Origin of the sequence: Parabacteroides merdae ATCC 43184, assembly GCF_025151215.1 — a bacterium.
GTDB classification, from domain to species: Bacteria; Bacteroidota; Bacteroidia; order Bacteroidales; family Tannerellaceae; genus Parabacteroides; species Parabacteroides merdae.
In genome coordinates, this window is sequence record NZ_CP102286.1 from 1,787,815 (window position 1) to 1,903,157 (window position 115,343).

Sequence of the window (115,343 nt, forward strand, 5' to 3'; positions counted from 1 at the left end):
TTTCGCTCCGGCTTTCTTAAACTTCTCGATACTAGTTTCCGTACCCAATGCCGTCATGGCCATCGTCAACATAAATGTATCTATATTATTGATCCCGTCCACAACTGCATGAGGCAACAGATCAAAAGAATTAAAACCAATCACAGCCAGGAAACCGAAAGCAAACCACGGGATTGTGATCTTACCCCGTTTTGCTGTAACGGCTGCTGTTTCCTTTACGCTATCAGATACGGCTTTCACGGCGGTACGCGCCAAAGCAAAACTCATCATCACCAAGACGGGAGCCAGCATCATAACGCGAATCATTTTCACGATAATAGCCGTATCCGAAATTTCCTTTCCCATAACATTACCTGCACCTACGACATGCGCCACCTCGTGCAAGGTCGATCCGGTATAAAGCCCCATTTGTTCAGATGTCAGGTCCAATATGCCTGCACGGTACATGGCCGGATAGATAAACATCGACAAAGTGCCGAAAATAACGACTGTCGAAACGGCCACCGCTGTTTTATGCGGCTCGCTTTTCACGACCGGCTCGGCTCCCAATACGGCAGCAGCCCCACAGATCGCGCTACCGGTGGATGTCAGCAAAGCGAGATCTTTATCCATTTTCAGCAAACGCCCGACCAATAAACCTATGAATATGGTAACCGCCACTATAATCGCATCGATCAGGATGGCCGGAAGCCCGATCTCGACCACGCTCTGAAATGTCAGCCTGAAACCATACAACACAATACCGGCACGCAGTACCTGCTTCGTACAAAACAAAATACCGGGCACCCATGTCTCAGGCAGATGATTGCGCAAACTGTTCGCATATACCATTCCCAACAGAATACCGACGATCAGAGGACTAAAGGATAGATTTTTGACAAAGGGAAACTCTGCTATGTAAAAAGCAGAACAAGAGAAAAGGGCGATCAACAGAATGCCATGAAGTACGTTACTCCTTTTTTCGCTAAACATATTCAATCAAGTTTAAAATCCATTATTTTTTAAAACCGTGGCAAAAGTAAGGCTTTTTTCCTCTATCCTTTCCTAATATATTTTTATAGAGTATAACATCAGGTTATCGCCAGTTTTGGCAGGCATATCGGATGAAGCTCTCTTCCACTCCCCCGTTCTGTCCCTGCGGCTCGGCAAAGGCAAACATCCGTTCGGCGCGGAACCCCTCCACTTCGATCACCTTCAGCCTGCCGGACATCAATTCGCGGGTCACGGCACGGATAGAAACAATTCCCAACGCCTCGGAGTTCTCCAAAAACAACTTAATACTTTCCGTACTCCCCATCTGCAACACCACATTCAGTTGCGAAAGTTTCACCTGATGTTCCGCCAAGGCAGCTTCCACCACATCCAGCGTTCCCGAACCGTTTTCGCGCAGGACAAGAGGCAGCGTACGAAGCTGTTCGAGCGAAATCTCGTCATAGGCCGCCAATGAACTGCCCGTATGCGCCACGACGACCAGTTCGTCTCTCATAAAAGGGGTATAGTGAAGTGTGCTCTGGTGCGCCGTTCCTTCGATCAGGCCGAGGGTGATCTTTCCCTCCCGCAAGGCCTGTTCGATATCGCGGCTGTTCCCGTTCAGCAAAGAGACTTTTATCTCCGGGAACTTCTTGATAAAAGAGGCGAGGACAGGCGGCAGCACATATTGGGAAATCGTCGTACTTGCCCCCAACCGCAGTTCCCCGGCAAAATTATCCGTCAACAGGTTCATCTCGAAATCCATCTGCCGGTATGCAGCCAACAGCTGTTTCGTATGCGACAATAACAATTCACCCGCATGGGTCAGTCCGATATGGCTTCCCACCCGATCGAACAACGGTGTTTTATATTGCACCTCCAATTCATGAATATGCTTGCTGATGGCTGGCTGACTGATAAACAACTCTTTTGAAGCCTTCGTAAAGCTCAAATTCGTGGCTACGCTGTGAAATACTTTCAGACGAAAATCCATAAATATATTACTTTTTACTTTACCAAACTCATTAACGTGTCATAACTGTCAATCTTGCCATACTTAACTTCGGAGAAACTCTGATTTAGAAGACAATCTGCTATTAAGGTCATCTACGACATGTTCATTTATATTTTTTATTAGTTTAGGGCTCCATACTACTCAATCAGGCAAATGTTTCATGACAATTGCAAAGATAATCAAAATATCACTACTACCCCATCAAAATCGGATTTCTATCCCATGTTTTTAGAATAGTATTGCGGGTAATATTTTTTAACACAACAAATATACAGCTTTACTGTAATACATATAGCAAAACGATATTTGTCCAAAATGCACATCTGCATTGTTTAGGCACGAACTCAAATAAAGTCAATTATTATTTCACAAGGATAAATTTTACAATATCCCCTGTTTTTTCTATTTCAATCGAAAAGCTGAACGCTTTCAGATTGACCTTTACACACCAAAACGGCACTTTTCGTGGCATATATGAAAACCGTCCACTTGGAAAATAAAAAAAGCCGGCTGTTTGTCAATCTTTTTACCGGAATTCCCGACATTCCGACAAAGCTAAACTCCCGGAGAATCGGATATCCGGGGAAACAAAAGGGAGAGTCAAGGAATATGGAAAGAAATCCGAGGGTATTTTCAAGGATTCCGGCACCCCGTTTCCGTGACGACCGTCTTCATCGCCGTAAAAACAGACTTCATCGCCCCAGGATGCCGACTTCCCCTTATACAAAGACGGTCGTCATGGCAACGAAGACCGTCTTCGCGGGAAAAAACTGCGCACCTCACGGGAACAGTCTTTTCCTAACCACCTTTTAAACAGAAAACAGACCTCTGCAAACCGTTTATTTTAACTCAGATTTTGCAATTTCAGATCGTTTTTGACAATAAGGGGGCTCGCCATGCGATCCTAATCTTACTTTGTCTATCTTTTTTTAAACCACGACCCAATCTTCAAATGGCAAAACAGAATGAGCACTAAACGGATTATTCAAAAAAGGCAACAGATCACCTTCGTCATCTCCGGCTTTTTCATACTTTTGTATATTATAATTCTTGACAGAAGCATACATAAGATAAATATGAAAAGGAAAAAGAAAATACTGACGATCATCGTTCTGGCGACTATAACCCTGATATTCATACTCCCGGCTATCGGGTTCAGCATTCTGAACTGGGGAGTATTGCCGCCAGAGAAACTGACGCCACTGGTTATCGAGCAGGCAAATAAGTTCATCGATGCACATTTGGATTGCGAACGGGTGGAACTGACCTATTTCGAAACCTATCCTTATTTAGGCGTGAAGCTGACGAACGGCCACCTGATCTCGCACGCAGCCGAAGATTCGACCGCCCATGAAGAAGAACTGGCAATTCCTTCCGATTCGCTGCTTGCTTTCAACCGGGCAACCCTGTCTTTGCAACCACTCGATTACCTTTTTGGTAGTAAGATCACCATCAAAGACTTTTCCATCGAGAACCCGCGTTTCTATGGATTCGTCAATAAAAACGGACGTGCGAACTGGGATATTTACGAAAGTGAGACGGATTCGACAGAGACCGATGCAGGCAAAAAGCCCCTGCCGCCTATCGACCTGCAAAAGGTACGCATCTACGGAGGACATTTCACGTATGACGACCGCCAAGCTGACCTTTTTACCGAAATGCAGGGCTTCTTCGTACGCCTTGACGGTTCATTGGCTGGAGGAGCCAATACACTCGATTTGGAAATGGGCTGTTCATCCCTTTTATTCAGTAACCCAACTTATACATTGAAAAACGACTTGTCACTTCATCTCAAAAGCAGGTTAGTGCTCGCCGAACACTACAACTCGACTACCTTGAAAGATGCGGAATTGAAGGTGAACAATCTGCCTTTCACCGCCGATGGCACTATACGCCACTTTCCGGAAAACCGACACACCCGTATCGATATGGATATGGGATTGAAAATCTCGGATATGAACGATCTGCTGAAATTCATTCCCGATGCCTATTTCCAGAATCGCGATAAGATACAAGCGGAAGGCTCAATCCTTATGGAAGGAAGCATTCACGGTTTCTTAGGGGACAGTATCGTACCAAATGCGAACCTGTGTTGCAAAATAGAAAACGGCTCCTATCATATAAAGGACATCAAACAAGGTATCGACACACTGGAAATGGACCTAGATATCCATCTGAACGGACCTTTTCCGGATTCTTCTTTCGTCTCGCTCGAACAACTCACGATGAAAGGGCTCAACACTTCATTGGATATGCAGGCCAAAGTAACCAACCTGTTCAAAAATCCGGCCGTCCGGGCCGGAATGAAAGGTAAAGTGGACTTCACCCGGTTGGGACAGGAATTCCTTAATCCGGACACGCTGTTAGTGGAAGGTGTAATGGATGCAGACCTATCGACCACTTTTACCGTGAATGACCTTGTCGAAAGCCGGTTCGGGAAGATACACAGTTCAGGAAAACTCAATATTGACAAGCTAAAAGCGTTCAGCCAGTCACTCGGCATGGATATTTTCATTTCCGATGCCTATCTGACAATCGACACGACACACCAGAAAAGTCTTTACATCGAATCACAAAACCTGATGCGGATGACGATGGGAATAGATAGCCTGAATATCAAATATAAAGATGAAATCAGCACGAACATAAGTAAATTGGAAATGCTTGCTCAAACATCGCCTGTTATTGATACAACAGCCGTCATACCGATGACCGGGCAATTGGCCTTCAACCATCTGAGAACCCGAACGGCCGATTCCGTCTGGATCGTGGCCGGACGTTCCGAACTGAAAGGTGGTATCAAACCGTCCACTTCCGACAAACTAACCCCGACTGCAGCCGCTGTCATTTCGATCGACACACTGAAATACATCAGTATGCCTTTACGGACAGGCCTCTCCCTGACGGGAAGCTCGTTTACGATCGAGGCCCTTCCCTATCGTGATGCACGACGCCTACAGATGGCAAACCGGCAACGCCGCACACTGACCGACGAACAACGTGTACATCTAACAGAAAAGAGAAAGAAGATGGCCGGGAAAACTGCCGTCGGCGACAGTAGCAAAACAGAAGGTCAATTCCTGCGCAAATGGGAAGCACGGGGCAGCATCTCTTTCAAACAAATGCGCGGTTTCAGCCGCATGTTCCCACTCCCGATATGGATGGAGCCGACGACGATGAGGTTCAACACAAACGACATCACACTGACAGATGCCCGCCTGCATCTCGGCAAAAGTAATTTCACCCTTAACGGCGAGATCAGCCAGATCCGGAAAGCGATGCTCCGCGGAGGAAAGTTGAAAGGAAATTTCAATCTAAATTCGGATTATATCGATTGTAATCAGTTGATGCAGGCAGTCAACAACGGTATGCAATATGGGGAAAACACGGACCTACTAATGCTCAGTGATGAAAATATCGCACAACTCAATACCGAATCGCTGCAAGATAGTATCGCACAAACAGAAACCGACACGACCAGCCAATTATTTGTTCTTCCAGCCTTTCTCGACGTGGCTCTCCATACGAATGCAAAACGTATCGATTTCAAGGATCTGGAATTAAAGAACGTGGTCGGCGAGATTGTCCTGCGCGATCAGAGTATCAACTTGAGCAAGCTCAATATACAATCCAATATGGGGAATGGGAACCTGACAATGGTCTACCGGGCTAAGAACGGACAAGAGGCAACCGCCGGTTTAGACCTCGATATGGAAGATGTGAAGGTGGAGAAGTTGATCGCCCTCTTCCCTTCCATCGACACATTAGTCCCGATGCTCCGTTCGTTCGAAGGTGTTTTGGATTGTCAGGTCACGGCTACTTGCAAGATGGATTCGACCATGTCTCTCATTATGCCGTCCATTAACTCGTCTTGCTATCTACACGGGGACAATATGGTACTGCTCGATGGAGAAACATTTACCGAAATATCCAAGACACTGATGTTCAAAAACAAGAAACGGAATATGATAGACAGTATTTCAGTAGACCTTGCCATCAAAGACAATAAGATCGAAGTCTTCCCATTCTTGGTGGAAATGGACCGTTACAAAGTGGCTGTCGGCGGAACGCATAATTTGGACATGACATTCAATTACCATCTATCGGTACTCAAATCGCCCGTTCCTTTCAAATTAGGAATCGACATCACCGGCAACCTGGATGATTTCAAATATAAGATCACGAAATGTAAATACAAGGATATTTTCAAGCCGGCCAAGCAAGCGGAATTGGACAGCACACGCAAGAATATCCGGAAAGATATCCGCGACGCAGTACGCAAACAGATCGAGGAAGCTGCGCCGGAATTAGGAAAAGACTTAGCTTTGGTAAAGGCTGCGGATGTATGGGAACCTTAACGGTTCCCATACATCCGCTCGTAATATTTCATATAATCTCCTCCCGTGATGTCTTCCACCCACTTCTGGTTGTCCAGATACCAACGGATCGTCTTGACAATTCCGGTTTCGAAAGAAGTTTCAGGTGTCCAGCCCAATTCGTTTGTAATCTTTGTCGGATCAATGGCATAACGCTGGTCATGGCCCAAACGGTCTTTTACAAAAGTAATCAGGCTGTCGTTGATCCAGTCGATGGAAATCTGCCCGTCCGCACCGATCTCTTTTTTCTTCAGAATCCGGCGGTATTCGGGTTGTTCCGTCATCAATCGGCGAATGGTACTGATTGTCAACTTCACGATCTCGATATTCTGCTTCTCGTTATGGCCTCCTACGTTATAGACCTCCCCTGCCCGTCCCTTATGGATCACCAAGTCGATAGCCTTGCAGTGGTCTTCCACGTACAGCCAGTCGCGTACATTTGTCCCGTCACCATAAACAGGAAGCGATTTACCTTCGAGAATGTTTTTAATAATCAGAGGTATCAGCTTTTCCGGGAAATGGTACGGACCATAATTGTTGGAACAACGGGTGATGCTGACCGGCATCTTATAAGTTTCGGAGTAAGCTTGTACAAACAGATCGGCACTCGTCTTGGATGCACTGTACGGACTACGTGGGTCCAATGGAGTCGTTTCATGGAAATAGCCTTCGGCCCCCAGGCTACCATACACCTCATCGGTAGACACTTGGTGGAAACGGACACCCTCACGCCATTCAGGATAACCGGTAGCCGCTTTGCCCGTCACCCACGCTTTACGAGCAGAATCGAGCAGATTTTGAGTACCTAATATATTCGTGACCAGAAAAAGCTGCGGATTCTCGATACTGCGGTCCACATGGCTTTCCGCCGCAAAATTAACGACATAATCGAACTGGTATTTGGCAAAGAGCTCGTCCGTCAACGCACGATCGCAGATATTACCTTTCACAAACTCGCAACGCTCCCCGTCGATGTCTTCGGCAATCGTTCCGAGATTACCGGCGTAGGTCAGCAGATCCAAAACCACAATCTTTATTTCGGGATACTTCGCCAACATGTATTTAATGAAATTAGCGCCTATAAAACCAGCCGCTCCGGTAATCAAGTAAGTTTTCATATCTATATTTTTAATTCATAATTCAAAACTCAAAATTTATCTCAGCGTCTTGCAGTAAAGCAGCATTCCTATCTTTATCCGACAAATTGAGGATAGCCGGTTCCGTGATCTTCCAGTCCACCCCGACCGTCGGATCGTCAAAACGCAATCCGCGCTCATGTGTAGGTGCATAAGGGTTATCGACTTTATAAGTAAAAACCGCTTCCTCGCTCATGACATGAAAACCGTGGGCGAATCCCTGTGGGATAAAAAATTGACGTTTATTCTCATCGGACAACTCGACTGCTACATATTTCCCGAATGTCGGAGAACCTTTACGCAAATCGACGGCCACATCCAAAACACATCCTTTTATCACGCGTACCAACTTGGACTGCGAGTAAGGAGCCAACTGGTAATGCAATCCTCTCAACACGCCTTTTGATGAACAAGACTCGTTATCCTGCACAAATTCCACTTTGCCGATATGTTCTTCAAACTCCGCCTTCTTCCAAGCCTCCATAAAGTAACCGCGTGCATCTTTAAACACTTTCGGTTCAATGATCCACACACCGGGGATTTCAGTTTCAATATATGTCATTATCTTATTGTTTATGCTAATAGATGACAAAGTAACCTCTTTTTCCTTACTTCTCCAAACCTCCCCGAAAACAAAAAGAGAGAAAAAGATTTGCATATTCCAAATATATTATCTTTCTTTGCACTCGCAAAACCGGAATGTTTACAAAAACATATTGGTTCCTTGGATGAGTGGCTTAGTCAGCGGTCTGCAAAACCGTGTACGGCGGTTCGAATCCGCCAGGAACCTCTTATAATTGAAAATTATTTTTCACGACTTTATTTCGGTTCCTTGGATGAGTGGCTTAGTCAGTGGTCTGCAAAACCATGTACGGCGGTTCGAATCCGCCAGGAACCTCAAAAAAATCCTCTTAGCAAGTTTTTGTTAAGGGGATTTTTTATTTTTGTCCCGTAATCGGGTATTAAAAGAATAAGATTATGCATTACAAAATCACGACGCTCGTGGAGAATGCCGTCTACAGGCGGAACTTACAAGCGGAACACGGGCTTTCATTGCTTATTGAAAACAACGGGTATAAAATATTATTCGATACGGGACAATCGGATCTATTTATCCGCAATGCGACACTTTCGGATATCGAGATTGCGGAAGTGGATTTCCTTATCCTGTCACATGGACATAGCGATCATACAGGAGGATTGCGGCATTTCCTTTCCGTCAATAAAAAAGCTTCGGTTATCTGTAAACAGGAAGCCCTTTATCGAAAGTTTAAAGATAAACGGGAGAACGGAGTCATTGACTCCAACCTGTTGGATTTATCCCGATTCCGTTTTATCACCGGGCAGACGGAACTTATTCCCGGATTGTTCCTATTCCCGGACCTTCCGGTTATAAATCCTGAAGATACTCACTTCGAACGATTCTTCACCCAAACGCCCGAAGGAGTTGTTCCCGATATTTTCAATGACGAACTGGTGGTCGCATTGATAGCAGAAAACACATATTCCGTATTGAGTGCCTGTTCCCACCGGGGAATCACCAATATTCTCCGGACTATCGGCAACTGTTTTCCAGGATATACATTCAAACTCCTGGCCGGAGGTTTTCATATCCACAATGCCCAGGACGAGAAATTCAGTATCATAGCGGACTACCTGAAAAACAATCTGCCGGAACAGATCGGGATTTGTCATTGTACGGGTATAGACAAATACGCGTTATTCCGGCAGACATTCGGAAACCGTGTGTTTTACAACTACACGGGAAATACGTTTTATTTATAAATCTTGGCAGCCCAACCACCGCCAGGAGCCATCTTCACCTTTACCTTGCGATCGGCAGGAACTGGTATGACTTCCTTTTTATAATCACAGGCGGCACGATCGGCATTGATGCCATCTTTGAACAATTCCAGTTTATAATTGCCATCACCCAAGAAAGACAGGTCAAGTTCCACCTCACGGGCATCCCAATTCGTCAAAGCGCCCACATACCAATCATTACCGTGAAGGCGAGCAATAGCAACAAATTCACCCACTTTACCATCCAGAGCAACCGTCTTTTCCCATACGGTCGGGATATTGGCGATAAATTCCGTACATTCGGGTTCCCGGTTATAGTTGGAAGGATTATCACACAACATGTTCAGCGGAGATTCGAAGATCACATAAGTAGCCAACTGATGGCAACGCGTTCCCTGACTCATCGGTTCGGTATAGATCGGAGCATAATTTTTACGGATCGCATTGCGCATGGCGCCCTGTGTATAATCCATCGGACCGGCAACCATACGGACAAAAGGAATCGTCACGTCGTAAAGCGGCATATCGTAGGTACTGGCTACCCATTTCATATTTTCCAAACCATGAACGCCTTCATAGTTGATCACGTTCGGATAAGTACGTTGCAAACCTGTCGGTTTACAGATACCATGATAATCGACCATCATCTTATATTTCGCACAAGTTTCGGCTCCTCTGTAGAGGAAGTCGACGATCTCCTGGTCGTCGCGATCCATAAAGTCTACCTTGAATCCTTTCACACCCATATTGGAATAATGCTTCACCACCTTTTCCATATCCCGGTCGAATGCATGGTAGCCCGCCCAGAGGATGATTCCGACATTCTTGGATTTGCCATAATTCACCAGTTCCGGAATATCGATTTCTGGAATAACCTGCATCAGGTCCGCAGCCATATTGACAGACCAGCCTTCATCGAGAATCACATATTCGATGCCATGTTCGGCAGCGAAGTCGATATAATATTTATAGGTTTCAGTGTTGATACCGGCACGGAAATCCACATCGTAAATGTTCCAGTCATTCCACCAATCCCATGCCACCTTACCCGGTTTCACCCAGGAAACATCCTGCAAACGGCAGGGAGAAGCCAGACGATACACCATATCGCAATCGGCCAGCTGCTTGTCATTCTCAGAGACGATAAACACACGCCACGGGAAAGCACGCGTGCCGCTTGTCTTGGCTATGTAATCTTCGCGTTCTTCCACTAACATCTGCAAATTATTGTGACCGCCTTGCTTTTTCACTTTCGGATAAGAGGCGAATATCGGCTTCAACACCGGCTTGTCGGTCGAGTTATTCAGGAACATTCCGGGATAATCTTCCAGGTCAGCCTCGGTGATACAGAGTTTCTTGCCACCGTCCAGTTCCACCAGGAGCGGAAGGATCATCAGGCGCTTGCTGTTCAGCTTCGTGATCGGTTCATGTACATACGGCTGCTCGAAAGAATTCATGAACTGTTCCTCAAATGTAGCCTTTTTACTGTTCACGTAAGGCGCAAAAGCCATATGGTCGGAAGAGAAAGTATAATCGGCTTCTTCATCCACGACGACGATATCATTCTTCATCTTCGTCGTGAAACGATAGGCCAGACCGTCATTATACATACGGAAAACAAGGCCGTAGTTACCCCGGAACGAGAGTGTCATTTCATTATAGATATCCTGTACTTCCGTCTTTTTATAGAAAGGAGAAGGGATCACTTTATCAACTGCGGCTTTCAGCACTTTCGAGACTTTGGGGCTGGCCCCTAAGACAACTCCGTTTTGCAACGTCATGGAGATGGGAGATGCGGCAAGAACTTCAGTCCCGTCGTGTGTAAATGAGAAACGAATATCGTCACCAACCGTAACGACTGCTTGCAGTTTTTTGTCCGGCGATTGCAACTGATAGCTTTTCTGTGCCGTCAGTGACATGCTCCCCATCAAGAAGAACACAATAAGAGCTTTTAATTTCATGGTTTTCAAATTTAATTAACTGGCGACAAATATACAGGATTAATCAGGAAATGCTTTTGCAAAATTGTCTTATCTTTGTAGATATTGTATCATAATACGGTTATTAAGGAGATAATATCCATGAAAAAGCTTATTTGTTTATTGTTTTGTTGCCTGCTTTTCCTTCCGGCTGCCGCCCAATGGAAATGGCACAACCCGATGGAAGCCAGTTTTCCGGTTATCCAAAATCAAGGATTCACAAAAGAGATCGGAAATTCTTACACACGCCTGCCCGAACGTGCAAAAGGCGTGGTGAGCGAACCGGTATGGAACCTGTCGCAGCATTCGGCAGGACTCGCCATTCATTTCTACAGTAATGCCCCGCAGATCAAAGTGCGCTACACCGTTACCGGTAGCCTGAATATGCCTCATATGCCTTCGACCGGAGTGTCGGGAGTCGACCTTTACAGCATTAACAGCGACGGGGAATGGCATTTTTGTTTCGGCAACTATTCTTTCAAGGATACGATCACCTATACATATAATAATATAGGCAAAGACCGCTACCACAAACAAGGTTTCGAATACCGGCTTTATCTGCCTTTATACAACGGAGTGAAATGGCTGGAGATCGGTATACCCGAAGATGCGAAACTGGAATTCATCCCGGTTTCTCCCGAAAAGCCGATTGTCCTGTACGGAACTTCGATCGCACAAGGGGCCTGCGCCTCCCGCCCGGCAATGGCATGGGGAACGATCCTCCAACGTTCGCTGGATTACCCGCTCATAAACCTCGGCTTTTCCGGCAATGGCAAACTGGCGAAAGAAGTGCTGCAATTCATCGGCGAAATGGATGCCCGGCTGTACATACTGGATTGCATGCCGAACTTGCCCAATCAGAAGGAAGAAGATGTTACGGCTTTGGCCATCGCCGCCGTCAAGCAACTTCGGGAAAAACATTCGGCTCCCATCTTGCTGATCGAACACGGAGGCTATAGCAATATGTATATGGATTCAATAAAATACAACGAAGTCACCCAGGTTAACCGTGCTTCCCGTAAAGCATACGAGCAGATTCAGTCCGAAGGAATTAAAGATGTATATTATTTGTCCCGCGAAGACCTGAACATACCGTCCGATGGTTGGGTTGACTATGTGCACCCATCCGACTTCGGAATGAAGCAACAGGCGATTGTCGTAGAAAGAAAGGTACGGGAAATCCTGCATATTCCCCTTGGCTCCCTGACAACAACCATCCCCGTCACCCAACGCCGGGAACCGCATATGTACGAATGGCTCTCCCGTCACCGCGCTTTCCTGGAGCAGGTACGCAACCATCCGCCTAAAGCTGTAATCTTAGGCAATTCGATCACCCACTATTGGGGTGGCGAACCGGAACACCGCAACAAGAACGGACGGGAGACCTGGGAAAAAGTCATGCGTCCTGCCGGTTTCCAGAACTTGGGCTGCGGATGGGACCGTATCGAAAACGTGCTTTGGCGTATATACCATGGCGAACTGGATGGCTATAAGGCCGGAAAAGTCGTCTTGATGATCGGCACGAATAATTGTGGCCTGAACAACGACAAAGAGATCGTCGAAGGTCTCCGCTTCCTCCTTTCCGCCATCCGTCAACGGCAACCGGAAGCCTCCGTCAAAGTGATCGGCATCCTTCCCCGCCGCAATCAGGAACAATGGGTAAGGAACATCAACTTCGATATTAAAGAGATGGTGGAAACGGAAGGTTACGAATTTGCCAATCCGGGAACAGCCCTATTGCTGCAAGACGGCAAAATAAACGAAAGCCTGTTTATCGGTGACGGTCTCCATCCAAACGATAAAGGATATGAATTGATTGCCGGAGAGATCGCATCCTCCAACAAAAGTTATTGAAAAATAATCCTTCATTCCTTTATCTGTATACCGGAATATTTCGCATTCAGGGTATTACGGATGAAGGAAATGACATAATTCATTTTTCTGCCAGCAACTTTTAAGACCAAACAACCCAAGTCTTAACACAAAACAAACTGCTTCTTTTTCTTCCGCCAAATGTCGAACAAGTGTCTGACATTTGTAAAACGCTTGTTAGACTATTGAGAAACAAGCGTTTTACAACTGTGGGACAAGAACGATCATATTACTTACGAAATAAAAGACTATGAGACAAGGCGGTAGAAACGTGTAATCCGTCGTAGGCCAGATGGACATGAGGCGGCAACTCCTTCTCTACCTCCGCATGCAGACCAATGCGATGACTCATGTGGATCAGATAGGTTTCCTTCGGTTTTATCCTTTCGATATTAACAAGGGCTTCTTCCAGCGATTCATGCGTAGGGTGGGCTCCCCGGCGGAGAGCTGTCAGAATCAGCACATCCAGGCCTTCCAGTTTGGCATACTCTTCTTCCGGAAGATATTTTACATCTGTCAAGTAAGCCATATTACCGATACGATAGCCGAAAATCGGCAGTTTCCCATGCATCACCCGGATCGGCGTAACCGAGATTCCGGCAACCACAAAAGGCTCGTTTCCGATCCGGTGAAGTTCCAGGTTCGGAACTCCGGGATATTTATGGGCACGGAACACATAAGGGATACGTGTCTCGATAGCTTCCGCCACATTATCTTCCGCATATACATCCACTCCCTTTTCACGGCAAAAAGGGCGTAGGTCGTCCAATCCGCCGACATGATCGTAATGTTCATGCGAAATCAGGACCGCATCCAAACGATACGTCTTGTTGCGGATCACCTGCCAACGGAAATCCGGGCCACAATCCAACAAAATCCGTTTACCATCCGTCTCCACCAGTACGGACGTACGCAGACGCCAATCCCGTTTATCCGAACTGGTACACACCTCACACTGACAACCTATTTCGGGAACTCCGGTAGAAGTCCCCGTCCCTAAAAACGTTATTTCCATTTATCCTACATATTTTACCTCAGGCATAATCTCGATACCGAACCGGTCATGAACAGCCGTACGAATACTTTCGGCAACCAGTGCGATCTCGTGTCCTTTGGCTTCACCCAAATTGACCAATACCAATGCCTGCTTTTCATATACGCCGACCGCACCATGCGACTTGCCTTTAAAACCGCACTGCTCGATCAACCAGCCTGCAGGGACCTTCATCTTCCCCTCTCCTGCCGGATAGGACGGCATGTCCGGATATTGCCTCTTCAACTTTTCGTAATGGACAACCGGAATAACCGGGTTCATAAAGAAACTTCCGGCATTTCCCAACTCATCGGAATCAGGCAATTTTTGACGACGGATCGAGATCACAGCATCCCGCACAGCTTGCAACGTTATCTTTGGATATTTAGCCAGTTCCTCTTTCAAATTGCCGTAATTGACAGAAAACCGAGGCTTTTTGCTCAAACGTATATTTACATAAGTAACAATGTGCGGGTCGTTATGCTCATTCTTGAAGAAACTATCCCGATAACTATAAAGACATTCTTCATTTGTAAACATACGTTTCTCGAACGAAAGCTGGTTATATGTCTCCACCGTCTCGACCACATCCTTGATTTCCGTACCGTATGCCCCGATATTCTGGACAGCGGCTGCTCCGACTTCGCCCGGAATGCCGGACAGATTTTCTATCCCTCCCCAACCTTTGGAGACGGCATAAGCGACTACATCGTCCCACTTCTCGGCAGCTCCGATGCGAAGCAATACCGAATCGTCTGTCTCTTTCGCAACAGAGATACCTTTTATCTGCGAATGCAAGATAACCCCGTTAAAATCATTTATAAACAACAGATTACTGCCACTTCCGATATGCAACGACAAACATTCCTGAAAATATTCGTCCCGGAAGATCCGCCCCAGTTCTTCTTCATTCGTATATTCCATAAACCAACGGGCCTTCACCGGAAGGTGAAAAGTATTATGTTTCTCCAGCGAGTAATTCTCTTCTATTCTCATTTCGCGTATGTTTTATTTTGCAGGACAAAAGTAACGATAAATATCAAATCAATCAGCAGGTATATAAAAAAGCCTTTCAAATATAGCGACCAAAGGTTATTTAACATTTTTTGTTTCGCAAATCGTAACAAATGCATATACGTGTTGTTAAATAAGAAATGAACGCTGATTTCTTTATATGCAAAAGGAGATACAACATATCAATGAAAAGCGTACATTTGCCTTGAATATCATTAATTAAATAAAAACATTCATGAACAAAGCAGAATTGATTGAGGCCTTGGCCCAGAGATCGGGATTACAGAAACAAAAAGCGAAGAAACTATTGGAGGCTTATGTAGACATCGTAACAGAAGCTATGTCCCACAACGAGGAAATCGTATTGATCGGTTTCGGAACATTGATACCACGTCCTCAGACAGAGCGTTTAGCTCGTAACCCCAAGACAGGAACACCGGTTATGATTCCAGCCAGAACGACTGTAAAATTCAAACCGGGTAAATATTTGCTGGATGCAATTAACAAACCCGAAGAAAAGAAGTAAGACTTTTTACCTGACAAAGGGAGGCAATCTGAAAAAGGTTGCCTTCTTTTTTGCGACCTGTCCAAATTATGAGTAATTTCGGCGCCGGAAAAATGACAATTCAATCATGAAAATAGTTAATCTTGGAGAATCAAACTCGGTGTTAAACCGGTTTGTCGCAGAACTGCGCGACGTCAATATACAAAAAGACAGTATGCGCTTCCGTCGTAACATCGAGCGGATCGGTGAAATCATGGCTTACGAGATCAGTAAGGATTTCACCTACAGCAAAAAAGGTATTCAATCTCCTCTCGGGATAGCACCAATGAACACTCCCGACGATTCAGTCGTCATCAGTACGATCCTGCGTGCCGGCCTCCCCTACCATCAGGGTTTCCTCAGTTACCTGGACAATGCGGAAAATGCCTTTGTTTCCGCTTACAGGAAATACAAGGACCGTCTGAACTTCGATATTCATATCGAATACATCGCATCTCCCCGATTAACAGACAAGACATTGATTATAACGGATCCGATGCTGGCAACCGGCAGTTCTATGGAACTGGCCTACGAAGCATTGCGCACCAAAGGCCACCCGGCGCATATCCATGTCGCTTCCATCATTGCCAGCAAGCAGGCAATCGAATATCTCCAGCGTAAAATGCCGGACGACATCACGACTATATGGGTCGCGGCTGTCGATGACGAACTAGATGATCATTCTTACATCGTTCCGGGACTGGGAGACGCCGGCGATTTGTCCTATGGTGAAAAAGAATAAGATATGAATCTAACGGGGTAAAGTAAACCAGAAACGGGACCCCTTCCCTATCTCGGACTCTACCCCGATTTTACCGCCAACCTGTTCTATTATGCTCTTACAGATCGAGAGCCCCAAACCTGTCCCCTGCTTGAAACTGTTTCCTTTATAGAAACGGTCGAACACATGTCGCTGCACTTCCGGCGACATACCGTCACCGGTATCCGTCACAGAAAACTCAATCTCATCCCAGCGTATCTCGTAACCAAGCAGGATCGTTCCTTTGCTGGTGTGTTTGATGGCATTATTAATAAAGTTGGATATGATCTGTGTCAGCCTCACCTTATCACAACGCATGATATAGGAAGGCAAGTCCGGAACCACACAGAGCGCGACTTCAGCCGGTACTTTGATACGCATCGAAACGACCAGTTCTTTACATAGCTCCCGCAAGTCGACCTCGACAAGTTTCAATTCGATTATACCAGATTCTATCTTCGCCAGATCCAGCACATCGGAGATCAACTGTAACAACAGTTCATTGTTTTTTTGGATAATCTCGACAAACTGCTTCTTTTCCTCCGGATCGTCCGTATCGACCAACAACGTGGAAAAACCGACAATGGCATTCAGCGGAGTCCGGATCTCATGGCTCATATTGGCAAGGAATGCAGATTTCAAACGGTCGAGTTCTTCGGCTTTCTCACGCTGCTTCTGCGTTTCCTTCAGTTCGGTTATATCATAATTCACACAGATCATTTCAAGTCTGTCCGGATTAGTCGACTGGGTGTTCCGCATTACATTCACACGAGTCCAATGCCAACCTTCTCCATACTTCACCCTTAATTCCCGCCGAATACTATCACACTGTCCTTTCTTTACCTGTTCAAAGAAATTAAACATAACCTTCCGGTCTTCAGGATGGATCTGGCTATAAACACCTATGACTTCCGATAGCGGCACACCTTCTTTTTCTCCTAAATTCTGATACCATTGGTCGATAGCATACCCTTCACGAGTCAACAAATCAAATTTGGCATATCCAACTTTTGCAAAACGGCTGACCAGGCTGAAGAAATGTTCAAACTCCTCGATACGGTTATATGCGACCGCCTTATCTGTATTATCAAGATTAATAAACATATAATTAATCAGATCTCCATATATGTCATACAACATGCAGACTTTTGTGAAAATATCGATCGTACCATTCTTCATTGTCGGATAGAACCCTTTGTCCTCAATTGTGTTAAATGAATAATCCATGTGAAAAGAGACTGGCTCCCGACTAATCAGTTTTTCTCGTATTTCATCATTAATCATAGGATTTTCAAAGATATTAAGCCCCAAAACAGACTCTTTGGAAGGAAGGCCGAATATCTCGACATCCATATTATTCAAATCCACCAGATAGCCCTTCTTATCATACAACTCTATTCCGACCGGTATGTTGGTATAAATATTCCGAAGTAACTTTTCACTATGGTCCAAAGCTTCATTGGTACGGGCCATCTTCGTTATTATACTAATGATATTGGAAATAGACGACAACCATTGATAGTCCTCCAAGCTCCACATACGATACTTATCTACTATATCGATTCCCATATACCCCCAAGACTCACCTTTGATTATTAATGGAATTAAAATCAGAGAACAGGTTCGACGCGCTTTCAGGTAGCGCTTCTCCTCAACCGCTTCAGGAGGTAATTCATCCAGATTATTAATTAGGATAGGATATAAATTCCGTATTTTATGTGTAGACCAAGGTAACGTAGCAACCGGAATGTTTTGCAAAAACGGACGGACAGGCTCAACTCCCTCACTACACACCTCATATGTGCAGCCAATCTGCTTCTCATCCTCATATTCCATAATGTATACACGCCCCTTCGTATCGATCGAAAATAGAACCTCCGTAAGAGCCAAATGGATCGATTTATGCAAATCATTTGTCTGGATAAAAGAATGTAAGGCATGGGACAAACTCCCCAAATGCCTGAGAACACTATCAACCTGTCCATTCACGACAGGTCTATTCTCCTCCATTTCACTAAAAGGAATCAACTGTAAAATACCCAATACGGTCAACTTGCCATCGGAAGCCTTTTCACGTTTATAAATTTTTGTACGGACGAACCTATAACCATAGCAAGTCTTTATAGGGAAGATCTGTTCGTATATACCAATACCTTTAAAGAAAGCAAATTCGTTAGCGATACGATCCCGATAGTCTCCACGGATCAACAAAAAGAAATCTACTATGGATATTTTCGGACCATCCAACTCCAAGAGACTAATCAAATAGTCAGAACAGATATAACATCTTTCTTCAAAATCAGCTTTCCACCAGCCAACCTGAGCATTGTCTAATATTAATTGATACTGGTCTACATCCATGAATACGACTTCTTTATTATCCTTCATACAAAAGTCGTTATAATAAACCGAACTAACAAATTTTATTTTCCTTAATATTCAAGGATTTTCCACACACATTAATCATAAAAAAATAGCAACATAAGCTAATTTCTGCTTATGCTGCTATTTAACTATAGATAAAAAAACGTTATTTCAACTCTTTAATGCGAATATTACGGAACTTGACAGGAGAGCCATGACCTAAGAAACCGATATGTCCTTTCTTATTGAACAGGCCCGGATGTTCCTTATGATCGGCAGTACCGTTCTTTGTCGCTTCGCGGATATTGCCTTCCATGATTACCACCCCGTTGACCGTTACCTTGATGTTATCCCCATTAGCTACAATTTCTTCATAATTCCATTCACCCGCAGGTTTAAACGCACTATGATGTTCCGCCTTAGCCGGGATAATTCCATAAACGGAACCGTGATGCTGCAAAGGAGTAATATCCTTATAAATCGGATGTTCGCAATCCAGAATCTGGATTTCCATACCAACATAAGCGGCATCCCCTTCCATCGGGGTACGGATACCGACACCGTTATTAGCACCCGGCGTCAACTGGAATTCGAAACGGTACACGAAGTTGCCATACTCGTCTTTCGTATACAGGTTTCCACCATAGCTCTTGCTCGGTATCATGGAAATGCAACCGTCTTCCAGGGTATAATCAACCGTGTTACCTGTCCATTCATGCATATTCGTACCGTCAAACAGAACTTTAAAACCTTCCTTCTCTTCTTCGGCTGAAAGCTTGAACGGTTCCTTGCGTTCGAGTTCTTTTACATAAATATTCCGGTAATAAACCTTGCTGCCATGAGCCTGCAATTCAATCTGTTCGACCGGGAAGATCGGGAGCTTGCGATCCCAATAGTTTTCCAGAATCACATCATCCACCACTTTCTCTCCGTTCAGTACGACTGTCACACGGTCACCGACCATCTTGATGTAGAAACTGTTCCATTCACCCAACTTATTATCGGCCACTTTCGTCGGCTTGCTCTCGTTCATCTGGTTGTTGTATAATCCACCGGAACCGACTTGCGCTCCTACGTTTACACGCGAAGTATCCCATATCTGCACCTGAGGCGTACCACGCAAGTAAATACCGGCATCCGCTTCAGGACCGGCCGGATCAAGCATCCAGTCCACATACATTTCAAAATCACCGTATTGTTTTTCCGTGCACAGATTGTCACCCTTGCCATTGAATATCAGCATACCGTCTTCCACGCTCCAGCCTTTACGCATGACCTCATCGGCTTTCGCCTGCTCTTTGGCCAACTGTCCCGGTTTCATCTTCGCACGGGCAATCGGATTCTGTACCAGACCTTTCCAGCCGGTCAAATCCTTGCCATTGAACAAAGAAACGAATCCTTCACCTTGCGGCATCTCTGCCAGATGTTTCTTGATTGCTTCCCTTTGATAGCCGGCATCCGGATTGTCGAGCACCTCCATCACCTTATTCAACAGGGTACGGACATTCGCCCCCATATACTCCTTATTACCCAAAGCAATATTCATGACTGCATTGGCGGCCGCCTGTTGTACAGGTTTCTGATCCAGAAATTCGCCGGCATACAGCATACCCAAGAATGTTCCGGTTTTTTCAATCTGTTGTAAAATCGCGATCTTCTGTGCATCCGTTTTGGCAATTTCCATTGCCTTACGCAAGCTTAACAAACGGTTTTCACCTGTAAATGCCGGATTGGAAACCAGTTTCACATAAGTAGTGAGAGCCGGATCAAAATAGTTGGACGACGGGCTTTCCTTACAGATCGTATATAATTCGTCCGCCACTTCAATACCCTTCCAGTTCAACAGGGCTTCGAAGGCTGCATCCCTTTTGACACCCGTATTAGAACGGAAACCTTTCACGACTGTCGCCAGCGCATCCGGTTGTCCGGTAGAAGCCAACACCAGATAATACAAATAATCTTTATTGCCGGCCTGCAACATACGACGTGTCACCGTTTCGACCCGGTCGGCAACCGGAAGAGAGGACAATGCTGAAATAACAGCCCGCTGCATGGGAGGAACAGCCAATGCGTCAGCCGTTTCCAGCATACCGCACATATTGGTTATATCACGTTCTCCCACTACATCCTTCAAAGCCACATAAGCCGCGGCTTTCACTTCTGGAGAGCCTATCTGTATCTGATCAAGTACGGTATTGATATTGGCAGTAGCTTTGCGCATGGCCAACAACTCAAGTCCAGCTATTTTTCCCGCATTAGCAGCAGAAGAGACGGCCTTTGCCACTGCCCCGTCGATATCTCCAGGGAAGGCAGCCAAAGCATCCTGTCCCAACAGGACGACTTGCTTGTCATTGCTCTTCAGCAATTCGGCCAACGAAGGAATATAGGACTTATCGCCTATCTTCACCAATGTCCAGGTTGCAGCCTGCTTCACGTCAAAGTTAACATCACCGAGCTGCTCCAACAGGATCTGCTTGGCAGGAAGATCGAAACGAATTTCCAGATTCTGGATAATGTCATGTTTGACAGGTTTCTTGGCCTCGCGTCCGATCCAGTTCAAGATGTCTATTTTCAGTTCCGGTTTGGCTTTAGGAACCATTTTCATAAGTTCTATATACAACTCTTTATCTGCAAAACCGGAAGCATAGCTCAAAGCCGCATTCCGGTAGTTCTTGCTCGGATCTTTCATGGCAGCAATAACCATCTTAGATACTTTAGCCGGTTCCTCGGCTGCTAAAAGTATTTGCAAGGCAGCTTCCCGTGTCTGCTCCTGTCCGGCTTTAGCCGCTGCTTTCTGCAATTTCTTTGCAGCTTTCATCACCGCATCACGATCACTCTGGACCAATCGCTTCAACAAAGCGATATAAGCTTCGTTGGCACCAGTCACTTCCATCGTGTAACCGGCATTCTCGGCCGCTTTTGCTAACACTGGCAATGAATTAGAACTTCCGACACAACTCAAGGCATACAATACCTCTTTCTGCATATTCGGATCAGACGCTCCCTGCAATACCAACAAAACAGGTTCAGCCCCATCCACCCGGGCATCGGCAATCGCACGGATCACATCCTTTTGTGTTTTAGAAGAACCGGTACGACTCTTCAAAGCAGCAACCAATGCCTGACCTGCTTTTTGACTGCCATTAGAAGCCAGCGCACGAGCGGCGGGACCGCTCAACGACTCATCGTTCAGATAAGAAGCCAGTACATCTATACATTCGTCTTTCCCCAACATCTGAAGTTGGCGGATAATAAACGCTTTTGTTTCACGCTCGTTCACCATTTCCAAAGCCTTCAGATAAGCCTTTGCAGTCACTAACCGGGCATTCTCCTCCCCTTTCGCCATGACATAATGCGTAAGACCACTCAAAGCGTAGTCGACATTTGCGTTACTGCCTTTGCCCGGAGCATTTATCATGTTTACCAGCATCAGAACACCTTCTTCGCCAGTAGAACTCAAATCACCAATCAATTTATTGTACGCCGCTTGTTTCGCCGCAGGCATCTGAGCCAACACATCGGCAGCGGTCGTTTTGGCCGTACGGTTGGCCGGAGTCTGCGCCATCAGCATGCTTCCGCAAAGCAACAGGGCAGCTATTGAAATATATGCTTTTCTCATATTATTATCTATTTATGTAATTGTCAATTGTTAATTATCAATTGTCAATTCGTTATATATTCCAGGGTGCTCTCATCGGCTGGTCCAGCAAACGATTTGCAGCCTCGTCGTCAATAAATTCAAGTTTTACAGGATCGAAATTCAGCGTCCGGTTCAAACGCAGAGCCACTGCTCCCATATTGACAATAGTAGCCGAACGGAAACCATTCTTTTCGTTCAGGGCGAAAGGCTGGCGTGTCTTCACACATTCTATAAAGTCCGTAACCTGAGGTTCGGGTTCGGGGAAATCGGCAAGTTTCCTCTCCCAATCGGGAATATCGCATACAAAATTTTTATAAACATTACCCTTCGGTCCGGCAATATACGGCGTATTCGGATCACCGAAGTCCCCCCCCCAAAGGACAATCTGACAACCATCGTCATACGTGTAGGTAATGGAACGCCAAGTACCGACAGCATCCGGATGCTGTTGCGGGGCATCAACCTCCACTTTAATAGGACTGGTATCGTCTTTACCTAGTATATATTGTACGGGGTCGATGTAATGCTGCCCCATGTCTCCGAGCCCTCCACCGTCATAATCCCAGTATCCGCGGAAAGTCTGGTGTACGCGATGCGGGTTATAAGGCTTGTAAGGAGCCGGGCCGAGCCACATGTCGTAGTCCAACTCTGCCGGAACCGGTTGCGGTTCGAGATATTCTTTTCCTACCCAGAAAAACTTCCAGTTGAAACCGGTATGCGCACTGATCGTCACCTTCAACGGCCATCCCAACAATCCGCTTTGCACCAGTTTCTTCAACGGTTTGACAGGAGTGCCCAGTCCATAGAACTGGTCTGTAAAACGGAACCATGTATTCAGGCGGAACATACGTCCGTATTGCTGTACGGCCTCCATCACACGCTTTCCTTCACCGATCGTACGCGTCATCGGCTTTTCACACCAGATGTCTTTCCCGGCTTTAGCGGCCTCGACAGACATGATACCATGCCAATGAGGTGGAGTGGCGATGTGCACAATATCGACATTCGGGTCCAGAATCAAATCGCGGAAATCATGATAAGCGGCTATTTTTTCCTTCACCAGTTTCTTTCCCAATTCAAGGTGATTTTTATCAACGTCACAAACGGCAACCAAACGTGTACCGGCATAATTGACATGGCCTCTTCCCATCCCTCCGGTACCAATAATACCTTTAGTCAATTGATCACTCGGAGCGATATACCCATTTCCCAATACGTGACGCGGCACAATCGAAAAGAGCGCAACCCCTCCAAGAGTTTTCAGAAAACCTCTTCTGCTTGTTCTCATAGTAAATTATAATTTATATAGATTAGCAACCTATTATTTTAATAATATAAATAATATCTGACAAATATACTAATTATCTAATAATCCTTGCAGATATTCACGTGTTTTTATCACATAATCATGTCTTGCACCATTCAATTCGCATTCAATAGTCAATGCTCCTTGAAATCCTTGCTTCTTCAGTTCTGCAATGACAGCCGGGAAATTCACCTCTCCGGTAGGAATGGGTACTTCAGCTCCCAATTCATACGGATTGTTCGGGTCCGGATATCTACCGTCTTTAGCATGGAATTCCTTAATAAGGCTGCCGAACTGCTTCACGGCATCAAGAGAATTCGCTTTTCCGTACATCAATAAATTAGCCAGGTCGCAATTGATAAACACATTACCTGTAGCGATATCTTTAATGGCACGAATCAAAGTCGTCGGCGTTTCCTGTCCGGTCTCAAAATAGATCATCACACCGCGCTGCTTGGCATAATTCGCCAAATCCTGCATGACCTTGATAAAATCTTTATATTGTTCGGAAGAGGGATCTTCCGGTATAAAACCGAAATGAGAGTGCATAGCGGGAATTTCCGCCATTGCACAGAAATCAATCATTTCATGATATACTTTAATTTTTTCTGCCCGTTCTTCTTTTGGCACTAGACCAATCGTAGCCGGTCCCTGGCGAAAATTCCAAACACAATGGCTTCCGGGCACACCGACAACCGTTGTTACCTTTATATTATGTTTCTTGGAGGCCGCCTTTACTTTTTCAGCAAAATCTTTTGTAAACTTGTTTTTCTGATAATTAAGTTCACAAGAACCAAATCCCTGATCATGCAAATCCTTAAAGCTTTTATCTACATCGCCCAAGTCATATTGGATAACCCCAATCGTTATCTTATCCTGAGCCATCATTCCGGAACACACAAACAGCAATGCAAAAATCAATAAAGAGAATTTAGTTTTCATCATCTGATATAGATTAAGTTATAAATAAAGAAAATTAAAAAGAGGGACAACCAAAGGGTTGTAAGTCTTTTTGGCCTCCCTCTTCATTTATGAAAAAACAAAAGTAATAATTTATTCCATTGTCGGATTAAAAGTTCCGCCCCAATTATTGTTTTGTTCGAGATTCGGATTTTCCAATATTTTACTTTCTTGGATTGGAAAGAAATAATAGGATTCTTGAATTAAGAATTTATTTTCAGCAATAGCACTGATAGGAACCATTCTAAGAACATATTTGAAATTTTCAGGAGTCAACAAATAGGAATTCGCTTTTCTCTGAGCCTCTGTTATCGTCATTTCAGATCCATCTTCATTAATAGCAATCGCTTCAATTCCATATTTTTGTAATCCATTTAATTGCATCATATTACGAGTTCTTCTAAGATCCATAAAACGATGCCCTTCAAAACAAAGTTCCACATTACGTTCATCCAAAATTGCCTGTCGAATTTCTTCTCGACCACCAACTTTTAATCCATACAATCCATCCTCTCCGGCTTCGATCCCTGCACGCTTCCGGATTTGCTTCAACATATCAACTGCAACATCCCGGTGCCCCACTTCATTAGCCGCTTCTGCATAAATAAACATAACTTCTGCTAATCTCATAAATGGATAATCATGATCAAAAGTAGATACCAAATCTTGACTCAAAGAAACATCAGAACCTTTACGGACATACATCCCACTAATAACGTCATTTTGCGTAGCTGTACTTCCTACATTCGGATTAATTCCATATGAATCCTCCCGAACAGCAATCCCAACAGATGTATATTGACGGTATCCAGTCGATGTACCAGATACGGGATACAAAGCTGCGTTATATAAAATACAATCTTCAAACCGAGGATCTCTATTCATCCAATATCTCTGTAAAAAAACATCCTCATTTCCTACATAATACTTGCCAGTTGGATCATCAAAGCTTTTACCATCTAACATTGGAAAAGCTTTTACCATATCCCAAGTTGGCGTGTTATTAGCATTACTCCGACTCAATGAAGCCGGTCGAATCGTATTCTCCCAACCTGCAGTTTTATCAGGATTACTATATATAATAGGAAATACAACCTCCGAGTTCCCATCCACAAGCCAATTGTCACTATATTTATCGGTCAATTTAATTCCTTGAGAGATACAAAAATCATAAGCTTCTTTTGCTGCCTCATATGCTTCATTCCAATACTTATTATCATATCTATTTGAAGGATTAAATTGCGGAGAAGCTTTATAAAGTAACATTTTCGCCTTATAAGCCTTTGCAAAGCACTGATCTATACGTCCATAATCATTTCCTTTCGCTTTTGCAGGAAGCAAACTAATAGCATCATCCAGATCTTTTATAAGCAAATCAAAACACTCAGCTGTAGAATTTCGAGTCACAAATAAATCGTCCTTATCTTTATCCTGTACTTTTGTAATATAAGGCATTCCCCCATGATAAACAATCATTTCACCATATTGATAAGCTCTCATAAAAAGCATTTGTCCTGTCAAGCTATTTTTTACAGACTCAGAACAAGTCCCTTCAGCAAGATACTCTATTCCTAAATTTATATTACGTATATTCGTATAATTCCAACGTTTATAGCCACTACCAGAAGTCGTAATCGTGCTTAACATAAAAGGAATACCTGTCTGTTGTTCGGCCGTATTATCTGCACCAGTATCCCAACCTTTAAAAATATCTCCATAAAGATCTGTAACATATGCAGTTGCCAAATTATCATCATTCCAAACCAATTCAGCATCATAATTCCACAAATTCGATATATCTAAGCTATTGCATCCATTAAAAAATAGAACGATAGCCAAACCGACTAATGAATCTTTTAATTTATTCAGTTTCATAATTTCAACTTTTAGAATGAAAAATTAAGTCCAAATGTAAATGATCTCATCAAAGGAAATGAATCATAATATTTTTGCTCCGGATCCATGAATTCATTCATGGCCGATATAGAAAACAAATTTGTTGCATTCATAAACACCTGAGCATGAAGTAATCCCAGCGGACGTAAGATCGAAGCTGGCAAATTATACCCTATATTCAAATTTTTTAAGCGAACATAAGCTCCATTACGCATCCAAAAATCTGTATTTCCATAACCCGACTCATACTGATTTTTACCGATCACCCGAGGATAAACACCATTTGGATTTTCAGGACTCCAACATTTATCACTAGTCCAAATTGGATAATAAGGACGAGTGTTTCCGCCATATTGCGGAATACCTTTAGTTGCATCACAACCAACTAGACGATCATAGCTACCCACTCCTTGGAAATGCATGTCGATTGTTATTCCTTTCCAACTAAAACTTCCCCCAAAACCATAATTAATACGAGGAGTTCCATTTTCACTTAGTAAATTATAAGCGTCATTTCCATCAATCTTTCCATCCGGTCCTAAAGAATAACCATCACCACGAGTATCTTGGAACAAAAGTCCACCCAAATAAGGATCTCGTCCATATTGTTTAAAACCTTTAGCAATCAACTCATCAACTTCTGCTTGATCTGTCAATAAATGATCTACCTTCAATCCTGTAATACGACCTGCCGACATACCGACCAAAGATAAATCCTTTAGATTTCCCGTCATGTAAATAACAGATTCGTCTAATACATCCCAACGATCTTTAGAATATCCGATATTCATATACAAAGAATAATTTATGCCATGTTGCACTTTATCTCTCCAAGTCAAAGTAAACTCCCCTCCTCTCCATGAACGTTCTGCATAATTTTCAGGGGCTAAAGAAGCACCATAAGTACTAGGCAAAGTAGTAGTTCGAGACCCCAAAATATCTGTTTCTTTCCGATAAAAGCCATCGATCGTTCCGCTCAATCTATTACTCAACAGAGTAAAATCTATTCCTCCATTAATTGTTGCCGATGTGGCCCAAGTTAAATCAGTAGTAGGCATACTACCCGTTTGAATACCATTTGCCAATCCTTTTCCAAACATATAACTACTTCCGGTAGTATACCTTTCTATGTATTGAAAATACCCAATCGATTTATTAGAAGTATTCAAATCATTACCAGTCGTACCATAAGAAGCACGTATTTTCAAATCATCAAGCCACTCCGAAGTATTTTCCATAAAAGCTTCCCTGCTAATACGCCATCCAAGAGAAGCTGAAGGGAAAAAACCCCATCGGCGATCTTTCGGAAACTTATTATTTCCATCATAACGAAATGAAAATTCTGCCATATATTTGGAATCATAATTATAAGTAGCACGTCCAATCCAAGAAAGATGCGAACCTAAATTTTCGGATTCATTAACAGAGACTGTCCGTCTTTCTGGATCTGTAGAAAATACAAACCACTGATCATAATCTGTCAAAGGATCATTAGCTGTAGCATAGATCGCTTCACCTTGACTTTCTGCTTGTTCAAAAGTAATCATTCCACCGACTTCATGTTTTCCGAATGAATTTTTGTAGTTTAATGTCCAGTCAAATTGTTCATTCCAAAACTGACGAGCACCATACGTTAAGTTCTCATAGTTAGAACCAAATGTATAAATATTATATTTATTCAAATCTAATGGTCCCGGTATAAATCTGTTATCAGGATCTCCAGACTGAAAATTATATGCTTTTTGATGAGACATATACTTCTTACGAGCATAGTCGTTTATAATGTAATTTCCCGTGATTTTAGTTGACAATCCCGGCAAAATTTTACCTAAATCAATATTTAAAGATAAAATTCCATTCACATTACGCCTACGTGTCTTAATATAACGGTCACCTAACACAACATCAGCAACATTCCAACCTTTAAAGTTGCTTACATCCGGATAAATTGGATAATCTGTTTTTTCATTCGCAGGAGTACCATCTAAATAAGCATAAGAAGGAACTGTTCTCAAACAATTAAATGTAGTCCGATAAAAATCAAATATATCTTCACTATCATCTCCACTTCCTGGCCAATTAAATCGTCTATCATCTTTTTGATATCCAGATATATTTGCATTCAAAGATATATATTTAGACAAATTCACTGTTAAGTTTGAACGGAAAGAGTATTTATTATTTTCCAAGTTTTTATAAGAGCCTTCTTCTCTGATAAAGTTGCCTAACACATAATATTTTACCTTTTCTGTTCCTCCTGTAGCACTAATAGAATGCTTCGTATTCCACGGATTCTGCCAAATCAAATCATTGACATTATAATCATGTGTTTTTGCATATTCCATCTCTTCTTCATTATTCGGTAAAGGCAACCCGTTTGCTTCAGCAACCAAATTCTGATACACCAATTCTTTATAAGCACTCATTTCATCCGAAAAAAGCTTACGCGTTGGCCTATTAAATGTGTAAGATCCTTGATATTCAAATTTAGGTTTACCCATTGCATCTGCACCAGACTTCGTTGTCACCAACACAACCCCATTTCCAGCTTTAGACCCATAAACAGAAGCTGTAGCAGCATCTTTCAAAAAACTAAGTTGGTCTATTTCATTTGGCTCAAGAGCATCAAATGCGGCCTTATCCCTAATAATCCCATCAATAACAAACAACGGATCTCCGAAGCCACCACGCATACGGATTTCAGAACTAGCCCCCATAAAGCCAGAACTTCCAACAATAGTCAACCCAGGAGCACGTCCAGCTAACGTATTTGATAAATTAGTTGTTGAAATCGTTGAGAGCTCTTCCGTTTTCACATTCGTTATTGCACCAGTTAAATTAACCTTTTTTTCAACACCATATCCAATTACAATAACTTCATCCAATTTCTGAGTATCCTCAAGCAGTGTTATCTGATAAGAATTTTGTCCTCCATCTATCTTAATTTTTTGATCTATATAACCAATATATGAAATAAGTAGAATTGCCCCATTCGATATTCCATTCAGAACGAATTTTCCATCTACATCTGTTATTGTACCAATTCCTTTGTTATCTTCAAGCGTAACATTCGCACCGATTATCGCTAAACCTTCTTTATCGACAATCCTTCCTGATATTGTGTGTTTTTCTTGCTGTACTCCATTTTGTGCAAACTCTGACCTCTTTATTTTTTTTACACTATCATCCTTCAGAAATACACGATTATTTACTATTTTATAAGAGATCCCTGTATTCTTAAATACCTCTTTCAGAACATTTTCTATATGTTCATTTTTAAGATTAACAGAGACTTTGGAGATTTTCTTATTTAATAAAGTCTCATCATAAGAAAATTCATACCCAGTTTGTTCACTAATACTTCGTATGACGGTACCGACTGTCGTTTGATTCAAGGCCAGTTCCAGATTCACATACAAAGAATGCGCATCGCTTGTCGCCATAGCGGGCGATGCAGCTGACAAAAACATTGCTAATGTAGCAATTGATGCATTTTTAATCATACATGTGATTCAATAATGTTAGTACTAAGTTTTTAAGTTTATAGTTTTCTTTTGTTGTGTGTGTTACTTTTCTAATCTGTCATTTCATCATAGGCATTCATTTTTTATTATTCATATATAAAGATTTCTTTCCCCTCTATCCGATATTGGATGGGAGCTAAATATTTCAAGAGTTTCAAGATGTCAGGCAAGCTTTCATCTTCATTGATCACACATCGGAACTTACGCTGGGCAAGCTTCGTTGATTCTAAATTTATGTTTACATTAAATTTTACGGAGAGTTGGTTAACTATTTCCCTCAACGTGACATTTTCGAAGACAAACTGGTTCAGTCGCCACGCCGTACATACATTCACATCCACAACCTCTGTGGCATATTCGTTCTTATTGTTGTCATATGTCACCTTTTCTCCCGGTGACATATCTAAAATGGGGTTCCACTGCTTATCGAGTAAAGCAACTTTACCTCTTGCTAAAACGGTTTCTACGTTTTGGTGTTTCTCGTCTGTTTTTACATTGAAAGCGGTTCCAAGAACCTTAATATTTACATAATTGGTCGAAACATATAGTGGGTACTGAGCATTCTTTGCAACGTCAAAGAATGCTTCTCCTTGCAAGGAGAGCTTTCGGTTATTTTCGGCAAAAACCTTAGGTATCCTCAAAGAAGACCCCTCCTTTAACCAAACAGCCGATCCATCCGCAAGCACGATTTTTTTCACATCTTCCCCTTGTTCCACCCTGATCGTTACACAATTGTCCGGTTTCAGATAGCCCCATCCCACATAAGAAAAAGAGACAAATAACAAGATTACGGCTGCGTATCTCATCACAGAGCGAAGTATTTGAAATCGCCTTCTACTATTTATCTTGGCATTCAATCCATTCAATGCCTCTTCGATATGCTCAGGCGTATTATATTGAGTGAACTTCCACGAAACGCGAAGTTTCATCAATTCAGAGAAAACCTCCTCATTATCAATTGATAATTTACGCCATTCTTCCACCTGTTTCATTTCTTCAGGAGAAAGCATGCCTGTCAAATATTTTGCTAAAAGTCTATAATCAAAATCCATTTTTATTTCCTATTACTTATACTAAACGAACAACTTCAGAAAAATACGGAGCAAAAAAGCATTTTTTTCATACAATTAATGGGCAGTCATTCATCAGGCAAATAAGACATTAATAATTAACCACTTACAACAAAAACAAAAGTTTCAATCTCAGGCAACCGGACAAACTAACTCGTTTCCTGTCGCAAACTAAGTCAAATCACCCGAAGAACTAAATGAAAACATATAGTAAAGTAGCCGTTAGCAGTTACTATCTATTACCCTTATGTAGTACTACCTATTGTCGATTGGTAGTACTATATAAGGACGATAGGTAGTACTACATATCAATAATATATTATATGCTTTGAGTTAGTTTACTATGACTTTCGAATTAGTTTCCGGCATGTTCCGTATTAATTACTCCGTGAAAACGAGGAAACTCCGGACAAACCGCCGGAAACAAAAAGGTGTCGGTTCTATGCCAGTTACAAAGTTCAACCGACATCCTTTAATTAAATGTTTATTAGAGAGATACGAGCAAAAATGCCAGATGTCGGTTTCCTGTGTGTTTTTATTTATATTTTTACGCAAAATGAGACAAGTGCGATTACCCGGATCTCTGTCAGAGTAATCGCACTTATGCGAAGTGTAGCATTGAATGATGAAGATTACTTTGCCGTATATGACTTCTTTGTAACGACTTTACCATCCAAATCAAGAACCTCCAGATTCATCTGATCACCATTAGTCTCCACAGAAACCACACTGTTATTTGAATTTACCAATACCGGAAATTTGATACCAGCACTCGGTTCCTCATATTTGTTTCGATGGAGATGTCCGCATAGCATCAGATCCACTCCGAGTTCATTTAGGATAGGTACGAATTTCTTCAAGACGTCTTTCTGTCCATGCCAGATATTGAGGTCAGCAGAAGGAGGCATATGTGCAATGACAACTTTAAATTTAGCCTGCTTGAAATCTTCATTTTTATATAGTTCCTTCATCCATTCCACCTGATCCGTACGATAACCGTCATAATCGGTAATACCGCTGTACTCGATATCGGAATCCGGTTTGTCTTCCCCCGTATCCAACATTATGAAACATACAGGTCCTTGTCTGAAAAGATAATATAGGAACGGTTCTTTCGGAGAGAAATATTTCTGGAACGAAGTGGCGAACTCACCACGGGTTTCATGATTTCCGCGAGCGTAATACATAGGTTTCTCCGAAGCGAACAAATCGATGCTTTCTTTCATGAATCCATTAAAGATTGTTTGTTCGTCCTTAAATTCCGAAACCATATCCCCATTGAAAATAATCAAGTCTTTATCCTTGTAGTTCGCATTATTCAGCAGTTTCGTAATGATGTTTTCACGTCCGTGAATATCATTGATCATGACAAAAGAGGTTTCTTTTTTATTTGGATCGCACGTTGTAAACGTCAAAGCATTCTTTTTGTAAACATCCGATGCTGCCACACGTCCGTATATGACATTAATCCCTTCATGCGACAACACTTCCTGAGAATAAATACGATAACGATAGGTTGTTCCGGGAGTCAACGCTTTTACCTTCACGGCATGCAGCAAGGAGGTATTTTTAACCCCATTAGTTGTATCGAAATACTTAGGCCGTTCTTCTCCATAATAATGAGTTCCGTCATTCGGAGCCAACTCTACCCAGCCGATAGACGGTTTATCCGCTACCCAGACAATAGTTGCCTCATTCTCTTTTACATTCTGCAGATAAGGCCCGTAAAGGATCTTTATCTGCGCAGTTGCCACCTGAGTGGCAACTGTGAGTAAAAGGACATATATCAATTTTTTAATATACTTCATTGTAAATAAGTTTTATTGCATCTATTAATAACCATCGTTCTGAACCAATTGAGGGTTCGCATCCATTTCCGCCTGCATAATAGGCAGATGGAATTGCTTCTTGTCAAAATAACGAACTTCAACCAAACGGTCTTCACGAGAAGCATTCACATCGATCACGGCGCGACGGTCCGGATCCGGTTCATCATAGTCGACAGTACCACACAAACGATACAAGTCACCCGGCATAACAGTCTCTGCCACCTTCTTTCCGGTTTTGGCTCCGCTCTGGTCATACTCGTCCCAGCGAACGATATCTTCAAAACGGAAACCTTCACCAGCCAATTCTATCGTACGTTCTCTCCTTACCAGTTCACGTACTTTGGCCTGTGTATCATATTTAGAACGGTCAACAGCGATATGACCTCCGCGCAAACGTAACCGGTCGATGATGTTCATAGCTTCCTGCAAATCCTGATTCAGTTCGACCAAACATTCGGCTTTTGTCAACAATATTTCTGCATACCGGAAGATAATCGGGCACAAGGCATCGTCATTCATTGCAGCTGAATATTGTCCCTGGTTGGGATACAAATACTTAGCCCACAACATACCGGTATGGGAAGCATTATCCGCCGCCGTATAATAATCTTTATTCGAAGAGCCGTTCGGCAGCGTCTTGTCGAGCGTATTGAAAACCCGGGATACATTATTACGCCCCACCCAATCCAATCCGGAATAAATAACCGTATTTTTCAATCGTGGATCACGATTGAAAAACGGATGGACCGGGTCATAACCGGAACCAGCTTCATCGATCAACTTGCCATCTGCCATTTCAAACATATCAACCATGTTTTGAGTCGGCACAAAAGAAGCCCAGCCACCATCCGAATTATTATAGAAACGGATCACATCACCATAAGCATAAGTCGTTTGGACATGTTCATAAGTACAAATAATTTCTTTTGAATTCTGTCCGGCCATAGAAAACATATTCAGAAAATCAGGATCTAATTCATACTGATTCAGAGCTATTACTTTATTGGCAGCATCCAAAGCCTCCGTATAGTTGCCCCACAACAAATTGAAGCGGGCGATCATCGAGAGGACCGTTCCTTTGGCAATGCGTCCTTTTTCTGCCGGTTTCTCCGCTATATGTTCGGCACTCCACATCAAGTCGTTCATAGCATGCTCCTTCACCTTTGCTTCTGGTTCACGCGGCAGTTTAGCATCATCAGCCGTTGCTGGTACAAAATCCATAATAACAGCATCCCCATACCAAGTTGCCAAATAAGCATGACTATATCCCCTAATTGCCCGTACTTGCGCCAGAAAATCATTCTTCTCCGTTTCTGTCATGGCTGAAGCCGGAACCAAATCGATATTTTCAATTACGAAATTACAACGACGTATCGTTTCATACTGCCTCCAATAATTCGGAGCCGCAGTAGGAGAAACGCTACCTCTGCCCATGTTTCTCATGTTAGAAGCATTCGTATAATTGAAGCCGATATCCGAATAGCTGTCTTCGTAGAAGATAAACTTCGATCCAACATAGTTATTGACCCACCAATTGTAGGCAGCGGTTACTGCTGCATCGACATCCTCGGACGTGTTCCAGAATGTGTTTGTCGTCAACTGATCTTTCGGATTCAAATCAAAAAAATCATCACAAGAAGTAAAGATACCTGTCCCGACCAAGCAAACAGCAAGACCTAATATATTTTTCAGTTTCATATATAATTCATTTAAAAAGTTACATTAATACCGAATGAATGGCTTCTGCTAATAGGATAAACATCCAAGTTTCCCGACGGCGACTCCGGATCAGCATTGAACGGCAAACTGTCGAATGTAAACAGATTTTCGCCTGTATAATAAATCTTCGCATTGGCTATTCCTAACTTATTCGTCCAACTCTTCGGCAACGTATAACCCAAATTGACGTTCTTAATACGCAGGTAATTCGTGTTCATACACCAAAAAGATGAATTCACGCGCTGAGGAGAACTGATCGAGTTTTCCTCTAGGAACAGACGCGGCCATTCCGCATTTGTATTTTCAGGAGTCCAGGCATCCAACCAATTCGTACTCGGATGTGAAGTATCCCCGATAAATGAACCGACGACATCTCTTGAGAAATAACGGTTTGTTCCAGTCACACCCTGCATAAATACCGACAAGTCAAAATTTTTCCAACCAGCACTCAGTGTCAAACCAAAAGTCGTTTTAGGCTGTTGCGTGCCTTTCACCACCCGGTCTTTATCTGTCAACTTTCCATCTCCATCCGCATCTTTAATCCGAAAATCGCCGCCTTTGAAAGGCAAAGACCATGGATTGCCATACTGTTTTTCGTAAGCGGCAGCCTCCTCGTCGCTTTTGAACAACCCATCTACTTCATATACATAAAAAGATTGATAGGGCTCTCCGATTCGATTAATCATATAGCCATCGATAATCTCATTGACCCCAGCCAAATCCAACAACTCATTCTTATTATAGGAGAAATTCGCATTGATTCCCATTCTCCAATCCTTATTGAAGGAATGATTCCAAGCAAAGCTTGCTTCCACACCACTGTTCCGTAAAGAGCCTTTATTGTCCTGATACGTCCCCGATATACCAAACGTATCAGAAACAGGAATATCCATAATGATGTCAGAGGTCTTACGATTATAATATTCGGCACTCAGCATAAACTCGTTCAAGAAATTTGCATCAAAGCCGATTCCCCAGTTTGTCGAATTTTCCCAGGAAATAGTCGTCACCTTATGGCTTACAACCGTAATACCTTGATGAACAGAGCCGCCAAACGGGAAATTCTTTCCTATATATAACGTAGGTAAATAAGGATAATATTCATCCGATACGGCATCCTGGTTTCCGAGCAACCCCCAAGATCCTCTAAGTTTCAGTGACTGCAACCAGCCATGCGTGTTTTCCATAAAATCTTCTTCGGAAATGCGCCATCCAGCAGAGAAAGAAGGAAAATATCCCCAACGATAGCCTTTTGCAAAGCGAGAAGAAGCATCGGCGCGGAAATTGGCTTCCAAAAGATACTTGCCTTTATAGTCATAATTGAGACGTCCGAAATAAGATAACAAAGCCAGTTCACGGGAATAACCACTGTTCGTTTGTGTCGAAGAATCGCCACCGTTCAAATCGGTCACTTCACTATTCGGGAAACTTTTGCGGAAAGCGTATAAATTCCGATAATCATACTTCTCGATCTTATAACCAACCATTGCCTTGAAATGATGATCTTGGTTAAAAGTCTTGTCATAATTCAACAATGCATCCAACGTATAACGGCTCCATCTCGAAATCGTTTCACCCAATTGATCAGGTCCATGATAATTCACATCGTCATACCAACATTCCTTACGATAATCTTTTGTTTCCTTTATATTCGTTACATAAGCTCCTTGTAATGTGAATGTCAGACCGTCTATAATATGATAGTCAAAGGCCAGTATTCCAGAGAAGTTTTGCAACAAATGATATTTCCGACTATTAATATCGACCCAAGCGGCAGGATTTCCATCTGAGATCGAACCGTAAGAACCATCTTCCTTCTTATATGGAATCCAAGGGGCTATACGGTCCGCTTGACGTATCAATTGAGTAGAACCGCCTCCATAAGACGCATTCGGTTCGGAATAGTCGTTATGAATAAAAGCCATGTTAGTCCTCATGGTAAATTTATCCGACAATTTGATATCCAGATTCGTTCGCAAATTAAATTGTTGACGATCCGAATTCCTCAATGTGCCTTCCTGCCCTAAGAAACCTGCAGAAGCCATATATTTCACATCTTCCGACCCACCACTGACATTGAGGCTATGTTTATGCATAAAACCGGTCCGATAAATATAGTCTGTCCAAACTGTATTCGGATGCCCATAAGGATCCGTTCCATCCTGAAATAAACGGAGATCTTCGTCTGTAAAACGAGGAGACGCCCCATCCTGTGTCAATAACTGATTATAAAGACGGGCATAATCATAAGAACTTAAGCGATCAATCAAAGTCGATACATTCGAAAAACTAACATTACCATTATAAGAGACTGTTGCTTTTCCGGCTTTCCCTCGCTTGGTCGTAACCAAGATTACCCCATTGGCAGCTTTAGAACCATAAATAGCAGCCGAAGCGGCATCTTTCAAAACCGAAATCGATTCGATATCGTTAGGATCGATCGAATCGAAAGTTCCAGTTTCTATCCCATCCACCAGAATATAAGGGTTAGCATTGTTCAAGGTTCCGACTCCACGAACACGTATAGTTGCCCCGTCACTACCAGGCTGCCCTGTTCCAGATGTTATCGTAACCCCCGGAGTCAATCCCTGGAGAGCAGAAGATACATTCGTCACCGGCCGGTTGATCAATTCATCTTTACCAATTGTGCTTACCGCTCCTGTCAGGTTTACTTTCGTTTGTGTTCCATAACCGACAACAACCACCTCATCCAAATTCTGTGTATCTTCGTGAATTGTGATTTTATAATCGTTTTTTCCTTTCGCTACAGCAACCTCCTGATCTACATAACCAATATAGGAAATCATCAATGTCGCACCGTCTTCAATTCCCTCCAATGTAAAATCACCGTCGACATTTGTCACCGTACCAACACCAGCACTTCCTTTCACTATGACATTTGCCCCGATAACAGGAAGACCGGTATTATCGACAACCGTACCTCTGATCGTTCTCTTGACTTGTTGAACACTTGCAAAAGACACATTTTCTGTCTTTGCGTTATCTTGTAGGAAAATCCGATTATCGACTATCCGATAAGAAATATCCGTATTCTTAAAGACTTTCTTTAAAACACTTTCGATGTGTTCATTTTTTACACGGACGGATACTTTTGAAATTTCTTTACTTAAAATAGATTCATCATAAGAAAATTCATAGCCCGTTTGCTCGCTGATACTTTGTATGATCATACCTACAGTTGTCCTGTTCAAAGACAATTCCAGATTCACATACAAAGTATTCGCTTCATTTACCGCCATCGCAGGCGATGTTGCGACTAAAAATGCTGATAATGTCGCAATAGATACTTTTTTATTCATACCATGTGATTCGTTTTTGTTAGTACTATAAAAAACAGTTAACTTTTTACCGGATACACCCGTACCCGCCAATAACACTTCCCATACCGGACAGCATTTTTTTAATTAACCGCTGCAAAGGAATATCCCCGATATTACGGAACTGTTTACCTCAGATTACATTTCAATTTCCCATAGACATTCATTTTTTTGTTTGTTTTTCAGATATATAAATTTCGGAACTCTCAATTCGATAGGTAATCGGCGCCAAATAGCAAAGCTGCTCCAAAACATCCGGCAAGCGCTCGTCTTCATTGATCACGCAACGAAACCTGCGTTGAGCCAGCCTCGACGACTCGATGTTTACATTTACATTATATTTGATTGATAATTGATTGGCGATTTCACGAAGTGTAGTATTCTCAAAAACCAGTTGGTTAAACCGCCATACAGCACAGACATTCACATCGACATGATCCGTAAAACAGGTATTTTCATCCCAGGAATAGGCAACACGTTCTCCCGGATTCATTTCTAAGATTTTCTTTCCGTTCAAGGCATGCAAGCTGATACATCCTCTTACTAAAACGGTTTCTACAGACTTATTTCCAGCATTAACATTAACATGAAAAGAAGTTCCATGTACCTCTACTTTCACATAATCGGTAGCAACGATAAATAGTGAATTAGCATTCTTTGCGATGTCAAAGAATGCTTCTCCTTGCAAGGAGACCGTCCGGTTGACGGCACTGAATGACTGCGGTATTTTCAATACGGAATTTCCCCTTAACCAAACTATCGAACCATCATCCAGCGTTACTTTTTTTACGCCTTCACTATCTCCTAAAGCGATAGTCATATAAGTTTCCGGCTTAAAATAATTCCATCCGACAGCTGAAAACGAAACAAGCAGCAAGATAACAGCTGCATATTTCAACAAAGACCGGGCAATCCGGTAACGCCTTGCCCGGTTAATCCGGGCATTTACCTTTTCCAAAGCCATATCTATCCGCTCGTTATCCGCATACTTTGCTGTATTCCACGAAAGACGCAAACGTAACACTTCAGAAAAAACAGTTTCATTCTCAGCCGACAAATCACGCCACCTCATCACTTCTTCCATTTCTTCCGAGGAAAGGCTGCCAATCAAATATTTTACTAAAAGTGCGTAATTAAACTCCATTTTCACCTTGTTATATTAGGCAAAACGACCAGCAACGAAAAACTACTGAGCTAAAATGATTTTTTCGTTCATCTTAATTTATCAAGCGTATGTGCCATGCGAAAGAAAAACGGCACAAAGCATATAATAATCATTTCTGGACATATGTCCCTTTAAAAACCGGAGCGCCAAATACAAATGACTCTCCACCGTACGTTGCGGCATCTGGGTCTGCTCCGCAACTTCTTTAGCCGTCAGCCCTTTTATATAAGTAAGGATGAAAACTTCACGACGCTGCGCTGGCAGGTGCTCCAGTAATTCATACAAATGGCGATAAAAATCCTTAACGGAAAGCTCCTCTATAACAGAATCATCACCTTTCAATAGATTTTGATAATCTTCCAAATACTTCTCGTAAGTATGAGAATGGTATTTTTCAATCGAGAGGTTTTTCTTGAAATAGTCCAGACAACGAGTATAAGCGGATTGAAAAAGATAAGAATGGAAACCATCACTGACATATAGCTTTTCACGATTTTCCCAAACATACAGAAAAACATCCTGAACAATATCCTCCGCTGCTTTTTGCTCAACCATAGAAGCAGTATAAGCCATTATCCGGGGATAATAGTAACGGAAAACACCATTAAAGGCTTCTCTATTCCCTTTCTTCAGTTCATACAATAAAGAAATATCGAACATACTACCAGCGATTTAAGACCATTCAATTAACATTTCACCCACAAAAATAATAATATTTTTACAAACTTTGCTTGTTTACAGACATTCTCCTTTAATAAAATGCAAGACAATGGTATTTTTTATACTTTTGTAGATAATACTTTAAAAACATGAATAATTTCACAAAATATATCTGTGCCGGATTGGCTATCGCCTTACTCATAATACAAGCGATTATGATTTGGGGATTATATGGAAACTTCAGCGGTTCTCTGAACGAATTATCCGACTGCACAAGAAAGCAGCTACCGCAGCTAATCGACCTGTTCACGACAATGATTGTCACGAACTGGGTTATCATTGCAGCCCTGCTTTTCACCCTGTTCCGCCCGAACAGAAAACAGAATAACTGTTAACTACTAGAATTTCTTTATCAGGAAAGACGGGGTTACCCTCAGATAAATCCCGGCAGAGAAACTGGTTTTGGCAAATGATTTATAGCCATTCTGCTCCGTACCGCGAAACACGACAGGCAAATGCTCATAGATATCCAAATCAATGCCAAGCGAAAAACCTTTTGCCAATTCACGCGAATACTCTAAGCCAAAGTAAACACAAGAAGGATCATCGAAGGTAAGACCTTCATCGGATGTCGAGACAGCTCCATAAAACGGACTGCCGAACATGGAAATAAACTGATGACACCTCCAATAGGAAGTCTTCACACGGAAATCGTAAATATCGGCAGATGCACGTGCATACACACCATAGCCGTTATCGAAAGACCACAACTTACCGGCCTGCTGATAATAGCCGGCAACATCCAGTTCCACATTTACACTCTTGAATATCTTATGCCCCGTGTTCCACACTCCCCCAATTCCGACAGCACCGTTCATCAATGTCTGGACAGAATTGGTCAGGATCGTATCAATCTCTCCTCCTCTGTGCTGGGCCAAAACTTGCAAAGGAGCATAAAAATGAAAACGCGAATCCGGATCGTTAAACTTGAAACGGGTAGACAAACCAACCGTAAAAGCCTCCTGATGGATATCTTCCCTGAAGATAAAACTTTCCCAATTCACCCACACATCCAAATCGAACCGGCAGGAATTATACAACAATTGCAATCCCATCTCCGGATCGGCGACCATATTCAATTCCGGATTGTACAATGGCTCTATCAGATTATGATTGGCCGCCCCATACAAATCGCCCAGCACGATATTCACATGATCAGACAAGGCCACCTGCGCCCGGAACCAAGGAAGTGCATGAAAACCTTTCTGATACTGATCACCTTTCCAATGCGCAATATCCTGATAAGCCATATTCGGATAGCGATTCGCCCCCCAAAAACGTTGCAAATGAACACCTGCTTCGAGTTTCAGCATTTCCAACGGATAATAGACAGCCTTTGCCTGCAACCAAAGTCCCGGCAATGTATAGCCTTTCATAAACGAACCGGTATACTCATCATCCTTAAAGAAACTCAGATTATCAAATTCGACCGAAAGTTCCCCTTTCTTTTCCGGATCTATCTGGAAATCCGTCTTGAAAACGCGGTCCGGAATCTGGGCATAAAGTGTGTAGATAAATGAAGTACCCGCCAAACAGAACAGGAGACACAAACTAATGCGCAAACAAGAAATATTTAAAAGACTTTTCATCTATTACAAATTTAAGTACAAACGTAACAATTAAAAAGGAATAAACGAAGAACGGGGATACAGAATCTTGTCCATATCCCCGTTCGTATACTTTGATGCTATTATTTATTAGCGTCTCGGTGTTGCTTCTTTTACAACCATCTGGCGACCTTCGTATTCAGCGCCGTTTAATTCTTCGATAGCGTTTCTTGCTTCGTTTTCGTTAGGAAGTTCTGCAAAAGCAAAGCCTTTAGAACGACGAGTATCGCGGTCAATGATCAATTTAACTGATTCAACCGTACCGTACTCTTCCAAAACCTGTTGTAAGTCTGATTCTCTAACCCGATAGTTCAGGTTACCAATGTAAATATTCATACAAAAAATGATATAAAATAATTAATAAAAAATTGAAACAATAAAACTTTTAGGAAAGATCAATGTCTGCTAAATCATATTCTGCAATGAATATTAAGTCGGAGATAAAGAACTACACAAACAGTTTTGCTTGTCGGGTACAAAGAAAAGCATTAAAAATGGATATTGCACCATGAAACCAAGATTTAATTCATAACAATTCAAAAAAAACACATAGAAAAGACTTTTCCCTAAGAACATCCTTAATAACCATAAAAAGTTTGAAAAAGAGGCTTCAATACAATAATATGTAAAAAAAGCCTATTTTATAGTATTTCTGACCAATTAAGCCAGCATATAGCCTTTTATGTCTCAACCAGAAAACCTAATTTTGCCCCAATCATTTTGAACTTAATTTGACATGGAAAAAATCGAAGTTAAAGAAGCCAAAGGAAAACTTGGTATTCTGGTTGTTGGGGTAGGCGGTGCAGTTGCGACTACCATGATTACAGGTACGTTGGCTGCACGTAAAGGATTGGCTAAGCCTATCGGCTCAATCTCACAGTTAGCTACAATGCGTTTAGAAAACGGAGAAGAAAAAGCGATCAAAGATATTGTTCCTCTGACCGACCTGAATGACATCGTTTTCGGCGGATGGGATATTTTCCCTGATAATGCATACGAAGCGGCCCTATACGCAGAAGTCTTGAAAGAAAAAGACCTGAACGGCGTAAAAGACGAATTGGAGGCAATCAAACCGATGCCGGCCGCATTCGACCATAACTGGGCAAAACGTCTGAACGGCACACACATCAAACAGGCCGCTACCCGTTGGGACATGGTTGAACAGCTCCGCCAGGATATCCGTGAATTCAAGGCAGCCAACAACTGTGAACGTATCGCCGTTCTATGGGCTGCAAGTACGGAAATCTATATTCCGCTGTCTGACGAGCACATGTCGCTTGCCGCTTTGGAAAAAGCAATGAAGGACAACAATACGGAAGCCGTTTCTCCAAGTATGTGCTACGCTTATGCCGCTATAGCAGAAGGTGCTCCGTTCATCATGGGTGCTCCTAACCTGTGTGTAGACACTCCCGCCATGTGGGAATTCTCTAAAAAGATGAATGTGCCTATCTCCGGTAAGGACTTCAAGAGCGGACAGACTTTAATGAAGACAGTACTGGCTCCGATGTTCAAAACCCGTATGTTAGGTGTAAGCGGCTGGTTCTCTACCAATATCTTAGGAAACCGTGACGGCGAGGTATTGGACGATCCTGCAAACTTCAAGACAAAAGAGGTCAGCAAGCTATCTGTCATTGACAACATCTTCGAACCCGAAAAATTCCCGGACCTGTATGGAGACGTATATCATAAGGTACGCATCAATTACTATCCTCCCCGCAAGGACAATAAAGAAGCATGGGACAATATCGACATCTTCGGCTGGATGGGTTACCCGATGGAAATCAAGGTAAACTTCCTTTGCCGCGACTCCATCCTAGCTGCCCCTATCGCACTCGACCTGGTGTTGTTCAGCGATCTGGCCCTGCGTGCCGGTATGTATGGTATCCAGACTTGGTTGTCTTTCTTCTGCAAGAGTCCGATGCACGACTTCGAACATCAGCCCGTACATGACCTCTTCCAGCAATGGAGAATGGTTAAGCAGACGTTGCGCGATATGATCGGAGAAAAAGCCCCTAATTATTTGGACTAAAATTCAGGGTAATATAAATTTAGTTTCATAGGGATGAAACATTTGTTCCATCTTAGCGAAACTTTTGTTCCATGCCTATGAAACTAAAATTTCATGCTGATGGAATTCTCGATATAACTTTCTCCCGGACGAGGGGGAAAGTTATATTATTTTTATAACTTTGCACACATTTTACTGACAGGATGAAAAGAGTTCCACTAATTCATATTATTATTGCAACAGGCTTTGGTTCCGGTTTTTCTCCGTTTGCTCCGGGAACGGCGGGAGCCTTGTTAGCTACGCTGATCTGGCTTGCATTGTCGTGCGCCGTATCTCCTACTCTACTTCTTATTATAACCGCGTTATTGATCGGTATTTTTACGATTGCCGGTATCCGTTCGGCAAACGCAGTCGAACCTATTTGGGGAGAAGACCCTTCGCGGGTAGTAGTAGACGAAATGGTAGGTGTCTGGATTCCGCTTTTGGCAGCACCGGCCGGTAACTTGTGGTATGCTCTGGCAGCATTCGCGCTATTCCGCCTGTTCGATATTTTCAAGCCATTGGGTATACGCAAAATGGAATATCTCAAGGGAGGAGTCGGAGTAATGATGGATGATATTTTGGCTGGAATATATAGCCTCATCCTGCTAATAGTTGCAAGATGGTTGATTGGATAAAGAAAAGTGCAAGAGCGTTTTCGGAGAAAGGCGGGATATTCATGTTTATACGAGCCCAATTTTCTTCACAAGTCGCCAGTACGACAGACTTTCTGGTCACAATCTTGTTGGTTAAATTATTTGGAGTTTATTACGTGTATGCAACCTTCACCGGTTCTGTCTGCGGCGGAATCGTAAATTGCATCATCAATTACAAATGGACATTCAAATCCAAAGAATGCAAGAAACGACATGTAATAGTCAAATATCTGCTAGTCTGGATTGGTAGTATCTTATTGAATACCTGGGGAATTTACTTCATGACGGAAACGATCAGCCGGAATCCCTGGGTCCAGGAGACACTGAAACATTATATTGATGACTTGTTCGTATTTTCCAAGATAGTAGTCTCACTGCTTGTCGGATTTCTTTGGAACTATAATATGCAACGTATCTTTGTCTACAAGAACTGTAGGATCAGGGACCGTTTTCAGAAAGCGAACTCAAAATAAAAACAAAATAGTAATATATGAAATTCAAAGTTTTTAGAGATTGGTTGCAACAGATGATCTACAAGATCATCAACCCGATCGTACATGGAATGATTAAAATTGGGATCACTCCCAATTTTATTACGACAACAGGATTAATCCTGAATATTGTGGCTGCTTGCATATTCCTTTATGCCGGAATGAAAGGAGAACGAGGTGATTTCTACTATATCGGCTGGGGTGGCGGCATCATCTTGTTTGCCGGACTGTTCGACATGATGGACGGACAGGTTGCGCGTATCGGCAAAATGAGTTCCACATTCGGAGCCTTGTACGATTCGGTACTGGACCGCTACAGCGAACTGACGGTTTTCTTCGGGATATGTTTCTACCTGATCAATCAGGGATATGTCATCAGTTCGATCGTCGCTTTCATTGCTTTGATCGGCTCATTAATGGTAAGCTATGTCCGCGCCCGTGCCGAAGGATTGGGACTTGAATGCAAAGTCGGTTTCATGCAACGTCCCGAACGCGTAGTGTTGACCGGATTAGGGGCTCTCTGCTGCGGTATCTTTGCACCCATGATGGAAAACAACGAGATATTCGAACCGATCATGATATTCGTCATTCCTTTGCTGATCGTTGCGATATTCTCCAACATCACGGCATTCGCACGCCTGAATCATTGTCGTAAACTATTGAGCAGCAAAGATAACGAATGAAAGGAACAATTGTACTCCCGTCAAAGAAGGAGGCAGGGACTGTTATCGGCTTGACAGCGCTGTTTCTTTTGCTGACAGCCGTATGTATCGGATTACGCCCGGAGCATGTGTTCATGGTTGGGCTTTACCTCCTCCTCTTCTTCGCTGGCAAGACAACCCGTAAATTAGCTGTTGCCTTATTGCCATTCGCTCTTTTCGGCATTTCATACGACTGGATGCGTGTTTTCCCAAATTACGAGGCTAACTCGATTGACGTGGAAAACCTATATAATCTGGAAAAAAGCTTGTTCGGTATAAATGATAATGGGAATATCCTAATTCCTTGTGAATATTTCGCGATCCATAATTGCCGGATTGCGGACATCCTTGCAGGTATATTTTATCTCTGCTGGGTTCCTGTTCCGATAGCTTTCGGATTGTGGCTCTATCTCAAGGGATACCGTAATTTGTACCTCCATTTCTCGATGGTATTCCTGTTCGTCAACCTGATTGGCTTTGCCGGATACTATCTCCATCCGGCAGCACCACCTTGGTATGCAATCAATTATGGTTTTGAACCGATACTCGACACACCGGGCAATGTTGCCGGTCTCGGCAGGTTCGACACATTGACCGGCCTTTCTATCTTCGATTCCATCTATGGCCGCAACGCAAACGTATTCGCAGCAGTTCCATCATTACATGCTGCATATATGGTTGTGGCACTATGTTATGCGATTGTCAATAAATGCAATAAATTTGTGATTATCCTGTTTGCCATCATCATGGCGGGAATTTGGGGAACAGCAGTTTACACCTCACATCACTATATTATAGATGTGACATTGGGAATCTGTTGCGCTCTTTTAGGAATCCTGCTTTTCGAAAAAGGATTGATGAAGACAGGCTGGTTCAAAAACTTCTTCAACCGATATTATAATTACATTAAATAATGTGCCAATGAAAGAATTTCTTCGTATTGGCACATTATTCATTGCATCTTGACCTTTTTTGAAGTAGCATGACATCCTAACTTTGCCACAAATAAAAGTTAGGATGTCATGTATAAACAAACTCTACCATTATTCCTATGCATATTCTTGTCTGCATGTGATCTGATCGATTACCATCCGTATGACGGCCGGCTCACCATTTCCGAACGCGATATCAACGACCACAACATCCCGCTTATCGAGGCAGCAACAAAAGATAAAGACACGATCCGCTTCGTCCTGATGGGCGATACCCAACGTAGCTACGACGAGACAGAAGATTTCGTAAAACATATCAATACTAAAAAAGACAGCATCGATTTCATCATACACGGAGGAGACTATACCGAGTTCGGCATGAAGAAAGAGTACGAGTGGACTGTCAATATCCTGTCGAAGCTCGATATCCCGTATGTCGGATTGATCGGTAACCATGACGTAATCGGCAATGGTGACCAGGTTTTCAACAAATTGTTCGGAGAAGAAAACTTTTCCTTTATCGTCCGGGACGTCAAATTCGTTTGCCTCAATACCAATGCGATCGAATACGACTACTCCCACCCTGTCCCTGATTTCGGTTTTCTGAAAGAAGAGCTGCAAGACAGTACCCGGCATTACAGCCGCACGATCGTCGCCATGCATGCACGTCCCGGAAGCGAACAGTTCGATAACAATGTAAAAGACGTATTTCAGCTATATATCCGTGAATTTCCCTCTTTGCTGTTTTGCCTGAACGCACATAACCATCAGTTACAGGTGGAAGACCTTTTTGACGATGGGATCATCTACTACGGCTGTAGCAATATAGCCAAACGTAACTACCTATTATTTACCCTAACCCCGGACGGCTACACGTATGAAATTATCAATTTTTAAATGGATGCTCTTATTTCTTTTCCTGGCCGGCACTTTACAGGCACAGGAGGAAATCGAGGATGATGTGCGATATAAAAAACGCGTAGAAAAATATATATCCAGATGGGAAAAACTCATTCCCCACTATACCAAGCTACAGTTCGCCGGATCAATGGGTATGCTTTCCCTCGGAACAGGTTGGAATTATTATCGTAATCACTGGGAAACAGATGTATATTTGGGGATAGTTCCCCGCAACTCGGATCGCCATGCTATGGCAACCCTTACACTCAAACAGAATTATTACCCTTGGAACATCCGTATCGCCGACAAGTTATCTTTCGAACCTCTCGCCTGCGGTGTCTATATCAATACTCTTTTAGATCGCGATTTCTGGGGCAAGCAGCCGGACAAATATCCGCAAGGCTATTACTGGTTCTCTACTCGCATCCGTACCCATGTTTTCATTGGAGAGCGATTCACATTGAAGCTAGACACAAAAAAGAGCTGGCATAAATCCATCTCTTTCTTTTACGAACTCAGTACCTGTGACCTATATCTGATAAACAAGATCGGGAACGGTTATCTGAAACCCAAAGACTATCTGAGCCTCTCGTTCGGTCTCAAACTACAAATCTTGTAAAGCAAAAAACGGGAGGTGTCATTACGACAGCCTCCCGTTCCCCATAAACTACATAAAACACTTAAAAGAACAAACTTCCATTAGAAGGCAAGACCTAATCGGATGCCCCAGTTATTCAATCCATCGATCGAATAACTCAGGACTTCTCCTTTATTGGTTGCATAATTATAGTAGGCAGCGACATGCAGACCGATCTGTTTCTGAGGTGTAAAATACATAGTCATACCGATTTCGGGAGATACATAGAAACCCCAATTACGGTCGTATACTTTCATTACATTCATATAAGTCGACATTTCACTATAGCTTGCACCTAACTGCACACCAGCATAAGGCTGGAACTGGCTTTCGGGAGCTACGTTGTAACGAAAAGCTGCACCAAAAGGCAACTGAAAGATAGAATGCTGCTGATCAGAAGTGATGGCCGATGTAGAACTTACCGGCAACGTCTGACGGTCGATATACTTATTGTTGGTATGATAAGAGATAAATGCACCTACCGAGAAATTAGGAATTACATAATAACCGGCTTCCGCATGTGCTCCCCAACCACTTGTCTTGTCTGAGAAATCCTGGCTGAACGGAGAATTAATCTGCCAGTCAACATTAAAATACATGTTCTTTACAACCTGGGCACCAGCCAGGGAAGGTATCGCTAAACAGGCAACAAGTAAAGCGATTAATTTTATTGATTTATATATCTTTTTCATAAGACTCATATTTATCTTTTAATTCGCGTTTAATTATTTTTTCAGGTACGGTGACTGTACAAAAGCCTGCTCAATAGCACGAGTAGAAAGTTCGATATTTACCTTGTCGGAACCGGACAGCAAGCCAGTCATGTAAGCAGTCCAGAGAACCGGAAGTTTAGCATCTGCAGATTTTGGCAGCGGAGCTTTCAAATTGACCAGTTCAACCAATAAAGAACCTACGCTATAGCTGTATACAACAGGATACGGATAATACCATCCATTCCATGCGCCAGTCCAGTTACCCCAGTAGCCATACCACCAGTTATATCCCGGATACCCCCACCACCAGTAAGGATTGTCATGATAGTTTGTAAAGTAATTTACATTTTTCACAAAAGAAACCTGCAAACCCAAATCCGCAGATTCTTTATCCGATGCACGTGTGTAACCACGGCCTTCCATGCCACTAACCAAAGTAGAGACGATATCGTCAGCTTCTGTTGCACTCCAGAATTCCGGTTTTTCACTGCTACCGATAACCATTACACTATCAGGGATGTAGAAAGTTGTAAAGGATTCGAAATTAGCATCCTTGTTGTGATCAGTGAATACTACGAAATCATCGCTTAGTTTTGACATGTCTGGATCCTTCTGGCAAGACGCCAGTAAAAGAACCAATAAGAAAAAAGGAAGAATCTTTTTCATCTCATTCAACGTTTAAAACAGTTTATACTATTATTTATGCACTTATATATAAGTTACTATTTAAACAACATGAACTAAAAAAGGTTTGCATTCTCCCTTTTCAAGAGTGTTAATTAACTTGTCTGAAGATTTTAGAACGGTTATAAACGACTGTTAATGAACACAGCAATCTCGTGTATTATCCAGTGATAAGGCCGTCCATTCTTAGTGGACAGTAGTGCATCGGGGTATATTTTAATCCATCTGTTTCCTGTTCTTCAGAAGTCTTTGAAAAGCCTAAACTTTCATAGAACTTCACAGCGTATGACGATGAATTGACAGTTATCTGCATTTGAAGCTGATCGGCATAGACAGAATCAAACATTTCACCTATTACTTCAATAAGTTTTTGATTTTCAATAAAATTTTGCCCATACTTCAACCAACGATTTGCAAAACTTTTGAATTTATTTCATTTGCTCAGATTCTTTGCCATCCAAAAATTGGTGAGAGAAAGCTGATTTGCTCTCCGTTTTTGTTCTTCCGTTACTATATACCCCCTTTGTTCAAAGAATGGACGGGCTGTTAAACTTACTTCTGATGTAATCCGTATGATTCCTGTTGCAGTTGCATACCGTTCTATTTCATTTAGAAGTATCGTAGCAATACCTTTACCTTGAAAATCTTTATGAACAAACATAGAATGCAAATAACCTTGTTGGGTAATGGATGCAAAGCCGACAACCTGTAACTGTTGATTAGTTGCTACAATGAAAAAATGCGTTCTAATCATTTCTTTTATATGGGAGATATCGTTTCCGCACGATGCCCAATCTTCCACTTCTGCTTTTGAATAATCACGCCTGTTTATATTGAGGACTGTATCTTGAAATAAGTCTTTGAGCTCAAGGACATCAGCAGGTTGGGCAATTCTAATTGTAAAATCTGTATTCATATTCTTAACACTCATATTATCTATGGCAAGGCTTTATATACTTGATAATTGCTATTTATCAATAGTTATCAAACACTACAATACAAATATATGGACATTTCTCAGATAAACATGTTTTATTACCGGTTTATGTTTAAGTAGATGTGTTTATCGTCAAAAAAAGGGATGCCCGGCTTTCGGACATCCCTTTCTTGATTCTGCTTTCTATTATTTCTTATCGCAAAGTTCCTTGCTGTGCTTCCTGTACCATTTTTGAGTTGGGAAGGATAAGGATTTCTACTCGGCGGTTCAAAGCACGTCCCTCAGGAGTGCTGTTATCGGCAACCGGTTCATGTACTCCCTTGCCTTCATAAGTCATGCGCTTACTGCTCACACCTTGGTCTTCCATCAGATAATCGAATACGCTCTTTGCACGTTTTTCTGACAACGTCTGATTATAATCAACTTTTCCTGTATTATCCGTATGTCCTATGATTTTTATGTCCGTATCCGGATTTGCATTCAAACTGGCAGCCAAGTCACGCAACGCACTCTTGGAAGCGGCACTGACAGTGCTTGAATTGGTTGCGAACAAGATACCCGAATCAAACGTAACCTTCAGTGCCTCGCCATTATTAATGGTTTCGACAGTCGTTTCTTCCGGCAACGTAGCTTCCAATTCCTTCTTCTGTTTGTCCATCTTTTTACCGATTAGGGCACCTGCAGTACCGCCCACGGCAGCACCGATTATCGAACCCAATGCAGTATTACCAGCCAAAGCACCGACTCCGGCACCTACAGCCGCACCTCCGCCGACTCCGATAGCCGTACCTTTAGCGGTATTATTCCATGTTCCACAACTCGTAAAAACGACTGCCATACAAAGCAGTAAAACTGATAACAACTTAAAATTTCTCATCTTCTTATTCTTTTATAAACTATATTGTAACTATACAACAGTCTATTAATCGAACATGTTGATGGAATCGCAATATTCAAGTTCTCCCTGTACAATAAAAGTGATGTCTTCAGGTGAGAACTTGCCTACACCGTCTTTTTGCGCATTCTTTACAACAAACCCGATCAATTCATCTTCATCAATATCAATTTCAGCATTGTCATCGGAATTTTCATCAAGGAAACCCTTCGACTCATAAAATTCATAAATCAGATCCACAATATAATTAATATCGTCATTACTGAATTTTCCTTTCAATTCCTGGGGAAGATAGTTCTGGATAAATGCTACAGAATCATCTTCATCATAAATTAAATCATCTTTGTCACTCATATCTTTTTAATTTTTGGTTGATAGATGCTACAAACATAAACAAAAATATTCGTTATCCATACAGGTACTCAAAAAAATCAATTCGAATCTTAAACAGGTTCCTAATGCATAGCTTTACGAGGACTAACCCTATGCATTAGCCTCCGTAACGCATAGGGTTAAGTTGAACCACCTTTTACCGCTTCTGCAAGCAATTATCACAACATCCGCATCGTGTCCCTTCCATACCGAAATATTCGGAAATAAACTCCTGACGGCAACCGTGAGTCTCAAGATATTCCGCCACCTTTTCAATTCGCATTTTGAAAGCAGCCAAACGATTTTCATAAGATGCAGTCGTAATGACAAGACGGTCCAAAGGGACGCGGATCATCTTAAAAGTGATCCGGGGTTCTTTTCGAGGAGGGACATAATAGAAGCCGACATTCCGCAGATACCCTAAGACTTTCGCCACCTCACGAGCTTCCAGCCCGGTTTTTCGCGCCAGCATATCGACACTGACGAAAACCCCGGTAGAAAAAAGACCTTCATAATTTCGTAAAACCTCAACAGCGACTTTGGCTGCCGGAGAATCGTCACTCAGGAAACGATCCATCATCCAACGAGGTTGGTCATACCGCAGATAAGGTTGTGAATTAGGATAGGGTTCAAAAGTAAGATAGTTCGACAAAGATAAAATTTCAAGAGAAGAACGTAAACGACCTTTATCGAAATGCCAATCTCTCAAAAATTCCGGTTCGTCGAGATAGACCGACACCCCTTCCCCATCACCTTCCGCGATCTGGAAACGGTTGCACAAAGCTTCATAAACCCGTTTGATATATTCGATTGTCGGGAAAGCATTGGAAGGACGCCTTTTTATATCCGTTATGTCCTGCGGTCCCAACAAAGCGACAGCGTAGGCCCGTTTCCCGTCACGACCAGCACGTCCCGCCTCTTGGTAATAAGCCTCCATCGAGTCAGGAAACTCCGTGTGGATCACCACACGCACGTCCCCTTTATCAATCCCCATTCCGAACGCGTTAGTGGCAACCAGCACACGCGTAAATCCTTTTACCCAATCGGCCTGCCGCTCTGTCTTCAGAACCGGGTCCAGGCCAGCATGGAAATATTCAGCAGAAATGCCCGCCGCCCGTAATTTTCCGGCATATTCTTCCACTCCTTTGCGGGTACGGCTGTAGATCACCGCGGAGCCGGGTACGGCAGATAAGATATGACAAATTTCCTTTAATTTATTGTCTGTCTTACGAACTACAAACGAAAGATTCTTCCGCTCGAAAGAGGTCTTGAATATCCTATATCCTTTGCGAAAATGGAGCTGCTCGCAGATATCGGCAACCACAGCTGCCGTGGCTGAAGCTGTTACGGCAATTACCTGAACATGCGGTATGGCATCGCGGATATCCGCAATCAAACGGTAATCCCTACGAAAATCGTTTCCCCATTGAGAGATACAGTGCGCCTCATCCACAACCAGCAAATTCACTTTGCTGGACAACGTCTTCAACTTCTCCTGAAACAGTTCGGAAGAAATACGTTCAGGAGAAATGTAAAGGAACTTATAATCTCCCAAGATACAATTATCCAGTTGTTGCAAAATCTCCCAATGCGGCATTTCGGAACTGATAAACGCCGACAGAATCCCTCGCTTTTGCAGGTTCTTCACCTGGTCCTTCATTAAAGCAACAAGCGGACTGATCACAAGGCAAATACCCGGATTCGCCAATGCAGGCACCTGGAAGGTAATGGATTTACCTCCTCCCGTCGGCATAAGCGCCAATGTATCATGCCCGGACAGAATACTGTCTATGACTTCTGCCTGTCCCGGCCGGAACCCGTCATAGCCCCAGTAGTGCTTCAGAACTTGTAATGGATGGTGCATATTCAAATGTTTTCACAAAGATAGAACATCCGGACCAACAAAAAAAGGCCTACTCCTTTTGGGAGCAGAGCCTTTCACATAAACATATATCAATCCAACCATCTTCGGTCAATTCTTGAAGACCAAACCGGCACCGTTGCTGTCGATTGTGATCGGGCGATCTTTGTTGATCTTTCCGCCCAACAACTCTTTGGACAGTTCGTTCAGGACATACTTCTGGATGACACGTTTTACAGGGCGGGCACCAAACTGCGGGTCGAACCCTTTGTCAGAAATAAATGTCAGAGCTGCATCCGTAAATTCCAGCGCAATCCCATTCTGAGCCAGCATCTTCTTCACACTATTCAGCTGAACAATCACGATCTTGCGGATCTCTTCTTCGTTGAGCGGAGTAAACATGATGATGTCATCGATACGGTTCAGGAACTCTGGGCGAATTGTCTTCTTCAGTAATTCCAACACCTGGACCTTCGTTTCATCGACAACCTTGTCGTGTGTTTCGGGAGTCATCTTCTCGAAGTTTTCACGAATCAAGGACGATCCCATGTTACTGGTCATAATAATGATCGTATTCTTGAAGTTGACGACACGTCCCTTATTGTCGGTCAGCCGTCCATCATCCAACACCTGCAAAAGGATATTGAATACATCCGGATGAGCCTTTTCGATTTCATCAAACAGGACGACCGAATAAGGTTTACGGCGGATCGCTTCCGTCAACTGGCCACCTTCATCATAGCCGACATATCCCGGAGGCGCACCAATCAGACGAGTCGCACTAAACTTTTCCTGATATTCACTCATATCGATACGAGTCATCATATTCTCGTCGTCGAACAGATATTCCGCCAACGCTTTAGCCAGCTCTGTCTTACCGACACCTGTCGTACCGAGGAAAATAAATGAACCGATCGGTCGTTTCGGGTCCTGTAATCCGGCACGGCTACGACGCACAGCATCAGCAATAGCACTGATGGCCTCCTCCTGCCCGATAACACGCGTGTGCAATTCAGATTCCAGATGGAGTAATTTTTCCTTTTCACTCTGCATCATCTTGCTGACAGGAATTCCCGTCCAACGAGATACCACATCGGCGATATCTTCACTGTCCACTTCCTCCTTGATCATGGCGGAAGCACCTTGCATCGTCTTCAGTTTCTCCTGGACTTCCCTGATCTCTTCCTCCTTTTGTTTGATCTTTCCGTAACGGATTTCGGCTACTTTACCGTAGTCGCCTTCACGTTCGGCCTTATCGGCTTCAAACTTCAGGTTTTCGATATCAATCTTATTCTGCTGAATCTTATTGATCTGCTCTTTTTCGCTTTGCCACTGAGCCTTCTGTTTCGTTTCTTCGTCCTTCAGGTCGGCAATTTCCTTATTGAGCTGTTCCAGCTTTCCTTTATCATTTTCACGCTTGATCGCTTCACGCTCGATTTCCAGTTGCTTGATACGGCGGGAAACCTCGTCGAGAGATTCCGGCACAGAGTCGATCTGCAAACGCAAACGGGCTGCTGCCTCATCCATCAGGTCGATCGCCTTATCGGGCAAGAACCGGTCAGTGATGTATCGTGTAGACAACTGGACGGCAGCAATGATGGCATCATCTTTGATACGGACCTTATGGTGGTTTTCATATTTTTCCTTCAAACCACGCAGGATGGAAATGGCATCCAATTCGTTCGGTTCGTCCACCATAACAATCTGGAAACGACGTTCGAGCGCCTTATCTTTCTCAAAATACTTCTGATATTCATCCAACGTCGTCGCACCGATCGAGCGCAATTCACCACGAGCCAAAGCAGGTTTCAGGATATTGGCGGCATCCATCGCACCTTCACCCTTACCGGCACCGACCAATGTATGGATCTCATCGATAAAAAGAATGATTTCCCCATCCGATTTAGTCACTTCACCCACTACAGCTTTCAAACGTTCTTCAAATTCGCCCTTATATTTGGCCCCGGCAACCAAAGCTCCCATATCCAAAGAGAAAATCTGTTTCGATTTCAAATTTTCCGGTACGTCACCCCGGACGATACGATGAGCAAGCCCCTCGGCAATCGCCGTCTTACCAACACCCGGTTCACCAATCAAAATCGGGTTGTTTTTCGTACGACGACTCAGGATCTGAAGTACACGGCGAATTTCGTCGTCACGACCGATCACCGGATCCAACTTGCCGCTACGGGCACGTTCGTTCAGATTGATCGCATATTTCCCCAGTGCATCATATGTGTCTTCGGCCGACTGGCTGGTTACTTTATTCCCTTTCCGCAATTCTTCAATCGCTTGGCGTAATTCATTCTCCGTCATACCGGCATCTTTCAGAATTTGAGAAGCAGTGCTCTTTTCCGTGAACAAGGCCAAAATAATCGGCTCCAAAGACACATACTGGTCTCCCATTTTGGATGAATAGCCGATTGCTTTCTGCAAAACAGTATTTGCTTCACTTGACAGGTAAGGTTCTCCGCCTGATACCTTCGGTAGCGAACTGATCTGCGCATCCAATACACGATTCAGATTCTGGATATTGACACCCAGTTTCTGGAAGATGAAATTGGTCACACTTTCACCCGTCATAATGACACCTTTCAGCAAATGTACGGCTTCGATCGCCTGCTGCCCATTCTGGGTAGCAAGTTGCACGGCCTGCTGAACTGCCTCCTGTGATTTAATTGTAAAATTGTTTAAATTCATATAGTTATGCTCCTTTCAATTCTATTTTTATTTCTAAATTCCACAGACATTCCTACAAAACAAGTACCAGAAACAAAATATGCCATTTTGTCATATATTTTAAAACTTCGCATTAAAAGAGCCTGTCGAACAGTCTCGTTTCACGCCGTTTTTTACATGTTTTCGGGAAAAGAACAAGGCGGCTGGGAAAAAGGTTTACTTTTACCTTGTCAAGACGGGACTTTTCTACTTATAGAATTTCAGAAATATAAATCTAAGAAATATCTTCGGCAATAGTGTATCCTAATTCCCGGTCATCATTCTTATCTTGGAAAAAATAGGCATTCCCTTCAGGAGATTCAATATAATAAAGGTTTGTATAAACAAAATCGGGATTGTCCCGTTTCAAGACCCTGGCCACATTATCAGGGACTTTCGTATCTAAACTGATTTCATACCTTGTCTCTTTCCAAAAATAATAATCAGTTTCAACCTCTCCTCTAAAAGAAACAAATTTAAGGGTGTCGTTATGAAGGACAAAATAATCATAATATCCTCCATTATTCTGATATCCTCTAATTTCAGAACCGTCATATTTCTTATAGATAAAGTCAAAATGAGCCTTCGGCAAATCAACAAACCAGGTAGAGTCATTCGGTGTCCATGTATATACAGCCAAGAACATCCCGTCATCATTCAGACAAACGTAATGTGTCATATCTTTAACATTTTTCCACTGATACAGGAAATGTAATGTATAAAGGCTTCTATCCATCCCCTCCCGCTCCGTTTTGTATATATTTTCAAATTGGGCAAAACGATACTTGGAATTTTCAAAAACAGTTTGTGCTTCAAGCGAAAGCTGGTTGAAATCAGCAATCTTCGTGCGAGTCATTTTCCAAATATCATCCACATACCAGATCGAAGCTTCATTTTGGTCTTTATCTATAACATTTATTTGAGAAAAATTCGAATATTCCTGATAATTCAGGATTTCCACAGAAGGATATCTTTTTGAGAGATCAGCCTTAATCATCTCCGGGATTTCATCTTCAATCAATTGCTCTTCCTTATCACACGCAGTAATGCATATGGATAACAGGCATGCCATGATATAGTAAAAAAAGGGAACTCGTTTCATATTCAAATGTATAAATAGGTTTTCATCAATAAAGAATATCGCAAATGTACAAAAAAAGAAATCCTACAATCATATTTTTTGATAAAATTCTTCAACAACTTCGACAAAAGCCTCTGGCAACCGTCTCAACACTTCGATTTTCCAATCTTCAGACATTCCATAAAAAGCTTCTGCTATCCCTCCCGTAATGCAGGCCAACGTGTCTGAATCGCCACCGAGAGAAATGACCAAACGAATTGCAGTTTCAAAATCCGTACTTTCCAAAAAAGCGACAATCGCCTCCGGGACAGTTCCCTGACAACTTGGGTTAAAGCAATAGTCCGGCCGGATCTCGTCACAGGAAAAATTCAAATCATATAAAAAAGTCGTTTCAATGTATTCCCGGATAGCTTGCTTGCTTTTTCCTGTACGAGCCAGATAGATGGCAGCAGCCACAGCTTGAGCCCCTTTGATCCCTTCCGGATGGTTATGGGAAACGGCAGCCGTTTCTTCAGCCACTTGCAATGTTTTTTCCAATGAACCAAAAGCCCACCCAACTGCGCTAACCCGCATAGCCGAACCATTCCCCCAACTGTTATAAGGCTGTGGATTCGTTTCACAAAGCCATTGCCCGAAACGTGCTCCATAGCCTCCCATCGGACACGGAAACTCCCTGCCATAACGATGCATAACTTGCACGAGATTCCCTCCATACAATAGCCAGTCAGTCACAGCGACCGTCATAATCGTGTCGTCCGTATAATTGCTTTTCCTGGTAAATAACGGAAAAACCGTTGTCTTTATATTATCAAACTCATATACGGAACCGATAATATCTCCGGCTATTGCTCCTATCATATTACTCTCATTTTTATTCGGACATAAAAATACAAAACAACCTTCTATATCCCAAACAGAAAGTGAAGTGACTTTCCAGCCTGAAACCTTCCGGCGGCATTACCCGCATAAATCTCTCTACCCGTGAGCGTCAACTTCTTCACCGGAGCTCCGGTTTTAAAATTCAAATCTTTGAAATTGATCCAAAAAATATCGGGGCTAAGCGTTGACTCGAAATAATACACTTTATTTTTTTGATCCGCTACCGTACGCCAGCGAGTCGAAGCAATATTGGGCTGTTCGGGGATAGAGATTCCCAAAGGAATCGAAACATTGCGCATCACACCAAAAACTCCGGCAACAACCTGCCTGAAATTATCGGTTTGCGGTAATGCCTGGATATAAAACGATGCACGGACAAAGCGATCAGAAGCACGGTTTGTCCCGGGTAGCATAACCAGACCGCCAATCTCTTTCCAGTAATCATTCAAAGTCAACTGTTTGTCATAGGTAGGGGAATTTGTCATTATCTGGCATTCTCGTCCCTCATGAATAATCAGATTGCCGTTGATATATTCAAAGATGGCACTATTCCCGGTCGCATCCGAAATCGAGAGGTGCAAAGTCGATTTTGCTCCGTTAGGTAAATCAGGGTCATCGATACGGAAAATTTCCAGGCTCAATTCATTCACAGCTTCGTCCACCGTCGCAAAATTATCCAAGACATATTGTGTCCAGATGCTCAATCCCATCACCGGACGACTATCATTCGGACGATGATAAGAGGATTCGGTCAAGAAAAGCAAGTTCGCCACCAGGCCTTTCTCATTCATACCGTCACAAACTCCGATATCATATCCGGCAGTCACGACACTCCCATATTTGGAAGTCCACGTCACCGTATTGTCCGTAATCCCTCCCCGTTTCTCCATTCCCCGAGGGAAAAGGTAAATATTCGATTGCGGATCCTCTTTCCAATCCATCGTCCGCCCTGTCACGATCATATCATCCGGTCCCAGATAGACCGCACGCGTACAAGCTTTGTTTTGCTCTGCAAAAAACATCATGCCTAAAGCTACCACTGAAAAGACGGCTAACTTATTTCTTTTTGCCATAACTATAATTTTAAATATGTCCAAACTATATTTATAACAGGGATATGAGAATGATAGTTCCAGTTGTTCAAAACAACTTGTAACAGAACAAAATCAACAATCCCTCCTTTTTGCACCATTTTTCTATTTCATCGAAAATTCCGATCCATACTGTTCTTACGTTTTGGCAAGATTAGGATGCCCTATTAATTCAATTTAGATAGGAAAGAGGTGTCATTTTGATGACTGTGCCGAAAGTTTCCTCCCTGTGAAAAAGGAGAAATTATATTTTGGTGAGGTTACCTCACTGAAAATATGTCAATAGAAGAAAATACATTACATTTGTCTTATCATTAAAATAAGTATTAGGAGATGAAAATTATAACATACAATGTAAACGGCCTGCGTGCTGCCGTAGGAAAAGGATTGCCCGAATGGCTGGCACAAGAACAACCCGACGTACTTTGCCTGCAGGAGACCAAGTTACAACCGGAACAATATCCAGCCGAAGCATTTGAAGCACTTGGCTACAAAGCGTGGCTTTTCAGTGCACAGAAGAAAGGCTACAGCGGAGTCGCAATCCTGAGCCGCCGAGAACCGGACCATGTAGAATATGGAATGGGAATCGAAAAATACGATAACGAGGGGCGCTTCATCCGGGCCGATTTCGGGGATCTGTCGGTGATCAGCGTTTACCACCCTTCGGGTACGAGCGGCGATGAGCGTCAGGCATTCAAGATGGAATGGTTGGAAGATTTCCAGAACTATGTAGTGGAACTACAAAAATCGCGTCCGAAACTGATCTTATGCGGGGACTACAATATCTGCCACGAACCGATTGATATTCATGACCCGGTACGCAATGCGACGAACAGCGGCTTCCTTCCGGAAGAGCGGGAATGGATGACTCGTTTCCTGGATGCCGGCTATATCGACACGTTCCGCCTCCTCAATCCGGACAAACAGGAATATACTTGGTGGAGTTATCGTTTCAGTGCCCGTGCCAAAAACAAGGGCTGGCGTATTGACTATTGCATGGTCAGCGAACCGATGAAAGCACAAGTGGAAAAAGCGTATATTTTAAATGAGGCTGTTCATTCGGATCATTGTCCGGCAGTGATCGAGGTGTCGTAAATCAAATTCCGCACTGCCTCTTGATAATCTGCCAACCGGGAACTTTTCAATATTTTTTTCCGGAGCCGTTTTTCTGCATCCAGCAACAGGTAATCCCAAAGGGTCTTCATCTTGTCGAGTACCTGGTGTTCGCCTCCCTCCAGACGGGAAGAATAGCCCGCTAACAGTAAGGCATGGAAAGCAGACAACTTCTCTATCTTCTCCTGAGCGGTAAGCGGGGTATCGGATATATATTCCGTTGCCAGCCAGGGAGAAGACAGCAGACCACGTCCTATCATGATACCTTTCAAACGGGGAAAACGTCCGGTTAACGAACGAATATCCGGCAAAGTCCGGATGTCTCCATTATAGAAAAGCGGAAGCGTGCATGAATCATAAAATCGGGAGAAGGCACTCAGGTCAGTCTTTCCTTTATATTGCTGCGTACCGATCCTGGGATGCAATGTGAGATGTGTGAGGGGCAATCCGTTCAAAAAAGGAAGAAGCGCTTGCGCCTCCTCAGGAGAATCCCAACCTAACCGCAGTTTGACCGAGAATTGTATCTCCGGGAATTCAAAAATCGTTTCCAACAACACTTTCACCTCATCCGGATAAGGCAGGATACCCGCTCCCCGATGTTGTCGTGCCTGCATCGGGAAAGGACAACCCAAATTAATATCAGCACGCCGGTACCCTGATTCACGAAACAAACCAGCAATCCGGCGGAACTCTTCGGGCGAAGCTGCGATCATCTGGGGAACAAGTGAGGCGGATGTATTTGCTTCCGGTACAAGATCCCGCAACTCCTTATTGCGAAAGCCAGTCTTTTCGAGACGGACAAACGGAGTGTAATAGGTTTCGACACCTCCGAATATTTGTGCATGTGCTTCCCTATAAACCGAGTCGGTATAACCCTGCAATGGGGCAAAATGAATAACATACGGTTCCATCATTCCGGAAACATTTCAGTGAAAAGTGAATGAAGACGTGCTTTGGCCTCTTCAAAATCCTGCTCCATCCCCATCTCTTTCTCAAGCGAAGTAACCCCTTTATCTTTGAAGCCGCAAGGGTTGATCAAAGAGAAGTAATCCAAGTCGGTATTTATATTCAAAGCAAAACCGTGCATGGTGACAAAACGGCTGCTTTTCACACCGATCGCACAAATCTTACGGGCTTTTCTCGGTACACCAGGATCAATCCACACACCTGTAGCTCCCGCGAGCCGCTCCCCTTTAATGCCATAGATAGCTAAAAAGCGGATAATGGTTTCTTCCAACCTGTCGATATATTGCTTGAGTCCCAACTTCCAGGTATCGAGATCGAAGACCGGATATCCGGTAATTTGTCCGGGACCGTGATACGTGATATCCCCTCCCCGGTTGATATGGTAAAAAGAGATACCCCGCTGCACAAGCTGTTCTTCCGGGATCAGTAGGTTGGTGTCCTTACCACTTTTTCCAATAGTCAGTACCGGCTGATGTTCGCAGAAAAACAACCGGTTTTCCCCGGTCCTGCCTTGTGCTTTCGCTTCCAACAAGGCGTTGAAAGCAACCGTCTGGCGTTCCAATGCCTTCTCATATTCGATACGTCCGAGGTCGTGATATATAAAATGACTCATATGATTATCGTTCTTATGTAAATATTTTTTTCGGGCAGACGGACCGTCGTGTCGGATTCCGCCCGGAGCTTCTTCCGTCTACGCACCTTCCTACTGCCGGATTCAGAATCGGGATCACCACTGTCATACCCCATTTCGATCTTAAGCAGTTTCCCCATCAGCGACATGATCTTCGTCTGCCGTTTCAGCATATAAGGAGAAGGTTTTGCAGAGTTGAACTTGCGGGGATTCGGCAAGGTCGCAGCGATCAAAGCCGCTTCCGCCTTTGTCAGTTTATAGGCCGGCTTTTTGAAATGAGCCTGTGCGACTGCTTCAGCACCATAAATACCGTCTCCCATTTCGATCGAGTTCAGATAAACTTCCATGATACGTTCTTTCCCCCAAATCCATTCGATCAGGACGGTGAAATAAGCCTCGATGCCTTTGCGCAAATAAGTCCTTCCGGGCCAGAGAAACACGTTCTTGGCAGTCTGTTGCGAGATAGTGCTCGCTCCTCGTACACGTTTGCCTTTTTCGGCATCGGCACGGGCTTTCTGAATCTGTATCATATCGAAACCGTCATGGTCGAGAAAAAGATTGTCTTCCGAAGCCACGACCGCCTGTACCAATGGCTGGGCAATTTGCTTCAAAGGCATCCATTTGTGTTCCAGCTTGATGGGCTTGCTATCCCGCACCTGTTCGTAGACGCGGATGAACATCAGCGGAGTGTAGTAAACAGGTATGAACTTATATGCCACCACAGCCAACAAACTAGAAACAAACAGGAACAGCAACAGGTTCCGGCTTCCTATCAGTATTTTTTTCAATATGCGCATCGATTCTTGTCTTTTCGGACAGCAAACTTACGGATTTATTTCCAATATTGTTCCATCTGCTCTAGTGTCCTACCTTTTGTTTCGGGAACGAATTTCCAGATAAATAAGGCAGCCAGAACTCCCATGACACCATAAACCCAGTAGGCCATGCCATGATTGAACGTATCGGTCAGATACTGGTTCTTATCGAGCATCGGGAAAGTCCAGGAGACAAGGAAATTGGCAATCCACTGCCCGGCAACGGCAATACTCATAACAGTCGAACGGATCGTATTCGGGAAAATCTCTGCCAGCAATACCCAACAGACCGGCCCCCACGACATCGCGAAACCAGCCGTGTACACCAACATACAAACTAACGAACCGATACCGACAGAATGCGTATAGAAAGTCGTCCCCAAGATCATCATCGAGACGGCCATGACCAATGCTCCGATAATCATCAACGGACGGCGACCGAACCGATCGACCGTAAAGATAGCCAGCACGGTAAAAGAGAGGTTCACGGCTCCTACCACGATCTGTTGTAACAAGGCGGCATCAGTGGCGGCCCCCATTGTCTTAAAGATCTCCGGCGCATAATACAACACGACGTTGATCCCGACAAACTGCTGGAAACCGGACAAAAGGACACCGACAAATATGATCAGCACGCCGAATGAACGCACCGGGAAGACCAGAGATACAAAAAAGCTACCAATCAAAGCGATCTCCAAAGCACTCGTGTTTCCAGCCAGTTCCAATGCTCCATACAAAAGCAGAAACAACACCAGCCACATCCCCATAAACAGAAAATAGGGACGCATGGAGGATTCCTGTTTCCTGAAACTTTCTTTTATTTCCACCAATTCAGGTGCTGCTCTTTCTTTTCCCATCAAACGATCCAATACAGACAATGCCTTATCCGTCTTACCGCGCATCACCAAATAACGAGGCGTTTCCGGTACAAACATCAGAAGGGCCAGAAAGAGCAAAGCCGGGACGATTTCGGACGCGAACATCCAACGCCAGCCGATCGTATGCAACCAGGCGGCATCTCCCTGCAACGCGATACTGTAATTCACAAAATAGACGACAAGCATACCGAAAATAATCGCGAACTGATTCCATGACACCAGATTTCCTCGTTTCTCCGCCGGGGCCATCTCAGCAATATACATCGGGGAAACCATAGAAGCCAAACCGACTCCTACTCCTCCGACAATCCGGTAAAGCACAAAAAGGTACATGAACGTGTGATCTCCGCTACCAGGCATCCCGACAAACAACTCCGGCCACGCCGAACCGATTGCCGACAACAAAAACAGGATGGCAGCCAACACAAGCGTAGGTTTCCGTCCATACCGCTGGCTGATCCAACCGGCAAAAGAAGCACCTAAGATACAACCGATCAGGGCACTGCTTACAACGAATCCTTCAAGCGCATTTGCCTGATCCAATGGTAGCCCGAAAGGTTCGATAAAGAATTTACGCAGCGATTCAACCGTCCCGGATATCACCGCTGTATCATATCCGAATAATAATCCCCCCAATGTCGCCACGAGGGTAATTCCAAAAATGTAATAGTTGTTGTTTTTCACGATAGAGATTCATATAGGTAAATAATGTTTTATCCGTTACTTTTGGTTTGATTCAAAAGTAACGGATAAAACATTATTTATATGTTATTAAATGTACTGATTGATAATCATCTCATACAATTCCTGCTTCCCGCTGATTTGCTTCGGTTCGCCAGAGGCAAGAGCGATTGTACGCAGGTCTTCGAGGAGAAGTTTACCTTCTTCGAACTTCTTACCGTCACCCTGGTCGAAACTAGCGTAACGTTCGGCACGCATTTTCTTGTAATCAGAATGTTCCAGGATATCGGCAGCAGCCATCAAAGCACGGGCAAAAGAATCCATACCACTGATATGAGCCAGAAAAATATCATCCAGATCGGTCGAGTTACGACGTGTCTTGGCATCGAAGTTCGTACCTCCGGTAGTCAAACCGCCTGCTTCGAGGATAACCAGCCAAGCCTGTGTCAGTTCGTAGATGTCAACCGGGAACTGATCCGTATCCCAACCATTCTGATAATCACCACGGTTGGCATCGATACTGCACAACATACCGGCATCGGCGGCAGCCTGAAGTTCATGCTCAAATGTATGCCCGGCCAATGTGGCATGGTTCACTTCGATATTAATGGCAAAATCCTTGTCGAGACCATAATGGCGCAAGAAGCCGATAACCGTTTCCGTATCCACGTCATACTGGTGTTTAGTCGGTTCCATCGGTTTAGGCTCAACCAGAAAAGTACCTTTGAACCCGTTCTTGCGGGCATAGTCACGTGCCATCGTCAACATCATGGCAAGATGTTCCTTTTCGCGTTTCATATTGGTGTTCAGCAAGCTCATATACCCTTCACGTCCCCCCCAGAACACATAGTTTTCGCCACCTAAAGCGATACAAGCATCGATCGCGTTCTTGATCTGCGTGCCGGCACAAGCCACAGCAGGGAAATAAGGATTTGTGGCAGCCCCGTTCATATAACGTTTATGCCCGAACACATTGGCGGTAGACCACAACAGCTTCTTCCCCGTCGCTTCCTGATGTTGTTTGGCATATTCGACCATCGTATGCAGGTCCTTTTCAAATTCGGCCAACGTCGGTGCTTCATCTACGACATCCACATCGTGGAAACAATAGTAAGGTATGTTACATTTCGTCATAAATTCGAAAGCAGCATCCATCTTATACTTGGCACGGGAAATACGGTCTGCGCCCGCATTCCAAGGAAATGTCTTCGTTCCGCCACCGAACTGGTCGGCTCCCTCCGCACATAATGTATGCCAATAGGCCATAGCGAAACGCAGGTGGTCTTTCAGAGTTTTACCCATTACGACCTTGTTTTCATCATAGTAATGAAAAGCCATCGGATTTTTTGACTCGCGTCCTTCAAACTCTATTTTTCCAATTCCCGGAAAAAATTCTTTTTCACCTTTAAAGTAATTCATGATAATAAGTATTTTATTGATTATACAATGCTTTCGTTTATTACGCCAATGCTTTCTCCAACCGTTCTTTCCAGACCTCGAAAGCCCCGCAGTATTTATCCGCTTTCAGTCCGTCCGGCTCTATCACATTGATCTTTTTCAGGGAAGCAAACGCCTCTTCCGCCGACGCATAGATGCCGGCCCCGATACCGGCGCCTTTGGCAGCCCCGACAGCCCCGTTCGTATCGTAAAGTTCGATCACCGTTCCTGTCACACCAGCCAACGCATCCCGGAAAATAGGGCTTAGGAACAGGTTGGCATTACCGGCACGGATCACCCCGATATCGATCCCCATCTCATTCATGATATCCATGCCATATTTGAAAGAGAAGACAATCCCTTCCTGTGCGGCACGGGCGACATGAGCTTTATTATGAATGTTGAAATTCAGCCCGTGAATGGAGCAATCCACCTGCTTGTTCTGTAACATACGCTCCGCACCGTTCCCGAAAGGCAGAATCGAGAGGCCCTCCGAACCGATCGGAACAGTCGCCGCCAGCTCGTTCAATGCAGGATAGCTTATACCTTCCGGAGCTACATTCCGCTTCACCCACGAATTGAGGATTCCGACCCCGTTGATACACAGAAGGACCCCTAAACGCGTCCGGTCGGCCGAATGGTTCACATGCGCAAACGTATTCACACGGGACAGCATGTCGTAGTTCACCTTGCCGTTCACACCATACACGACCCCCGACGTACCGCCCGTAGCGGCTATCTCGCCCGGATTCAGGACATTTAGCGACAACGCATTGTTCGGCTGGTCACCGGCCCGATAGGTAACCGGCGTACCCTTCTTCAAACCCAACTCCGAAGCGACCGATCCGAGCAATTCCCCCTGCACACCGAAAGTCGGACGGATATCCGGAACCAGTTCCTTGCTGAACCCGAAATAGTTCATCAGATCTTCAGAAACGCTATTATTCCGGAAATCCCAGAAAATTCCTTCCGAAAGGCCTGAAACAGTCGTGACAATATCGCCCGTCATGCGCATGGCAATAAAGTCACCAGGCAACATGAATTTATGCACCTGTCCGAATATCTGCGGTTCATACTCTTTTACCCATGCCAATTTGGAAGCCGTAAAGTTTCCGGGAGAATTCAAAAGATGTGCCAGGCATTGCTTTTCGCCGATCGACTTGAAAGCGCGATCCCCATAAGGCACCGCACGACTGTCGCACCAGATCACCGACGGACGCAGCACCTGCATCTTCCTGTCCACCAATACAAGCCCATGCATCTGGTACGAGATGCCGATCGCATCTATCTCCGTTCCCTTGATGCCCGCCTTCGCGATCGCACCCTTTATCGCTTCTTTCAGATACATCCACCAGTCATCCGGATTCTGCTCCGCCCATCCGGGACGCACGGCTTTGATCGCCGCCTCTTCTTTCGGATAAAAATCAGAGGCAAGCGTCAACCCCGTATCTTTATCGACAATAGAAGCCTTCACCGAAGAACTTCCGATATCACAACCTAATAAACACATACTATATCATATCTTATTAAACTTCGAATGCAACTTGTTATATTTCACCTTATCGAACCGGTAATAGCGGGCTGCCCGATGATTCACTCCCGTTTCCACTTCATCCGTCTGCACGACATATTCCATCGCCGTCATCTTTTTATGGAAATTGCGTACATCTATCGTCTTATTATAAATGATCTCAAAAATGCGCCGCAACTGATAGGCCGTAAACTTTGACGGAAGATAATCGAAAACGATACCCGGTTCGACATCCACCCACCGCCGTATCTCTTCGCCGGCAGCTTCAACAATTTCCTTATGGTCGAATGGCAGATGTGGCAATTCATTTACAGGTGCCCAAATAAGGGTATCGGACATCTCCCCCATCGTCATTTTCTTCCCAAACTTACACAACGCCAGATAAGCGACCGTCACGATTCGTGTGATTTTCATTTTGGAAGCATTTTCCAGCCATTGCACATCCTCTTTATTCTTGGTACGGGCAGGAGAGCCGAAACTGCGGAACTGTTTCAAGGCTACACGTTTCAGACCTGTCGCTTCGTTCAAGACACGATAAGCGGCCGTATCCAGATCTTCACTCTCATAAATCAAGCTTCCCGGCAATTTGTAGTGTTTCTCGTTACTACCGGCAACTTGTCTTTCGACGAGCAACACGCACAGTTTATCTTCGTTTGTCCCAAGCAATACGCAATCGACCGAAACGTGCGGATAAAACATTTCATGCTTATTTTCCTGTGTTTCCATAATATCCCAATAAAGATTCTCCGCAAATATAAGGTTAAAACGATATACGACATAATGTAATTCGAACAATATCTACTCAAAAGGCTAAAAAGCCCGTTATTTAACATACATTATCACTCACAGAAAAAGGAACTGTACCAAACCTGAATTTTAATGCGATTATCCGGAAAGGGAAGAAACTTCTAACATTTATTCAATACATTTGTTATTAAAAAAAGACGTACTATGGATATCAAACATCTACAGTTCTCATTCCGAATGTACTGGGCGAATATGAAGGGCTTGCTGAACATGGTGGCCGAAGGGATCATACTCGTCGCCTCTCTCGCCTCCCTCTTCATCCTGGTCTATCAGTTCGGATTCAAATATTCGGCCCATGTCACCCATATGTTGGAAACCAGCCGGGTTTACCTCCTGCTGGCTTTCTTTACCGGGATATCGCTTCGGTATATTTTGAAATTCAAAGAGATCATACAAGAGAAAATGTTATACCTGGATATCGGCATTTATTTTTTCCTCTTTGCCGTGCTATCGGGCAAAGTATTCTTCAAAGAAGCCATTCACCAGTCGCTGCCCTACCTCGGTTTCCTCACGGAACCGCTGTTCGTTTATTTCCTCCTGCTGTTGCTGAGCGCCATCCATTTGTCGCGGCAGACATTCACGCTGTTACAAAGCCATATCAAGCCGTCCCTCCTGTTCCTGCTGAGTTTCGTGTTCGTCATCCTTGTCGGTTCGGGATTGCTGATGTTGCCAAACGCCACGGTGCACGGGATTCATTTCGTAGATGCCCTGTTCATCTCGACCACCTCCGTCTGTGTGACCGGACTGACGACAGTCGATGTGGCAACGACATTCACGCATACAGGACATATCATCATCATGTTTCTTATCCAGATCGGCGGTATAGGAGTCATGACTTTCACCAGCTTTTTTGCCCTTTCTTTCATGGGGCATTCATCTTTCACCAGCAAGCTCGTTCTGAAAGACATGCTGAACGAAGACCGGGTGAACGGGCTGTTCCGGGTGATCCTTAACATCCTGTTCGTGACACTGTTTATCGAAGGCGTAGGGGCCTACCTGATTTATCTGGATATAAAGGGAGGGCTGCCGGGAGGCACGCAGGAAGAAGTGTTCTACGCTGTGTTTCATGCCGTTTCGGCTTTCTGCAATGCTGGGATCTCGACGCTGAGCGGAAACATGTATGACCCGCTGGTCGCCCAAAAATACAACCTGCATGTCTGGATCGCCCTGCTCATCGTATTCGGCGGGCTAGGTTTCCCGATTGTTTTCAACTACCTGAAGCTGTTACGACATCTGCTTGTCAATACATTCAAGATCGTAATCGGACAGCAGAAGCATTATATCCATACCCCCAGAATTATCAATATCAACACGTACATCGTGATGATCAGCACGTTGGTATTGCTTGCCGGCGGTACATTTTTCTACTATCTGCTGGAAATAGACAATACGCTCGCCGGATTGCCGTTCAGAGGACAGCTTGCCAATGCATTCCTGGGAGCCGTCACCCCGCGTACGGCCGGATTCTGCGTCGCGGATATGGGGACGCTGACTACCGGAACACTCATGCTGACACTGATCCTGATGATAATAGGCGCCGCTCCCATGTCTACCGGCGGCGGTTTGAAAGTAACGACCGTCTGTGTCGCCCTGCTGACCGCACACAACGCCGCCCGCGGGAAAGAGAATGTGGAAATCCGCAAACGTGAAATATCACCGGAAACCATACGCAGGGCTTTCGCCACAATCGTTTTCTATTTCTGCTGGCTGGGGGCGGCCGTCTGGATATTGTCCATTACCGAAAAAGACGTACCGGTCTTCACCTTGATCTTCGAAGTCGTGTCGGCACTCAGCACGGTAGGGTTAAGTTTGAACTTCAGCCCGTTACTGAGCATTTCGGGAAAACTGGTCATCATCTTCACCATGCTGGTCGGACGTATCGGCATACTGGCCTTCTTTATCAGTTTCTACAAGGAATACAAAAAGAAGAATTACACCTATCCACAGGAAAATATATTAATGTAACATAAAGAATACAATATGAAATATTTAGTAATCGGATTAGGAAACCTGGGACGCGCCATCGCCGAAAGCCTGACACGCATCGGCAATGAAGTGATCGGCGTAGATATCAACCCGCACAAGACCGAAGCGGTCAAACACACCATATCCGGAGCAATCAGCCTCGACACGACGGACAAAGACGCCTTGAACACGCTACCACTGAACGAGATGGATGCCATCTTCGTCACCTTCGGCAAGGACTTCGGGACCTCCATACAGACTGTAGCCCTGCTAAAGAACTTAGATGTGAACAAACTGATCGTACGAGGGATTTCTCCCATCCACGAGGCAGTGATCCGTTCGATCGGTGTAGCGGAGATCATCACTCCGGAAGATGATTTCGCCGGTATGTACGCATCCCAATCCTTACTTGGGGAACTCTTCAAACAATGGTACAGAGTGACGGACACACACCATCTCTACAAGATAAAAGCACCAGTCACCTTTGTCGGACAGACCCTGCAGACCATAGACCTGGAAGAGAATTTCGGAGTGCGCCTTGTCGGCATCGAACGCCCCAAGACAGAACGCAACCTGATCGGGTTAAAACAAACCCAATACTCCGTCATCGACAAAATCACCGGAGACCTGAGAGTCGAAGAAGGTGATCTGCTCATCCTTTTCGGCAAGATGGAAGTGTTGCACAGGCTGGCAGATATCTGACGCCGGTTTATTCTTTCTGAGGTATCTTGGAAACCAAAACCTTATCTATACGGGCGCCGTCCATATCGACGATCTCGAATTCGAAGTTCAACCAGCTCAATTTCTCACCGGTCTTCGGAACCCGTTCCAGAATCTCCAGGATCAGGCCGCTGAGCGTATTATAGTCATGCTCGGCATACAAATCTTCCATGTCGAAATATTCAAGGAAGTCATAGAAGTTGTACTGCCCGTCCACCAGCCAGGTCCCGTCGGACCGCTCGACGATCTCGGCCTCTTCCCCCACATCGGGAACCTGCCCGATCAGACCTTCCATGATATCTTTCAAGGTGACAATCCCTTGGATGCCTCCGAACTCGTCCGTGACGATGCCATATTTCACACGTGCCTGCTTGAACTGTTCCAACGCATTATACACACTCTGGTTTTCCGGCATAAACTCCGCCGGACGAATCACCTGCGACAAAGAGAAATCCGGCTCGTCGATACGGCCGAACAAGTCTTTCAGATAGACGACGCCTTTGATATCGTCAAACTTTCCGGCAGCAACCGGATAGATGTTGAAAAGATTTTCCTGGACTTTCTCGCGTATCTGCTCGATACTGTCCGTCAGGTCCAGCCAGACAAGCTCGCTGCGGTGTGTCATGATAGAACCGACATTACGGTCGCCCAGATTGAACACGCGTTCCACGATGTCCTGCTCGACTTCCTGCACTTCGCCGACATCAAAGCCTTCTTTGACAATCGCCTTGATCTCCTCCTCCGTCACCTTGTTTTCTTCAGTCGCATCGGTTCCGATCAGTCTGACGGTCAACGCCGTACTCTTGGATAACAGCCACACGAAAGGCGAGGCGACCAGCGAAAGGAAATTCATCGGTTTGGCAACGAGCATCGACACACGCTCAGCATAGCCCATACCGATACGTTTGGGGACCAGCTCGCCCATAATCAATGTCAGATAAGTGACGATCACGACAATTGTGGTTTTGGAAACCCCCAACGCATAAGGTTCCAGAAAAGGAATGCGGCGGACATGCTCGGCCAGGTCATAGGCAAAAGCCTCGCCCGAATACAAACCGGTCAGAATACCGATAAGCGTAATCCCGATCTGGATGGTAGAGAGAAACCGGTCCGGTTCGTTTGCCAGCTTCAAAGCAGTCTTGGCAGATTTGTTTCCACGTTTTGCTTCCAGCTCAAGACGAGCCTTACGAGCTGACACCAAAGCAATTTCCGACATAGAAAGAAGGCCGTTCAATAAGATAAGACCGATAATAATAAATATTTCCATTTGCTATATACACAGCGATTGATTAGAGAGGCGAAGATATGAATTATTCGAACTCTCACATCTAACAAGATGAAAATAAATCTAATTAATATATAAAAAAAGCCATTCTATCTTCGCAGACAGAACGGCTTCATGTGTCGATAAGTTTCACTAACTCTTATTTAAAATTTTATTAGAAAACAGTATCGGGAGATAGATACATACTTACTCGATTACCTCGCCCTTCTCATTCAGAACAACCGTCTGTTCCTTCTGATCTTTGTCGACAAGGACGACTTTATACTTCTTAGCACCGTCGGCACCGGCAACATAGGCTTCCTTCACCGTACTGCCCTCGTAAGACTTGGCGATTGCATCCTGCACGGCCTGGGGAAGTTCCTTTACCTCGATTTTCACAAAATCGTCCTGCATTACGTTTTCGACTGATACCTGTACAGCTGATGCCTGTACACCTTGTGATGCGAATGCCACACATGCTACTACCGCTACCATTAAAACAATCTTTTTCATGACTCTAACAATTTAAAAATTAATACCTAAGTGATTACTAAAACCTTTATTCAATCTGATCAAACAAGTACAAGGATCGTACCACAACAGCATGCCAAAAACATGATAAAGTGTCCCAGAGCTTACAAAATAAGGGGTAGAAAAAGAGCAAACCATCGGATGCCCAACCATAAAACATGGGAAAAAGTGTAGAAGTCCGTGTATTTTTTCTACAATAAATGTGGCACACCTCTTCCAATCTCCATTTTAATTGTTAATTTAGCCACATCATTAATGAAATCTAATAAAATATGAATTTAAGTGATCCCAAAGATTGTCTGTATTGCCAGAACAATCAGACTTTACACGAGCTGATGATCGAAATCGCTCCTCTCTCGGTATCCAGACTGTTCCTGTTCAAGGAACAAACGTATCGCGGGCGTTGCCTGGTTGCCTACAAAGACCACGTACACGACTTGAACATGCTCAGCGACGAAGAACGGAACGCATTCATGGCCGATGTCGTACGGGTGACCCGCGCGATGCAGAAAGTATTCAATCCACAAAAGATCAATTACGGCGCTTATTCGGATAAACTGTCGCACCTTCATTTCCACCTGGCCCCGAAATATGAAGGAGGCCCTGACTTCGGCGGGACATTTACCATGAACCCGCAAAAAGTATACTTGACGGATGCGGAATACCAGGATATGGTTGAAAAGATCAAAGAGGCGTTATAAGGTAGGCACAGAAGTTGCAAAAGTGGACGCGGAAGATTTCCGGACATAACATATAGGAAGGTGTGTCAAAATCTCCTTATCCTCGCACTTGATGCGGGGATGCAAAAGGACAGACCTTATCAATCAGACTTTTATAGGGCTGGTTTTAATGCGATCCCGCGTCAAGCGCGGGAACAGGATAGTTTCGACACACCTCTTACTCTATTAATGCTTCCGTGTCTGCTTACTTTACAAACGAAGACTTCAGCAGGTAATCGGCACTTTTCTTCACGCCTTCGAACTGATGTCCGCTACCCGTACCTTCCATTTCAACGAAATAGTCCTTATGGCCGTTTGCATAGAAATGCTTGAATATCTGCTCGAAGTTCATCATGCCGGAATCCCCCAGGACATAGCGGTCTTTGATATGGAGCACTTTGATACGGTCTGCATATTTCGTGATATACTCGACCGGATCCTGCTGGCCCATCACGGCCCAGTAAACGTCCATCTCAAAGAAAACCAATGACGGGTCCGTATTCGCCAGGAAGATGTCATACACTTTTTCGCCTTTGTTATGGCGTCCGAACTTCATTTCCGTGCCGCCGGGAACCACCTTGGCAAATTCCATGTCGTGATTGTGGTAACCGAACGGTATGCCGGCCGCTTTCACGATCTTTCCGGCTTCGTTGAAGACTTCACAAACAAATTTCGTTTCTTCCACGTTACGGGTACTGGGCTGGCCGGGCTGCACCAGATATTTCACTCCTAACTTGGCATGGTCGTCAGCCGTTTTCTTCCAGTATTCCTTTATTGTATTCAGGTTGTCTTTCGTGTATTCGCGAACAGGAGGATTCACATGCGAACTCAGAATCGTAATGCCGGCATCATCCGCCATCTTCTTGAAATCCATCAATTCGATATCACGGATCTTGCCTTTCCCATAACCGGCAAGTTCGATGGTCTGATACCCCATCTTTTTCAACTTCTTCATTCCTCCCGGAACATCCTTGTAGAGCTCGTCGCCTAAAGAATAGATTTGTAAACCGATGTTCTTGGCCGCCGTCGCTTCGAAAGCGGCAGATGTCGCAGGCTGCGCTGCAACGGCATTCCCTACCTTACCGGCCATCAGGCCACCCAACGTAAACAGGGACGCGTTTTTCAAAAAGTTTCTTCTATTGATCATGGTCTATTAAATTTAGATTGCTCCAAAGGTATGATTTTATTCTGGAAATCATACAAAAAGCCGTTTGAAAAAAAATCAAACGGCTTCCTGTTCTTTCTTCTGCACCTCAGATAAACTCGTTCACCGACGAGACGATGCTTCCGTCGAACAGATTGATGATCCGGTGGGCGAAACTGGCATCGTGCTTGGAGTGAGTCACCATGACGATCGTGGTCCCTTCCCGGTTCAGTTCGGTGAGCAATTGCATCACTTCGGCTCCGTTCTTCGAGTCCAGGTTACCGGTCGGCTCATCGGCGAGGATGATCTTCGGATTCGAAACGACAGCACGTGCGATGGCCACACGCTGCTGCTGTCCTCCGGAAAGCTGCTGCGGGAAATGGCCCGCGCGGTGGCTGATGTTCATCCTTTTCAGGATATCGTTCACCATCTGCTTACGCTCGCCGGCTTTTACTTTCAGGTAGGTAAGCGGGAGTTCCACGTTTTCGAACACGTTCAGTTCGTCGATCAGGTTGAAACTCTGGAACACGAAACCGATGTTGCCTTTGCGGACCTGCGTACGCTCCTTCTCCTTGAGATGCCCGACTTCCTTGCCTGCCAGGTAATAATCGCCCGAAGTCGGATTGTCCAGCAGCCCCAAGATATTCAGCAATGTAGATTTGCCACATCCGGAAGGTCCCATGATAGCCACAAACTCGCCATCTTTCACTTCCAGGGAAACATTATTCAATGCAATCGTCTCCACCTCTTCCGTACGGAAAAACTTACTTAAACCTTCGATCTTTATCATGACTTTCTGAATTATGTTTTTTTGATTTTATTCTGATTTTATGTTCTTTACCGGATTTTCGTTAGCGACATGCCAGTTCTGATACGTCACCGTCATAAACGTGATCACGCCTACGGCCAGGAAAGCCAGCGGCAACACCCACCAATACATCGGCGTACGGTAGGCGAAATTCTCCAGCCAACGGTGTACGCCGTACCAGGCGACCGGAGCACCGAAGACGAAGCATATCAGCAAAATCCAGAAGTAGCTCACATTGAACATATACAAGATTTCTCCCGTCGTCGATCCCAACACCTTGCGCACGGCGATCTCTTTCCGCTTGTATTCGCTTTCGAACACGACAAGGCCGAACACGCCCACAATCGAGATAAAGATAGCGACAAGGCTGAACAAGGTGATCAAAGAACCGATCTTCAATTCCTTTTCGTAGGTATGCTGTAAAACCTCGTCATAGAAACGGACCACAAAAGGATACTCCGAATCGAACTTTTCCAGCGACTCGCGCACATGCTCCATTCCGGAGCGAAGGTCGCTTCCCGCCTTGAACTTCACATAGGCGGTATTATAATAGTTGCCTTCCTGCCCCCACTGGTATTTGCCCCAAAGATAGAAAGCCATCGGGGTAACTTCCTGGCGGAATGAGGCGAACTTGATATCCGGGATAAAACCGACGATCTCGTCACCGTCGATCTTTTCGTTCAACTTCAATTCGTACTGCGCCTTCGCCTTTTCGTTGAATATATAGCAACCCGTCTCCTTCTGATCGTCTTCCGGACGGAAATCACGGCCTTCCTTGACCTCTATCCCCATCACTTTCAGGAAAGAAGAAGAAACAGGAAGACACTGGAAATTGATGTTGTTCCCATTATAGTCACGCCCCCATCCCATGTACTGGTCCTGGCTCGAAAGCAGGAATTGGGAATAGGTCACATCCTCCACGCCGGAGAACGATTTCAACCGGTCCGTGAAAGCATCCCGGTTCTTATTTATAGTATTATTCAGATGCACGATAATCATCTCCTCCTTGTCATATCCCAACGGCGCATTCTGCATATAATGATTTTGCAGGTACATAAACAAAGAGCCGATAATCAGGATGAAAGAAGCCACAAACTGGACCCCCACCAGCACGCTCCTCATCCGGCGCCCGGCAAGCGAGAGGCCGAAACTTCCTTTCAACACCAATGCCGGCGGGAAAGAGGTGACATAGTAGGAAGGATAAAGGCCGGCCAGCACTCCCACGATCGCCGCGATCACAGCCGTGCCGGCAATGATCATCGGCTGCGCCCCGAACGAGATGTCGGCATCCACCAGCGAGACTACCGGTGTTTTGGGGATTATGTATAAGAAAAGAAGCGAAAGCAGATAAGCAAACAGACTGACGCAGACCGCCTCTACCAACAAACTTCCACGCAACGTACGGTCGGAACTGCCCAGCACCTTCTGCGTGTTGATGCTCTTGATACGCATAGGAGTCAGCGCCGTGCTGAAATTGGTAAAATTGATACCGGCGATAATAAGGATGACAAAAGCGATGGAGAAAAGCACCAGCAACGTCTGGCGGCTCGCTTTCGGCATCGAATCGAAATCCACGTTACTCAGGAAATGGACATCCGGCAAAGAGGTCAGGCGGAGATCCAAGCTATTCTCCTCCCCCCATTCGAACTCATTGCCGAAGGCTTCCTTCGCATTAAAATTACGCTTGAAATTGTCCAGCACCTCAGCCTTATCCATCCCCTCGCCCAGACGGACAAAGAAAAAATAATTCCAGTTTCCCCAGTTATCATAGTTTTCCTTCGGACTCATCGACGTGTACATGACGTTCTTCAAAGCAGAGTTACGGGGAAAATCCTTATACACGCCTTTCACGATTTTCGCATCTTCCATAGGATTGGCAGAGATCAGCTGCTTGCCTACCGCCGATTCGTCACCGAAGATCTTTCTCGCCATGCTTTCCGGAAGGACTACGCTGTTGGGCTCATCCAAAGAGCGCTCGCTTCCTTCGAGCATATCGAAACGGAACACTTCCAAGACTCCGGGAGTCACGTTCCACGCATCTTCCTTGTAGCTCGTCCGCTGTCCGCCATCCTCTATATAGAAAAAACGGCTTTCGGTCCAAGCACTCAAAAGGCATCCTTCCTCTATAAGAGGCGAAGACCCGGTAAACGCCCGCGCGAACGGACGGCAGATAATGGCTTGCGACCCTTTGCTTCCGTGCACGATATCCACCCGGAAGATAGCATCGGCGTTCGGGTGGCTGCGGTCGAACGTATAATCATAATTCACCTGCATCATAATGAGCATAAACGCCACAAAAGCAATGCTCAACCCCAGCACATTCAAAACAGAAGCCGTCTTGAACCGGCGGAGCACACTAAAGAAATTTCGCAAAATCGTTTTCATATCCAACTGTTTTGCTTCAATACTAACAAAAAATATGCCAAATAGCATAACGAGCAAATAATCAATAAAATAGATATCCAACAATTCGAACAGACTGTCTAATAATTAGACACCACTGTCTATTTTCTTGACACTTCCTCTTCCAATCCCGCATACTCCTCCCTGGCGTCGAAGCAAGGGCAGGCCTTGCGGATGTAAGGACTCAGTTGGCAATGTCCCACTATCTTCGCCTCCGGATAGTCCCGCCGGAGCTGGCGGAGCAGGTCGAGCAGCGAACATTTCTGGGCGTAGGTACGGGTGTCGGAAGGGGTTCCCGCCTCATCGAGGCCGCCTTCATAACAGATGCCGATGCTCCGGTCGTTCCACCCGGCTGCATGTGCGCCGATCTGGTTGACGGGACGGCAACGGTGGAGATAGCCGTCGCGGGTGATATAGAAATGATAGCCGATATCGGCAAATCCTCTCGCCTTGTGTGAAGCCCGCAAGGCCTCCACCGGGAAATCGCGGTCATAGCGCGTCGCGCTGCAATGAATTATCAGGAGGCGTACCTCCCGATAATTCTGATAGAAACATCCCGCCGTCATAACGAGCAGGCGCTTATGCCGAGCGCACCGGCAATGGCGCTGGCTACGGCGATGATCACTTTGAGGAGCACTCCCCAGACAGATTTCTTTTCGTTTTTTTGTTCCATGATGAGATTTATGATTTATGATTTGAAAAGCATGGGGCAGGGTCCTGCCCTACGCTTTTCTCTTGCTTTTAATTGTCAATTATCAATTGCTTAAAGTTCTCCCGGCCGGTCATCTTCGCCTCCGCTCCCGCCTCCTTCGTTCGGTTTCTTCGACAGGTCGACCGTCGTCTCGCCTGCTTTCTCGGCACGGAGTACGGCACGTACGGATGCACGGCTGGGTACGGGATTGAAACTCATACCGTTGAAGATCTTTTTCAGATCGTCGCCGGGAACGAACTGGATATTGACTCCGGTGATATTGGTGGCAGTAAACACCTCCGCGCTATCGGCTCCCCGGCTGGTCGCCTGCAAACGGAACTTGCCCAACTCGCCGAAATCGACCTGCTCCCCGTCGCGCAGGGCCTCGATCATATTCTCGACCACACTGATCAACACCGCTGAAACATCCGCACGACTCACGGTCGTCTGGGCCGCGACACGTTGCGAAAGCCCTTTCAACGTAAGCTCCTTGCTGACCTGCGAACGGGCGTAGGCTTTCTTCGGATCGTCCGGCTTACGCGGATTGCCTAACAAAACAATACTGTAATTTAATGGCATAACCTTACTTTTTTTAAATGAATACTTCTCTGCTATTAATCTCTGAGACAAAGATACGGCAGGCGCAAAAGGCGATCGGGAGGCAGGATGAGACAGTGTGAGCCAACCATGAATAAGGTTAGATATATAACCGATTCATGAGCAGAAACACTTCCGTATCCCAGATTTTTTCCGTATCTTTATAACCATACAATCAAACAGAAAAATCATGAAAATCCGTCCCTACAGCAAGAGCGAACTGGCACAGGCCTATGCACCGGAGATCACCTCCCAGGCCGCACTGAACCGGCTCGCCGCCTGGATACGCCTGAACCGCCCGCTCACGGAAGCGTTGCGACAGACCGGCTACTACACGAAACAACGGCTCTTCACCTCCCGGCAGGTGGCACTGATTTTCGAATATCTGGGAGAACCATAGGATGACTCCATGACACGCGGGGAACGCCACGCCTACGAAGAGCACCTCACCAACGTCGTGATCCTGGAAGACGCCATCGAGACGGCCGAAGAGATCGGGAAGCTATAACCCTGCCACACCGCCCGGCATTCCCATGATTGCCGCCCGGCATTTGCAGGAATGCGGGCCGACGTTTGCAGGAACGCAGGCCGGCAATCATGGAAATGCCGGAAGACGGACCTTGCGGGATTTGACACAATTGGCACATTTGACATAGGGTTGCTAAACTATATATAGGTAATAATATATATTCAGGTATATACCTATGTAGGTATATTAAATAATTAATTATTTATCTCGCGTATATATATTTCTACAACCCTATGTCAAATGTGCCAATTGTGTCAAAAAAACGGGCCGGAAGCAAAAAATCACAATCCCAAAGCGCCGGATCTCCGTTCCCTGTCGATATCCTCCCCGGTCTTTTTCACTGCGATATAGCCCCTTTTCCCTTTATACCGGATCGATTCGAACTCCAGCCCCGCCATGATACGCCCGATTTTATTCGGACTCAGGGGGTAACGCAGGCATGAACTGATCTGTTCCAGGATATCGGCCGCCGTGACGAAGATGCCCGCCTCGCCCTCGAACGGTTTGCGGAAATGGGTACGGATCAGGTCTTCTTCGAGGTTGGGGACTTCGAAGCGGCTGTTATGCATGTTCAGCTTCCGTATCTCCTCCTGCGAGAACCAGTGGCAGAAACCGCTTTTCCACAAGGCATAGGCCTGGCTGTAGACCAGCTCGTAAGGGATGGCATGCAGATGCGGGTCCCGGATCTGCGACACCTCGAAAGGCAACCAGCGGCGGTTGCCGGTCGGGTCGGTCAGGAACTGGACATTATTGCCCGTGCCGCAAAACGAAGCGATATGCGGATGGCGTTCCTTGTTGCGCCCGTAGGCCGCCCGCTCGTTGACGTAGGGCATGGTGACCATCGCCTTCAACTGGTTCAACTCGGCAGGCCGCATGCCGTCGAGCTCCTCGAAACAGATCAGGGCGAATTCGGTAAGGGAAAAGAGATCGTCCTTATTCAGGCGGTCGCTGTTCGTCTTCGTATAGAAATAGCAGCGCAGTTCGGGTGGCAGCAGGAAGTTGAACCAGGTGGTTTTGTAAAGCCCCTGTTCGCCGATAAGGACCAGGATCTCATGGTTCACGACCGTATCGTCGAGCAGCGCGGGCAGTATGCCGACAAACCATTTCCGGAAATAGTCCCTAAACTCCGCCTGGTCGCTTTTGACATGCACCGTATCGGCCAGGTCGCCGATAGGGTCGCTCACGCCGTCCCATGATGGCAAATGGTCGAAATAGGATTGGAAAGGGTTGAAGAGGGGGACGAACTCGGAATGTATCACATTGTATATATCCGTCAGATAGACGCGTCCCACCGTTTTGTTCATCCGCCCCCAAAGCGTATTCACGTCACGGTCTGTCAGCGGCAGGAAGCCGGCCTCCTCCGTCCAGCGGATTTCACAATGGTGCGTGATGACATTGTGGCGGAACTCCGCCTGCGAAAACAGGAACGCCTCGATCGCCTCCACCTCGGCCGGCTTGTTCGCCTCGTCTGCCTCCCGTCTGCCTTTGCCGCCAGCGCTCCGGGGCAGGCGCACGGAGCCATGCTCCTCCTCTCCCGCGTAGCAGGAACGGAAGGTGCTCTCGACGTTCTCCGCGCCATAATCGGCAAACGCCTCGACCGCCCATGCGACGGCCTCCGCCTCCGGCACGCCATAGAGGTTGAAGAGGTAGCCGGTGCGCATGACATATTCGTTATGGTGGCCCGGCTCATAGCGGATTCCTTCGTCCTCCAGCCGTTTTCCGGACACCTCGGCCGCCTTGCCCGCCGTTGCGGTATAGCGTCCCGGTTTCGCCTTCTGTCCTTTCGGCCGACCCGGTTTCGCGGAGGGAGCAGGCGGCAGCTTGACCTGGAGCGGCAGGGCTTCCGGATTGTAATAGGCGTCCGGATCATAAGCCGTACCGCTGATCCGTTCGGGATTCTTGCAACTGCTGTCGTATTCCAGCCCGGCGAGGCGGGCGAAAAGTTCGTTACCCTGTCGGTAGCCCTCCTGGTAGACCCGGAGCGTCTTCCGATCGGCAGGGTCGGCGTCCGCGACGGAACTGCCGTCTTCAAAGAGAAAAGCGTAAATGACGCGCAGCCCTCGTCCGCTGATCGTATGGTAGGCCAAAAGGACATGGGGGTCGGCACAGACCGCCGCAAAAGCCTCCGCCATCCGTTCTTCCGGTATATGATCCAAATCGCAAAGGCTCAAACCGGTATAAGCCTTGATATGCATGCGCTTCCTGCCTCCTTCGCATCGCACGGCGGGAGTGAAGGCGGGGCATGAAGTCTTTTCGCAGGCCGACATTTGCTTGTTTCCTACCCGGAGGTAGAAGCGGAATTTCTCGGTACGGTCACGCAAGTCGGAGTCGGTAGTGATGAGCCGGTAAACACGGTCCAACGTGATCTCCGATGGGGTTGTTTGCTTGAAATTGGCAAACAGGCTGAAAGATTTTTCCATAATACTATTAAAATTAATTATACATTTGCACTCGCTGTCATAAGCAGCATAAAAATACGGACTATCCGGCAAACAAAAGTTCCCACATAAGGGAACCGGACAGCCGGAAACTTCCTGCTATTTAACTAATTATAACTCATATCATGACAAAAGACTTCAAAAATCCCGGCCTAATCAGCCAAGTTGCCGAATTCATCGACAAGAAAAGGATCGAAGAGGGCATCAGCATCGACACCCTCTGCCAATCGGCCCACATCAGCAAACGTATCTACATAGACTTTAAAAGGGGCTGAAGCCGGCAACGACGCTCCACTGGTTCTTCCGCCTCGCAAATGCCCTCAGCCAGCACACGGACGAAGAAAAATTCAAGGAAATATGGTTGGAAATCGCGAAAATAATGACTAACTTAGAGGAGTAAAACCAAATGGCGAATGATTGTCTTCCACCTGTTTTTCATAAAGCTGCTGATAGGAACGGTCCTGCATCTGACCGCCCCCCGGACACTCTTTCCGGAGGCCTGCTCCACCCTGCTCTATTCTTCCGACGGGCAGTTGTTAGGGGCACGGATCGCACCGGACGGGCAATGGCGTTTCCCTCCGGCAGACAGTCTTCCCGGCAAGTTCGTGACCTGCCTGCTGACCTACGAAGACAAACGTTTCTTCCGGCATTCGGGAGTAGACCCGGTTGCCATCGTCCGAGCCATGCGGATCAACCTCAGCCGGGGCAAGGTCGTCAGCGGGGGGAGCACGATCACCATGCAACTGGCACGGATCGCGCGGGGCAACCGCGACCGTACCCTGTATGAAAAAATGGTCGAAACCGGCTACGCCCTTCTCCTGGAAACAGTCTGCGGCAAACATCAGATCCTGAACCTCTATGCCTCGCACGCCCCGTTCGGAGGGAATGTGATAGGCATCGAGACGGCGGCCTGGCGTTATTTCGGGCGAAGCGCTGCCGACCTCTCGTGGGCCGAAAGCGCCACACTCGCCGTCCTGCCCAACTCGCCCGCCCTGATCCATCCCGGACGTAACCGGGCACGGCTGAAAGCCAAACGCGACAAGCTCCTGACCGCCTTGAAGGAGAGAGGGATACTGGACGAAACCGAATACGGGCTGTCGCTCCTCGAACCGCTTCCCGAAGCGCCCGTGCCTCTGCCCGACGAAGCCCCTCACCTGCTCGAACGGTTGGCGGCCGACGCTCCGGGAACGCGTATCACGACCTCCGTCAACCGGATGTTGCAACGCCAGACACAGGAGATCGTCAACCGCTACGCCCGCGACTACGCCTCCAACCACATCCATAACCTGGCCGCCCTCATCGCCGATGCCGAAACGGGCGAGGTGCTGGCCTATGCGGGAAACGTCACTTTCAAGGCCGACGCCCGCAAAGGGAACCAGGTAGACATCATCACTTCGCCACGCAGCACGGGCAGCATCCTGAAGCCCTTTCTTTATGCCGCCATGCTACACGACGGGCTGCTGCTCCCCGGTACGCTCGTTTCAGACGTCCCCCTAAACCTGAACGGCTTCTCGCCGCAAAACTACAACAAGACGTTCTACGGGGCGGTCCCGGCACACCGGGCGATCGAACGTTCGCTCAACGTCCCGCTGGTACGGATGCTTTCGGCCTACAACACGGGGCGGTTCATGTCGCTGCTGAAAAAGGCGGGCATGACCACGCTGCGCTTTTCCGAAGAGCATTACGGGGCTTCGCTGATCCTGGGAGGCGCCGAAGGGACGTTATGGGACCTCACCGGCATGTATGCTTCACTGGCGCGTACGCTCGCACATTACCGGACTTACAACGGGCGGTATGACCCGGCGGATATTCATCCGCTCACTCCTTACCCGGCTCCTCCGGCCGACCCGGTCCGCTCGGTCGCCGACAAAAGGCTTACGGACAAGCCGTTCCTCTCCGCCGCCTCCATCTGGTTCGCCTTCGAAGCGATGTCGGCACTGAACCGCCCTGAAGAAGAGGCGGACTGGCAGCAGTTCGGCTCCATGAAGCAGGTGGCCTGGAAAACGGGGACGAGCTATGGCGGGCGGGACGCCTGGGCGATCGGGACAACCCCGCGCTATACGGTCGGCGTATGGGTGGGCAACGCTTCGGGAGAAGGCCGGCCGGGACTGACAGGCGTGGGCAATGCCGCTCCCGTCCTCTTCGACCTGTTCTCGCTCCTTCCGGGAAGCGGCTGGTTCGACATGCCTTACGACGAACTCCTCCCGATGGCCATCTGCCGTCTCAGCGGGCACAAGGCATCCGCTATCTGTGACCGGGTAGACACGCTCTACATGCCGCGCTCGGCCGACAAGACGGAAGTCTGCCCCTACCACCGGCTTGTCCATCTTTCTGCGGACGGCCGTTTCCGGGTGAACAGCTCGTGCGAGTCGGTCGGCCGGATGATCGCACGCCCGTGGTTCGTACTGCCTCCTTCCGAAGAATATTATTACCGGAACTATCATATCGACTACGCTCCCCTGCCTCCTGTCAAACCGGGATGTGGCGAAGACAGGGGCCGGCAGATCGAACTGATCTATCCGGAGCATAACGCCATCCTTTATCTTCCGAAAGGCTTCTCCGGCAAACGGGAGCAGTTTGTCTTCAAAGCTGCCCACGCCCGTCCGGATGCCATCCTCTACTGGCATCTCGACGACACGTATGCCGGCGAAACGACAGACCACCACCAGATCAGCTTCTCCGCTTCCCCCGGCAAACATCGCCTGACGCTGATCGACGACCAGGGCAATCGAAAGACAATATCGTTCGAGGTGAAATAATCAAAACAGTTTCTAAAAAAGGCTCTTTCTGTAAAGTTTTTACTACCTTTGGCAGTCGCAAATGAGATAGTTAGTGTTACATTAGTTTTTAAATATAATAAATTATGGCGAAGATAAAAGGAGCTGTTGTTGTAAACACAGAGCGATGCAAAGGATGTAACCTCTGCGTAGTAGCCTGCCCGTCGGATGTTCTCGAATTGCACCCGCGTGAAGTAAACAACAAGGGATACCATTATGTGTACATGAAAAACCCCGATGACTGCATCGGTTGTGCAAGCTGCGGGTTGGTTTGTCCGGACGGTTGTTTGACCATCTACAAGAAGAGAATTGACAATTGACAATGCACAATTGACAATTTAACAAACAGAAAAAGGAATCAGAATATTAATCACAAAACAAAATTGTCAATTGTCAATTGACAATTAAATATAAGGTATGGCAGAAGAAGTAAAATTAATGAAGGGTAACGAAGCCATCGCCCATGCGGCTATCCGCTACGGTGTGGACGGTTACTTCGGCTACCCGATCACTCCGCAGTCGGAGATACTCGAAACCCTGATGGCCGAAATGCCGTGGGAAACAACCGGAATGGTCGTGCTACAGGCTGAAAGTGAAGTGGCAGCCATCAATATGGTATATGGAGGTGCAGGTACGGGCAAACGTGTGATGACCTCCTCGTCCAGCCCCGGTGTCAGTCTGAAACAAGAAGGTATATCTTATATCGCAGGAGCCGAACTGCCCTGTCTGATCGTGAACGTGATGCGTGGCGGTCCCGGCCTGGGGACAATCCAGCCCAGCCAGGCAGACTATTTCCAGACCGTCAAAGGCGGCGGACATGGCGACTACCGCCTGATCACGCTCGCTCCCTCTTCCGTACAGGAAATGGCGGACTTTGTCGGACTGGGTTTCGAACTCGCTTTCAAATACAGTAATCCGGCCATTATTCTGGCAGACGGCATCATCGGGCAGATGATGGAAAAAGTGGTATTGCCTCCTTTCCATACACGCCGTACAGAGGAAGAAATCATAGCCGAATGCCCGTGGGCCACACAGGGAAAGACAGCCGGCCGTAAACCGAATGTCATTACTTCACTGGAGCTGGACCCGGCAAAGATGGAGGAGAACAACATCCGCTTCCAAGCTAAATATCGGAAGATCGAAGAAAATGAAGTCCGCTACGAAGAGTTCCAGTGCGAAGATGCCGAATATCTGCTGATCGCTTTCGGTTCTTCTGCCCGTATCTGCCAGAAGGTGGTGGAAATAGCACGTGCGGAAGGCATCAAGCTCGGCTTGCTCCGTCCCATCACTTTGTGGCCGTTCCCGACAAAAGCGATCGCCGCTTATGCCGAGAAAGTAAAGGGCATGCTTTCCGTCGAACTGAACGCCGGACAGATGGTCGAAGACGTACGTCTGGCCGTAAACGGCAAAGTAAAGGTTGAACATTTCGGCCGTCTCGGAGGTATCGTGTTCACGCCGGATGAAGTGCTGAATGCGCTGAAAAAGAATTTTGAATTATGATTGATTTGTAATACATAATTCATAAATCATAAATTAACAACGATGATTCGCGGAAGTAAAATTGATACGATATTGACCTGGTTATTCATGGTTTTGGCAGTGGCAGCAGTCGTTTGCTACTTCGCCTTCCCTGAAAACCGGCTGCCATTCCTGTATTGCGGTGGCGCGGCGATCTGTTTCCGCTTGGTTCAATATCTGATGAGATTTTTAAGTTAATAATGTGGTAATGTGCCAATCAGACAATGTGCCAATCCATATTGTTGTTGACGCATTCCTTAACTGGCACATAGGCAAATTACCACATTATTAATATAAGCACATTGAAAAATTATTCATAGTATGGAAATTAACGAAATAATAAAACCGGAAAACCTGGTATATGGAAAACCCAGGTTGATGAATGAAAATCCCATGCACTACTGTCCCGGTTGCAGCCACGGCGTGATACACAAGCTGATTGCCGAAGTGATCGCCGAAATGGGGATGGAAGATAAAACGATCGGCATCTCTCCCGTCGGATGCGCCGTTTTTGCCTATAACTATCTGGATATCGACTGGATCGAAGCGGCCCACGGACGTGCGCCTGCCATCGCGACAGCCGTCAAGCGACTAAATCCGGGCAAGATGGTGTTCACGTACCAGGGCGACGGCGACTTGGCTGCCATCGGTACCGCCGAAACAATCCATGCTGCCAACCGTGGAGAAAATATCGTGATCGTATTTGTCAACAATGCCATCTATGGTATGACAGGCGGTCAGATGGCTCCTACCACACTGGAAGGAATGCCGACGGCAACCTGTCCGTATGGCCGTAATATCGCCCTAAACGGTTATCCTTTGAAGATCGGCGACCTGCTTGCACAACTGGAAGGGACCTGCCTGGTCACCCGCCAGAGCGTACAGACCGCGGCAGCCGTCCGCAAGGCTAAAAAGATGCTTCGCAAGGCATTCGAAAACTCGATGGCCGGCAAAGGCACTTCGATTGTCGAATTCGTTTCCACCTGCTCGTCCGGTTGGAAAATGACACCTGAGAAAGCTAACAAATGGATGGAAGAGAATATGTTCCCGTTCTATCCGTTAGGAGATCTCAAGAATAAGGAATAATAAGTAATTATTAATTTTTGAAGCAATGAAGCAAGAAATTATAATAGCAGGTTTCGGTGGACAAGGGGTTTTGTCAATGGGTAAAATCCTGGCTTATTCCGGCCTGATGGAAGGAAAGGAAGTCAGTTGGATGCCTTCTTACGGCCCAGAACAACGGGGCGGCACAGCCAACGTAACCGTCATCCTGAGCGACGACCGCATCAGCTCTCCCGTATTGAACGAATATGACATTGCCATCATCCTGAACCAACCTTCGATGGAGAAGTTCGAAAACAAGGTGAAAAAAGGCGGTATCATTATTTATGACGGATACGGAATCCATACACCGGTGAAACGGACCGATGTCAGTGTATATCGTGTGGATGCGATGGACGCGGCTACCGAGATGAAAAACGAGAAAGCATTCAATATGCTGATCCTCGGCGGACTGCTGAAAATCGTTCCGATGGTGAAACTGGAAAACGTTTTGTTAGGCTTGAAGAAATCCCTGCCCGAACGCCACCACAAGCTCATCCCGATGAACGAGGCGGCTATCAAGAAAGGCATGGAGATTATAACCAATGTGCAAACGTGCCATTAAGGTGCTTAGCTAAATGTGCCAATATGCCAATAAAAATATAACTAATATTAATTGGCATATTGGCACATTGTTCATATTGGTACATTATCACTATCTTTGCCCCTCATGAAGCATAGCCTATACATATTATTACTCTTGATAATATCCGCTTCGGCCCTGCATGCACAACGCCGACCAGGTGGAGACCGGAAAGGATTCTCACTCGGAAACCTATCCAAAGCCAATCAGGAAGTCCCTGACAGCCTGCTGATTCCAGACAGCGCAGCCATAAACAACAGACGTATCACGGCCTATCGGCTAACCCCTCTGTTGGGCGATCCTTATATTGCCCCGTTGGACACGCATAAATTGAATTTCGCCAACAGCACGCTGGTGGAATCCGAATCGCTGGCAGTCGGCTACCTGGCCAATACAGGGTCACCGGCACAAACCCGCATCTTTTCCGAACGTAAGGAACCACGGGATTTCCTGTTTGCCGACGCTTACGATTATTATATCACGGACCCTCAGAACGCACAGTACTACGACACGAAAATCCCTTATACAAACGTGATGTACACGACTATGGGGGGAAGTGAAAGCAAAAACGAACGGCTGAAAGGCACGCTGACCATGAACTTCGGTCCGAAGATCAACGTAGGTGGCGATTTGGACTATATCTACAGCCGCGGATATTACAAGAATAACGGTAATAAGCTGTTAAGCTACCGCCTTTTCGGCAGTTACAAGTCGGATCGCTACGAAGCGCACGCTTACTTGAGCAACTTCAACTTCATCAATTACGAAAACGGAGGCTTGGCCAACGACTCGGTTATCACTAACCCGGACCAATATTTTGCCGGCGAGAGAAACCAGGACGACCCCAAGGCATTCAATACACGCTATCCGGTCAAGGCATGGAACCGGGTACGTGGCAAACAGTATTTCCTCAGCCACCATTATAACCTCGGATTCGAGCGCGAACTGGAAGGGGAAGTGGACACGCTGGGAAATCCCGTGAAAGTATTTATACCCGTATCCAGTATCATTCATACACTGGAATATCAGGACAACCGCCGCCGTTTCCGCTCGGAAGCGGACGAGAACCTGAACGAATGTTATCTGACCCCGGATGGATACCCGCGTGTATTCGGTTTGGAAAACGGCACGGGTGTCGACGACCGCACTTCCTACTGGAATCTGCGCAATACGTTCGGTCTTTCCCTCCGCGAAGGTTTTCAAGACTGGGCCAAGTTCGGCATCACTGCCTTTGCCACTTTCGACAAGCGCAAATTCCAGTTGCCGGCCCAGATACCGGGATTGTCTTACGACCCCGAATATGGAAGCGGGTTAAACGCTTCTCCCTCCACCATCGAATTTCCGATTACACAAGTGTATGACGAATTCTCGACATATATCGGAGCCGAAATCTCCAAACGCCGGGGAAACATTCTGACTTACAATGCCCGTGGAGAACTTTGTGTCGTAGGCGACGATATCGGGGAATTTCGGGCCACGGGAAACCTGCAAACCAAATTCAAGCTATTAAAAAAAGATGCGACGATCAGTGCGGAAGGATACATCAAGAATGTCACCCCTTCCTTCTATATGCGTCACTTCCATTCCCGCTATTTCTGGTGGGATAACCGGGATATGAACATGATCCAGCAAATCTATGCCGGAGTCAAGATCAACCTGGAGTCCACACGGACACAGTTGTCTGCCGGGGTCGAAAGCATACAGAACTATGTATTCTTCAACAAACAAGGAATGCCGGAACAGAAAAGCGGAAATCTGCAAGTGATAAACGCCCGCATCAAACAAGATGTCATGTACCGCGCTTTCGGATGGGAAAACGAAGTGGCCTACCAGCTGAGCAGTGACAAAAGCGTACTGCCTTTGCCTCAAATCAGCCTGTATACCAATATGTATCTGAAATTCAAGGTAGCAAAGGTGCTGATGGTGCAATTGGGAGCCAATATGTATTATAACACTTCTTACTACGCCCCGTATTACGAACCGGCCACACAGCAGTTCCAGGTACAGGACGAAGTGAAAGTCGGCAATTTCCCGCTTGTCAATGCCTATGTCAACTTCCACCTAAAACAGGCTCGTTTCTTTGTGATGGGTTATAACCTGGGTTCCAAGTTCGTCAATCCGAACTATTTCTCGCTGGCGCACTATCCGCTGGATCCGTTCGTCCTGAAAATGGGCGTAGCTGTCACATTCAACAACTGATCTTATGAAATCGAGGAAACTGATAGGAGTCTACACCGGGCTGCTGATAATCGCCGTAGCAACCATGATCATGTTATGGCGCCTGAAAACCATGCCGAAGGCTGAAGTCTTCCCACGCGATTATCCGGAGATCAAAGAAGAAGGAATCCTGCGGCTGGTGACCGAATACAATCAATCGGGGTATTATGTGGCAGGTGACACGATAGAAGGTTTCCAATATGAACTGAGCCAGGCTATCGCCCAATTATCAGGTCTGGAAATACAGATATTTTTGGAGATGAGCCTGGCCGAAAGCTTCGATATGCTTGAAGAGAACAATTGCGATGCCGTTGCCCGCAATATCCCGATCACCAGCGAGATCAAAGAGAAATATCTGTTCACCGAACCGATCGTCCTCGACAAACAAGTCCTGATACAACGGACGGAAGCGGCCAATAACGGGCTCAAGCCCATCCGCAACCAACTCGATCTGGCCGGTAAGACCCTATATATCCCCAAAGATTCTCCCGCCCAGCTCAGGCTACAAAACTTAGGACATGAGATCGGCGATACGATCTACGTGATAGAAGACGAATTATACTCCGGGGAACAGCTTGCCATCATGGTTGCCAAAGGAGATATCGATTATGCCGTTTGCGACCAGCAGACGGCTGTCCTTTCCCAAAAGCAACTCCCGGAAATAGATATCAAAACAGACATAAGTTTCACGCAACTCCAATCCTGGGCAGTCCGCAAAGATTCCCCTATCCTGCTCGACAGCCTGAACAGCTGGCTGGAACAGATACGCAAGAACGGTACATTCGACAAGATATACAAGAAATATTATAAATAATGCATCACTTTATCCCTCATGCGACGGCAGCACGAAGGAGAAAGTCGAACCGACCCCTAATTCGGATTCCACGTGCATGGAACCACCCATTTTCGTAACCAGCCCTTGGCAGATGGCAAGCCCCAAACCGATACCTTCCACATAATCGTTCACCTTGACGAAGCGTGTGAAAAGGCTCTCCAGTTTATCTTTTGCAATGCCGGTTCCCGTATCCTTCACATAAAATTCCAGACATTTATCCGGCAGGCAGGTATATCCCAGCGTGATACTTCCCTGCTTGGTATTCTTAATCGCATTATTCGCCAGATTATTGATCAATTGCAACAGGCGGATACTATCGGCTCCGAAACAGCACGTGCAGCTACCTTTTTCCAAGAACAACTGCACACCTTCGGGCATACGGAGTTTGATAGAGGCGAATATCGTATCCATCAGCCCGTTTATATCGACCGGTTCATAACTGATCCTGATAGCGTCGGCTTCGATCTTGGACAGGTCGAGTATATCGTTTATCAGTTGCATCAGCAGCAGATTATTGGTCTTGATGATCTCATAATATTCCCTACGCTCCTCATCCGAATCGGCAAAAGCCATCAATTCGGAAAAACCGGTGATCGCATTCAACGGGGTGCGGATCTCATGGCTCATATCCGCCAGATACTTGGACTTCATCTTATCGGCAAGCTCCGCCTTGTGCTTGGCTTCTTCCAGGTTCAGCTCCTGCCCTTTGCGTTCCTGTATGTTGATCGTACATCCCAGGATCACAAGCACCCTTCCCCGTTCATCCCGTTCGTAGACGGTTGCCGACGATTCACGCCAGTGGTAATGATCCATTCCCGGGTATTTCACACGCAACTCGATTTTCATTTCCGATATCTCTCCCGAACATAATTTCCGAAAAGCCTCATCGTGTCTCTCCCTGTCGTCAGGATGAACCCGCGCGGCAAAACGAGGCCATGAAATATCGACCAGCTCGTCTTCTTTACCCGGCAACCAGTTATTTACCTGGACAACCGAATCATCATAATTCCGTTTGCTGTCAGGATTCACGAATATGGAACAGAGGCGGATATCATTGGAATGCAGGGCCATCTTAGTAAGTACCTGCGAACGTCTCAAGGTATTCTCCATCTTGTTGCGGACCGTGACGTCACGCCACAAAGCCAGCAAAAGGGGTTTGCCATTGCTCAAGGCAATCGGGAATTTCGTGACTTCGATATCCTTCGGGATGCCATACGCATCAGAAATCTTCCCGCTAAATTCAATAGTCCTACCCGTCTCCATGACATCACGATCCAGCCCTAAACGCTCTTCTGCGGGCATGATCGCATCAAAACTCAGTTCGAAATCATTGTGTCCCTCAACTTCTTCCGTACCGATACCGGTTATTTCTTCCATGAAACGGTTCCAATACAGATACCTGAAACCATCTTCTGCATCTTTTACAAAAACGCCTAACGGTAGTTTATCCAAAATCGTATTGATCAATCCATGTAATGAATCTTGCTTTTGTGAGATTGGCCGGATGTCCTTCCCGCCATAAATGCCGCCCATATAAACAAAATGCTTTAAAACGCTAATTTGGGTATAAAGATATTTATTTTTATCACAATCTTCCCCGGAAAATATCACAAAAATCAATCTTCCCTTGAAAAAATAACTCTTTTGAAAGAAGAGCTGCGTTCTATATAACAAATATTGCCAAATATTATCTACCTTTACCGGGAATTTAATGATGAAAGATGAGATTTGACGAATTGGACTTAGAAGAGGCCGTATTGGACGGCCTTGACGCAATGAATTTTCTGGAGACAACTCCAGTACAGGAACTGACGATTCCGGTCATTTTGGAAGGGAAAGACATTATTGCCTGTGCACAGACAGGGACAGGAAAGACTGCGGCTTATGTGTTGCCGGTGATCAATGAACTCAGCAAAGGATTACATCCGGCCAATGCCATCAATGCCATCATCATGGCTCCCACACGCGAATTGGCCCAACAGATCGACCAGCAGATCGAAGGTTTCACCTATTTTGTCCCGGTTTCCGCCGTTGCCGTCTACGGAGGCACGGACGGTATTGCCTGGGAACAGCAAAAGCGAGGGATGGAAATGGGGGCCGATATCGTGATCGCTACCCCCGGACGTCTGTTGTCGCATATCAAACTGGGCACTGTCGATCTGTCGCAAGTATCCTTCTTCGTCCTGGATGAAGCGGACCGGATGCTCGATATGGGATTTTATGACGATATCATGCAGGTCTATAAACTACTGCCGGCAACCTGCCAGACCATCATGTTCTCCGCCACAATGCCTCCCAAGATCCGGACACTGGCCCAAACGATCCTGAAAAACCCGGAAGAAGTCAAGATAGCCATCTCCCGTCCACCCGAAACAATCATGCAAACGGCCTATGTCTGCTATGACATGCAGAAACTGCGCATATTGGAAGACTTGTTCTCAAAGAGCCGTCCGCAGCGTGTCATCATTTTTTCGTCCTCGAAAATGAAAGTAAAAGAGCTGGCATCCACTCTCAAACGGATGAAGTTCAACGTCGCAGCCATGCATTCTGACCTTGAGCAGTCACAGCGTGAAGAGGTGATGAAAGAGTTCAAGAACGGACGTATAGACATCCTCGTCGCCACTGACGTCGTCTCGCGCGGTATCGATATCAACGACATCAAGCTGGTTATCAATTTCGACATTCCCCACGACCCGGAAGACTATGTGCACCGCATCGGCCGTACCGCCCGCGGAACAAACGGCGAAGGGCTGGCCATCACTTTCATTTCAACCGAAGAACAATTCCAATTCAAACGCATCGAAGAATTCCTGGATAAGGAAATCTATAAAATACCGGTCGATCCCAAATTCGGCGAAACACCTTTATACGAGCCCGAAAAATACTCCAACATGCGTCGTGGCAGAGGACGCCCCCGCAAAGACGGCGGAAAAGGGAAAAGCGACAACCGCTCCGGCAGCGGCAACAACCAACGCCGCAGAGGAAGACTGAGGAAGGAAGCATAGGCTAACGTTTATAAATATGTCGACCGGCATTTATACAAATGCCGGTCGACGATTATAAGTGCATAGCGTTGCAAAATATAGAAAACAGAGATTCGAATCCAATATAAAAAACGCAGACCAGGCCGGGCCCGATCTGCGTTTTTATCAATATCGAGAATCCCCTAACTTATCCGTTCATCGAAGCCAGGAACTCCATATTATCGAATGTCTGTTCCATGCGCTTCTTGACAAATTCCATAGCCTCCATAGAGTTCATATCGGCCAGGTACTTACGCAGGATCCACATACGGTTCACGGTGTTTTCATCCTGCAACAGGTCGTCGCGGCGCGTGCTGGACGCTGTGATATCGACAGCCGGATAAACACGTTTGTTTGCCAGCTTGCGATCCAACTGCAATTCCATATTACCCGTACCTTTGAATTCTTCAAAGATCACATCGTCCATCTTCGAACCGGTTTCAGTCAATGCCGTTGCCAGGATCGTCAAGCTGCCGCCGTTTTCGATGTTACGGGCAGCCCCGAAGAAACGTTTCGGTTTCTGCAATGCGTTCGCATCCACACCACCGGAGAGCACTTTACCGGAAGCCGGCTGAACCGTATTGTAAGCACGAGCCAGACGTGTGATAGAGTCTAACAGGATCACGACATCATGTCCACATTCCACCATACGTTTAGCCTTATTCAATACGATTTCGGCAATTTTCACATGGCGTTCAGCCGGTTCGTCGAAAGTAGAAGCAATCACTTCGGCATCTACGCTACGGGCCATATCGGTCACCTCCTCAGGACGTTCGTCGATCAGCAGGATAATCATATACACTTCAGGATGGTTGGCTGCGATCGCATTGGCGATATCCTTCAACAGCATCGTCTTACCGGTCTTCGGCTGTGCCACGATCAGACCACGCTGCCCCTTGCCGATCGGCGAGAACAGATCTACTACACGTACGGCGATATTATCATATACTTTCGAAGACTTGCGGGCCGTCAACATGAATTTTTCGTCCGGGAAAAGCGGAGTCAGATGATCGAAAGGAACACGGTCACGGACTTCTTCAGGCGTACGGCCGTTGATCTTGTCCACTTTGACAAGCGGGAAATATTTTTCACCTTCCTTCGGAGGACGGATAGCCCCCTCCACCACGTCGCCGGTCTTCAGGCCGAACAGCTTGATCTGCGACTGCGATACGTAAATATCATCCGGGGAAGTCAGGTAGTTATAATCGGAAGAACGCAAGAAACCATATCCGTCAGGCATCATTTCCAGCACACCGACACCTGTCAGTATACCGTCAAACTCATACTGTTTTTCCTGCACAGCATTGTTATTATTGTTGTTGCGCTGGTTGTTATGATTATTCTGGTTGTTCTGTCTGTTGTTATTCTGGCGAGGATTGTTCTGCTGCTGGGCGGCTGCAGGTTGTTCTTCCCGCGCTTTCGGTTCCGGTTTTGCAGGTGTGGAAGAGAATGGGAAAAGTTGATCGAGAACTGATTTGGTGTCCGGATGGCGGAATACCACACGTTTAGGTTCGTCTGCCGGAGTCGAAGCGGCAGGAGTTTCCACGACAGCCGGTTCTTCCGTTACTTCGGGAGCGATTTCGGCCGGAAGCTCTCCGTTATCCGATTCCACGACAACAGGAGGAAGCAACGGTTTCTCTACAGGCTTGTCAGTCTTCTTAACCACTTTCTTTGCTGCCGGTTTTACCGTTTCGGCAGGGACGTCGGCCGTAGCATCAGCTACCTGGACAAGAGTTTCGGATACAGGGGCATTGGCTGAAACCGGACTTTTGGAAACGGCTGCCTCTTCGTTTTTCTGGACAGGAACAACAGCCGCGGCCACTTTTTCTTTCTTGTCAATACGAGTCCGTCTTTTACGTTCGGGCTGTTCTGGAGCTTCCGGAGCGACCTCTTCTACCGAAGCTTCAACGGGTGTGGCGGGAGCAGCGACTTTCGTTTTGGCATCAGCTTTTGCGCCTTTCGGAGCCGCAGCTTTTGTTTTCTTAGCCTTAGTCTGCCTTTCTGCTTTCTTTGCTTCCTTTTCTTTCTCCTTTTCAGCCTGGATGCCGGCGTATGAAATGGCCTGTTCGTCAAGAATTCTGTATACAAGTTCCTCTTTCTTAAGGGAACTTACTTTTTTAATACCTAACTCTTCCGCTATACTTTGCAACTCAGGAAGGAGTTTTTCATTTAGTTCTAGAATGTTATATTTTTGCATAATGCGAAGTGAATAATAAAAACGACGTACTTACACGACCGGACACGGCACGCGTACAACGCAATCATTGTATCTTTTATAATTTGATAATTAATAATTTCATGTGAAAACCGGATTGTTGAGCTAATTTGAATCATTAGTAACACATCTGCGGAGTAAATCTTTGCAAATGTAATAATATTTTCAGTTACTCTCGCTTTTTGTCGGAAAAAAATTCACAACTAACACACTTTTAGTTGTTTTGTCCAGGCAAAAACGATTATCGGAACGTTCTCCTACAATCCAGATAACAGCGCCTCCGCTGCATAAAAGCCACGTCCGTTCCTTATCTAAACGGCTGAATTTATGATCCGAGAAATAATCGCTTAATTTCTTCCGCCCTTTCATGCCAAAAGGAATAAACCAATCTCCTTCTTTCCATGTACGCAGGGTAAGCGGAAAAGTCAGTTTGTCGTAATCGAAATAAGCGATATTTTTATCTTTCCGGATATGGAAATCTTCCTTAATAACAATCTTCTCGAAAGAAAGTTCGACAGGACCGGACCAAACTTTCTCGCCACCGGTCAGTGTATATTCACGGACCTCTTCTTTTACAAGGGGAGATAACAATAAATAGTCCCGATCTTTTATCAACCGGTGCGTAGAAGAGAAAAAGGTTTTGCCCGATTCTTTCGTCAGGGACAAATAAACATCCTCCGCCACCGGACGAGTAAAGCCATAGGTTTTGAGTAACTCGTATAAAATAGCATCGGGCGACGGGTAACGCATCAAGGCGGCAATCGAAAGGCGGTCCCCTTGCTCGACCACAGCATTCCTCGCCTCTTCCACCACATGCAGATAAACGGCTTCGGCTGCCGACAGATGTTCGGACGTACGGGCGATCGCATCCTTCACGGAAGGATTGATTTCCTCCAGAAGCGGAAGGACACGCAGGCGGATAAAATTGCGCGTATAAGCATCGGAAAGGTTGGTACTGTCGGTCACATACGTCAAACCGCGTCCGGCAAGCCACTCCAAGATATCCTCACGGCTCACGGCAAGCAAAGGGCGCACCACGAAACCGTTCCTCGGACGAATCCCGCTCATTCCCCTGATGCCGGTCCCACGTACCAGATTCATCAAAAGCGTTTCCACACTGTCGTCACGATGATGAGCCACAGCGACAGCCTGCGCCCCGGTTGCAGCCCGTTGCTCTTCGAACCAGCCATAGCGCAACTCGCGGGCAGCCATTTCAATGGAGAGATGCCGGTCGGCTGCATATTTCCGGGTATCGAAGTCCGTCATCAGGAAAGGGACATCCAGTTTTCGGGCATACTCCCTTACAAACTGTTCGTCACGCAGGGATTCGTCTCCCCGCAAATGAAAATTACAATGCGCCGCAATACAGGAATAGCCCGACTCCACCAAAATGGTGAGTAGGGCTATTGAATCTGCTCCGCCACTTACACCGACCAGAACCGGACGGTTTTCCGTAAGCAACCGATATTTCTCTATATATGCACGGACAACGTCGCGCATCCGATTATTCTTCTATGCCTGCCAATTCAGGGTCGATCATGATACGACCACAGTATTCGCAAACGATCACTTTCTTACGCAACTTGATATCCAACTGTTTCTGGGGCGGAATCTTGTTGAAACAACCACCGCAGGCACCACGCTGTACATATACGACAGCCAAGCCGTTACGTGCCCCCTTGCGGATACGTTTGAAAGCAGTCAAGAGGCGCGGTTCGATATTCGCTTCCAGTTTCTTTGCTTTTTCGCGCAGTTTCTCTTCGTCCTGCTTGGTTTCGGAAATGATCTGCTCCAGTTCGCCCTGCTTTTGAACCAAATCAGCCTTACGGCCTTCCAGTCTTTCGGACAGTTCGGCGATCTCTTCCTTCTTACGGTTGATCGCTTCACCGAATTCACGAATCTTCTTTTCAGAGAACTCGATTTCAAGTCCCTGGAATTCTATTTCTTTTGACAAGTTGTCGAACTCACGGTTGTTACGCACGTTATCCAACTGCGCTTTATATTTTTCAATCAGACCGGTTGACTCCGTAATCTTATGTTTCTGTTCTACAACAGCATTCTCAAAGTCTTTAATTTCTGACTGATAGTTCTGAAGACGTGTTTCCAGACCAGCGATCTCATCTTCCAGGTCCTGTACTTCCAAGGGAAGTTCGCCGCGAAGTGTCTTGATCTTATCAATTTCAGTCATCATCGTCTGAAGCTGATACAGCGTAGAAAGCTTTTCTTCAACTGTAATCTCTTTTTCAGCTGATTGTTTATCTGTAGCCATTCTATAAATATTTTACCGGGTTTGAATTAACATTCGAAAAATGTACCGCAAAGGTAGGGAATTTTTTCGATATTATGTTATAAAAGATATCTTTTGTACAGACTTCACTTTCATAATGACCAATAACCGCCAGCAGAATCCGGTCTTCCACATCGTAAAAGTCATTATATTTAGCCTCCCCCGTAATGAAAACGTCCGCACCGTAACTGATTGCGTCTTTGATCAGGAAAGCGCCGCTCCCCCCGCATAAAGCGACTTCGCGTATCGGCTTGCCGGTCAGGGCGGAATGCTTCACGCACCCCACCTGGAACAGTTCCTTGATCCGTTGCAGGAAGCCCAATTCACTCTCTTCTTCGGGCAACTCTCCGACTACCCCCGAACCGACCTGGTTCCAGGCATTATCCAAAGGATAGAAATCGAATACCGGTTCTTCATAAGGATGGACGGAAAGCAACGCACGCGTCACCGTCGACTTACGGAAAGCGGGCAATATCGTTTCGATACGGATTTCCGACTCCACATGCAACTCGCCTATTTCGCCACAGAACGGGTTCGTCCCTTCGCCGGCACGGAAAGTCCCGCTCCCCGGCAGGCTGAAGCTACAGGAATCATAGCCGCCTATCGCTCCGGCTCCCGCATTGAACAAGGTCGTCCTCACCAAATCGGCATAGGCCTCCGGCACGAAAGTGACCAGCTTCAGCAAAGCACCTTTCTGGGGGCTCAGGACACGGACATTTTCCAGCCCGATCAGTTCCGCCAGACGGAAGTTCACGCCTCCCGCCGCATTATCGAGATTGGTATGGGCGGCATAGATCACCAAGTCATACTTGCAGGCCTTCATCATGCACCGCTCGATATAGGTCGAACCGGTCAGGGATTTGAAGGCTTTAAAGGCCAAAGGATGATGAGAGACAATCAGATTACACCCCATCTCTATCGCCTCGTCCACCACCTCTCCGGTGACGTCGAGGCAAAGAAGCGCACCGGTAGCCGGCTGATTCACATCGCCTACCTGCACACCTGCATTGTCAAAGCTCTCCTGCAATGGCAACGGAGCGTATTGTTCGATTTCTTTCAGTATATCCTTAACCCTTAACATAATCAATAATTTATAAATAAATCAATTTGCCAATAGGCCAGTGAACCATTCACCAGCATACCGGCAAATCGACCTATCGGTATATTACTCCTTAATATCTACTTTCAGGCATAATTCTTCCAACTGCGAATCATCCAGTTGTCCGGGCGCATCCAGCATGACATCGCGACCGGAGTTGTTTTTCGGGAACGCGATACAGTCACGGATAGAATCGAGGCCGGCAAACAAAGAGACCCAACGGTCCAGACCGTAAGCCAGACCACCGTGAGGAGGCGCACCATATTTGAAGGCATTCATCAGGAAGCCGAAACGCTCCTGTGCCTTTTCTTCGGTGAAGCCCAGCAACTGGAACATCTTATCCTGCAACTTGCTGTCGTGGATACGGATGGAACCGCCACCCACTTCGACACCATTGATCACCATGTCGTATGCATTCGCACGGACGGCTCCCGTATCGCTGTCCAGCAAAGGAATATCTTCGGGTTTGGGAGAAGTAAACGGATGGTGCATTGCATAGAAGCGCTGGTCTTCTTCGCTCCACTCGAACAGCGGGAAGTCGATCACCCACAGGCAGGCGAACTTGTTCTTGTCACGCAAACCCAACTGACCGGCCACTTCCAGACGCAATTCGCAAAGTTGTTTGCGCGTCTTCATCGCATCGTCGCCGGAAAGGATCAGAATCAGGTCGCCCGGTTTTGCGCCGAAGGCCTCTTTCATCTGCTGCAATACTTCCTGGGTATAGAATTTATCCACGCTCGACTTCACATTGCCGTCTGCCTCCACACGGGCATATACCATGCCCTTTGCACCGATCTGCGGACGTTTCACAAACTCGGTCAGCGCATCCAGCTGCTTGCGCGTATAAGAAGCCGCCCCTTCCGCACAGATACCGCCGACATAAGCAGCATTATCGAATACGGAGAAACCGTGTCCCTTCATGATGTCCATCAGTTCGACGAACTTCATATCGAAACGCAGGTCCGGCTTGTCGCTTCCGTAATATTTCATGGCATCGTGCCAACTGATACGCGGGAAAGCTTCTTTTATATCGATGCCCCGGATCACCTTGAACAGATGCTTGGCCATTCCTTCGAAAATGTTCAGCACGTCTTCCTGTTCCACAAAGCTCATTTCGCAGTCGATCTGTGTAAATTCGGGCTGGCGGTCCGCACGCAGGTCTTCGTCACGGAAACATTTCACGATCTGGAAATAACGGTCGAAACCGGAAACCATCAACAACTGCTTCAACGTCTGCGGAGACTGAGGCAAAGCGTAGAACTGTCCGGGATTCATACGGGAAGGCACGACAAAGTCACGCGCCCCCTCAGGCGTCGAGTTTACCAGCACCGGAGTTTCGACTTCCAGGAATCCTTGCTTGTCCAGATAGTTACGCACCTCGAAAGCCATACGATGACGCAGTTCCAGGTTCTTGCGGACGGCGTTGCGGCGCAAATCCAGATAACGGTATTTCATACGCAGGTCGTCCCCCCCGTCCGTATCGTCTTCAATCGTGAAAGGAGGAGTCACGGCAGCATTCAGGACATTCAGTTCCGAAACGATGATTTCGATCTCACCGGTAGGGATATTCGGGTTTTTGCTGGAACGTTCGCGAACGGTTCCCGTCACCTGGATAACATATTCGCGTCCCAGCTTATTTGCTTTCTCACAAAGAGCGGCATCCACTTCCTGGTTAAACACCAATTGCGTAATACCGTAACGGTCGCGGATATCCACGAACGTCATGCCACCCATCTTACGGGTTTTCTGTACCCAGCCGGCCAGCGTAATCACCAAGCCTTCATCGGCAAGGCGCAGGTCGCCACATGTTCTTGTTCTATACATTATATAATATGGATTAAACTGTTTTTCTTTTTTACGTGTGCAAAGATAATAATTTATAGGTCTCAAGAATATTTGAAATGGCATTTAAACGTTGAAAAGTCGTTTCTAATTTTCTTGAAGCCATTTTTCAATGGTGAAACCCATCTCCATTTTTCTTGAAACGGTTTTTCACCATTAAAAAGGCACTTCAAGAAATATTGAAACGGAGATTCAATAGTGAAAAACGGCTTCAAGAAAATTTGAAACCGTTTTTCAACGTTTAAATGCCATTTCAAATAAAATTGAGAGGGGAAATCAATGCTTGTTTTCCAGCGTGAAGCGCAATGTCCCGGCATTCACCAGTTCGTCTTGCGAAATCGTATACCCTTTCAGCTTCTTCCCGCCGGCTGTCACCTCTTTGATATAAATATCTTCCGGGGTTTTGCGGGCGGACTCGATCACCAATTCGCCTTTCGGATAGAACTTCTCGTCCAGCCGGATCGTCACCTTGTTGAAGGTCGGAGAAGTCACAACATAATCCAGGTCACCGGGACAGGCCGGATAGAATCCCATCATCGAGAAGATCGCCCAGGTAGACATCGTACCCGTATCGTCGTTACCCGGAAGCCCGTTCGGGGCATTGTGATAATATTTGCCCAACAGTTCGCAGACCAGCTTCTGCGTACGCCAAGCCTCTCCCTTGAAATAGCTGAAGAGGTACGGATAGGCGATATCCGGCTCGTTTGCCATATCGTAGTACCCTTTGTCGAAGACCATCTGCAACTTATCGACAAACTTCTTCTGACCGCCCATCAGTTTGGCAAGGCCTTTGATGTCATGGGGGACATAGAACGTGTAGTTCCAGGCGTTTCCTTCATGGAAACCGGGGCTCGGCTCGAAGTTCTCCCCCTGTTTCGGATCGAAAGGGGAATAGAACGTGCCGTCGGGCAGGATGGGACGAAGCGTACCGAACTCCTTGCAATAGTAATGCTTATACCCCATAGCCCGCTCACGAAACAGCTTAGCGTCTTCCTTCTTTCCCAACGCATCTGCCAACAACGAGAGATTCCAGTCGGCGATATAATATTCCAAGGCATGCGAAACCGAATTATCATACTGTTCGCGCAAGGGGACGTAGCCTTTGCTCATATAGTCGTTATTGTCCGGGCGGAGCAGGTTGAACTCTCCGGGAGTAGTAGCGCCCTTGCACATCCCTTCGTAGGCAGTCTCGATATCGTAATCGCGCAAACCGCGCATATAAGCATCCACGATATAAGGGATAGACGGATCGCCTTCCATCGTCAGTGTCTCGCGTCCGTACAGTTCCCACTTCGGAAGCCATCCGCTTTCCTTGTACATGTCGATCATGGTGCGGATGATGTCGAGCTGTTTTTCGGGATAGAGCAATGTCATCAATGTGCTGACATTGCGGTAGGTGTCCCAGAGCGAAAAGACCGTATAGCGGTTTCCGGTAGTATGGCCGACTTTCAGGCTTTCCATCATCGGATATTCGCCATTCACGTCCTGGATGATGTTCGGATGGATCAGCAGGTGGTATATGGCGGTATAGAAAATCGTCTTATCGTCGTTCGTCCCGCCTTCCACCATCACACGCGACAGATCGTCGTTCCACATCTTGCCGGCTGCCGCACGCACTTTGTCGAAATTGAAATCCGGCTGTTCGGTGTTCATATTCAGGCGGGCATTTTCGATGCTGACAAACGAGACACCCATCTTTACTTCGATCACTTCGTCTTCTTCGGTATCATACTTGAACCAGACGCCGATGTCGTCACCGCTCATCTCACGGTCATACTTCGTGTACAATTTATATTTGCCGGAATAGGCATCCCATTCGGCTTCCACTCCCTTCATCTCGCGTTGTTTCTTCCAGTAGCCGGCCTGCTTGGGGGCTTTGCTGAGCTTCATCACGAAATAGATCGGGAAAACAGCCTGCGGGTTATAGCAGAACGTACCGAGCAGCTTGCTTCCCTCTATCTCCGTATCGCTCACCATACGAACGGTCGCACCGGTTTCATTCGTCAGCCCCTCACCCAAATTCAAGAGGATATTCCCCTGCCCTTTCGGGAAAGTAAAACGTGTCAGGCCGGTACGCATGGAGGCGGTAGCTTCCGTCTTGATGTCATATTTCGTCAGGATATTACTGTAATAGCCGGGATGGGCCACCTCGTTCTTGTATTCGCTGCCGTATGCGTGATAATCCACATTCAGCTCCCCGGAGGTAGGCATCAACAACAGGCTTCCCATCTCCGGACAACCGACACCGCTCAGATTGACGTGCGCATAACCGGTGAAGAAATTATTATCCGCCGAATAAGGCGTGGACCACCACTGGCTGTCCTTATCAAACTTATTACTTTTCGACCCCATCACATTGAAGGGGGTAACACTCATCATTCCCTGGGGGCAAATCGCACCGGGATTGGTCGTCCCGTAGTTGCTTGTCCCGATAAACGGATTCACATAATCTACCGGCTGTTGCGCGGAAACCAGCAAAGAACAGCAACCCAATAAAAAAGAAAACAACACCATCTTCATAACACCAACTCTTATTTTTTAATTCTTAATTCTTAATTTTTAATTCACCAAACAACGATCTCATCCGCAAAAATAAAACCGGGATTCGCCCTCGGCGCTTTCAAACGGATATAACGGGTTTTCCAGTTACCGTCGAACGTATATTCTTGGAACAGGAGGTCCGGATCATCAGCCGGAACCGTTGTCGGAACAATCCCGCGGGAAATAAAGTTTTCACCATCTTCCGAAGTCAACAACTCCACTTGTCCGGGCTGGAACACCCCCGGACCGATCAATTGCATGAAACGAATGGACACTTTATGGATATCCGTATCCTCTTCCATATCGATCACACAGTCCAGGTCATCCAAATAACCTTGCCAACGTCCGTCCAGATAAGTCAGACCGCCCCGATAGCCGTCCAACAGGGCGTTCGTTCCTCCGGCCATATAGCCTTCGTAGAGCTTACTATTATAATGTATAGGCTTATTGATGGCCCGATGATAATCCACTTTCTTTTCCGTCGGTGTCCCCTGAAGCACACCGTCCCGGAAAATAGCGGCTTTGATATGGGCGGAATCTTGCACGGTTATCGGCCCGGCATAAAGGGCGGAAGATGCCACCGGAACGGAACCGTCCGTCGTGTAGCGGATTTCCGCCGGGTATTTCTCGGCATCCAGTATGACTTCTATCTCTCTGCCTGCCGTATCGACCTGCATGGTCACTTCCAATTCGTCCGAAAGGGTAAAAGTACGGATCCCCATTCCCTGCAATTTGGAAATATGCGCATTCATGCGAGGTTTGAAATCCTCCCATGTCCGTAATTCCTGCGGCGTCCATCCGATCTCGGCCACAGCAAGGGCACGCGGGAACATCATATATTCCAGATGTTCGGGTGTCTGGATATATTCGGTCCAGGTATTGGCCTGCACCCCCAAAATATGCCGGCATTCCTCTGCCGTCAACGAATCCGCCGGGACGGGATCATAGCTATACACTTTCTTTATCGGCGTATAGCCGCCGATGGCATACGGCTGTGTCTTCGGATCGGCCTGATAGAAATCCAAATACATATAATTGCCCGGTGTCATCACCACATCATGCCCCATCCGTGCCGATTTGATTCCACCGTCTTCTCCCCGCCATGACATGACGGTTGCTTCGGGAGCCAGACCGCCTTCCAAGATCTCATCCCAACCGATCAGCTTGCGATCTTTCGAATTCAGAAACTCCTCAGCCCTGTGAATCATGTAACTCTGAAGCTCGTCCACGTTCTTCATTCCTTTTTCCTTCATCAAAGCCTGGCATTTCGGACATTTCTTCCAGGCGGACTTCCCGGCTTCATCGCCACCGACATGGATATATTCGGACGGGAAAAGATCGATCACCTCCGCCAATACGTCTTCCATGAATGTAAACGACTGCTCGTTACCGATACAAAAATCGCCGTTCTGGTAAGGCTTTCCCGAACAGCTCAGTTCAGGATAGGCCATCAGGACCTCTTCCGAATGCCCCGGAAATTCGATCTCCGGTATTATGTTTATATGTTTGGAAGCCGCATGTTTCACGATCTCCCGGATGTCCTCCTTCGTATAGTAACCGCCGTAAGCACCCGGCGTCCCTTCCGGCAGATACTTACGGTCGCGGCCGTCCCACCACTTCCGCCAATCAGATTCGGTGCGGAAGGCCGTTTCAGAAGTAAGTTTCGGATATTTGTCTATCTCGATACGCCATCCTCCGGCATCCGTCAGATGCATATGCAAGGTGTTCAGCTTGTAAAAAGACATCACATCCAGCAATTTCATCACTTCCTCTTTGGAGAAGAAATGACGGGATACATCCAGATGCAATCCCCGATACCCAAAACGAGGATTATCCCGGATCGAAACACATGGGACCTCTCCTCCGGCATAGAGTTGGCGTAACGTCTGCATCCCATAGAACAGACCGTCCGGCGAACCGGCACGCAGGTCGATTCCTCCCGGCGTCACATCCAACTGATAACCTTCCGGGTTACCGGACCAGGCTTCATCGATCACTGTTTTGATATTCCGGGAAGATTGCCCGCCAAATAACGCGAGACTATCGACCGTGAAAGTTCCTCCGGTCATTGTCATCTGTTCCGGTTTGGGAATAAGATTGACCTGCCGGACTTCCTCCGGAGAGCAGGCAATCAATAGCAACGAGCAAGCGGCAGCCAGCCCGGTTACATAATTGCGAGACTGTTTTGGCAGTAACATAAATATTTAGTTTAGTGTGTTTAATTCTTGGAGGGTAAATATACGAAGAAAAAACGGACAAGCTCCTATTTCAAACAAAAAGCGATGCTTTAGCTCCCCTAACCCATAGCGTTACACCGTCTAAAACTATGCTTGACGGGGCACAAAAAAAGAGGATATGCCTGTTCTGACATATCCTCCTATGTAAAGAAAGCCGCACCGTAGATATGAACAAACTCCGTATGACAGGATTTGAGTGCTTTGCCATCTTTGTAATCCGCCGTGCTAAGCATGCCCCGAAGGGTGCGGCCCGCCATTGACGACAAGAGCTGTGTCTCGGAATTAAAATAAACTGATGAGTTTCCCAATCGAACATGTGCGGCTAACTCATTTTTCTTATCACAAAGATATGCAATAGGAATGAAACCACCAAACTTTTGACATAAAAAAAGAGCTCCTGAATGGAGCTCTTTTTCCAATTGCTCTATAATGTCAATTACTTCACTTTAGCAACGATTGCTTTGAAAGCTTCCGGATGGTTCATAGCCAAGTCGGCAAGAACTTTACGGTTGATTTCGATACCTGCTGCATGCAAAGCTCCCATCAGACGAGAGTAAGACATTCCTTCCAGACGTGCGGCAGCATTGATACGCTGAATCCACAATGCACGGAAGTTACGTTTCTTGTTACGACGGTCACGGAATGCATAAGTCAAACCTTTTTCCCAGGTATTTTTAGCAACGGTCCACACGTTCTTACGTGCACCATAGTAACCACGGGTAAGTTTTAAAATCCGTTTTCTTTTTGCTCTTGAAGCAACATGATTTACTGATCTAGGCATAATACTAATCTGTTTTGAATGTTAGCGTCATCACTATCGGATGATCTTATTTGCTAAATACATTCGGTTAATAAAAATCTTGTAAAACTCGCTTAATTAAAAAAGATTACTTCAAACCAAGCAACTGCTTAACGTTGCTTACGTCCACACTGGCAACCAAACCTGTGTGAGTAAGATTTCTCTTCTGCTTTGTAGTCTTCTTTGTCAGAATGTGACTTTTAAAAGCGTGTTTTCTTTTGATTTTACCTGTTCCGGTAAGAGCGAATCTTTTTTTGGCACCGGAATTAGTCTTCATCTTAGGCATTTTCCAATATATTTTAATTATTAAACTTTACACCCTTTAGCGGGTGGTTTCTTTCCTTATCATTCAGACTCTTCAGTCTTGGGCTTGGGAGTCACGACCACCTTCTTCACTACCGGTTTTGAAACGGCAGGTTTGGAAGTGGCGGCAGCTCCGGCTTTCTTCGGTGTCAGCATGATGATCATACGTTTACCTTCCAGTACCGGCAATTGTTCTACCTTTCCGTATTCCTCCAAGTCATTGGCAAAACGAAGCAACAATACCTCTCCTTGCTCTTTGAAAAGAATGGAACGTCCTTTAAAGAACACATATGCTTTTACTTTTGCTCCTTCTTCCAAAAATCCCTTGGCATGTTTCAACTTGAAGTTGTAATCATGATCATCTGTCTGAGGTCCGAAACGGATCTCCTTCACGATCACTTTCACAGATTTCGCCTTCTGTTCCTTCTGGCGCTTCTTCTGCTGATAAAGGAATTTCTGATAATCAGTAATTCTACAAACGGGGGGCGCAGCATTCGGTGAAATTTCAACCAGATCGAGCCCTTGATCTTCAGCCATCTTTAATGCCTGAGAAGTAGGATAAACTCCCTGTTCTACGTTATCACCTACTAAACGAACTTCACGAACACGAATACGTTCGTTGATTCTATACTGTTCTTTCAGACTGTCATTCTTCATTCAAAAAGATTTATTCTCCTCGTTATTAGTTAATTAATTATTATCTTTCTTCCAGTGATTCATCTGATCCTCTACCTCACCTTTCAAAAGCGCTGCAAAGGTAGTAATTTTCATCGAACCTTTATCACCTTCGCCCTGTTTTCTTACAGAAACTTCATTATTTTCTGCTTCTTTCTCTCCAACAATGAGCATATAAGGGATACGTTTCAATTCTGTATCACGGATCTTACGACCGATTTTCTCATTACGGTCATCAACCAGAACGCTCAGATCTTCGGCTTCGAGCTGACGTTTTACCTCATAAGCATAATCGTTGAACTTCTCGCTGATCGGCAGGATCGCCACCTGGTCCGGAGTCAGCCACAGCGGGAACTTACCACCCGTATGTTCGATCAGCACGGCAACGAAACGTTCCATAGAGCCGAACGGTGCACGGTGGATCATAACAGGACGGTGTTTCTTATTGTCCTCACCCGTATATTCCAGTTCGAAACGTTCCGGAAGGTTATAGTCAACCTGGATCGTACCTAACTGCCAACGGCGGCCGATGGCATCTTTCACCATAAAGTCCAGTTTAGGACCGTAGAAAGCAGCTTCGCCATATTCAATCTTGGCTTTCAGGCCTTTTTCCTGACAAGCTTCGATAATTGCGCTTTCGGCTTTCTCCCAGTTTTCTTCCGAACCGATATATTTATCCCGGTTTACCTTGTCGCGCAGAGAAATCTGTGCTTCAAAGTTTTCAAAATCCAAAGCCTTAAAGATGATAAAGATAATATCCATCACCTTCAAAAACTCGTCTTTCAGCTGATCGGGACGACAGAACAGGTGGGCATCATCCTGCGTAAAGCCACGTACTCTTGTCAAACCGTGCAGCTCGCCGCTTTGTTCATAACGGTACACAGTCCCGAACTCCGCGAAACGCAGAGGCAGGTCCTTGTATGAACGCGGGAACGATTTGAATATTTCACAGTGATGAGGGCAGTTCATCGGCTTCAACAAGAACTCTTCACCCTCCTGCGGAGTATGGATCGGCTGGAACGAATCCTTACCGTATTTAGCGTAGTGGCCGGAAGTCACATACAACTGCTTGCCACCGATATGCGGAGTCATCACTTGCTGGTAACCATATTTCTTCTGGATACGTTTCAGGAAGTCTTCCAGTTTCAGGCGCAACTGCGTGCCACGCGGCAACCACAACGGAAGCCCTGCTCCCACTGCCGTAGAGAACGTAAACAGCTCCAGTTCTTTGCCAATCTTACGATGGTCACGTTTCTTGGCTTCTTCCATCAATGCCAGATATTCGTCCAGCATCTTTTTCTTCGGGAAAGTGATACCATACAGACGAACCAACTGTTTACGCTTTTCGTCACCCCGCCAGTAAGCACCGGCAACACTCATTATTTTAACAGCCTTCAGATAAGAAGTGTTCGGCAAGTGCGGACCACGGCACAGGTCGGTAAACGCCCCCTGCGTATAGGTTGTGATCTTACCGTCTTCCAATTCGCTGATAAGTTCTGTTTTATATTCTTCGCCTCTGTCACCGAACATTTTCAGGGCATCTGCCTTCGAAATGTCCTGACGTTTGATTTCCTCTTTCTTCGCTACCAGTTCGAGCATTTTTGCTTCGATAGCAGGGAAATCACCTTCTTTGATTGTTGCTTCACCCGGATCCACATCATAGTAGAACCCGTTTTCAATAGCCGGTCCGATACCAAACTTGATGCCGGGATATAACTCCTGCAAAGCTTCAGCCATCAGGTGAGCGCTGGAGTGCCAGAATGCATGCTTACCTTCCTCGTCTTCCCACTTGAAAAGTTTGATGGCGGCATCCTGGTTGATCGGACGGGTCAAGTCCCAAATCTCACCATTCACGCTCGCAGCCAGAACTTCCTGTGCCAGACGGGAACTGATGCTTTCCGCAATCTGCATGGCAGTCGTTCCTTCGGCATATTCTTTTACGGAATTATCCGGAAATGTAATCTTTATCATAATCTGTTCACTATAAATTCCTAAAAATTAATCAGGATGCAAATTTAGCATTCTTTTTTTGTTAAACAGAACTTTTAGGAAAAAAGTTTCTGCTCCGCAACCTTTTATACAAAAAGAGGACCACGACAAACAACAGTATTCCTCCATAGATAAAGTATACTGGCGAACGAGCTTTCCGGCTGGATTCCATCCGGATTTCGGCAACTTTTACCTGCTGTCCGGCATATTCATCTTGTTTTCGCACCATCACTTTCCCGGTGTCGGCCAGTGCCCTCCGGTAATCCATCTGCAAAGAGGTGACAGTTTTCGGGTATTGCCTACCGGTACTGTCCGGAGCGAAATAAACAACCCGGTGCAAATTCCACACTGCCGTATCGGTCAAATGAATATCCCTTTTCCTCAAATTCGTCTCACATGAAGAAAATCGGACAGAATCCATAGAAGTCGCCACCTCCCGCCTCTGGCTTTTCCGGTTTCCCCCACACCCCGATAACAGGAATACCAGAACCAAAAGACGCAAAAGTACCTGCATCCGGTTCGTACCGGTTTTCTTTAGTGATACATGTAGAAAATTCCGCTTCCGGTAATGAATCGCCTGGTCAAATTCAAACCCCGATTGCCGTAAAACAGCTAATAGCTCCGCCGTATCCGGCACATAGCAATCAGTAGCCTCTATTTACATAGCCTATTTCGAATGTTTATGCCAATGAAGACTCACATATTCGTTTATAACTTCTCAAATATCCTCTTCCAACGAATCGATTTCCAACCGCATTTATCCGAATCAAAGGAATACAGCACTCTATCGAACTTTCCGACGATTGCATCTTCCGAAATATAACCGAAGTAACGGCTATCGTGCGAATTATCCCGATTATCACCTTCCATAAAGTAGAACGTATGCTTTGTAATATAAAGCGAATCGCATTTGCCATTGATGAAGATACGATTCCGATATTTCGCAATAGAACTTCCTTCCCGAATAATTAAAGAGCGATAAGAATTTAGTGTTTCTTTATTAATGGCTAAAGTATCGCCTTGTGGTATAATATGGGTGATACGTTTTACCAGCCATACGCGCTCATCCATAGGGCTGTTGAACACCACAATATCTCCCAACTGTGGCTGGGTAAAACCCGGCAAGCGGAAATACTTCCAATGGTTCTGTTCATCTGCTATACGGAGCGGTCGAATCCATGTGAATACATTGAGCAACGGAATATCTGCCCAACGTTTCGGGAGTCGTCCTCCGTATGCCAACTTATTTATCCATAAACGATCTCCGCAAAGCAAAGTGGGTTCCATACTACCGGATGGAACCACACACGGCTTGCCAACCGCGATACGGATAAATACACAGACGAAAACCAGTAGAATAGTTCCTTTTAGAATTCGCATTTTATTTTTTCTATCTGATATTTATTTATATCTTTATGTATGTTAAAATAACAAGATTTATTGCACATACCCTCTTTAGCTATGAAATCGGATATATATAAAGCATAGCCCGGAGCCAGCTCTTTCATGCTTGCCGTATCCTTTGTATGGCAAATAATAAGAGTATTGGTGCAATTATATGGCTGATTGCTGTTCAAGGCTTCTATCAAATGAAAATAAGTACTTATAGTAGTATCTTCAGGAATTAAAACGGCATATTCATAACTTGATTTCCAGATAGAATCCAATTCAGCAGATTGAATATATGCTTGATCCGGTTGTTTTATGGCAATTGTGTATTTTCGTGAAAAATTCCAGTTGAAATCACATCTGGTAAATATCAATCCTAACGCACAAAGGGATAGGAGTAGTAAGTTTGTTCTTTTCATGTTATTTGTATTTATTGTTAATTGAGACTCCATTCACCGAACATATTCGAGCAATACTTTTGATATAGGAATCCGTTATATCAGGTTTCGACTTTTCCGGTAAGAAAAAGTCAGATGCCTTTTTATTCGGATGTAAAACAAAATAATAAGGAACTTCTAATTGTTCCACATACCATTCATACATGCAATCATAGGATATATTAAAAAATGTAACGTCTTTGCATCCTTTTGTGCATAGAATTTTTCTTGCTATGGAAGGATTATTATACGTTGTCAAGATAATACAGTTTACACCATTTTCTATTAAATCCCTAACTCGATCCAACTCATTGAATATACATGATTGGCAACTCGTCTCCTTGATTCGAAGCATTAAAGTAGGAGTCTTTAAATTCCTTATAAATAAGGATAGACTATCATTCTGTAATTTTTTATTGTCTGGAAATTCTTGCCATTGTGTATTGGCATTAACTTCCATATTTCTTAACATCACATACATCTCTGTATTATCCATGTCGTTGCTTATATTGTATCGATTATTGTAGAATAAAACACCAGCTATAATGACAATTATGATGGATATGATAATATTAGCTATACTTACTTTCTTCATAACGTCTTTACTTTAAAGAATACCAACACCATATTATCATCTTCTTTCAAGCTCTCTATCATTATCCGGTTTTCCTCTTTCATCGGATAATGCGTTGTAGTTTCTATATGCTTCTTTAAACCTTTCAATGTTTCCGGTTCCACTAAAGCCACAAAATAGTCTTTATAGCTGAATATATTATTCATAAATTCTAAGGCAAAATCCATATCGTAATAAATGTAATACCAGCTGATCATTTTTTTACTTCGTTTGTCGTAAAAAGATACAAAATCTTTCCCATCTTCACTTGAAGTTTTAAGAAATAGGTGCGTGCTGTTTTCAGCAAAACCGGATAAATAAGTATGAGAAGAACAATACCGATAAAAGTCCTCATAGTTTTCGAAAGCCTCCAAGTCTTTTTCTTTAAACGGACTGAAATCGCTATAATCGAATTTATATCTCATCTCAAAAATAGAATCTTTCAATGTATATACTTTATCCCTATACAACGAGAAATACAACAATTCATCATTTGCCCAAATTAACGGATCATAAACAATCGTAGTATAAACTTTTTCGGGGAAGGTGTAAGCTGCTTTCAATAGTCTGCCTAATGTGTCCGTATAGAGAACTTTATAATCAGCGTATTTCCCTAAGTGATAATTTCGGTCGCCTGCATCAGTAAAGGAGACATATTCTCCATTTGGAAGTATCTGAAAACAACTTTTCATTCTAAAGTTAACATCATACGAAGTAATAAAATCTCCCTTATCCGTAAATACCATCCATTTACGTTTTTGATTGTCATAGATGACAAATTGCTTATTAGTCCTATTAACGGCAAATGCTTTAGGAGCATAAAATTCGTAGGAAGCACCGCCCTTATCTCCTACATAATTCAAGAACTTGCCATATTTGTCGAATATAAACAATTTCTCCGCACCCAATCTATCAAACAAATAAATCTTATCCTCATAAAACTCCAAGTTATTGCAATATGCAAATAATGATTCATCAGTCGTTTCCAATGGAATGTAATAGAAGTCCTCTATTAGTTCGGAAGATAAGACTTTACTTTTTACATTATCCGATACTTTTATTACTTCCGCGTGTTCCTCATCGGTTGGAATAACCGTTACACTATCTGTATTTACTTCAGGAAAAGGTCGTCCTTTTCTTATTGCTTCTTGGCAGCTACAATATAAAGTAATTAGTCCTAAGAAAATAATCTTTGCTTTCATAATATGAATTTTTATAAAGTAGAGTTACGACTAATAAGAGCCTGTTTAAATTTCTCTGAAATAAATTTTGCATAGCCCTCATCGGCCTGCTTTATTGCATTATAGGATTATTTTGAAAAACAACTGTCATACTATCACTAATTTCCTTTTATCAATTGAATATCAATAGACACAAGCAATGATAGTAGGTATGACGGATGCCTATTCCATCTATCATACTATCACTAACCGCCTGTCCAAGATTCTTCTTCACATGACTTATTTTCAATAACATAATAAGATAAACCCATTGACACCCGGGTCTCGATATCATTCACACTCGGGTGTCAAGACCGTTCACATCCGGGTGTAAAAAGCCTGTAAACGGGAATCTTCGGCACTTTTTCTGACTGTTTGAAGCAAAATAAGTCACGTGTTTCAACAAAAAAGACGGCATCTCCTACAGAAAAACATCCTCAATACAACTCTCACAACCAACAAATGCAAAATTTAAACAGGCTCTTATATTTCAATCATAAAATTCATTACCTCAAACACAAGCTTCACTTGATTCCTTATTTTAATCTATTCATTCACTTTTTTCTCGGTCAATAACTATTATGATTGGCTCTTTTTACAAAAAAAGCGATAATATTTTAATTTGAATTTGTTGTTTGTGTAAAATTTGTTAATATATACGTGAGTTCGATGCAAATGATACTGGCAAAGGACAACGGTTACTTTCGTTGTATATTTGTATCGGACATTTTAGAAACAAAAGAATATTTGTTTTTGACAGCAAAGCAAGATGTATATTCTTATCTGCTTCGGGTTAACAAAGAGGACGGTTCTGTTACTTCTATTTGTAATGGTGGAGAATTTAAAGAATGCCCTGGACACCAACAACGAGAAAGAGATCATGGAGCACCTGCACCGGTTTTACCGGGGCCGCACGGTGGTCGTGGTGGCGCACCGTTTGAGCACGGTCAGGGATGCGGACAACATCGTCGTCCTGGACAAAGGGCGGGTAGCCGAGGAGGGGACGCACGAAGAACTGACGGCGAAACGCGGAATATATTACAAATTGGTGAAGAACCAGTTGGAATTAGGCAATTAAATGATGATTTACCGGTAAATCATCATTTACAAATTGTATATGGAAAAAGGGAAAGACATAGAATTACGCAGTGAAGCGGTGCAGGAAGTGATGGGGCATAATCTTGATATGTTATGTAACATAAGACTATTTATCTGATAGTAATGATGTTCTTTGGTTGCAGATTTTTTATTGCAATATCTCTATAACTGGTCCATCCTTTCTTGATTTCACCTGTATGAGTGACACCCTCCTGAGGTGCCATCAATTGTGAGGTGTTCGGTATTATAGAAAAACACAACTTTCTCTACAGCTGCTGTAACCTCCTTGATATCATAACACACACTTACCCTTAAGCAGTTTATTCGTAAGCATTCGGTAAACCACGTATTTTTTCCTCAAACTTCCGTTATTAACTTTACGTCCAAAAAGCAAAGTTATGATGACACGAGAAGAAGTAGTAGAGATAATGAACTACTGCAAAGAGCACAAAGTGACTTATAAGTCAAGATTAGAGGAACTCAACATCCCTGTATGGCGGTTTTACGACAGCAAATCCCGTTATGCCGCCGAGCAATCATCGGGTAAAACGGCTCAAGGTGAGTTTATCGAGCTTCCACACAGCGGATCTTTTGTTCCGGTTCCTTCATTTGCCGGTACAACCGGACGGAAACAGAAAAATAC

94 protein-coding genes, 2 tRNA genes and 1 pseudogene (2 of these 97 only partly in view) are annotated in these 115,343 nt (G+C 45.4%); 32 read left to right on the forward strand and 65 right to left on the reverse strand.

Features of this window, described 5'->3' with window-relative positions:
• Nucleotides 1–972: the 5' portion of a YeiH family protein gene (locus NQ542_RS07390; protein ID WP_005635121.1), read on the reverse strand. It extends 75 nt beyond the left edge of the window; 972 of the gene's 1,047 nt are visible here — the first part of the coding sequence; its start codon is at nucleotides 970–972; its stop codon lies beyond the left edge, outside the window.
• Between the two features lie 103 nt (nucleotides 973–1,075).
• Nucleotides 1,076–1,963, reverse strand: a complete 888-nt coding sequence (locus tag NQ542_RS07395; RefSeq protein WP_005635123.1) for a LysR family transcriptional regulator — start codon at nucleotides 1,961–1,963, stop codon at nucleotides 1,076–1,078.
• 1,097 nt (nucleotides 1,964–3,060) lie between these two features.
• On the opposite strand from NQ542_RS07395, the gene NQ542_RS07400 reads away from it, so the two are divergent.
• A complete protein-coding gene (locus NQ542_RS07400; RefSeq protein WP_005648750.1) occupies nucleotides 3,061–6,342 on the forward strand; it encodes an AsmA-like C-terminal region-containing protein in 3,282 nt (1,093 codons plus the stop codon).
• Here NQ542_RS07400 and rfbB read toward each other — a convergent pair.
• Both rfbB and rfbC read right to left on the reverse strand, forming a co-directional pair.
• Nucleotides 6,339–7,478: a dTDP-glucose 4,6-dehydratase gene (gene rfbB / locus NQ542_RS07405; RefSeq protein ID WP_005635132.1), complete on the reverse strand. Its 1,140-nt coding sequence runs from the start codon at nucleotides 7,476–7,478 to the stop codon at nucleotides 6,339–6,341. The genes NQ542_RS07400 and rfbB overlap by 4 nt on opposite strands.
• A 22-nt stretch (nucleotides 7,479–7,500) precedes the next feature.
• Nucleotides 7,501–8,058: a dTDP-4-dehydrorhamnose 3,5-epimerase gene (gene rfbC, locus NQ542_RS07410; protein WP_036723469.1), complete on the reverse strand. Its 558-nt coding sequence runs from the start codon at nucleotides 8,056–8,058 to the stop codon at nucleotides 7,501–7,503.
• A gap of 156 nt (nucleotides 8,059–8,214) precedes the next feature.
• Here rfbC and NQ542_RS07415 point away from each other — a divergent pair.
• From NQ542_RS07415 to NQ542_RS07425, 3 genes are all read left to right on the forward strand, one after another.
• A tRNA-Cys gene (locus NQ542_RS07415) sits at nucleotides 8,215–8,286 on the forward strand.
• A 36-nt stretch (nucleotides 8,287–8,322) separates the two neighbouring features.
• Nucleotides 8,323–8,394: transfer RNA gene (locus NQ542_RS07420), tRNA-Cys, on the forward strand.
• Between the two features lie 80 nt (nucleotides 8,395–8,474).
• Nucleotides 8,475–9,281 (forward strand): MBL fold metallo-hydrolase, encoded by an 807-nt coding sequence (locus NQ542_RS07425; protein ID WP_005635138.1) that lies wholly within the window; start codon nucleotides 8,475–8,477, stop codon nucleotides 9,279–9,281.
• On the opposite strand, the gene NQ542_RS07430 is transcribed toward NQ542_RS07425, so the two are convergent.
• The gene (locus NQ542_RS07430; protein WP_005635140.1) at nucleotides 9,272–11,260 is read right to left on the reverse strand and encodes a glycoside hydrolase family 97 protein; all 1,989 of its coding nucleotides are present in this window, start codon (nucleotides 11,258–11,260) and stop codon (nucleotides 9,272–9,274) included. The two genes, NQ542_RS07425 and NQ542_RS07430, sit on opposite strands and share 10 nt — an antisense overlap.
• A 120-nt stretch (nucleotides 11,261–11,380) precedes the next feature.
• Here NQ542_RS07430 and NQ542_RS07435 point away from each other — a divergent pair, with 120 nt between their 5' ends.
• Nucleotides 11,381–13,132: an SGNH/GDSL hydrolase family protein gene (locus NQ542_RS07435; protein WP_005635142.1), complete on the forward strand. Its 1,752-nt coding sequence runs from the start codon at nucleotides 11,381–11,383 to the stop codon at nucleotides 13,130–13,132.
• A gap of 247 nt (nucleotides 13,133–13,379) precedes the next feature.
• Here NQ542_RS07435 and NQ542_RS07440 read toward each other — a convergent pair whose 3' ends face one another.
• Together NQ542_RS07440 and murB are read right to left on the reverse strand one after the other, a co-directional pair.
• On the reverse strand, nucleotides 13,380–14,165 hold the full coding sequence (locus NQ542_RS07440; RefSeq protein ID WP_005635145.1) for an MBL fold metallo-hydrolase: 786 nt from the start codon (nucleotides 14,163–14,165) through the stop codon (nucleotides 13,380–13,382).
• Nucleotides 14,166–15,179 (reverse strand): UDP-N-acetylmuramate dehydrogenase, encoded by a 1,014-nt coding sequence (gene murB / locus NQ542_RS07445; protein WP_005635147.1) that lies wholly within the window; start codon nucleotides 15,177–15,179, stop codon nucleotides 14,166–14,168.
• 253 nt (nucleotides 15,180–15,432) lie between these two features.
• Here murB and NQ542_RS07450 point away from each other — a divergent pair, with 253 nt between their 5' ends.
• Nucleotides 15,433–15,723 (forward strand): HU family DNA-binding protein, encoded by a 291-nt coding sequence (locus NQ542_RS07450; RefSeq protein ID WP_005635153.1) that lies wholly within the window; start codon nucleotides 15,433–15,435, stop codon nucleotides 15,721–15,723.
• Between the two features lie 106 nt (nucleotides 15,724–15,829).
• Entirely contained in the window at nucleotides 15,830–16,483 is a 654-nt protein-coding gene (gene upp / locus NQ542_RS07455; RefSeq protein ID WP_005635155.1) for a uracil phosphoribosyltransferase, read from the forward strand.
• A gap of 9 nt (nucleotides 16,484–16,492) precedes the next feature.
• Here upp and NQ542_RS07460 read toward each other — a convergent pair whose 3' ends face one another.
• From NQ542_RS07460 to NQ542_RS07515, 12 genes are all read right to left on the reverse strand, one after another.
• The gene (locus tag NQ542_RS07460) at nucleotides 16,493–18,889 is read right to left on the reverse strand and encodes a sensor histidine kinase (RefSeq protein ID WP_005635157.1); all 2,397 of its coding nucleotides are present in this window, start codon (nucleotides 18,887–18,889) and stop codon (nucleotides 16,493–16,495) included.
• Between the two features lie 142 nt (nucleotides 18,890–19,031).
• On the reverse strand, nucleotides 19,032–22,484 hold the full coding sequence (locus NQ542_RS07465) for a DUF1080 domain-containing protein (protein ID WP_005635159.1): 3,453 nt from the start codon (nucleotides 22,482–22,484) through the stop codon (nucleotides 19,032–19,034).
• 52 nt (nucleotides 22,485–22,536) lie between these two features.
• Nucleotides 22,537–23,793 (reverse strand): Gfo/Idh/MocA family oxidoreductase, encoded by a 1,257-nt coding sequence (locus NQ542_RS07470; protein WP_005635160.1) that lies wholly within the window; start codon nucleotides 23,791–23,793, stop codon nucleotides 22,537–22,539.
• A 69-nt stretch (nucleotides 23,794–23,862) separates the two neighbouring features.
• Entirely contained in the window at nucleotides 23,863–24,753 is an 891-nt protein-coding gene (locus tag NQ542_RS07475) for a sugar phosphate isomerase/epimerase family protein (RefSeq protein WP_005648743.1), read from the reverse strand.
• A gap of 111 nt (nucleotides 24,754–24,864) precedes the next feature.
• The gene (locus NQ542_RS07480; RefSeq protein ID WP_005635164.1) at nucleotides 24,865–26,646 is read right to left on the reverse strand and encodes a RagB/SusD family nutrient uptake outer membrane protein; all 1,782 of its coding nucleotides are present in this window, start codon (nucleotides 26,644–26,646) and stop codon (nucleotides 24,865–24,867) included.
• Nucleotides 26,647–26,657: 11 nt separating this feature from the next.
• Nucleotides 26,658–30,170, reverse strand: a complete 3,513-nt coding sequence (locus NQ542_RS07485) for a TonB-dependent receptor (RefSeq protein ID WP_005635166.1) — start codon at nucleotides 30,168–30,170, stop codon at nucleotides 26,658–26,660.
• Between the two features lie 107 nt (nucleotides 30,171–30,277).
• Nucleotides 30,278–31,243 (reverse strand): FecR family protein, encoded by a 966-nt coding sequence (locus tag NQ542_RS07490; protein WP_151203540.1) that lies wholly within the window; start codon nucleotides 31,241–31,243, stop codon nucleotides 30,278–30,280.
• Nucleotides 31,244–31,893: 650 nt separating this feature from the next.
• Nucleotides 31,894–33,069: a purple acid phosphatase family protein gene (locus NQ542_RS07495; protein ID WP_005635177.1), complete on the reverse strand. Its 1,176-nt coding sequence runs from the start codon at nucleotides 33,067–33,069 to the stop codon at nucleotides 31,894–31,896.
• Nucleotides 33,070–33,093: 24 nt separating this feature from the next.
• The gene (locus tag NQ542_RS07500; RefSeq protein ID WP_005635179.1) at nucleotides 33,094–34,788 is read right to left on the reverse strand and encodes a RagB/SusD family nutrient uptake outer membrane protein; all 1,695 of its coding nucleotides are present in this window, start codon (nucleotides 34,786–34,788) and stop codon (nucleotides 33,094–33,096) included.
• Nucleotides 34,789–34,799: 11 nt separating this feature from the next.
• The gene (locus NQ542_RS07505) at nucleotides 34,800–38,129 is read right to left on the reverse strand and encodes a TonB-dependent receptor (RefSeq protein ID WP_005648737.1); all 3,330 of its coding nucleotides are present in this window, start codon (nucleotides 38,127–38,129) and stop codon (nucleotides 34,800–34,802) included.
• Between the two features lie 181 nt (nucleotides 38,130–38,310).
• Nucleotides 38,311–39,291 (reverse strand): FecR family protein, encoded by a 981-nt coding sequence (locus NQ542_RS07510; protein WP_151203542.1) that lies wholly within the window; start codon nucleotides 39,289–39,291, stop codon nucleotides 38,311–38,313.
• Between the two features lie 81 nt (nucleotides 39,292–39,372).
• Nucleotides 39,373–39,972, reverse strand: a complete 600-nt coding sequence (locus NQ542_RS07515) for an RNA polymerase sigma-70 factor (RefSeq protein ID WP_005635188.1) — start codon at nucleotides 39,970–39,972, stop codon at nucleotides 39,373–39,375.
• 149 nt (nucleotides 39,973–40,121) lie between these two features.
• On the opposite strand from NQ542_RS07515, the gene NQ542_RS07520 reads away from it, so the two are divergent.
• Nucleotides 40,122–40,367 (forward strand): hypothetical protein, encoded by a 246-nt coding sequence (locus tag NQ542_RS07520; RefSeq protein ID WP_005635193.1) that lies wholly within the window; start codon nucleotides 40,122–40,124, stop codon nucleotides 40,365–40,367.
• A 3-nt stretch (nucleotides 40,368–40,370) separates the two neighbouring features.
• On the opposite strand, the gene NQ542_RS07525 is transcribed toward NQ542_RS07520, so the two are convergent.
• The gene (locus NQ542_RS07525) at nucleotides 40,371–41,621 is read right to left on the reverse strand and encodes a hypothetical protein (RefSeq protein ID WP_005648734.1); all 1,251 of its coding nucleotides are present in this window, start codon (nucleotides 41,619–41,621) and stop codon (nucleotides 40,371–40,373) included.
• A gap of 108 nt (nucleotides 41,622–41,729) precedes the next feature.
• Complete coding sequence (locus NQ542_RS07530) at nucleotides 41,730–41,975, reverse strand: RNA recognition motif domain-containing protein (protein WP_005635197.1); 246 nt, start codon at nucleotides 41,973–41,975, stop codon at nucleotides 41,730–41,732.
• A 400-nt stretch (nucleotides 41,976–42,375) separates the two neighbouring features.
• On the opposite strand from NQ542_RS07530, the gene NQ542_RS07535 reads away from it, so the two are divergent.
• The 7 genes from NQ542_RS07535 (at nucleotide 42,376) to NQ542_RS07565 (ending at nucleotide 47,985) form a co-directional block, all read left to right on the forward strand.
• Complete coding sequence (locus tag NQ542_RS07535) at nucleotides 42,376–43,668, forward strand: inositol-3-phosphate synthase (protein ID WP_005635201.1); 1,293 nt, start codon at nucleotides 42,376–42,378, stop codon at nucleotides 43,666–43,668.
• A 182-nt stretch (nucleotides 43,669–43,850) separates the two neighbouring features.
• Nucleotides 43,851–44,324 carry a phosphatidylglycerophosphatase A family protein gene (locus tag NQ542_RS07540; protein ID WP_005635202.1) on the forward strand — a complete coding sequence of 158 codons (474 nt, stop codon included), beginning with the start codon at nucleotides 43,851–43,853 and terminating at the stop codon, nucleotides 44,322–44,324.
• On the forward strand, nucleotides 44,309–44,815 hold the full coding sequence (locus tag NQ542_RS07545; RefSeq protein ID WP_005635204.1) for a GtrA family protein: 507 nt from the start codon (nucleotides 44,309–44,311) through the stop codon (nucleotides 44,813–44,815). The genes NQ542_RS07540 and NQ542_RS07545 overlap by 16 nt, the downstream gene beginning before the upstream one ends.
• A gap of 17 nt (nucleotides 44,816–44,832) precedes the next feature.
• Nucleotides 44,833–45,516 carry a CDP-alcohol phosphatidyltransferase family protein gene (locus NQ542_RS07550; protein ID WP_005635206.1) on the forward strand — a complete coding sequence of 228 codons (684 nt, stop codon included), beginning with the start codon at nucleotides 44,833–44,835 and terminating at the stop codon, nucleotides 45,514–45,516.
• The gene (locus NQ542_RS07555; protein ID WP_005635208.1) at nucleotides 45,513–46,448 is read left to right on the forward strand and encodes a phosphatase PAP2 family protein; all 936 of its coding nucleotides are present in this window, start codon (nucleotides 45,513–45,515) and stop codon (nucleotides 46,446–46,448) included. Before NQ542_RS07550 ends, NQ542_RS07555 begins: the two co-directional genes overlap by 4 nt.
• Before the next feature lie 108 nt (nucleotides 46,449–46,556).
• Nucleotides 46,557–47,363, forward strand: a complete 807-nt coding sequence (locus tag NQ542_RS07560; protein WP_005648730.1) for a metallophosphoesterase family protein — start codon at nucleotides 46,557–46,559, stop codon at nucleotides 47,361–47,363.
• A complete protein-coding gene (locus NQ542_RS07565; RefSeq protein ID WP_005635214.1) occupies nucleotides 47,344–47,985 on the forward strand; it encodes a hypothetical protein in 642 nt (213 codons plus the stop codon). The genes NQ542_RS07560 and NQ542_RS07565 overlap by 20 nt, the downstream gene beginning before the upstream one ends.
• 80 nt (nucleotides 47,986–48,065) lie before the next feature.
• On the opposite strand, the gene NQ542_RS07570 is transcribed toward NQ542_RS07565, so the two are convergent.
• From NQ542_RS07570 to NQ542_RS07620, 11 genes are all read right to left on the reverse strand, one after another.
• The gene (locus NQ542_RS07570; RefSeq protein ID WP_005647174.1) at nucleotides 48,066–48,695 is read right to left on the reverse strand and encodes a porin family protein; all 630 of its coding nucleotides are present in this window, start codon (nucleotides 48,693–48,695) and stop codon (nucleotides 48,066–48,068) included.
• A gap of 33 nt (nucleotides 48,696–48,728) precedes the next feature.
• Nucleotides 48,729–49,382, reverse strand: a complete 654-nt coding sequence (locus tag NQ542_RS07575; RefSeq protein WP_005635216.1) for a DUF4136 domain-containing protein — start codon at nucleotides 49,380–49,382, stop codon at nucleotides 48,729–48,731.
• Between the two features lie 178 nt (nucleotides 49,383–49,560).
• Nucleotides 49,561–49,746, reverse strand: coding sequence for a GNAT family N-acetyltransferase (locus NQ542_RS07580; RefSeq protein WP_005648726.1), 186 nt, complete (start codon nucleotides 49,744–49,746; stop codon nucleotides 49,561–49,563).
• Nucleotides 49,747–49,833: 87 nt separating this feature from the next.
• Nucleotides 49,834–50,316, reverse strand: coding sequence for a GNAT family N-acetyltransferase (locus NQ542_RS07585; RefSeq protein ID WP_005647176.1), 483 nt, complete (start codon nucleotides 50,314–50,316; stop codon nucleotides 49,834–49,836).
• 214 nt (nucleotides 50,317–50,530) lie between these two features.
• Nucleotides 50,531–51,214, reverse strand: a complete 684-nt coding sequence (locus NQ542_RS07590; protein ID WP_005647177.1) for an OmpA family protein — start codon at nucleotides 51,212–51,214, stop codon at nucleotides 50,531–50,533.
• A 45-nt stretch (nucleotides 51,215–51,259) separates the two neighbouring features.
• Nucleotides 51,260–51,586: a hypothetical protein gene (locus NQ542_RS07595; RefSeq protein ID WP_005635220.1), complete on the reverse strand. Its 327-nt coding sequence runs from the start codon at nucleotides 51,584–51,586 to the stop codon at nucleotides 51,260–51,262.
• Between the two features lie 175 nt (nucleotides 51,587–51,761).
• Nucleotides 51,762–53,468, reverse strand: a complete 1,707-nt coding sequence (locus NQ542_RS07600; RefSeq protein ID WP_005635221.1) for a RecQ family ATP-dependent DNA helicase — start codon at nucleotides 53,466–53,468, stop codon at nucleotides 51,762–51,764.
• 108 nt (nucleotides 53,469–53,576) lie between these two features.
• Nucleotides 53,577–56,165, reverse strand: a complete 2,589-nt coding sequence (gene clpB, locus NQ542_RS07605; RefSeq protein ID WP_005635223.1) for an ATP-dependent chaperone ClpB — start codon at nucleotides 56,163–56,165, stop codon at nucleotides 53,577–53,579.
• Nucleotides 56,166–56,418: 253 nt separating this feature from the next.
• Nucleotides 56,419–57,285, reverse strand: a complete 867-nt coding sequence (locus tag NQ542_RS07610; RefSeq protein WP_005635227.1) for a hypothetical protein — start codon at nucleotides 57,283–57,285, stop codon at nucleotides 56,419–56,421.
• Nucleotides 57,286–57,354: 69 nt separating this feature from the next.
• Nucleotides 57,355–58,122, reverse strand: coding sequence for an ADP-ribosylglycohydrolase family protein (locus NQ542_RS07615; protein WP_005635229.1), 768 nt, complete (start codon nucleotides 58,120–58,122; stop codon nucleotides 57,355–57,357).
• Nucleotides 58,123–58,166: 44 nt separating this feature from the next.
• A complete protein-coding gene (locus NQ542_RS07620) occupies nucleotides 58,167–59,216 on the reverse strand; it encodes a linear amide C-N hydrolase (protein ID WP_005635231.1) in 1,050 nt (349 codons plus the stop codon).
• A gap of 351 nt (nucleotides 59,217–59,567) precedes the next feature.
• Here NQ542_RS07620 and NQ542_RS07625 point away from each other — a divergent pair, with 351 nt between their 5' ends.
• Nucleotides 59,568–60,329, forward strand: a complete 762-nt coding sequence (locus NQ542_RS07625) for an exodeoxyribonuclease III (protein ID WP_005635236.1) — start codon at nucleotides 59,568–59,570, stop codon at nucleotides 60,327–60,329.
• Here NQ542_RS07625 and NQ542_RS07630 read toward each other — a convergent pair.
• The 7 genes from NQ542_RS07630 to NQ542_RS07660 all read right to left on the reverse strand — a co-directional run bounded on the left by NQ542_RS07630 (nucleotide 60,299) and on the right by NQ542_RS07660 (nucleotide 68,012).
• Complete coding sequence (locus NQ542_RS07630) at nucleotides 60,299–61,261, reverse strand: tRNA-dihydrouridine synthase family protein (protein WP_005635238.1); 963 nt, start codon at nucleotides 61,259–61,261, stop codon at nucleotides 60,299–60,301. The genes NQ542_RS07625 and NQ542_RS07630 overlap by 31 nt on opposite strands.
• Nucleotides 61,258–61,926, reverse strand: coding sequence for a lipoyl(octanoyl) transferase LipB (gene lipB, locus NQ542_RS07635; RefSeq protein ID WP_005635239.1), 669 nt, complete (start codon nucleotides 61,924–61,926; stop codon nucleotides 61,258–61,260). The genes NQ542_RS07630 and lipB overlap by 4 nt, the downstream gene beginning before the upstream one ends.
• Nucleotides 61,923–62,741 carry a monofunctional biosynthetic peptidoglycan transglycosylase gene (mtgA, locus tag NQ542_RS07640; RefSeq protein ID WP_005635240.1) on the reverse strand — a complete coding sequence of 273 codons (819 nt, stop codon included), beginning with the start codon at nucleotides 62,739–62,741 and terminating at the stop codon, nucleotides 61,923–61,925. Before mtgA ends, lipB begins: the two co-directional genes overlap by 4 nt.
• 35 nt (nucleotides 62,742–62,776) lie before the next feature.
• A complete protein-coding gene (gene xylE, locus NQ542_RS07645) occupies nucleotides 62,777–64,321 on the reverse strand; it encodes a D-xylose transporter XylE (RefSeq protein WP_005635241.1) in 1,545 nt (514 codons plus the stop codon).
• 87 nt (nucleotides 64,322–64,408) lie between these two features.
• Complete coding sequence (gene xylA / locus NQ542_RS07650; protein ID WP_005635242.1) at nucleotides 64,409–65,737, reverse strand: xylose isomerase; 1,329 nt, start codon at nucleotides 65,735–65,737, stop codon at nucleotides 64,409–64,411.
• Nucleotides 65,738–65,777: 40 nt separating this feature from the next.
• Nucleotides 65,778–67,265: a xylulokinase gene (locus NQ542_RS07655; RefSeq protein WP_039849777.1), complete on the reverse strand. Its 1,488-nt coding sequence runs from the start codon at nucleotides 67,263–67,265 to the stop codon at nucleotides 65,778–65,780.
• A gap of 6 nt (nucleotides 67,266–67,271) precedes the next feature.
• Complete coding sequence (locus NQ542_RS07660; protein WP_005635244.1) at nucleotides 67,272–68,012, reverse strand: NUDIX hydrolase; 741 nt, start codon at nucleotides 68,010–68,012, stop codon at nucleotides 67,272–67,274.
• Between the two features lie 225 nt (nucleotides 68,013–68,237).
• On the opposite strand from NQ542_RS07660, the gene NQ542_RS07665 reads away from it, so the two are divergent.
• Both NQ542_RS07665 and NQ542_RS07670 read left to right on the forward strand, forming a co-directional pair.
• Complete coding sequence (locus tag NQ542_RS07665) at nucleotides 68,238–70,058, forward strand: TrkH family potassium uptake protein (protein WP_005635245.1); 1,821 nt, start codon at nucleotides 68,238–68,240, stop codon at nucleotides 70,056–70,058.
• Nucleotides 70,059–70,073: 15 nt separating this feature from the next.
• Nucleotides 70,074–70,760 (forward strand): potassium channel family protein, encoded by a 687-nt coding sequence (locus NQ542_RS07670; RefSeq protein ID WP_005635247.1) that lies wholly within the window; start codon nucleotides 70,074–70,076, stop codon nucleotides 70,758–70,760.
• A 7-nt stretch (nucleotides 70,761–70,767) separates the two neighbouring features.
• On the opposite strand, the gene NQ542_RS07675 is transcribed toward NQ542_RS07670, so the two are convergent.
• Together NQ542_RS07675 and NQ542_RS07680 are read right to left on the reverse strand one after the other, a co-directional pair.
• Nucleotides 70,768–72,045: a hemolysin family protein gene (locus tag NQ542_RS07675; protein WP_005635249.1), complete on the reverse strand. Its 1,278-nt coding sequence runs from the start codon at nucleotides 72,043–72,045 to the stop codon at nucleotides 70,768–70,770.
• 204 nt (nucleotides 72,046–72,249) lie between these two features.
• Nucleotides 72,250–72,555 carry a hypothetical protein gene (locus NQ542_RS07680; protein WP_005635252.1) on the reverse strand — a complete coding sequence of 102 codons (306 nt, stop codon included), beginning with the start codon at nucleotides 72,553–72,555 and terminating at the stop codon, nucleotides 72,250–72,252.
• Between the two features lie 290 nt (nucleotides 72,556–72,845).
• Here NQ542_RS07680 and NQ542_RS07685 point away from each other — a divergent pair, with 290 nt between their 5' ends.
• Nucleotides 72,846–73,274 (forward strand): HIT family protein, encoded by a 429-nt coding sequence (locus tag NQ542_RS07685; protein ID WP_005635255.1) that lies wholly within the window; start codon nucleotides 72,846–72,848, stop codon nucleotides 73,272–73,274.
• Between the two features lie 223 nt (nucleotides 73,275–73,497).
• On the opposite strand, the gene NQ542_RS07690 is transcribed toward NQ542_RS07685, so the two are convergent.
• From NQ542_RS07690 to NQ542_RS07710, 6 genes are all read right to left on the reverse strand, one after another.
• On the reverse strand, nucleotides 73,498–74,439 hold the full coding sequence (locus tag NQ542_RS07690) for a sugar phosphate isomerase/epimerase family protein (RefSeq protein WP_005635257.1): 942 nt from the start codon (nucleotides 74,437–74,439) through the stop codon (nucleotides 73,498–73,500).
• Between the two features lie 106 nt (nucleotides 74,440–74,545).
• Nucleotides 74,546–75,226 (reverse strand): ABC transporter ATP-binding protein, encoded by a 681-nt coding sequence (locus NQ542_RS07695; RefSeq protein ID WP_005635260.1) that lies wholly within the window; start codon nucleotides 75,224–75,226, stop codon nucleotides 74,546–74,548.
• Nucleotides 75,227–75,253: 27 nt separating this feature from the next.
• Nucleotides 75,254–77,629: an ABC transporter permease gene (locus NQ542_RS07700; protein WP_039849788.1), complete on the reverse strand. Its 2,376-nt coding sequence runs from the start codon at nucleotides 77,627–77,629 to the stop codon at nucleotides 75,254–75,256.
• Between the two features lie 119 nt (nucleotides 77,630–77,748).
• Nucleotides 77,749–78,213: an N-acetylmuramoyl-L-alanine amidase gene (locus NQ542_RS07705; protein ID WP_005635265.1), complete on the reverse strand. Its 465-nt coding sequence runs from the start codon at nucleotides 78,211–78,213 to the stop codon at nucleotides 77,749–77,751.
• Nucleotides 78,210–78,320: a smalltalk protein gene (locus NQ542_RS17950; protein ID WP_005635268.1), complete on the reverse strand. Its 111-nt coding sequence runs from the start codon at nucleotides 78,318–78,320 to the stop codon at nucleotides 78,210–78,212. The genes NQ542_RS07705 and NQ542_RS17950 overlap by 4 nt, the downstream gene beginning before the upstream one ends.
• A 90-nt stretch (nucleotides 78,321–78,410) precedes the next feature.
• Nucleotides 78,411–78,917, reverse strand: coding sequence for an HU family DNA-binding protein (locus NQ542_RS07710; protein ID WP_005635270.1), 507 nt, complete (start codon nucleotides 78,915–78,917; stop codon nucleotides 78,411–78,413).
• Nucleotides 78,918–79,125: 208 nt separating this feature from the next.
• On the opposite strand from NQ542_RS07710, the gene NQ542_RS07715 reads away from it, so the two are divergent.
• On the forward strand, nucleotides 79,126–79,335 hold the full coding sequence (locus tag NQ542_RS07715; RefSeq protein WP_005635272.1) for a DUF4248 domain-containing protein: 210 nt from the start codon (nucleotides 79,126–79,128) through the stop codon (nucleotides 79,333–79,335).
• Nucleotides 79,336–79,745: 410 nt separating this feature from the next.
• On the opposite strand, the gene NQ542_RS07720 is transcribed toward NQ542_RS07715, so the two are convergent.
• Nucleotides 79,746–81,884 (reverse strand): BT4734/BF3469 family protein, encoded by a 2,139-nt coding sequence (locus NQ542_RS07720; RefSeq protein WP_005635278.1) that lies wholly within the window; start codon nucleotides 81,882–81,884, stop codon nucleotides 79,746–79,748.
• A 143-nt stretch (nucleotides 81,885–82,027) separates the two neighbouring features.
• Here NQ542_RS07720 and NQ542_RS07725 point away from each other — a divergent pair, with 143 nt between their 5' ends.
• From NQ542_RS07725 to NQ542_RS07765, 9 genes are all read left to right on the forward strand, one after another.
• Nucleotides 82,028–82,177, forward strand: a complete 150-nt coding sequence (locus NQ542_RS07725; RefSeq protein ID WP_005635280.1) for a hypothetical protein — start codon at nucleotides 82,028–82,030, stop codon at nucleotides 82,175–82,177.
• 138 nt (nucleotides 82,178–82,315) lie between these two features.
• Nucleotides 82,316–84,661: a penicillin-binding protein 1C gene (gene pbpC, locus NQ542_RS07730; protein WP_005635282.1), complete on the forward strand. Its 2,346-nt coding sequence runs from the start codon at nucleotides 82,316–82,318 to the stop codon at nucleotides 84,659–84,661.
• Nucleotides 84,662–84,765: 104 nt separating this feature from the next.
• Complete coding sequence (locus NQ542_RS07735) at nucleotides 84,766–84,999, forward strand: 4Fe-4S dicluster domain-containing protein (protein WP_005635283.1); 234 nt, start codon at nucleotides 84,766–84,768, stop codon at nucleotides 84,997–84,999.
• A 97-nt stretch (nucleotides 85,000–85,096) separates the two neighbouring features.
• Nucleotides 85,097–86,179: a 3-methyl-2-oxobutanoate dehydrogenase subunit VorB gene (locus NQ542_RS07740; protein ID WP_005635285.1), complete on the forward strand. Its 1,083-nt coding sequence runs from the start codon at nucleotides 85,097–85,099 to the stop codon at nucleotides 86,177–86,179.
• A gap of 42 nt (nucleotides 86,180–86,221) precedes the next feature.
• Nucleotides 86,222–86,395, forward strand: a complete 174-nt coding sequence (locus NQ542_RS07745) for a hypothetical protein (protein WP_005635288.1) — start codon at nucleotides 86,222–86,224, stop codon at nucleotides 86,393–86,395.
• Between the two features lie 123 nt (nucleotides 86,396–86,518).
• Nucleotides 86,519–87,283 (forward strand): thiamine pyrophosphate-dependent enzyme, encoded by a 765-nt coding sequence (locus NQ542_RS07750; RefSeq protein WP_005635290.1) that lies wholly within the window; start codon nucleotides 86,519–86,521, stop codon nucleotides 87,281–87,283.
• Nucleotides 87,284–87,308: 25 nt separating this feature from the next.
• Nucleotides 87,309–87,863: a 2-oxoacid:acceptor oxidoreductase family protein gene (locus NQ542_RS07755; RefSeq protein WP_005635292.1), complete on the forward strand. Its 555-nt coding sequence runs from the start codon at nucleotides 87,309–87,311 to the stop codon at nucleotides 87,861–87,863.
• A 105-nt stretch (nucleotides 87,864–87,968) separates the two neighbouring features.
• Entirely contained in the window at nucleotides 87,969–90,080 is a 2,112-nt protein-coding gene (locus NQ542_RS07760) for a putative porin (RefSeq protein WP_005635294.1), read from the forward strand.
• Between the two features lie 4 nt (nucleotides 90,081–90,084).
• Nucleotides 90,085–90,912 carry a transporter substrate-binding domain-containing protein gene (locus tag NQ542_RS07765; protein ID WP_005635296.1) on the forward strand — a complete coding sequence of 276 codons (828 nt, stop codon included), beginning with the start codon at nucleotides 90,085–90,087 and terminating at the stop codon, nucleotides 90,910–90,912.
• A 9-nt stretch (nucleotides 90,913–90,921) separates the two neighbouring features.
• Here the strand turns inward: NQ542_RS07765 and NQ542_RS07770 are convergent, their stop codons facing one another.
• Nucleotides 90,922–92,466 carry a PAS domain-containing sensor histidine kinase gene (locus NQ542_RS07770; RefSeq protein ID WP_005648692.1) on the reverse strand — a complete coding sequence of 515 codons (1,545 nt, stop codon included), beginning with the start codon at nucleotides 92,464–92,466 and terminating at the stop codon, nucleotides 90,922–90,924.
• Between the two features lie 188 nt (nucleotides 92,467–92,654).
• On the opposite strand from NQ542_RS07770, the gene NQ542_RS07775 reads away from it, so the two are divergent.
• Nucleotides 92,655–93,938, forward strand: a complete 1,284-nt coding sequence (locus tag NQ542_RS07775; protein WP_005635300.1) for a DEAD/DEAH box helicase — start codon at nucleotides 92,655–92,657, stop codon at nucleotides 93,936–93,938.
• Between the two features lie 166 nt (nucleotides 93,939–94,104).
• Here the strand turns inward: NQ542_RS07775 and rho are convergent, their stop codons facing one another.
• The 16 genes from rho to NQ542_RS07855 all read right to left on the reverse strand — a co-directional run bounded on the left by rho (nucleotide 94,105) and on the right by NQ542_RS07855 (nucleotide 113,584).
• On the reverse strand, nucleotides 94,105–96,153 hold the full coding sequence (gene rho / locus NQ542_RS07780; RefSeq protein WP_005635302.1) for a transcription termination factor Rho: 2,049 nt from the start codon (nucleotides 96,151–96,153) through the stop codon (nucleotides 94,105–94,107).
• Nucleotides 96,154–96,336: 183 nt separating this feature from the next.
• Nucleotides 96,337–97,671 (reverse strand): tRNA lysidine(34) synthetase TilS, encoded by a 1,335-nt coding sequence (tilS, locus tag NQ542_RS07785; RefSeq protein ID WP_005635304.1) that lies wholly within the window; start codon nucleotides 97,669–97,671, stop codon nucleotides 96,337–96,339.
• A 4-nt stretch (nucleotides 97,672–97,675) separates the two neighbouring features.
• Nucleotides 97,676–98,440 carry a zinc ribbon domain-containing protein gene (locus tag NQ542_RS07790; protein WP_005635305.1) on the reverse strand — a complete coding sequence of 255 codons (765 nt, stop codon included), beginning with the start codon at nucleotides 98,438–98,440 and terminating at the stop codon, nucleotides 97,676–97,678.
• 1 nt (nucleotide 98,441) lies between these two features.
• Complete coding sequence (locus NQ542_RS07795) at nucleotides 98,442–99,539, reverse strand: Nif3-like dinuclear metal center hexameric protein (RefSeq protein ID WP_005635307.1); 1,098 nt, start codon at nucleotides 99,537–99,539, stop codon at nucleotides 98,442–98,444.
• An 84-nt stretch (nucleotides 99,540–99,623) separates the two neighbouring features.
• Nucleotides 99,624–101,381, reverse strand: coding sequence for an aspartate--tRNA ligase (aspS, locus tag NQ542_RS07800; protein WP_005647227.1), 1,758 nt, complete (start codon nucleotides 101,379–101,381; stop codon nucleotides 99,624–99,626).
• A 294-nt stretch (nucleotides 101,382–101,675) separates the two neighbouring features.
• A complete protein-coding gene (locus NQ542_RS07805) occupies nucleotides 101,676–103,919 on the reverse strand; it encodes a GH92 family glycosyl hydrolase (protein WP_005635313.1) in 2,244 nt (747 codons plus the stop codon).
• A gap of 44 nt (nucleotides 103,920–103,963) precedes the next feature.
• A complete protein-coding gene (locus NQ542_RS07810; protein WP_005635316.1) occupies nucleotides 103,964–106,138 on the reverse strand; it encodes a glycoside hydrolase family 20 protein in 2,175 nt (724 codons plus the stop codon).
• A gap of 475 nt (nucleotides 106,139–106,613) precedes the next feature.
• Nucleotides 106,614–106,958 carry a 50S ribosomal protein L20 gene (gene rplT / locus NQ542_RS07815; RefSeq protein ID WP_005635321.1) on the reverse strand — a complete coding sequence of 115 codons (345 nt, stop codon included), beginning with the start codon at nucleotides 106,956–106,958 and terminating at the stop codon, nucleotides 106,614–106,616.
• Nucleotides 106,959–107,064: 106 nt separating this feature from the next.
• On the reverse strand, nucleotides 107,065–107,262 hold the full coding sequence (gene rpmI, locus NQ542_RS07820) for a 50S ribosomal protein L35 (RefSeq protein ID WP_005635323.1): 198 nt from the start codon (nucleotides 107,260–107,262) through the stop codon (nucleotides 107,065–107,067).
• Between the two features lie 59 nt (nucleotides 107,263–107,321).
• Nucleotides 107,322–107,936, reverse strand: coding sequence for a translation initiation factor IF-3 (gene infC, locus NQ542_RS07825; protein ID WP_005635327.1), 615 nt, complete (start codon nucleotides 107,934–107,936; stop codon nucleotides 107,322–107,324).
• Between the two features lie 33 nt (nucleotides 107,937–107,969).
• Nucleotides 107,970–109,925: a threonine--tRNA ligase gene (gene thrS, locus NQ542_RS07830; RefSeq protein ID WP_005635329.1), complete on the reverse strand. Its 1,956-nt coding sequence runs from the start codon at nucleotides 109,923–109,925 to the stop codon at nucleotides 107,970–107,972.
• Nucleotides 109,926–109,986: 61 nt separating this feature from the next.
• A complete protein-coding gene (locus tag NQ542_RS07835; protein WP_005648681.1) occupies nucleotides 109,987–110,457 on the reverse strand; it encodes a hypothetical protein in 471 nt (156 codons plus the stop codon).
• A gap of 194 nt (nucleotides 110,458–110,651) precedes the next feature.
• Nucleotides 110,652–111,323, reverse strand: coding sequence for a signal peptidase I (gene lepB / locus NQ542_RS07840; protein ID WP_005635332.1), 672 nt, complete (start codon nucleotides 111,321–111,323; stop codon nucleotides 110,652–110,654).
• Nucleotides 111,311–111,751, reverse strand: coding sequence for a hypothetical protein (locus NQ542_RS07845; RefSeq protein WP_005648678.1), 441 nt, complete (start codon nucleotides 111,749–111,751; stop codon nucleotides 111,311–111,313). Before NQ542_RS07845 ends, lepB begins: the two co-directional genes overlap by 13 nt.
• 1 nt (nucleotide 111,752) lies before the next feature.
• Nucleotides 111,753–112,364 (reverse strand): hypothetical protein, encoded by a 612-nt coding sequence (locus NQ542_RS07850; protein ID WP_005635335.1) that lies wholly within the window; start codon nucleotides 112,362–112,364, stop codon nucleotides 111,753–111,755.
• Complete coding sequence (locus NQ542_RS07855) at nucleotides 112,361–113,584, reverse strand: 6-bladed beta-propeller (RefSeq protein WP_005635336.1); 1,224 nt, start codon at nucleotides 113,582–113,584, stop codon at nucleotides 112,361–112,363. Before NQ542_RS07855 ends, NQ542_RS07850 begins: the two co-directional genes overlap by 4 nt.
• Before the next feature lie 862 nt (nucleotides 113,585–114,446).
• Between NQ542_RS07855 and NQ542_RS07860 the strand changes: the two are divergent.
• Nucleotides 114,447–114,680: pseudogene (locus NQ542_RS07860) on the forward strand (ATP-binding protein); the annotation flags it as partial.
• A 418-nt stretch (nucleotides 114,681–115,098) separates the two neighbouring features.
• Nucleotides 115,099–115,343 carry the 5' portion of a hypothetical protein gene (locus NQ542_RS07865; protein ID WP_005635345.1) on the forward strand. It continues 79 nt past the right edge of the window, so 245 of the gene's 324 nt are visible here — the first part of the coding sequence; its start codon is at nucleotides 115,099–115,101; its stop codon lies beyond the right edge, outside the window.

Excerpts from the sequence above, each read along its gene's own strand:
- NQ542_RS07395 (WP_005635123.1), bottom strand. The coding sequence starts at position 1,963 with ATGGATTTTCGTCTGAAAGTATTTCACAGCGTAGCCACGAATTTGAGC.
- NQ542_RS07400 (WP_005648750.1), top strand. The coding sequence starts at position 3,061 with ATGAAAAGGAAAAAGAAAATACTGACGATCATCGTTCTGGCGACTATA.
- rfbB (WP_005635132.1), bottom strand. The coding sequence starts at position 7,478 with ATGAAAACTTACTTGATTACCGGAGCGGCTGGTTTTATAGGCGCTAAT.
- rfbC (WP_036723469.1), bottom strand. The coding sequence starts at position 8,058 with ATGACATATATTGAAACTGAAATCCCCGGTGTGTGGATCATTGAACCG.
- NQ542_RS07425 (WP_005635138.1), top strand. The coding sequence starts at position 8,475 with ATGCATTACAAAATCACGACGCTCGTGGAGAATGCCGTCTACAGGCGG.
- NQ542_RS07430 (WP_005635140.1), bottom strand. The coding sequence starts at position 11,260 with ATGAAATTAAAAGCTCTTATTGTGTTCTTCTTGATGGGGAGCATGTCA.
- NQ542_RS07435 (WP_005635142.1), top strand. The coding sequence starts at position 11,381 with ATGAAAAAGCTTATTTGTTTATTGTTTTGTTGCCTGCTTTTCCTTCCG.
- NQ542_RS07440 (WP_005635145.1), bottom strand. The coding sequence starts at position 14,165 with ATGGAAATAACGTTTTTAGGGACGGGGACTTCTACCGGAGTTCCCGAA.
- murB (WP_005635147.1), bottom strand. The coding sequence starts at position 15,179 with ATGAGAATAGAAGAGAATTACTCGCTGGAGAAACATAATACTTTTCAC.
- NQ542_RS07450 (WP_005635153.1), top strand. The coding sequence starts at position 15,433 with ATGAACAAAGCAGAATTGATTGAGGCCTTGGCCCAGAGATCGGGATTA.
- upp (WP_005635155.1), top strand. The coding sequence starts at position 15,830 with ATGAAAATAGTTAATCTTGGAGAATCAAACTCGGTGTTAAACCGGTTT.
- NQ542_RS07460 (WP_005635157.1), bottom strand. The coding sequence starts at position 18,889 with ATGAAGGATAATAAAGAAGTCGTATTCATGGATGTAGACCAGTATCAA.
- NQ542_RS07465 (WP_005635159.1), bottom strand. The coding sequence starts at position 22,484 with ATGAGAAAAGCATATATTTCAATAGCTGCCCTGTTGCTTTGCGGAAGC.
- NQ542_RS07470 (WP_005635160.1), bottom strand. The coding sequence starts at position 23,793 with ATGAGAACAAGCAGAAGAGGTTTTCTGAAAACTCTTGGAGGGGTTGCG.
- NQ542_RS07475 (WP_005648743.1), bottom strand. The coding sequence starts at position 24,753 with ATGAAAACTAAATTCTCTTTATTGATTTTTGCATTGCTGTTTGTGTGT.
- NQ542_RS07480 (WP_005635164.1), bottom strand. The coding sequence starts at position 26,646 with ATGAAACTGAATAAATTAAAAGATTCATTAGTCGGTTTGGCTATCGTT.
- NQ542_RS07485 (WP_005635166.1), bottom strand. The coding sequence starts at position 30,170 with ATGATTAAAAATGCATCAATTGCTACATTAGCAATGTTTTTGTCAGCT.
- NQ542_RS07490 (WP_151203540.1), bottom strand. The coding sequence starts at position 31,243 with ATGGATTTTGATTATAGACTTTTAGCAAAATATTTGACAGGCATGCTT.
- NQ542_RS07495 (WP_005635177.1), bottom strand. The coding sequence starts at position 33,069 with ATGAAGTATATTAAAAAATTGATATATGTCCTTTTACTCACAGTTGCC.
- NQ542_RS07500 (WP_005635179.1), bottom strand. The coding sequence starts at position 34,788 with ATGAAACTGAAAAATATATTAGGTCTTGCTGTTTGCTTGGTCGGGACA.
- NQ542_RS07505 (WP_005648737.1), bottom strand. The coding sequence starts at position 38,129 with ATGAATAAAAAAGTATCTATTGCGACATTATCAGCATTTTTAGTCGCA.
- NQ542_RS07510 (WP_151203542.1), bottom strand. The coding sequence starts at position 39,291 with ATGGAGTTTAATTACGCACTTTTAGTAAAATATTTGATTGGCAGCCTT.
- NQ542_RS07515 (WP_005635188.1), bottom strand. The coding sequence starts at position 39,972 with ATGTTCGATATTTCTTTATTGTATGAACTGAAGAAAGGGAATAGAGAA.
- NQ542_RS07520 (WP_005635193.1), top strand. The coding sequence starts at position 40,122 with ATGAATAATTTCACAAAATATATCTGTGCCGGATTGGCTATCGCCTTA.
- NQ542_RS07525 (WP_005648734.1), bottom strand. The coding sequence starts at position 41,621 with ATGAAAAGTCTTTTAAATATTTCTTGTTTGCGCATTAGTTTGTGTCTC.
- NQ542_RS07530 (WP_005635197.1), bottom strand. The coding sequence starts at position 41,975 with ATGAATATTTACATTGGTAACCTGAACTATCGGGTTAGAGAATCAGAC.
- NQ542_RS07535 (WP_005635201.1), top strand. The coding sequence starts at position 42,376 with ATGGAAAAAATCGAAGTTAAAGAAGCCAAAGGAAAACTTGGTATTCTG.
- NQ542_RS07540 (WP_005635202.1), top strand. The coding sequence starts at position 43,851 with ATGAAAAGAGTTCCACTAATTCATATTATTATTGCAACAGGCTTTGGT.
- NQ542_RS07545 (WP_005635204.1), top strand. The coding sequence starts at position 44,309 with ATGGTTGATTGGATAAAGAAAAGTGCAAGAGCGTTTTCGGAGAAAGGC.
- NQ542_RS07550 (WP_005635206.1), top strand. The coding sequence starts at position 44,833 with ATGAAATTCAAAGTTTTTAGAGATTGGTTGCAACAGATGATCTACAAG.
- NQ542_RS07555 (WP_005635208.1), top strand. The coding sequence starts at position 45,513 with ATGAAAGGAACAATTGTACTCCCGTCAAAGAAGGAGGCAGGGACTGTT.
- NQ542_RS07560 (WP_005648730.1), top strand. The coding sequence starts at position 46,557 with ATGTATAAACAAACTCTACCATTATTCCTATGCATATTCTTGTCTGCA.
- NQ542_RS07565 (WP_005635214.1), top strand. The coding sequence starts at position 47,344 with ATGAAATTATCAATTTTTAAATGGATGCTCTTATTTCTTTTCCTGGCC.
- NQ542_RS07570 (WP_005647174.1), bottom strand. The coding sequence starts at position 48,695 with ATGAAAAAGATATATAAATCAATAAAATTAATCGCTTTACTTGTTGCC.
- NQ542_RS07575 (WP_005635216.1), bottom strand. The coding sequence starts at position 49,382 with ATGAAAAAGATTCTTCCTTTTTTCTTATTGGTTCTTTTACTGGCGTCT.
- NQ542_RS07580 (WP_005648726.1), bottom strand. The coding sequence starts at position 49,746 with ATGTTTGATTCTGTCTATGCCGATCAGCTTCAAATGCAGATAACTGTC.
- NQ542_RS07585 (WP_005647176.1), bottom strand. The coding sequence starts at position 50,316 with ATGAATACAGATTTTACAATTAGAATTGCCCAACCTGCTGATGTCCTT.
- NQ542_RS07590 (WP_005647177.1), bottom strand. The coding sequence starts at position 51,214 with ATGAGAAATTTTAAGTTGTTATCAGTTTTACTGCTTTGTATGGCAGTC.
- NQ542_RS07595 (WP_005635220.1), bottom strand. The coding sequence starts at position 51,586 with ATGAGTGACAAAGATGATTTAATTTATGATGAAGATGATTCTGTAGCA.
- NQ542_RS07600 (WP_005635221.1), bottom strand. The coding sequence starts at position 53,468 with ATGCACCATCCATTACAAGTTCTGAAGCACTACTGGGGCTATGACGGG.
- clpB (WP_005635223.1), bottom strand. The coding sequence starts at position 56,165 with ATGAATTTAAACAATTTTACAATTAAATCACAGGAGGCAGTTCAGCAG.
- NQ542_RS07610 (WP_005635227.1), bottom strand. The coding sequence starts at position 57,285 with ATGAAACGAGTTCCCTTTTTTTACTATATCATGGCATGCCTGTTATCC.
- NQ542_RS07615 (WP_005635229.1), bottom strand. The coding sequence starts at position 58,122 with ATGATAGGAGCAATAGCCGGAGATATTATCGGTTCCGTATATGAGTTT.
- NQ542_RS07620 (WP_005635231.1), bottom strand. The coding sequence starts at position 59,216 with ATGGCAAAAAGAAATAAGTTAGCCGTCTTTTCAGTGGTAGCTTTAGGC.
- NQ542_RS07625 (WP_005635236.1), top strand. The coding sequence starts at position 59,568 with ATGAAAATTATAACATACAATGTAAACGGCCTGCGTGCTGCCGTAGGA.
- NQ542_RS07630 (WP_005635238.1), bottom strand. The coding sequence starts at position 61,261 with ATGATGGAACCGTATGTTATTCATTTTGCCCCATTGCAGGGTTATACC.
- lipB (WP_005635239.1), bottom strand. The coding sequence starts at position 61,926 with ATGAGTCATTTTATATATCACGACCTCGGACGTATCGAATATGAGAAG.
- mtgA (WP_005635240.1), bottom strand. The coding sequence starts at position 62,741 with ATGCGCATATTGAAAAAAATACTGATAGGAAGCCGGAACCTGTTGCTG.
- xylA (WP_005635242.1), bottom strand. The coding sequence starts at position 65,737 with ATGAATTACTTTAAAGGTGAAAAAGAATTTTTTCCGGGAATTGGAAAA.
- NQ542_RS07655 (WP_039849777.1), bottom strand. The coding sequence starts at position 67,265 with ATGTGTTTATTAGGTTGTGATATCGGAAGTTCTTCGGTGAAGGCTTCT.
- NQ542_RS07660 (WP_005635244.1), bottom strand. The coding sequence starts at position 68,012 with ATGGAAACACAGGAAAATAAGCATGAAATGTTTTATCCGCACGTTTCG.
- NQ542_RS07665 (WP_005635245.1), top strand. The coding sequence starts at position 68,238 with ATGGATATCAAACATCTACAGTTCTCATTCCGAATGTACTGGGCGAAT.
- NQ542_RS07670 (WP_005635247.1), top strand. The coding sequence starts at position 70,074 with ATGAAATATTTAGTAATCGGATTAGGAAACCTGGGACGCGCCATCGCC.
- NQ542_RS07675 (WP_005635249.1), bottom strand. The coding sequence starts at position 72,045 with ATGGAAATATTTATTATTATCGGTCTTATCTTATTGAACGGCCTTCTT.
- NQ542_RS07680 (WP_005635252.1), bottom strand. The coding sequence starts at position 72,555 with ATGAAAAAGATTGTTTTAATGGTAGCGGTAGTAGCATGTGTGGCATTC.
- NQ542_RS07685 (WP_005635255.1), top strand. The coding sequence starts at position 72,846 with ATGAATTTAAGTGATCCCAAAGATTGTCTGTATTGCCAGAACAATCAG.
- NQ542_RS07690 (WP_005635257.1), bottom strand. The coding sequence starts at position 74,439 with ATGATCAATAGAAGAAACTTTTTGAAAAACGCGTCCCTGTTTACGTTG.
- NQ542_RS07695 (WP_005635260.1), bottom strand. The coding sequence starts at position 75,226 with ATGATAAAGATCGAAGGTTTAAGTAAGTTTTTCCGTACGGAAGAGGTG.
- NQ542_RS07700 (WP_039849788.1), bottom strand. The coding sequence starts at position 77,629 with ATGAAAACGATTTTGCGAAATTTCTTTAGTGTGCTCCGCCGGTTCAAG.
- NQ542_RS07705 (WP_005635265.1), bottom strand. The coding sequence starts at position 78,213 with ATGACGGCGGGATGTTTCTATCAGAATTATCGGGAGGTACGCCTCCTG.
- NQ542_RS17950 (WP_005635268.1), bottom strand. The coding sequence starts at position 78,320 with ATGGAACAAAAAAACGAAAAGAAATCTGTCTGGGGAGTGCTCCTCAAA.
- NQ542_RS07710 (WP_005635270.1), bottom strand. The coding sequence starts at position 78,917 with ATGCCATTAAATTACAGTATTGTTTTGTTAGGCAATCCGCGTAAGCCG.
- NQ542_RS07715 (WP_005635272.1), top strand. The coding sequence starts at position 79,126 with ATGAAAATCCGTCCCTACAGCAAGAGCGAACTGGCACAGGCCTATGCA.
- NQ542_RS07720 (WP_005635278.1), bottom strand. The coding sequence starts at position 81,884 with ATGGAAAAATCTTTCAGCCTGTTTGCCAATTTCAAGCAAACAACCCCA.
- NQ542_RS07725 (WP_005635280.1), top strand. The coding sequence starts at position 82,028 with ATGACAAAAGACTTCAAAAATCCCGGCCTAATCAGCCAAGTTGCCGAA.
- pbpC (WP_005635282.1), top strand. The coding sequence starts at position 82,316 with ATGATTGTCTTCCACCTGTTTTTCATAAAGCTGCTGATAGGAACGGTC.
- NQ542_RS07735 (WP_005635283.1), top strand. The coding sequence starts at position 84,766 with ATGGCGAAGATAAAAGGAGCTGTTGTTGTAAACACAGAGCGATGCAAA.
- NQ542_RS07740 (WP_005635285.1), top strand. The coding sequence starts at position 85,097 with ATGGCAGAAGAAGTAAAATTAATGAAGGGTAACGAAGCCATCGCCCAT.
- NQ542_RS07745 (WP_005635288.1), top strand. The coding sequence starts at position 86,222 with ATGATTCGCGGAAGTAAAATTGATACGATATTGACCTGGTTATTCATG.
- NQ542_RS07750 (WP_005635290.1), top strand. The coding sequence starts at position 86,519 with ATGGAAATTAACGAAATAATAAAACCGGAAAACCTGGTATATGGAAAA.
- NQ542_RS07755 (WP_005635292.1), top strand. The coding sequence starts at position 87,309 with ATGAAGCAAGAAATTATAATAGCAGGTTTCGGTGGACAAGGGGTTTTG.
- NQ542_RS07760 (WP_005635294.1), top strand. The coding sequence starts at position 87,969 with ATGAAGCATAGCCTATACATATTATTACTCTTGATAATATCCGCTTCG.
- NQ542_RS07765 (WP_005635296.1), top strand. The coding sequence starts at position 90,085 with ATGAAATCGAGGAAACTGATAGGAGTCTACACCGGGCTGCTGATAATC.
- NQ542_RS07770 (WP_005648692.1), bottom strand. The coding sequence starts at position 92,466 with ATGGGCGGCATTTATGGCGGGAAGGACATCCGGCCAATCTCACAAAAG.
- NQ542_RS07775 (WP_005635300.1), top strand. The coding sequence starts at position 92,655 with ATGAGATTTGACGAATTGGACTTAGAAGAGGCCGTATTGGACGGCCTT.
- rho (WP_005635302.1), bottom strand. The coding sequence starts at position 96,153 with ATGCAAAAATATAACATTCTAGAACTAAATGAAAAACTCCTTCCTGAG.
- tilS (WP_005635304.1), bottom strand. The coding sequence starts at position 97,671 with ATGCGCGACGTTGTCCGTGCATATATAGAGAAATATCGGTTGCTTACG.
- NQ542_RS07790 (WP_005635305.1), bottom strand. The coding sequence starts at position 98,440 with ATGGCTACAGATAAACAATCAGCTGAAAAAGAGATTACAGTTGAAGAA.
- NQ542_RS07795 (WP_005635307.1), bottom strand. The coding sequence starts at position 99,539 with ATGTTAAGGGTTAAGGATATACTGAAAGAAATCGAACAATACGCTCCG.
- aspS (WP_005647227.1), bottom strand. The coding sequence starts at position 101,381 with ATGTATAGAACAAGAACATGTGGCGACCTGCGCCTTGCCGATGAAGGC.
- NQ542_RS07805 (WP_005635313.1), bottom strand. The coding sequence starts at position 103,919 with ATGAAGATGGTGTTGTTTTCTTTTTTATTGGGTTGCTGTTCTTTGCTG.
- NQ542_RS07810 (WP_005635316.1), bottom strand. The coding sequence starts at position 106,138 with ATGTTACTGCCAAAACAGTCTCGCAATTATGTAACCGGGCTGGCTGCC.
- rplT (WP_005635321.1), bottom strand. The coding sequence starts at position 106,958 with ATGCCTAGATCAGTAAATCATGTTGCTTCAAGAGCAAAAAGAAAACGG.
- rpmI (WP_005635323.1), bottom strand. The coding sequence starts at position 107,262 with ATGCCTAAGATGAAGACTAATTCCGGTGCCAAAAAAAGATTCGCTCTT.
- infC (WP_005635327.1), bottom strand. The coding sequence starts at position 107,936 with ATGAAGAATGACAGTCTGAAAGAACAGTATAGAATCAACGAACGTATT.
- thrS (WP_005635329.1), bottom strand. The coding sequence starts at position 109,925 with ATGATAAAGATTACATTTCCGGATAATTCCGTAAAAGAATATGCCGAA.
- NQ542_RS07835 (WP_005648681.1), bottom strand. The coding sequence starts at position 110,457 with ATGCAGGTACTTTTGCGTCTTTTGGTTCTGGTATTCCTGTTATCGGGG.
- lepB (WP_005635332.1), bottom strand. The coding sequence starts at position 111,323 with ATGCGAATTCTAAAAGGAACTATTCTACTGGTTTTCGTCTGTGTATTT.
- NQ542_RS07845 (WP_005648678.1), bottom strand. The coding sequence starts at position 111,751 with ATGAAAAGAACAAACTTACTACTCCTATCCCTTTGTGCGTTAGGATTG.
- NQ542_RS07850 (WP_005635335.1), bottom strand. The coding sequence starts at position 112,364 with ATGAAGAAAGTAAGTATAGCTAATATTATCATATCCATCATAATTGTC.
- NQ542_RS07855 (WP_005635336.1), bottom strand. The coding sequence starts at position 113,584 with ATGAAAGCAAAGATTATTTTCTTAGGACTAATTACTTTATATTGTAGC.